This is a genomic window from Albimonas pacifica (genome assembly GCF_900113695.1).
Classification (GTDB): domain Bacteria; phylum Pseudomonadota; class Alphaproteobacteria; order Rhodobacterales; family Rhodobacteraceae; genus Albimonas; species Albimonas pacifica.
In genome coordinates, this window is the sequence record NZ_FOQH01000005.1 from 387645 (window position 1) to 501623 (window position 113979).

The 113979-nt window shown below is 71.3% G+C and carries 97 protein-coding genes and 2 tRNA genes (2 of these 99 running past the window's edge); 63 read left to right on the top strand and 36 right to left on the bottom strand.

The genetic code is table 11. The annotated features are described in order from the left end of the window. The 4 genes from BM064_RS12925 to BM064_RS12940 form a co-directional block, all read right to left on the bottom strand. Window positions 1–303, bottom strand: the beginning of a protein-coding gene (locus BM064_RS12925) for a hypothetical protein (protein WP_092860188.1). Its footprint begins 987 nt before the window's first position; only the first 303 of its 1290 coding nucleotides appear in the window; the start codon lies at window positions 301–303; its stop codon lies off the left edge, out of view. A 163-nt stretch (window positions 304–466) separates the two neighbouring features. Then, window positions 467–1429: a hypothetical protein gene (locus BM064_RS12930; protein ID WP_092860189.1), complete on the bottom strand. Its 963-nt coding sequence runs from the start codon at window positions 1427–1429 to the stop codon at window positions 467–469. A gap of 46 nt (window positions 1430–1475) precedes the next feature. After that, window positions 1476–2648 (bottom strand): alanine racemase, encoded by a 1173-nt coding sequence (gene alr, locus BM064_RS12935; protein WP_092860190.1) that lies wholly within the window; start codon window positions 2646–2648, stop codon window positions 1476–1478. Beyond that, the gene (locus tag BM064_RS12940; RefSeq protein WP_092860191.1) at window positions 2635–4152 is read right to left on the bottom strand and encodes a replicative DNA helicase; all 1518 of its coding nucleotides are present in this window, start codon (window positions 4150–4152) and stop codon (window positions 2635–2637) included. The genes alr and BM064_RS12940 overlap by 14 nt, the downstream gene beginning before the upstream one ends. Before the next feature lie 195 nt (window positions 4153–4347). Here BM064_RS12940 and BM064_RS12945 point away from each other — a divergent pair, with 195 nt between their 5' ends. Continuing rightward, window positions 4348–5004: a peroxiredoxin gene (locus tag BM064_RS12945; protein WP_092860357.1), complete on the top strand. Its 657-nt coding sequence runs from the start codon at window positions 4348–4350 to the stop codon at window positions 5002–5004. Between the two features lie 357 nt (window positions 5005–5361). On the opposite strand, the gene soxR is transcribed toward BM064_RS12945, so the two are convergent. Continuing rightward, window positions 5362–5889 carry a redox-sensitive transcriptional activator SoxR gene (soxR, locus tag BM064_RS12950; protein WP_092860192.1) on the bottom strand — a complete coding sequence of 176 codons (528 nt, stop codon included), beginning with the start codon at window positions 5887–5889 and terminating at the stop codon, window positions 5362–5364. Window positions 5890–6088: 199 nt separating this feature from the next. On the opposite strand from soxR, the gene BM064_RS12955 reads away from it, so the two are divergent. From BM064_RS12955 to BM064_RS12990, 8 genes are all read left to right on the top strand, one after another. After that, window positions 6089–7300: an MFS transporter gene (locus BM064_RS12955; RefSeq protein WP_092860193.1), complete on the top strand. Its 1212-nt coding sequence runs from the start codon at window positions 6089–6091 to the stop codon at window positions 7298–7300. Between the two features lie 39 nt (window positions 7301–7339). Then, complete coding sequence (locus BM064_RS12960) at window positions 7340–8116, top strand: enoyl-CoA hydratase/isomerase family protein (RefSeq protein ID WP_092860194.1); 777 nt, start codon at window positions 7340–7342, stop codon at window positions 8114–8116. Window positions 8117–8561: 445 nt separating this feature from the next. Next, window positions 8562–10277, top strand: a complete 1716-nt coding sequence (locus tag BM064_RS12965; protein WP_092860195.1) for an ATP-binding cassette domain-containing protein — start codon at window positions 8562–8564, stop codon at window positions 10275–10277. Next, the gene (cydC, locus tag BM064_RS12970) at window positions 10274–11953 is read left to right on the top strand and encodes a thiol reductant ABC exporter subunit CydC (protein ID WP_092860196.1); all 1680 of its coding nucleotides are present in this window, start codon (window positions 10274–10276) and stop codon (window positions 11951–11953) included. Before BM064_RS12965 ends, cydC begins: the two co-directional genes overlap by 4 nt. Window positions 11954–12147: 194 nt before the next feature. Then, window positions 12148–13764, top strand: a complete 1617-nt coding sequence (locus tag BM064_RS12975; RefSeq protein WP_092860197.1) for a cytochrome ubiquinol oxidase subunit I — start codon at window positions 12148–12150, stop codon at window positions 13762–13764. A gap of 4 nt (window positions 13765–13768) precedes the next feature. Beyond that, the gene (cydB, locus tag BM064_RS12980) at window positions 13769–14932 is read left to right on the top strand and encodes a cytochrome d ubiquinol oxidase subunit II (protein WP_092860198.1); all 1164 of its coding nucleotides are present in this window, start codon (window positions 13769–13771) and stop codon (window positions 14930–14932) included. A 15-nt stretch (window positions 14933–14947) separates the two neighbouring features. Then, the gene (cydX, locus tag BM064_RS12985; protein ID WP_092860199.1) at window positions 14948–15064 is read left to right on the top strand and encodes a cytochrome bd-I oxidase subunit CydX; all 117 of its coding nucleotides are present in this window, start codon (window positions 14948–14950) and stop codon (window positions 15062–15064) included. Between the two features lie 270 nt (window positions 15065–15334). Beyond that, complete coding sequence (locus tag BM064_RS12990) at window positions 15335–16630, top strand: tyrosine-type recombinase/integrase (protein WP_092860200.1); 1296 nt, start codon at window positions 15335–15337, stop codon at window positions 16628–16630. A gap of 328 nt (window positions 16631–16958) precedes the next feature. Here BM064_RS12990 and BM064_RS12995 read toward each other — a convergent pair whose 3' ends face one another. The 4 genes from BM064_RS12995 to BM064_RS13005 form a co-directional block, all read right to left on the bottom strand. Then, window positions 16959–17147: a hypothetical protein gene (locus tag BM064_RS12995; RefSeq protein ID WP_092860201.1), complete on the bottom strand. Its 189-nt coding sequence runs from the start codon at window positions 17145–17147 to the stop codon at window positions 16959–16961. Window positions 17148–17731: 584 nt separating this feature from the next. Next, on the bottom strand, window positions 17732–18700 hold the full coding sequence (locus BM064_RS26885) for a hypothetical protein (RefSeq protein WP_143103321.1): 969 nt from the start codon (window positions 18698–18700) through the stop codon (window positions 17732–17734). Beyond that, window positions 18648–19484, bottom strand: a complete 837-nt coding sequence (locus BM064_RS13000; RefSeq protein ID WP_245779142.1) for a hypothetical protein — start codon at window positions 19482–19484, stop codon at window positions 18648–18650. The genes BM064_RS26885 and BM064_RS13000 overlap by 53 nt, the downstream gene beginning before the upstream one ends. Window positions 19485–19543: 59 nt before the next feature. Further along, on the bottom strand, window positions 19544–20707 hold the full coding sequence (locus BM064_RS13005; RefSeq protein ID WP_092860359.1) for a helix-turn-helix transcriptional regulator: 1164 nt from the start codon (window positions 20705–20707) through the stop codon (window positions 19544–19546). A 109-nt stretch (window positions 20708–20816) separates the two neighbouring features. Between BM064_RS13005 and BM064_RS27455 the strand changes: the two genes are divergently transcribed. Beyond that, a complete protein-coding gene (locus BM064_RS27455; protein ID WP_177236241.1) occupies window positions 20817–20978 on the top strand; it encodes a hypothetical protein in 162 nt (53 codons plus the stop codon). 7 nt (window positions 20979–20985) lie between these two features. Here the strand turns inward: BM064_RS27455 and BM064_RS13010 are convergent, their stop codons facing one another. From BM064_RS13010 to BM064_RS13025, 4 genes are all read right to left on the bottom strand, one after another. Beyond that, window positions 20986–21906 (bottom strand): XamI family restriction endonuclease, encoded by a 921-nt coding sequence (locus BM064_RS13010; RefSeq protein ID WP_092860202.1) that lies wholly within the window; start codon window positions 21904–21906, stop codon window positions 20986–20988. Continuing rightward, window positions 21903–23567: a class I SAM-dependent methyltransferase gene (locus BM064_RS13015; RefSeq protein ID WP_092860203.1), complete on the bottom strand. Its 1665-nt coding sequence runs from the start codon at window positions 23565–23567 to the stop codon at window positions 21903–21905. The genes BM064_RS13010 and BM064_RS13015 overlap by 4 nt, the downstream gene beginning before the upstream one ends. Further along, on the bottom strand, window positions 23564–23896 hold the full coding sequence (locus BM064_RS13020) for a HigA family addiction module antitoxin (RefSeq protein WP_245779143.1): 333 nt from the start codon (window positions 23894–23896) through the stop codon (window positions 23564–23566). The genes BM064_RS13015 and BM064_RS13020 overlap by 4 nt, the downstream gene beginning before the upstream one ends. Before the next feature lie 141 nt (window positions 23897–24037). Continuing rightward, the gene (locus BM064_RS13025) at window positions 24038–24427 is read right to left on the bottom strand and encodes a hypothetical protein (RefSeq protein ID WP_218161028.1); all 390 of its coding nucleotides are present in this window, start codon (window positions 24425–24427) and stop codon (window positions 24038–24040) included. Window positions 24428–24570: 143 nt separating this feature from the next. Between BM064_RS13025 and BM064_RS13030 the strand changes: the two genes are divergently transcribed. The 4 genes from BM064_RS13030 (at window position 24571) to BM064_RS13045 (ending at window position 29581) form a co-directional block, all read left to right on the top strand. Continuing rightward, window positions 24571–25062: a hypothetical protein gene (locus BM064_RS13030; RefSeq protein WP_092860205.1), complete on the top strand. Its 492-nt coding sequence runs from the start codon at window positions 24571–24573 to the stop codon at window positions 25060–25062. A gap of 62 nt (window positions 25063–25124) precedes the next feature. Continuing rightward, window positions 25125–27062 (top strand): type IV secretory system conjugative DNA transfer family protein, encoded by a 1938-nt coding sequence (locus BM064_RS13035; RefSeq protein WP_218161029.1) that lies wholly within the window; start codon window positions 25125–25127, stop codon window positions 27060–27062. A gap of 526 nt (window positions 27063–27588) precedes the next feature. Then, complete coding sequence (locus BM064_RS13040; RefSeq protein ID WP_092860206.1) at window positions 27589–28074, top strand: plasmid mobilization protein; 486 nt, start codon at window positions 27589–27591, stop codon at window positions 28072–28074. A gap of 22 nt (window positions 28075–28096) precedes the next feature. Further along, on the top strand, window positions 28097–29581 hold the full coding sequence (locus tag BM064_RS13045) for a relaxase/mobilization nuclease domain-containing protein (RefSeq protein ID WP_092860207.1): 1485 nt from the start codon (window positions 28097–28099) through the stop codon (window positions 29579–29581). Window positions 29582–29914: 333 nt separating this feature from the next. Here the strand turns inward: BM064_RS13045 and BM064_RS27460 are convergent, their stop codons facing one another. After that, complete coding sequence (locus BM064_RS27460) at window positions 29915–30223, bottom strand: thermonuclease family protein (RefSeq protein ID WP_177236242.1); 309 nt, start codon at window positions 30221–30223, stop codon at window positions 29915–29917. A gap of 182 nt (window positions 30224–30405) precedes the next feature. On the opposite strand from BM064_RS27460, the gene BM064_RS26890 reads away from it, so the two are divergent. From BM064_RS26890 to BM064_RS13065, 5 genes are all read left to right on the top strand, one after another. Next, window positions 30406–31128, top strand: coding sequence for a hypothetical protein (locus tag BM064_RS26890; RefSeq protein ID WP_143103322.1), 723 nt, complete (start codon window positions 30406–30408; stop codon window positions 31126–31128). An 87-nt stretch (window positions 31129–31215) separates the two neighbouring features. Continuing rightward, window positions 31216–32025 (top strand): glycosyltransferase family 25 protein, encoded by an 810-nt coding sequence (locus BM064_RS13055; RefSeq protein WP_092860208.1) that lies wholly within the window; start codon window positions 31216–31218, stop codon window positions 32023–32025. Beyond that, window positions 32009–32800: a sulfotransferase domain-containing protein gene (locus tag BM064_RS26895; RefSeq protein ID WP_218161030.1), complete on the top strand. Its 792-nt coding sequence runs from the start codon at window positions 32009–32011 to the stop codon at window positions 32798–32800. Before BM064_RS13055 ends, BM064_RS26895 begins: the two co-directional genes overlap by 17 nt. 478 nt (window positions 32801–33278) lie before the next feature. After that, complete coding sequence (locus tag BM064_RS13060; RefSeq protein WP_092860209.1) at window positions 33279–33809, top strand: antirestriction protein ArdA; 531 nt, start codon at window positions 33279–33281, stop codon at window positions 33807–33809. Between the two features lie 2 nt (window positions 33810–33811). Continuing rightward, window positions 33812–34114: a hypothetical protein gene (locus BM064_RS13065; protein ID WP_092860210.1), complete on the top strand. Its 303-nt coding sequence runs from the start codon at window positions 33812–33814 to the stop codon at window positions 34112–34114. Between the two features lie 342 nt (window positions 34115–34456). On the opposite strand, the gene BM064_RS13070 is transcribed toward BM064_RS13065, so the two are convergent. Continuing rightward, window positions 34457–34530 (bottom strand) — tRNA-Gly (locus BM064_RS13070). A 782-nt stretch (window positions 34531–35312) separates the two neighbouring features. Between BM064_RS13070 and BM064_RS13080 the strand changes: the two genes are divergently transcribed. From BM064_RS13080 to BM064_RS13120, 9 genes are all read left to right on the top strand, one after another. Next, window positions 35313–36134 (top strand): alpha/beta fold hydrolase, encoded by an 822-nt coding sequence (locus BM064_RS13080; protein ID WP_092860212.1) that lies wholly within the window; start codon window positions 35313–35315, stop codon window positions 36132–36134. Window positions 36135–36186: 52 nt separating this feature from the next. Next, complete coding sequence (locus tag BM064_RS13085; protein WP_092860213.1) at window positions 36187–36882, top strand: hydrolase; 696 nt, start codon at window positions 36187–36189, stop codon at window positions 36880–36882. Window positions 36883–36961: 79 nt separating this feature from the next. Then, window positions 36962–37804, top strand: a complete 843-nt coding sequence (locus BM064_RS13090) for an efflux RND transporter periplasmic adaptor subunit (RefSeq protein ID WP_177236243.1) — start codon at window positions 36962–36964, stop codon at window positions 37802–37804. After that, on the top strand, window positions 37801–39438 hold the full coding sequence (locus tag BM064_RS13095) for an MFS transporter (RefSeq protein WP_092860215.1): 1638 nt from the start codon (window positions 37801–37803) through the stop codon (window positions 39436–39438). The genes BM064_RS13090 and BM064_RS13095 overlap by 4 nt, the downstream gene beginning before the upstream one ends. Further along, on the top strand, window positions 39435–39734 hold the full coding sequence (locus tag BM064_RS13100) for a DUF1427 family protein (RefSeq protein ID WP_092860216.1): 300 nt from the start codon (window positions 39435–39437) through the stop codon (window positions 39732–39734). The genes BM064_RS13095 and BM064_RS13100 overlap by 4 nt, the downstream gene beginning before the upstream one ends. 23 nt (window positions 39735–39757) lie before the next feature. Next, window positions 39758–41629 carry an amidohydrolase gene (locus tag BM064_RS13105; RefSeq protein ID WP_092860217.1) on the top strand — a complete coding sequence of 624 codons (1872 nt, stop codon included), beginning with the start codon at window positions 39758–39760 and terminating at the stop codon, window positions 41627–41629. A gap of 4 nt (window positions 41630–41633) precedes the next feature. Further along, a complete protein-coding gene (locus BM064_RS13110; protein WP_092860218.1) occupies window positions 41634–42092 on the top strand; it encodes a DoxX family protein in 459 nt (152 codons plus the stop codon). 74 nt (window positions 42093–42166) lie between these two features. After that, entirely contained in the window at window positions 42167–42790 is a 624-nt protein-coding gene (locus BM064_RS13115; protein WP_092860219.1) for a response regulator transcription factor, read from the top strand. A gap of 197 nt (window positions 42791–42987) precedes the next feature. Next, the gene (locus BM064_RS13120) at window positions 42988–44610 is read left to right on the top strand and encodes an ATP-binding protein (protein ID WP_092860220.1); all 1623 of its coding nucleotides are present in this window, start codon (window positions 42988–42990) and stop codon (window positions 44608–44610) included. A gap of 24 nt (window positions 44611–44634) precedes the next feature. Here BM064_RS13120 and BM064_RS13125 read toward each other — a convergent pair whose 3' ends face one another. The 3 genes from BM064_RS13125 to BM064_RS13135 form a co-directional block, all read right to left on the bottom strand. Further along, the gene (locus BM064_RS13125; protein WP_218161031.1) at window positions 44635–45150 is read right to left on the bottom strand and encodes a helix-turn-helix domain-containing protein; all 516 of its coding nucleotides are present in this window, start codon (window positions 45148–45150) and stop codon (window positions 44635–44637) included. Between the two features lie 141 nt (window positions 45151–45291). After that, window positions 45292–45945: a response regulator transcription factor gene (locus BM064_RS13130; RefSeq protein WP_092860222.1), complete on the bottom strand. Its 654-nt coding sequence runs from the start codon at window positions 45943–45945 to the stop codon at window positions 45292–45294. 108 nt (window positions 45946–46053) lie between these two features. Further along, window positions 46054–46956, bottom strand: coding sequence for a LysR family transcriptional regulator (locus BM064_RS13135; RefSeq protein WP_092860223.1), 903 nt, complete (start codon window positions 46954–46956; stop codon window positions 46054–46056). A gap of 126 nt (window positions 46957–47082) precedes the next feature. On the opposite strand from BM064_RS13135, the gene BM064_RS13140 reads away from it, so the two are divergent. The 4 genes from BM064_RS13140 (at window position 47083) to BM064_RS13155 (ending at window position 50456) form a co-directional block, all read left to right on the top strand. Beyond that, window positions 47083–48009, top strand: coding sequence for a VOC family protein (locus tag BM064_RS13140; RefSeq protein WP_092860224.1), 927 nt, complete (start codon window positions 47083–47085; stop codon window positions 48007–48009). 87 nt (window positions 48010–48096) lie between these two features. Beyond that, entirely contained in the window at window positions 48097–48735 is a 639-nt protein-coding gene (locus BM064_RS13145; RefSeq protein ID WP_245779144.1) for an alpha/beta hydrolase, read from the top strand. Window positions 48736–48753: 18 nt separating this feature from the next. Continuing rightward, a complete protein-coding gene (locus BM064_RS13150; RefSeq protein ID WP_092860225.1) occupies window positions 48754–49443 on the top strand; it encodes a pirin family protein in 690 nt (229 codons plus the stop codon). Between the two features lie 68 nt (window positions 49444–49511). After that, window positions 49512–50456, top strand: coding sequence for a pirin family protein (locus BM064_RS13155; protein ID WP_092860226.1), 945 nt, complete (start codon window positions 49512–49514; stop codon window positions 50454–50456). Between the two features lie 62 nt (window positions 50457–50518). Here BM064_RS13155 and BM064_RS13160 read toward each other — a convergent pair whose 3' ends face one another. Then, entirely contained in the window at window positions 50519–50914 is a 396-nt protein-coding gene (locus tag BM064_RS13160; RefSeq protein ID WP_092860227.1) for a RidA family protein, read from the bottom strand. Between the two features lie 116 nt (window positions 50915–51030). On the opposite strand from BM064_RS13160, the gene BM064_RS13165 reads away from it, so the two are divergent. Both BM064_RS13165 and BM064_RS13170 read left to right on the top strand, forming a co-directional pair. Next, the gene (locus BM064_RS13165; protein WP_092860228.1) at window positions 51031–51630 is read left to right on the top strand and encodes a TetR/AcrR family transcriptional regulator; all 600 of its coding nucleotides are present in this window, start codon (window positions 51031–51033) and stop codon (window positions 51628–51630) included. A gap of 236 nt (window positions 51631–51866) precedes the next feature. After that, complete coding sequence (locus tag BM064_RS13170) at window positions 51867–53015, top strand: alpha/beta fold hydrolase (protein ID WP_092860229.1); 1149 nt, start codon at window positions 51867–51869, stop codon at window positions 53013–53015. Between the two features lie 228 nt (window positions 53016–53243). Here BM064_RS13170 and BM064_RS13175 read toward each other — a convergent pair whose 3' ends face one another. Further along, on the bottom strand, window positions 53244–54452 hold the full coding sequence (locus BM064_RS13175; protein ID WP_092860230.1) for an acetyl-CoA C-acetyltransferase: 1209 nt from the start codon (window positions 54450–54452) through the stop codon (window positions 53244–53246). Between the two features lie 203 nt (window positions 54453–54655). Between BM064_RS13175 and BM064_RS13180 the strand changes: the two genes are divergently transcribed. Beyond that, window positions 54656–55840 (top strand): TIGR03862 family flavoprotein, encoded by a 1185-nt coding sequence (locus BM064_RS13180; RefSeq protein ID WP_092860231.1) that lies wholly within the window; start codon window positions 54656–54658, stop codon window positions 55838–55840. 6 nt (window positions 55841–55846) lie between these two features. Here BM064_RS13180 and BM064_RS13185 read toward each other — a convergent pair whose 3' ends face one another. The 3 genes from BM064_RS13185 to cobS all read right to left on the bottom strand — a co-directional run bounded on the left by BM064_RS13185 (window position 55847) and on the right by cobS (window position 59697). Beyond that, entirely contained in the window at window positions 55847–56479 is a 633-nt protein-coding gene (locus BM064_RS13185; RefSeq protein ID WP_092860232.1) for a hypothetical protein, read from the bottom strand. 213 nt (window positions 56480–56692) lie between these two features. Continuing rightward, the gene (gene cobT / locus BM064_RS13190; protein ID WP_092860233.1) at window positions 56693–58579 is read right to left on the bottom strand and encodes a cobaltochelatase subunit CobT; all 1887 of its coding nucleotides are present in this window, start codon (window positions 58577–58579) and stop codon (window positions 56693–56695) included. Between the two features lie 128 nt (window positions 58580–58707). Continuing rightward, entirely contained in the window at window positions 58708–59697 is a 990-nt protein-coding gene (cobS, locus tag BM064_RS13195) for a cobaltochelatase subunit CobS (protein WP_092860234.1), read from the bottom strand. Window positions 59698–59936: 239 nt separating this feature from the next. Here cobS and BM064_RS13200 point away from each other — a divergent pair, with 239 nt between their 5' ends. After that, window positions 59937–60656: a thermonuclease family protein gene (locus BM064_RS13200; RefSeq protein WP_092860235.1), complete on the top strand. Its 720-nt coding sequence runs from the start codon at window positions 59937–59939 to the stop codon at window positions 60654–60656. A 418-nt stretch (window positions 60657–61074) separates the two neighbouring features. Beyond that, complete coding sequence (locus BM064_RS13205; RefSeq protein WP_092860236.1) at window positions 61075–62268, top strand: trans-sulfuration enzyme family protein; 1194 nt, start codon at window positions 61075–61077, stop codon at window positions 62266–62268. Between the two features lie 338 nt (window positions 62269–62606). Here BM064_RS13205 and BM064_RS13210 read toward each other — a convergent pair whose 3' ends face one another. Further along, window positions 62607–63281, bottom strand: a complete 675-nt coding sequence (locus tag BM064_RS13210) for a J domain-containing protein (RefSeq protein WP_245779145.1) — start codon at window positions 63279–63281, stop codon at window positions 62607–62609. Between the two features lie 91 nt (window positions 63282–63372). Here BM064_RS13210 and BM064_RS13215 point away from each other — a divergent pair, with 91 nt between their 5' ends. Together BM064_RS13215 and BM064_RS13220 are read left to right on the top strand one after the other, a co-directional pair. Beyond that, complete coding sequence (locus BM064_RS13215) at window positions 63373–63687, top strand: BolA family protein (protein ID WP_425426165.1); 315 nt, start codon at window positions 63373–63375, stop codon at window positions 63685–63687. Continuing rightward, window positions 63684–63869, top strand: coding sequence for a hypothetical protein (locus BM064_RS13220; RefSeq protein ID WP_092860238.1), 186 nt, complete (start codon window positions 63684–63686; stop codon window positions 63867–63869). The genes BM064_RS13215 and BM064_RS13220 overlap by 4 nt, the downstream gene beginning before the upstream one ends. A gap of 91 nt (window positions 63870–63960) precedes the next feature. Here the strand turns inward: BM064_RS13220 and BM064_RS13225 are convergent, their stop codons facing one another. Together BM064_RS13225 and gatB are read right to left on the bottom strand one after the other, a co-directional pair. Beyond that, complete coding sequence (locus BM064_RS13225) at window positions 63961–64425, bottom strand: hypothetical protein (protein ID WP_092860239.1); 465 nt, start codon at window positions 64423–64425, stop codon at window positions 63961–63963. A 413-nt stretch (window positions 64426–64838) separates the two neighbouring features. After that, window positions 64839–66356: an Asp-tRNA(Asn)/Glu-tRNA(Gln) amidotransferase subunit GatB gene (gene gatB / locus BM064_RS13230; protein ID WP_092860240.1), complete on the bottom strand. Its 1518-nt coding sequence runs from the start codon at window positions 66354–66356 to the stop codon at window positions 64839–64841. A 262-nt stretch (window positions 66357–66618) separates the two neighbouring features. Between gatB and BM064_RS13235 the strand changes: the two genes are divergently transcribed. Then, window positions 66619–67476, top strand: a complete 858-nt coding sequence (locus BM064_RS13235; RefSeq protein WP_092860241.1) for an amino acid ABC transporter substrate-binding protein — start codon at window positions 66619–66621, stop codon at window positions 67474–67476. Window positions 67477–67829: 353 nt separating this feature from the next. Here BM064_RS13235 and glgC read toward each other — a convergent pair whose 3' ends face one another. The 4 genes from glgC to BM064_RS13255 form a co-directional block, all read right to left on the bottom strand. Beyond that, window positions 67830–69140, bottom strand: coding sequence for a glucose-1-phosphate adenylyltransferase (glgC, locus tag BM064_RS13240; protein WP_245779146.1), 1311 nt, complete (start codon window positions 69138–69140; stop codon window positions 67830–67832). Between the two features lie 115 nt (window positions 69141–69255). Further along, window positions 69256–71622: a glucosylglycerol hydrolase gene (gghA, locus tag BM064_RS13245; protein ID WP_092860243.1), complete on the bottom strand. Its 2367-nt coding sequence runs from the start codon at window positions 71620–71622 to the stop codon at window positions 69256–69258. A 55-nt stretch (window positions 71623–71677) separates the two neighbouring features. Next, the gene (gene glgB, locus BM064_RS13250; RefSeq protein WP_245779147.1) at window positions 71678–73888 is read right to left on the bottom strand and encodes a 1,4-alpha-glucan branching protein GlgB; all 2211 of its coding nucleotides are present in this window, start codon (window positions 73886–73888) and stop codon (window positions 71678–71680) included. A 133-nt stretch (window positions 73889–74021) separates the two neighbouring features. Further along, on the bottom strand, window positions 74022–74918 hold the full coding sequence (locus BM064_RS13255) for a UTP--glucose-1-phosphate uridylyltransferase (RefSeq protein ID WP_092860245.1): 897 nt from the start codon (window positions 74916–74918) through the stop codon (window positions 74022–74024). Between the two features lie 668 nt (window positions 74919–75586). On the opposite strand from BM064_RS13255, the gene BM064_RS13260 reads away from it, so the two are divergent. The 7 genes from BM064_RS13260 to BM064_RS13290 all read left to right on the top strand — a co-directional run bounded on the left by BM064_RS13260 (window position 75587) and on the right by BM064_RS13290 (window position 89087). Further along, window positions 75587–76735 carry an NAD(P)H-dependent glycerol-3-phosphate dehydrogenase gene (locus BM064_RS13260; RefSeq protein ID WP_092860246.1) on the top strand — a complete coding sequence of 383 codons (1149 nt, stop codon included), beginning with the start codon at window positions 75587–75589 and terminating at the stop codon, window positions 76733–76735. Window positions 76736–76803: 68 nt separating this feature from the next. Beyond that, entirely contained in the window at window positions 76804–77628 is an 825-nt protein-coding gene (locus BM064_RS13265) for an HAD family hydrolase (RefSeq protein WP_092860364.1), read from the top strand. Window positions 77629–77680: 52 nt separating this feature from the next. After that, the gene (gene ggpS, locus BM064_RS13270; protein WP_092860247.1) at window positions 77681–79189 is read left to right on the top strand and encodes a glucosylglycerol-phosphate synthase; all 1509 of its coding nucleotides are present in this window, start codon (window positions 77681–77683) and stop codon (window positions 79187–79189) included. A gap of 433 nt (window positions 79190–79622) precedes the next feature. Further along, window positions 79623–80825: a YbfB/YjiJ family MFS transporter gene (locus BM064_RS13275; protein ID WP_092860248.1), complete on the top strand. Its 1203-nt coding sequence runs from the start codon at window positions 79623–79625 to the stop codon at window positions 80823–80825. Between the two features lie 261 nt (window positions 80826–81086). Further along, window positions 81087–82517, top strand: a complete 1431-nt coding sequence (gene glgA, locus BM064_RS13280) for a glycogen synthase GlgA (RefSeq protein ID WP_092860249.1) — start codon at window positions 81087–81089, stop codon at window positions 82515–82517. Continuing rightward, window positions 82514–86590 (top strand): glycogen debranching protein GlgX, encoded by a 4077-nt coding sequence (gene glgX / locus BM064_RS13285; protein WP_092860250.1) that lies wholly within the window; start codon window positions 82514–82516, stop codon window positions 86588–86590. The genes glgA and glgX overlap by 4 nt, the downstream gene beginning before the upstream one ends. Window positions 86591–86675: 85 nt before the next feature. Then, window positions 86676–89087, top strand: a complete 2412-nt coding sequence (locus tag BM064_RS13290) for a glycogen/starch/alpha-glucan phosphorylase (RefSeq protein ID WP_092860251.1) — start codon at window positions 86676–86678, stop codon at window positions 89085–89087. A 135-nt stretch (window positions 89088–89222) separates the two neighbouring features. On the opposite strand, the gene BM064_RS13295 is transcribed toward BM064_RS13290, so the two are convergent. Then, on the bottom strand, window positions 89223–90269 hold the full coding sequence (locus BM064_RS13295) for a zinc ABC transporter substrate-binding protein (protein WP_092860252.1): 1047 nt from the start codon (window positions 90267–90269) through the stop codon (window positions 89223–89225). 135 nt (window positions 90270–90404) lie between these two features. On the opposite strand from BM064_RS13295, the gene BM064_RS13300 reads away from it, so the two are divergent. The 3 genes from BM064_RS13300 to BM064_RS13310 are packed head-to-tail and all read left to right on the top strand — an operon-like array spanning window position 90405 to window position 92609. Continuing rightward, window positions 90405–90926 (top strand): Fur family transcriptional regulator, encoded by a 522-nt coding sequence (locus tag BM064_RS13300; protein ID WP_092860253.1) that lies wholly within the window; start codon window positions 90405–90407, stop codon window positions 90924–90926. Between the two features lie 10 nt (window positions 90927–90936). Continuing rightward, window positions 90937–91803 carry a metal ABC transporter ATP-binding protein gene (locus BM064_RS13305; RefSeq protein WP_092860254.1) on the top strand — a complete coding sequence of 289 codons (867 nt, stop codon included), beginning with the start codon at window positions 90937–90939 and terminating at the stop codon, window positions 91801–91803. After that, window positions 91803–92609: an iron chelate uptake ABC transporter family permease subunit gene (locus BM064_RS13310; RefSeq protein ID WP_245779148.1), complete on the top strand. Its 807-nt coding sequence runs from the start codon at window positions 91803–91805 to the stop codon at window positions 92607–92609. The genes BM064_RS13305 and BM064_RS13310 overlap by 1 nt, the downstream gene beginning before the upstream one ends. A gap of 12 nt (window positions 92610–92621) precedes the next feature. On the opposite strand, the gene BM064_RS13315 is transcribed toward BM064_RS13310, so the two are convergent. After that, window positions 92622–92698, bottom strand: a tRNA-Arg gene (locus tag BM064_RS13315). 124 nt (window positions 92699–92822) lie between these two features. On the opposite strand from BM064_RS13315, the gene BM064_RS13320 reads away from it, so the two are divergent. From BM064_RS13320 to BM064_RS13355, 8 genes are all read left to right on the top strand, one after another. Further along, window positions 92823–95084: a putative bifunctional diguanylate cyclase/phosphodiesterase gene (locus BM064_RS13320; protein ID WP_092860255.1), complete on the top strand. Its 2262-nt coding sequence runs from the start codon at window positions 92823–92825 to the stop codon at window positions 95082–95084. A 161-nt stretch (window positions 95085–95245) separates the two neighbouring features. Then, window positions 95246–97294, top strand: a complete 2049-nt coding sequence (locus BM064_RS13325) for a putative bifunctional diguanylate cyclase/phosphodiesterase (RefSeq protein ID WP_092860256.1) — start codon at window positions 95246–95248, stop codon at window positions 97292–97294. Between the two features lie 326 nt (window positions 97295–97620). After that, window positions 97621–99081, top strand: coding sequence for a cysteine--tRNA ligase (gene cysS / locus BM064_RS13330; protein WP_092860257.1), 1461 nt, complete (start codon window positions 97621–97623; stop codon window positions 99079–99081). Beyond that, complete coding sequence (gene cimA / locus BM064_RS13335; RefSeq protein ID WP_092860258.1) at window positions 99078–100721, top strand: citramalate synthase; 1644 nt, start codon at window positions 99078–99080, stop codon at window positions 100719–100721. Before cysS ends, cimA begins: the two co-directional genes overlap by 4 nt. Before the next feature lie 276 nt (window positions 100722–100997). Further along, complete coding sequence (locus BM064_RS13340; protein WP_092860259.1) at window positions 100998–101648, top strand: hypothetical protein; 651 nt, start codon at window positions 100998–101000, stop codon at window positions 101646–101648. A gap of 148 nt (window positions 101649–101796) precedes the next feature. Further along, a complete protein-coding gene (locus BM064_RS13345; RefSeq protein ID WP_092860260.1) occupies window positions 101797–102450 on the top strand; it encodes a protein-L-isoaspartate O-methyltransferase family protein in 654 nt (217 codons plus the stop codon). 253 nt (window positions 102451–102703) lie between these two features. Then, window positions 102704–104119: a TolC family outer membrane protein gene (locus BM064_RS13350; protein WP_092860261.1), complete on the top strand. Its 1416-nt coding sequence runs from the start codon at window positions 102704–102706 to the stop codon at window positions 104117–104119. Between the two features lie 4 nt (window positions 104120–104123). Continuing rightward, window positions 104124–105110 (top strand): hypothetical protein, encoded by a 987-nt coding sequence (locus tag BM064_RS13355; RefSeq protein ID WP_092860262.1) that lies wholly within the window; start codon window positions 104124–104126, stop codon window positions 105108–105110. Window positions 105111–105262: 152 nt separating this feature from the next. Here BM064_RS13355 and BM064_RS13360 read toward each other — a convergent pair whose 3' ends face one another. Beyond that, entirely contained in the window at window positions 105263–106441 is a 1179-nt protein-coding gene (locus tag BM064_RS13360) for a type III PLP-dependent enzyme domain-containing protein (RefSeq protein ID WP_092860263.1), read from the bottom strand. A gap of 168 nt (window positions 106442–106609) precedes the next feature. On the opposite strand from BM064_RS13360, the gene BM064_RS13365 reads away from it, so the two are divergent. Beyond that, window positions 106610–107050 (top strand): Lrp/AsnC family transcriptional regulator, encoded by a 441-nt coding sequence (locus BM064_RS13365; protein WP_092860264.1) that lies wholly within the window; start codon window positions 106610–106612, stop codon window positions 107048–107050. A gap of 4 nt (window positions 107051–107054) precedes the next feature. Here BM064_RS13365 and BM064_RS13370 read toward each other — a convergent pair whose 3' ends face one another. Next, window positions 107055–107525: a DUF302 domain-containing protein gene (locus BM064_RS13370; RefSeq protein WP_177236244.1), complete on the bottom strand. Its 471-nt coding sequence runs from the start codon at window positions 107523–107525 to the stop codon at window positions 107055–107057. Between the two features lie 223 nt (window positions 107526–107748). Between BM064_RS13370 and BM064_RS13375 the strand changes: the two genes are divergently transcribed. The 4 genes from BM064_RS13375 to BM064_RS13390 all read left to right on the top strand — a co-directional run bounded on the left by BM064_RS13375 (window position 107749) and on the right by BM064_RS13390 (window position 112149). Next, the gene (locus tag BM064_RS13375) at window positions 107749–109125 is read left to right on the top strand and encodes a tetratricopeptide repeat protein (protein WP_092860266.1); all 1377 of its coding nucleotides are present in this window, start codon (window positions 107749–107751) and stop codon (window positions 109123–109125) included. A 42-nt stretch (window positions 109126–109167) separates the two neighbouring features. Next, window positions 109168–110724, top strand: coding sequence for an OpgC family protein (locus BM064_RS27465; protein ID WP_177236245.1), 1557 nt, complete (start codon window positions 109168–109170; stop codon window positions 110722–110724). 139 nt (window positions 110725–110863) lie between these two features. Then, window positions 110864–111562, top strand: a complete 699-nt coding sequence (locus tag BM064_RS13385) for a RibD family protein (RefSeq protein WP_092860267.1) — start codon at window positions 110864–110866, stop codon at window positions 111560–111562. Further along, a complete protein-coding gene (locus tag BM064_RS13390) occupies window positions 111559–112149 on the top strand; it encodes a cytochrome b (protein ID WP_092860268.1) in 591 nt (196 codons plus the stop codon). The genes BM064_RS13385 and BM064_RS13390 overlap by 4 nt, the downstream gene beginning before the upstream one ends. A gap of 4 nt (window positions 112150–112153) precedes the next feature. On the opposite strand, the gene BM064_RS13395 is transcribed toward BM064_RS13390, so the two are convergent. Both BM064_RS13395 and BM064_RS13400 read right to left on the bottom strand, forming a co-directional pair. Beyond that, entirely contained in the window at window positions 112154–112915 is a 762-nt protein-coding gene (locus BM064_RS13395) for a class I SAM-dependent methyltransferase (RefSeq protein WP_092860269.1), read from the bottom strand. Then, window positions 112912–113979, bottom strand: the 3' portion of a protein-coding gene (locus BM064_RS13400) for a glycosyltransferase family 4 protein (RefSeq protein ID WP_092860270.1). Its footprint extends 24 nt past the window's final position; 1068 of the gene's 1092 nt are visible here — the last part of the coding sequence; its start codon lies beyond the right edge, outside the window; it ends in the stop codon at window positions 112912–112914. The genes BM064_RS13395 and BM064_RS13400 overlap by 4 nt, the downstream gene beginning before the upstream one ends.

The window sequence follows — 113979 nt, forward strand, 5'->3', positions numbered from 1 at the left end:
CACGATCTTGCGCCACGTCGGATCGTCCAGCGCGGCGTCGAGGATCGCGCGGTTCTGCGCCTTGCGCCTGGGATTCGAGTGTCGGCGGCGCTGGCCGATCATCGGGCCCAGCCGGTCGATGTCGTCCTCGCGCGCGAACAGGAACACCAGCGGCCAGCCGTGGCAGGCGCCGAGGTCGGGATAGCAGATCCCCCGTTCGGCCAGGCGCGCGCGGTTGTGGTCCAGCACGTTCTGGATCCAGGTCGTGCCGGTCTTGTGCTGCCCGATGTGGAGGTAGATGCGGCGTGCGGGCGCCTCGCTCATGGTGCTCGTTTCCCGACCCCGGATCCAGTCGCGGCGCGCAGGGCGCCGGGCGGCGCCGACCCCTCGGCCGCGTTCCCGATATAGACAAGGCCGCGCGGCGGGCCAAGGCCGCGCGGCCGCATTGCAGCGCAGCCGCGGCTGCGGGTCGCCGCCGGCACGACGCTCAGCCGCCCGGCGCGCGCGGCCGCGGGGGCAGGGCGGGGCCGCGGCCGGCGGGGAAGGGCCGGCGCCCCAGCGCCTCGCCCAGCCAGACCATGTCCCGGCGCGAGCGGCGGCGCGCCTCGCGCCGGGTTTCGGTCCCGAGCCGGAAGGCGCGCCCGGGCAGCAACTCGGCCAGCGGCCGGGTCAGCATCGGCGGAAAACGGATCGCGCGCCCCGGACGCCGCCAGCCGATCAGCCGGTTGCGGATGTCGAGCAGGAGCGCGGCGGCCCGCGACAGGCGGGTGTCGGGAAGCGGCGCCGTGGGGCGCTCCAGCGTCCCCGGCGCGAAGCCGCAGGCGCTCTCGAAATCGTCGAGCACGCGGCCCCCGACCAGGCGGCGGGGGTGGTGGGGGCGCAGCTCCACCGCCGCCTGGCCGAAGTGGCGGATGAACTTCAGCAACGACTTGCGATAGCCGGGCTGCGGGGGCGTGCGCTTGAGCATCCGCAGCGAGACGCCCTCGCGCAGGCGGGTCTCGGCGGCGGCCTGGGCGTAGGCGCCCGGCTCGCGCAGGTAGCCCAGGACCGAGACCTCGCCCGCCTCCTGCAGGCGGCGGGCCAGCGCCTTGACCTCGCGCGAGCGGAGCTGCTCGGCCAGCAGCTCGCACGACAGGATCACGGTATGCGCGTGGGGATCGTCGAGCGCGGCGTCGAGCTCGCGCCGCGCGGCGGCCACGGCTGCAGGGCGCGCGCCCCTGCGCCGCTCCCCCCAGAGCCGCCGGAACCGGGGGTCGCCGCCCTCCAGCCTGCGGTCGGGCGTGGCGAACATGTAGACCAGCGGCCAGCCGCCGTGATCGAAGATCACCGGGCGCACGCCCTGGCCGACGAGCCGCTCGCGGTTATGCGCCAGCATCGCCTGGATGGCCCGGGCGCCGGTGTGCTGCAGGCCGATGTGCAGCAGGATTCGGCGGCGGTCCGACTGGCTCATCTCGCCCGGTTCCCCTCGTTCGTCGATGCTCGGGTCCGCGGGCGGCTCAGCCCGCGGCGCCCCCGACATAGCGGCGGGCGTAGCGCGGGCCAAGGGAGGTCAGGACCTCGTAGCCGGTGGTGCCGATGCCCTTGGCCAGGTCGTCGACCGACTGGTGGGGGCCCAGCACCTCGACCATCGCGCCGGGCGCGGGTTCGGGCGCGTCGGTGAGGTCGACGGTGATCATGTCCATGCTCACCCGGCCCACCAGCGGCACGGGGCGGCCGTCGAGATGGAGCTGCAGCCCCTTCGACAGCCGGAAGAACCCGTCCGCGTAGCCCAGCCCCAGCACGCCGATGCGCGAGGGCCGCTTCGCCGTCCAGGTCGAGCCATAGCCGACGCTGTCGCCGACCGAGATCTCGCGCACCTGCAGCAGCGGGGCGTGGAGGTGGACGACCGTGCGCGCCTCCATGAACGGCTCGCCGCCGTAGAGGCCGACGCCGGGCCGGGTCAGGTCGAAGTGGAAGTCGGGGCCCAGCAGCGTGCCGCCGGTCGCGCCCAGCGACAGGCGGGCGTTGGGGGCGAGCCCGTGCAGCAGCTGCGCGCGCCCGGTGAAGGCGCCGCGCTGGCGGGCGTTCATCGAATTGCCCGGCTCGTCGGCGCTGGCGAGATGCGACATCACCAGGGAGATGTCGAATTCGCTGGGCGGCTCGGCGCGCAGGGCGTCGATCTCGGCGGGGGTGAAGCCCAGGCGGTTGATGCCGCTCTCGATATGCAGGCCGACCTTGGGGGGCGCCTCGCGGCCGAGCGCGGGCAGCGCCTCGCGCAGGGCGCGCACCTGGAAGGGCGAGGCCAGCACCGGGATCAGGTCGGCTCCGCGGAAGGCGTCGAGGTCGGCGGGCATGAAGCCGTTGAAGACGTGGATCGGAACCCCGGGGCCCAGGATCCCGCGCAGGGTCGCGCCCTCGGCGGCATGGGCCACGAAGAAGGTGCGCGCGCCGGCGGCGCGAAGCGCCCTGGCGACCGGCCCCACCCCCAGCCCGTAGGCGTCCGCCTTGACCACCGCCGCCGCTTCGGCCTTGCCCGAGCGCGCCTGCAGCGCCCGCCAGTTGGCCGCGACCGCGTCGAGGTCGATCGTCAGCACCGGGCGGGAGGCGGCGGGACCCGAAGCGGGGGTGAAGTCGGGGGTCGGGGCGGAGGCCGCAAGGCCCCCGGCGACCAGGGAATCAGAAGCCGTCATGCTCCACGTAGCCCTCCGAACGCGCGAGGTTGCCGAAGCGGGTGAACTTGCCCTCGAAGGACAACTCGACGGTGCCGATGGGCCCGTGGCGCTGCTTGCCGATGATCACCTCGGCCTTGCCGCGCACGGATTCCATGACCTCCTGCCACCGCATCGTGGCCTCGACGTCGGTCTCCGAGGGCTTCTCGCGTTCCTTGTAGTATTCCTCTCGGAACACGAACATCACCACGTCGGCATCCTGTTCGATGGAGCCCGATTCCCGAAGGTCCGACAGCTGCGGCCGCTTGTCCTCCCGGCTCTCCACCTGGCGCGACAGCTGCGAGAGCGCGATGACCGGGATGTCGAGCTCCTTGGCGATGGCCTTCAGGCCCATCGAGATCTCCGCGATCTCGTTCACGCGGTTGTCCGAGCGGCCGGAGCCGCGGATCAGCTGCAGGTAGTCGATGACCAGCGCATCCAGCCCGTGGGTGCGCTTGAGCCTGCGCGCCCGCGCCGCCAGCGTGGCGATGGGGATCGAGGCGGTGTCGTCGATGTAGAACGGCATCTTCTCGAGCTCGCGCGCGGCTTCGACGAAGCGGCGGAACTCCTCCTCCTCCATGTCGCCGCGGCGAATCTTTTCGGACGCGATGCGGGACTGTTCGGAGAGGATGCGGGTGGCGAGCTGCTCGGCCGACATCTCGAGCGAGAAGAACCCCACCTTGCCGCCGTTGAGCGTGCCGAAGGTGCCGTCGGGCCGCTCGCCCTCCCGGAAGGCCTTGGCGATGTTGAAGGCGATGTTGGTCGCGAGCGAGGTCTTGCCCATCGACGGGCGCCCGGCGAGGATCAGCAGATCCGAGGGGTGCAGGCCCCCCAGCCGCTTGTCGAGGTCGATCAGACCCGTCGAGATGCCCGCGAGCCCCCCGTCGCGCTGGTAGGCGGCGTTGGCGACCTCGATCGCCTCGGTCGCGGCCTTGAGGAAGCTCACGAACCCGCCGTCGGAGCGGCCCTTCTCGGCGAGGCCGTAGAGCTGCTGTTCCGCCTGCACGATCTGCTCGGTGGGCTCCAGGTCGACGTCGGCGCGCTGGGCGCGGTCGCGGATCTCGACGCCGATCTTCATCAGCTCGCGCCGGATGGCGAGGTCGTAGATCGCCTGCGCGTAGTCCTTGGCCGAGTAGATCGAGACGGCGGCGCCCGCCAGGCGCGCCAGATACTCGGCCCCGCCCAGTTCCTTGAGCCCCTCGTCGTCCTCGAGGAAGGTCTTGAGGGTGACGGCGTTGGCCTGGAAGTTCTTCTGGATGCGCCGGGCGGCGGTCTCGTAGATGCGCGCGTGCACGGGGTCGTAGAAGTGCTGGGGCTGCAGCAGGCCCGAGACGCGGTCGTAGACCTCGTTGTTGATCAGGATCGCGCCCAGCAGCGCCTGCTCCGCCTCGATGTTCGAGGGCGGCGCGCCGGCCTCGGAGAAGCCGGCGCCGGGGGCGTCGGAATGCGGCTGCGGCTCGCCGGGGGCGAGCGATCCGTCATGCATTGTGGGGTCTCCCTGCTCGAAGGCCCTGTCAGTCTACACCGGGATGCGGTTATCCCCGGCCTGTGAAGAACGGGGATCGATGCCGCGCGACGCGACGTTCCGGGCTCTCGGTCCCGGTTGCGTCCGACGTGCGGCCTGCCCATGGTATCACGCGACGCGGGAAAGGCGACCCGCGCGATGCTCTGGGAGAACACGATGACGCTGCGGATCAACGACACCGCGCCCGATTTCGAAGCCGAGACCACCGAGGGGACGATCAACTTCCACGACTGGATCGGCGACGGCTGGGCGATCATGTTCAGCCATCCCAAGGACTTCACGCCCGTGTGCACCACCGAGCTGGGCGCCATGGCCGGCCTGATGGACGAGTTCGCGAAGCGCAACACCAAGATCATCGGCATCTCGGTCGATCCGGTCGAGGCGCATCACCGCTGGAAGGCCGACATCACCACCGCCACCGGCGCCACGGTCAGCTATCCGATGATCGGCGATCCGGAGCTGAAGGTCGCCAAGCTCTTCGGAATGCTGCCCTCCGAGCTCGACGGCACGTCCGAGGGCCGCACGGCCGCCGACAACGCCACCGTGCGCACGGTGTTCGTGATCGGGCCGGACAAGAAGATCAAGATGATGATGGCCTACCCGATGACCACGGGCCGCAACTTCGACGAGCTGCTGCGGGTGATCGATTCCCTGCAGCTGACCGCCGGCCACAAGGTCGCGACGCCGGCGAACTGGAAAAAGGGCGAGGACGTGATCGTGGTCCCCGCCGTCTCCGACGCCGACGCCAAGGCCCAGCACGGCTCGTTCGAGGCGAAGCTCCCCTACCTGCGCATGGTCAAGCAGCCGGGCTGAGGCCCGCCGCGCCGCGCCGCCCGCCCGGCCCTCGGGCCCGGGCGGACCGCGGCGCCCCGACCACGAAGGGCCGCTCCCGGGGGCGGCCCTTTTCCGTCGCGCCTCCGCCTTCGCCCCGCGTCCCGCGCCCGCCGGCGGGAGCCGGGCCACCGGCCGCGTCCGGAGGCGCCCCGGGCTCGACCCGGGGCCTCTCGCGGCCCGCCTCCGGCGCCGCGTCGCCTCTGGCGCGGCGCCGTCCACGCCGAACCCTGCGCCGCTCCCCGCGCGCGCCGCCGCGACCGTCCAGGCGCTCCGCCCGCCCCAGGCCCAAGCCCGCCCCCAGGGCGCCTCCGGACCCGGGCGCCGGCGCCTGCCGGCTCAGTCGTCGCGCGGGTCCTCGGCGTCCTCGCCCGCGGGGTCCAGCAGCCGCGCGCCGGGGCCCTGCGCGCCCAGCGCGTCGCCGGGGTTGCGCAGCGGGCAGCGGCTGACCGAGAGGCAGCCGCAGCCGATGCAGCTCTCCATCTCGTCGCGCAGGCGGGTCAGGCGCTCGATCCGCTCGGTCAGGCCCGCGCGCCAGTTCTCGGCCAGCCGCGCCCAGTCCTCGGCCGAGGCCACCTCCTCGTGGGGCAGGGCCGAGAGCTGCTCGCGGATCTCGCGCAGCGGCACGCCGGCGCGCTGCGCCACCCGGATCAGCGCCAGCCGGCGCAGTGAGGCGCGCCAGTAGCGCCGGTGGTTGGCCGCCGTGCGCCAGCCCTCCAGCAGCCCCTGCGCCTCGTAGAAATGCAGCGTCGAGATCGGCACGCCGGAGCGTTTCGAGAGCTGCCCCACGCTCAGCGCTTCGTAACGGCGCCCCTTGCGGCCGGCGCCCTCCGCCCTATCGTGCAGCGACGAATCGTTCGGCGTCATTACTGTCCTTGACCTCGACCATGCTCGAGGACCTAGCTGACCCCGCATCGCCGCTTCGTTCAAGGGATGCCCGCATGTCCGCGCGCCTCGCCGCCGCTTCGTCCGACCTCCGCCCCGATCCCGCCGTCGCCCGTCGCCGGGCGCCCAACGATGTCGCCCGTCGCCGGGCGCTGCATCACGTCGCCCGGAGGGCCGCGGCATGAGCGCGCCCGCCGACGTCCGCGGCCCCGCCGCCGCCCGCTCGCGCGCCGAACCCTCGCTCGCCACGATGCTGTCGCTGCTGGCGGCCTCGTCGCTGACCATCATGGCCTCGACCGTGATCTCCCCCGGCCTGCCGGGGATGGAGGGGCATTTCGCCGACGATCCGGACGCGGCGATGCTCACCCGCCTCGCGGTCACGCTGCCCGGCCTGCTGGTCGCGATCTTCGCGCCGCTGGCGGGCGGGCTCTCGGACCGGCTGGGGCGGCGGCGGATCCTGCTGGCCGCCATGGTGCTCTACGTGCTGTCGGGCATGTCGGGGCTGCTGCTCGACACGCTGCCGGCGATCCTCGTGGGGCGCGCGATGCTGGGCGTCGCCGTCGCCGGCGTGCTGACCTCCGCCTCCGCCATGGCCGGAGACCTGTTCCGGGGCGAGGCGCAGGCCCGCTTCATGGGCCGCCAGGCCTCGGCCATCGGCTTCGCGGGGCTGATCTTCCTCACCGGCGGGGGCCTGCTGGCCGAGCTGCACTGGCGCGCGCCCTTCGCCCTCTACGGCATTGCGGCGCTGGTGCTGCTCGCCGCCGTGATCTTCCTGCCCGAGACCCGCGGCGCCGAGGCCCGCGCCCAGGCCGCCGCCGAGGACGACGGCGCCCCCGCGCCCTGGGGGACGCTCTCGATCCTCTACGCGCTCGGCCTCGGCACCATGGTCGCGATGTACGTGATGCCGGTGCAGCTGCCCTTCCGCCTGCGCGAGCTCGGCCTGGACGCGCCCAGCCAGGCGGGGCTCGCGCTCGGCGTCTTCACGCTGATGTCCTCGGTCTCGGCGCTGGCGGCGGCGAAGCTGCGCGGACGGCTGGGGCCGGGGGGGATGTTCGGCGTCTCCTTCGCGGCCTTCGGCGCGGGCCTCGTGTGGGTGTCGCAGGCGGGCGATCTGCTGCAGATCTGCCTCGGCGGCGCGGTGGCGGGGGCGGCGATGGGGCTGACCATGCCCAATCTTTTCAACACCGTGGTCTCGCTCGCCCCCGCCCGGGTGCGCGGGCGGGCGACGGGGGGCATGACCTCTGCGGTGTTCCTGGGGCAGTTCCTTTCGCCGCTGTTTTCCCAGCCCGCGGCCGAGGCCTGGGGCTACGGCGGGGCCTTCCTCGCCGCCGCGCTCATCGCCCCGCTGCTCGCGGTGCTGGCGCTTCTGGCGCGGCGGCGCTTCTGGGCCTAGTCTGCCGGCCGACAGGCAGAACCCGGAGGAGACCCGCCCATGACCGACGCCCAGCTGGTGCGCACCGAGAAAGAGGGGCGCATCGCCCGCATCGTCATGGAGGCGCCGCCGCTGAACGCGCTGACCCTGCCGATGCTGGACCAGATCCTGGCCGCCTATCGCGCCTGCGCCGCCGACGACGAGGTCCGCGCCGTGATCCTGTGCAGCGCGCTGGAGAAGATCTTCTGCGCCGGGCTCGACCTGAAGCTGCTGCGCGAGGCGGGGGCGGCGGGCGTGCGCTCGCTTCTGCAGAAGCTCTATCTCGACATGCTCGACGTGCAGCACACGATGGGCAAGCCGACGATCTCGGCGGTCTCGGGGGCGGCGCGCGGCGGCGGCATGACCCTCTCGATCACCTGCAACGTGATCGTGGCGGACGAGAGCGCGACCTTCGGCTATCCCGAGCTCGACAACGGCCTGATCCCGGCGATCCACTTCGTGCATCTGCCGCGCGTGATCGGCAAGCACCGGGCCTTCGACCTGCTGTTCACCGGCCGCAGCTTCGACGCGCACGAGGCGGAGCGGATCGGCCTCGTGGCCCGGGTCGCGAAGGGCAGGGGCGTGATGGACTGCGCCATGGAGCTGGCCGAATCCTTCGCCCGCCAGCCCCCCGGCGCCACCCGCATCGCGCACGCGAACTTCATGCGCGCCCAGGACATGGATTTCCGCCGCGAGGTCGCGGACGTGACCGAGACCTTCATCAACGTCTCCCAGACCGAGGAGACCCAGGCCGGTCTCGCCGCCTTCGCCGAGAAGCGCACGCCCCCCTGGCGTTGAGCCTCCCCGCGCCGTCGGTCCCCGCCGCAACCCTCCCAAGGACATGGCGGTGGGCCCCGGTCGCGTCTCCGCGCGCTTCCTCGCGCGCCCTCGACCCCAGGCGCGTGCCCCGGCCTCGAGCCGGGGCCTCTCCCCCGCCCCCCGCCGCCGCGTCGTCGGGGATGGAGCGGCCCGCGGCGGCCGTTCGCCCGGGGCCGCGGCGGGTGCGTCGGCGGGACCCGGTTGCGCAACCGGCCCCGATCGTCTTGATCAGGAACGGGCCGCGGCGAAGCGGCGGCGCAGGGCAGGGACCTCGCCGGGGAGAGCACGGGATGGGCGCGGGCGCGATGGCGACAGGCCGGGACATCGTCGGGAGGCGCGGCGGGGCGAGCCGCCGGCGCGCGCCGGTCGCGGTCCGCCCCCGCCGCCCGGCCCCCGTCTCCCCGTCGCGCCCGGATCGGCGCCGATGAGCCGCTTCCGCCGTCCTCCGCCCTCGCCCGCCGCCCGCCGCCTCGCCGCGATCGAGGCGCCGGCCGCGCCGCTCCTGCGCCGCTCCGCCCGCCTCACCGCGGCCGCGGCGCTGCTGTGGCCGGTGCAGGCCGGGGCGATCGCCTGGGCGATATCCGGCTGGGTCGAGGGCGGCGCGCCCCTGTCGGATACGCTGGCCTGCGCGCTGGTCTTCCTGCTCGCCGCCGTGCTGCGCGCCGCGCTCGACCACCGCGCCGGGGCGCTGGCCTTCGAGGGGGGCGACCGGGTGCTCGCCGCCGAGCGCGCGCGCCTCGTCGAGGCCGAGAGCCTGCGGGGCGAGGCCGCCGCGGGCACGGACGCGCCGGGGCAGGGCGCCTCCTCGGCCGGCGCGGCGGCGATGGCGGCGCAGAAGCTGCCGATGCTGGTCCCCTATCTCGCCCGCTACCGCCCCGCGGCGCTGCGCGCCGTGGTCGGGCCGGTCGCGATCCTGGCGGCGGCGGCGCCGATCTCCTGGGCGGCGGCGCTGATCCTGCTGGCGGCGGGGCCGCTGATCCCGGTGTTCATGGCCCTGATCGGCGTCGCCGCCGCCCGCGCCAGCCGCCGGCAGCTCGCCGAGATCTCCGACCTCAACGGCCTGCTGATGGAGCGGCTGGCCGCGCTGCCCGACATCCGCCTGCTGGACGCGCGCGAGCGGATGGCGCGCGATTTCGCCGCCCGCTCGGACGGGCTGCGGGCGCGGACCATGGCGGTGCTGAAGGTGGCCTTCCTGTCCTCGACGGTGCTGGAGTTCTTCTCGGCCCTCGGCATCGCGATGGCGGCGGTCTACGTGGGCTTCTCGCTGCTCGGGACGCTGGGCTTCGGGGCCTGGGGCGCGCCGCTGACGATCTTCGAGGGCCTGTTCCTGCTGCTGCTCGCGCCCGAGTTCTTCCAGCCGCTGCGCGACTTCGCCGCCGCCTGGCACGACCGCGCCTCGGCGCTGGCCGTGGCCGAGGAGATCGAGGCGGCCGAGGCCGCCGAGCCCGCGCGCATCCTGGGCCGCGGCGCCCCGGCAGCCCCCCTGCCGGGCCCGGCCACGATCCGCCTGGCGGGCGTCGTCGCCCGCGGCCGGGCGCTGCCGGACGTCGAGATCGCGCCCGGCCGCTCGCTCGCCGTCACCGGCCCCTCGGGCGCGGGTAAGTCCACGCTGCTCGCGGCCCTCGCGGGGCTGCTGCCCGTCGAGCGGGGCCGGATCGAGGTCGCGGGCCGCCGCCTCGACGCCGAGACCGCCGACCCCTGGCGCGCTCGCCTCGCCTGGATCCCCCAGGCCCCGCATTTTCCCGACGCGCCCCTGCGCGCCGTGCTCGATCCCCGCGGGACCGGAGACCTGACCGAGGCCCTGAGGGCCGCCGAGGCCGAGGGCGTCGTCGCGGCGCTGCCCCAGGGGCTCGACGCCCGGCTCGGCGAGACCGGGGCCGGCGTCTCGGGCGGGGAGGCGCGGCGGCTGATGGTGGCGCGCGCCCTGGCCTCGCGCGCCGATGTGCTGCTGGCCGACGAGCCCACCGCCGATCTCGACGCCGCCACCGCCGCCGCGGTGATCCGCGGCCTGCGCCGGCTGGCCGAGCGGGGGACGACCGTGATCGTGGCCACCCACGACCCCGCGCTGATCGCCGCCATGGGGGCGGAGCTGCGCCTCGCCCCCCGGACGGCGCCCGAGCCTGCGGAGGCCGGCGGATGAGGCCGCTGCTGCACGCCCTGCGCCTGCTGTGGCGCGCCGAGCGGCGGGCGCTGCTCGTGGGCCTCGCGCTTTCGGTCTGCGTGCTGGGGATGGGGGCGGCGCTGCTGGGCCTGTCGGGGTGGTTCGTCACCGCCGCCGGCGCCGCGGGGCTGGCGGGGGCGGGGATCGCCTTCGACGTGTTCCGCCCCGGCGCCGGCGTGCGCTTCTTCGCGCTCGGCCGCACGGCGGCGCGCTATGGGGAGCGGCTGGCCACCCACGACGCCACGCTGCGCGCCCTGTCGCGCCTGCGCATCGACCTGATGCGCCGCCAGGCCGCCGCCCCGTGGGAGGCGCTGATGCGCCTGCGGGGCGAGGCGGCGCTGACCCGGATCACCGCGGACGTCGACGCGCTCGACGGGCTCTATCTGCGCCTCGCCCTGCCGCTGGCGGCGGGGGCGCTGACGCTGGCGGGGGCGTTCGCGCTGCTCGCCTGGCTGGTGGACCTGCGCGTCGCGGCGCTGGTCTGCGGGGGGCTCGCGCTGGGCGGCGGTCTGATCCTGCGGCGGGCGGGCCGGGCGGCCTTCGCCCCCTCCGCCGCCGCCGAGGCCGGGGCGCAGGCGCTGCGGCAGGGGATGATCGACCTCTCCCGCGCACGGCGCGACCTGGTGGTCTTCGGCGGCATGGAGGCCGCGCGCGTGGCCGCCGCCGCCCACGACCGCGCCTCCCGCGAGGCCCTGCGCGCCGTCGACCGCGTCGAGCGGCGCGCGGGCCTGCGCCTGACGATCCTCGCCGCGGCCCTCGCCGCCGCCACGCTCGCGGCCGGCGGCGCGCTGGCGGCGCAGGGCGCGATCTCCCCGGCCGTCGCGGCGCTGGCGGTCTTCGCGGCCCTCGCCCTTGCCGAGACCCTGGGCCCCCTGCGCCGCGGCGCGGTGGAGCTGGGCCGGATGCGCGACGCCGCCGCGCGGGTGATGGCAGCGCCTGAAGCGCCCGCCGAAACCACCGCCGCCGCGCCCGCGGCCCCCACCGCCGCCGCGCCCGCGGTCCCCGGCGACGGGGCGCCCGCGTCGCTGCGCGTCGAGGCGGTCTCGCTTCGCCGCCCCGGCGCCGCCCGCCCGGCGCTCTCCGACGTCTCCCTGACCGTCGCGCCGGGGGAGACGGTGGCCCTCGTCGGTCCCTCCGGCGTCGGCAAGTCCACGCTGCTCGCGCTCGCCGCGGGCGTGCTCGCCCCCGACGCGGGGCAGGTCCTGTGGCGGGGCCGCCCCGTCGGCCCGATCCCGGAGGCGGAGCTGCGCGCCGAGATCGCCTTCCTCCCCCAGCGCTCCGCCCTGGTGGCGGGCACGATCCTCGAGAACCTCGCCCTCGCCCGCGACGGGCTGAGCGAGGCCGAGGCCTGGGCCGCGCTCGACGCCGCCGCCCTGCGCGCGACGGTGGAGGCCCGCGGCGGCCTGCAGTCCCGCCTCGGCGAGGGCGGCGCGGGCCTTTCGGGCGGCGAGTCCCGCCGCCTCGCGCTCGCCCGCACGCTGCTGCGCCGCCCGGCGCTGCTGCTGCTCGACGAGCCGACCGAGGGGCTGGACGCGCCCACCGCCCGGCGCGTCCTCGCCGGCCTGCGCGCCTGGCTGCCGGAGGCCGCGATCCTGCTCGCCTCCCACCGCGGAGCCGAACGCGAGGCCGCCGACCGGCTGCACAGCCTGGGCTGAAAACCGGCGCCGGGCCGGAAACGGCTCGACGGATCGTGATGGGCTGTGCAGGATTTCCCCAGCGAAAGCAGCCTTATGCCGCATTCCACATCAAATTCGTTTCAGGGAATATAATTCCCGAACGACAAGCGAGTCGCGGCGGCGCCGCACGACGCCGCCCCTCTCCGTCCCACGGTCACCGAAGGAGACCTCGCATGGAGCTGGACGTCGTCGACCTCTCCCGCCTGCAATTCGCCCTGACGGCGCTTTATCACTTTCTCTTCGTTCCCCTGACGCTGGGCCTCTCGGTCCTGATCGCGATCATGGAGACGGTCTACGTCATGACCCGCCGCCCGATCTGGCGGCAGATGACCAAGTTCTGGGGCACGCTGTTCGGCATCAACTTCGTGCTGGGCGTCGCCACGGGCATCACCATGGAATTCCAGTTCGGCATGAACTGGAGCTACTACAGCCACTACGTCGGCGACGTCTTCGGCGCGCCGCTGGCGATCGAGGGCCTGATGGCCTTCTTCCTCGAGGCGACCTTCGTGGGCCTGTTCTTCTTCGGCTGGGACAAGCTGACCCCGCGGGTGCATCTGCTGGTCACCTGGCTGGTCGCCTTCGGCTCCAACTTCTCGGCGCTGTGGATCCTGATCGCCAACGGCTGGATGCAGAACCCGGTGGGGGCCGAGTTCAACCCGATGACCATGCGCATGGAGATGACCTCGTTCTACGAGGTGCTGTTCAACGAGGTCGCGCAGGCGAAATTCGTGCACACCGTCTCGGCGGGTTACGTCTGCGCCTCGGTCTTCGTGCTGGGCGTGTCGTGCTGGTACCTGCTGAAGGGGCGGCACGAGCAGCTCGCGCGGCGGTCGATCACGGTGGCCTGCTCGTTCGGGCTGGCGGCCTCGCTTTCGGTCGTCGTGCTGGGGGACGAGTCGGGCTACAACGCCTCCCACTCCCAGAAGATGAAGATGGCCGCCATCGAGGCGATGTGGGAGACCGAGCCCGCCCCCGCCTCCTTCACCCTGTTCGGCCTGCCGGATCAGGCGGACCGCGAGACCCACTACGCCGTCCACATCCCCTATGTGATGGGGCTGATCGGCACCCGCTCCCTGACCACCGAGATCCCGGGCATCAAGCAGCTGGTGGGCGAGGCGCAGACCCGCATCCACTCGGGCATCGTCGCCTACGACAACCTGATGACCATCCGCGAGATGCGCGACGAGGCCCCGGCCGAGGCGCTGATCTCGTTCAAGGACCACGGCCCCGACCTCGGCTTCGCCTTCCTGCTCAAGCGCTATGTCGACGACCCGCGCGAGGCGAGCGAGGAGCAGATCCTGCAGGCCGCCTGGGACACCGCGCCGACGGTGTTCCCGATCTTCTGGACCTTCCGGATCATGGTGGCGCTCGGCTTCCTGTTCATCGGCGTGATGGCGCTGTTCTTCTTCCTCAACAGCTTCGGGAAGGGGCGCTACCCCCGCTGGGCGCTGCGTCTGGCGGTCGTCATCATTCCGACGCCCTGGATCGCGGCCGAGTGCGGCTGGATCGTCGCCGAATACGGCCGCCAGCCCTGGACGGTGGACGGGGTGCTGCCGACCGCGCTCTCGGTCAGCCACCTCTCGGTCACGGACCTGCTGATCACGCTGGCGGGGTTCGTCGCCTTCTACACCGTGCTCTTCGTCATCGAGATCGCGTTGATGCTGAAATACATCCGCCTCGGCCCGCACCAGGACGTCGAGGAGACGGAGGAATGGATCCGGCGTCGCAAGGCCCTGCTTCAGGGCCCGGGGGCCGCGCCCGGCCCCGACGCCGTCCAGCCGGCGGAGTGAGACCATGATCCTTCACGACTTCATCGATTTCGCGACCCTGCGGGTGATCTGGTGGGCGCTGCTGGGCGTCCTGCTGATCGGGTTCGCCCTGACCGACGGCTTCGACATGGGGACCGGCGCGCTGCTGCCTTTCGTGGCGCGCACCGACGTCGAGCGACGGGTGGTCATCAACACCGTCGGCCCGGTGTGGGAGGGCAACCAGGTCTGGTTCATCCTCGGCGGCGGCGCGATCTTCGCGGCCTGGCCGCCGCTCTATGCGGTCAGCTTCTCGGGCTTCTACCTGGCGATGTTCGCGGTGCTGGCGGCGCTGATCCTGCGGCCCGTCGGGTTCAAGTACCGCTCCAAGCGGGAGGGCGAGCGCTGGCGGCGCAACTGGGACCGGGCGCTGTTCGTCGGCGGCGCGGTCCCGGCCACGGTGTTCGGCGTGGCGGTGGGCAACGTCCTGCAGGGCGCGCCCTTCCACCTGACCCCGGACCTGATGTCGATCTACGACGGCTCGGCGCTCGGGAAATTCTTCGCGCTGCTGGACCCGTTCTCGCTGCTCTGCGGGGTGGTCTCGATGTCGATGCTGCTGATGCACGGCGCGGCCTGGCTGGGGCTGAAGACCGAAGGGGCGATCGCCGCGCGCGCGCGCCGCTACGGCTCGCTCGCCGGTCTGGTCGCAGCCGGGGGCTACGCGCTTGCAGGGTTGTGGCTGCTGGTGGGGATCGACGGCTACCGCTTCGTCGAGGCGCCGAGCCCCGACGGCCCCTCCAACCCGTTGCTGTCGGACGTGGTGCGCGAGGGCACCTGGCTGGTCGCCTATCTCGAGCGGCCGTGGATCGCGGTCGCGCCGCTGATGGGCTTCGTGGGCATCGCCATGGCGGTGCGGGGGCTGCGGGCGGGGCGGGATCTCTCGACCATGGGCTGGTCGAAGATGGCGATCCTGGGGATCGTGTCCTCGGTCGGGCTGACGATGTTCCCGTTCATCCTGCCCTCGACGGTCGATCCGAACTCGTCGCTGACGGTGTGGGACGCGTCGTCCTCGCATCTGACGCTGTTCGTGATGCTGGGGGCGACGGTGATCTTCCTGCCGCTGATCCTGGTCTACACCGCCTGGGTCTACCGGGTCCTGTGGGGCAAGGTGACCGAGGCCGACGTGACCGAGAAGGGCGAGAGCCTCTACTGAGAAGGAGTTGAGCCGATGTGGTATTTCGCCTGGATGCTCGGCCTGCCGCTCGCCGCCCTCTTCGCCGTGGTCAACGCGATGTGGGTCGAGATGCAGATGGACCGCTCCCTCGAGGAGGGGGGCGAGGACTGAGCCGGCCGCGCGCCGCGGGACCGGGCAGGGGGCGTCCATCGGGCGCCCCTTGCGCATGCAGGACGCAGGGCGGGGCCGCGCATTGAACCGCGCCTTGCGGGGACCGGCGATGTCAGGACGGGGTTGGAGCGGGTGAAGGGATCATAACAAACTACTACAATAAAACAACATTTTTTGCTACAATAGCCCACACAGAACCTACACAGGTACGGCAAATCAACCACTTACGCCGCCAATCTGCACGGTTTCTGCACAGTGGGAAACGTAGAAATGAGTTTCATCCTCGACAAAGAGCAGGTCAAGCCGGGCCTTATCATCTTCCGACGTGGCGATGTCGGGCACGATAACTATTACTGCCGGATCAGAATCCAGAACGAAGACCGCTACAAGACGATCTCGCTGCGCACGGCGGACCGGCAGACGGCGCGCGACCGTGCCATGGACGAGGATGCCGACATCCGTTTTCGGGTGAAACACGATGTTCCCGTATTCAATCGCCCCTTCTCGCAAGTTGCGGAGGAATACGTCCAAGCACAGCAACGGCGCGCCAACGCTGGCGAAGTCAGTCAGGCGCGCGCCAGAAACGTCAAAAGCAAGGTCGAGGGGCCGCTGAACGCCTATGTAGGCACCACGCAAGTGCATCTGATTACGCAGGATCGCTGGGCGGAGTATCCGCTGTGGCGGCGCGAGAACGGCACAGGACGCCGTAACAGCATCATCAGCGATTCCACCATCCGCATCGAAATGAGCATTTTCGCTGCGATCATGAATTATGCCATCGGCAAGCGATACGTGCCCGCGCATCATCGCTTCGAGGGCATGCCGAAGCTGAAATCCAACCGCCGTGACGAGTTCACGCTGGAAGAATACCGCAAACTGCACACCAAAGGCCGCAAATGGATGAAGGAGGCGACCACGCCGCAAGGCATTTGGTATCGGCAGATTTGCTACAATTTCATCCTCATCATGTGCAACACGGGGATGCGACCGCCCGAAGCGAAGAATCTGCGCTGGCGGGACATCACAACCGCCAAGGACAAAGATGGCCGGGAAATTCTGGTCATCTATGTGCGCGGTAAGGGCAAGGAGCGCAAGCTGATCGCCCCCACCAGTGTGAACACCTATCTGGATCGGGTACGGGAATTGTCCAAGGCCACCAAGCCCGACGATCCCGTGTTCACGATCATCAACGGTAAACCCGCCAAATGGCTCTACCGCGATACGGTCGAAGAACTGCTGAAATACACCGAGCTACGCGATGGACCGAGCGGCATTCCCCGCACTACCTATTGCTTCCGCCACACCTATGCGACGCTGCGGCTGTCCGCTGGCGTGGACGTATATATCCTCGCCCAGCAAATGGGCACTTCCGTCAAAATGATCGAGCAACACTATGGGCATGTGAACACCATCAAACACGCCGACCGCGTTTTGATGGGCATCGGTGGATGGGATGCCATGCATACCGAAATGAACGCGGAGATCGACGCGCTGGAAGCCAAGGCAAAAGCGGTGCAGTCCGTCAAAGCGAAGCAGACGGACAAGCCCCGCCGCCCCAAACGCTAGCCCGCATCGTTTCAGCCATCGAGTTCGATGGCCGATGCAACGGGGCTGGCGTTGCCGTGTTCACGACGCGCCGCTGGCGCAATAGGGGTGAATACGGCCAAAGCAGGCAGGGAAACACGGTGCGCAGAGCCTCAAGCGCCGCCATGCCTGCGATCCGAACCCGCGTCCGGCTCGGACGTAGAAAGGGTTCGTCGTTCACCGCTGCGCCGCTGGCGCACAAAGAGGGGAGAACGCTTGGAAAAACACTGACGCGGCCAAAGGCTGGGTCTCCCTTTGCAGCGGATGCAGTTGCATCGGCTGCCTCTCCCTATCGCCCGAAGGCAGGGGATTACATCCCCGGCCCTTTGAGGCGGCGTGCGATGATCGCGCGGTTGATATTCTCCAAGGAACCCAGCGCGTTCGCGCGTTCCGTGGTGTGCTCTTCCGTTTGCGCCAGTTCCTGGCTGATCGTGAAGAACTTCGATTGCAGGACGCTTTCAGGCTGTTGATCCAATTCGTTGGCGGTGATGAGACGCATGATTTTTCTCCTGTCCGGCGAGGCCGCAACCATCACGGCCTTTCATGCCCCGAAACAGGCACTGGATGGCCGCCACGCACCCGTAGGGCCGCAACGAAGAGAAGGAGCCGCTAGGCTTGCGCTGGTGACAGGTCAGCTTGTGCCAAGGTGCATGATGAAAAAGGACGTGTGGGGTGGACTTGTCGGCAGGAAGCGCCTCTGCGACTCTCCGCGACCAACCGTCAACATCACAAGATCACTTGTGCAATTCGAACCCACGTTCACGTTTTGGTGGAACATCCTTACGGCTACGGCACAGCCAGCAAGAACAAGGCCGCCCATGCGTCGAAGCGATCTTGCCGACCGCGCGCGGCGACGGCGGCACATCGGCGGACAGGCCATGACCCCACAGGGCCATGACACGGCGCGCCCGCGCCTTCATCCGTTCCGCATCTTGTCTGCGTCGTGCGCGCACCGGTGCGCTCCGTTCATTATTCTAAAGGGTGTCGATAAAGCGCGAGAACCGTCTCCGCGCCCGCTGGGCATAGAGCATTGCAGGCACAATTCCAATGTCAGCCGCAAATCTCAAAGACGGCGATCTCTCGCTAAAGCGGCATACAAGACGACAGTGCGCCGCGCAGCGCCGAAGTGGACCCTTTTAGCGAAAGCAGGCCCTGATCCCGCCCGGCGATACGCAGATCGACCGTATCGGCATTGCCGGAGAGCGCCGCCGCCAAGCCCGCGGTGCGCGGATCAAGGATGAAAGTCTTCTGTGAAGCAGTTCCAGCCGTGCCGGTGACATCGATACTGCGATCCGCGAACGCGAATGTGAAAACAACCGGGCGCGCACCGGCTGCTTCCGATAGCGCCGCCATCATAACAGGGCGGTCGCGCAGACAAAGCGCGGAGAGCTTGGTCAGGGAACCAACGCCTGTGACCTCGGCAACGGCAGAGCCGTTACCTGCTTGTCGAAGTTGCCACCCGCCAACGGTGGCGGGCTTTGCCGCGCTGCGCGCGCCTGTGGTTCCTTCGGGTTCATTTGATGCCTGATCGAAGCGCATGGCTACATCGCAGCTTTGCGCGCCGATGCGCGGCGGCTTGCAAAGCTGGCCGTGCAGCGAGACGATCACCTGCGTGCCTTGCTGCCGCCATGCTTGCGCACTGCCACCCCAACCGACCGTGTATCCTTGCGGCGCTGACAGCCAGACGGTGACTGGACAACCGGCAGAGCCGCAAAAGTAGCTCCAAGCATTCGCGCATTCCAGACCGGCGAGATCGGTCACGTAATCTGCTGTGCCATCGTCGTTCAGATCATCCACGGGTGTTAGATACGAATCCAATATCTTTGGGGTGCCACCCGCCGCTGCGCAGGCCGCCTTATTTTCTTGTGTGAAGGTCTGAATCGCGGTGGGCGTTTGCGCATAGGCGGGCGGCGTTGTCGCAAGCGAGAGGCCAACGACGAGCATAAAGCTGCCGGTTGCGGTAGAGGTACGCCTTGTAGAAATTATTGATAACGCCATTCTAAACCCCTGCCGCTCGATCAATGGCCTTTTGAAGATCGGTTGCAAGAGCATGGGCGCAATCTTCGGTCAGGCCGCCAGCAAGAATATCCGGCTGGCTGTCCCCATCTGCGCGGATCGTGACTTCATATCCGCGCTTCTCTTGGCGGCGGCCCATATGGCGTCCTGCCATGGCGGCGGTGGAAACGCCGTTGCGTCCCGGCATGAGCGGATCGGGATCAACGACCAGCCCGCCATGACTGACACCCACATCCGCAACGGATTCAAGCGACATATTGATATCGCCGCTTTGGACGCCCTGCGCCGAAACCGACACCTTGACGGGTTTGCGCGCTCGCGCGCCGGGCAGCACAAAGGTGCAACCCACGCCGATGCAGACGAGTGCAACCACATAAAGACCCAAGAAGGCCCCTGTCGAGCGCGTGCCCGCCAGCAGCGCGTTCAGTAGAAGGAACACCCCGACCGCAAACAGCGGCAGTGCAGGCATGCGCGCCGCGCGCGCGGGTTCCACTTCGAACAGAAAACCGCCCGTCGCGGGATCGTCGCGACGCGTGAAACTTGCGATCTTCGGATTGCGCCATGTGTGCAGGACGTTCAGGCCGTGCCACTTCCACAGCGGTAGCGCGAGCACCGCGCCGACCAGCGCCAACCGCACCAGCATGCCTATGCCGATGCTCGGCCCTGATACGACGAACAGCGCTACGCCCACCGTATTGAAAAGAAGGAAGGCCGCACCGACCCAGAGTAATATTCGTACCCATGCTGGGCGTTGCCCTGTCTGGGAGTCAGGCTGTGCGGCGGTATTCGGTGGCATCGTGGGCAGGCTCCGCTGGCGCATTGGGGATGATCCGGGGCGCTCAGTGATAAACCTTTCCGGGTATGGGTTTCGTCCCCTGTTCAGGGGAGAAATGCGCAGTCCTTGTTCAACCCCGCTACGCTGCGAGCGATGAGCGCCACGGCTTGCGCCTGCCGGTGCGTGCCGGTTTTGGTGAGAATACGCTTGAGGTGGGAGCGGACCGTCGCGCCGCCGATCCCGCGCCGCCTGGCCACGGCATCGAGCGATAAGCCGCCCGCGAGATCGGCGGCGATGATGGCCTCCATCCGCGTGAAGCCAAAAAGATCACGCAGACAGTCGGTGGCCAGCGTGGACGCTTCGGGATCGCGCACCATGACCAGCGCCAAGGGCCGAGCTGTGGCGGCAGGGCCGAATAGAGCGGAGGGCGGCAAAGGTGCGACGATCATCGTCAACGGCAGACGCTCAGCGCGCGGAATGGTCAGGGCCGCCCCAATCGCGGCAGCGTGGCCTTGGGCGGTCTGGACGCAGGCGCGGACTTGCCGCGTCATGCATTGATCGAGCGCCCCATCCGCCAGTCGCAAACGCCCGCGCCCACCGAAAAGATGAAGCCCCGCGCGCAGCAGCGCTTCCGCCCGCGCATTCGCCGAAACAATGCGGCAGCGCGCATCCACAGCGAAAACTGCCGCGTCAATGCGTGACAGGGTTTCATCGGCAAGGGCGCGGTGCGCCGCCGCTTTCGCGAATTGTCCGCCGAGCCAGAAGGCGCGTTGCAGATGAGGCAACAAGATCGACACTTTGTGCCGGTCTGCATCGGCATATGCGCCTGCGCGTTCCGGGCGGTGAATGCCAAGTACGCCTAGCGCCCCGTCGCCGCCGGGAAAGACCGCGCCGACCATGTGGAATATGTCGAGGGCGCGTAGCCACTCCTGATAGAAGCCGCTACCGCGTTGTTCCGATGGGGAAACAAGATCATGGTCGGTCACGATGCACCCCACGCCGAAACGCGCGGATCGCTCCACCCATAAATCCTGCCGGTGCCAGTTCGCAGCCCAGGACTGCTGGTGGTCGGCCATGCGCAGATTGTCGGTATGTTCGAGAACACGAATATCGTCATCCGCGCCGTGCAGTTTCAGCACGGCGCTCGTGGACTCCAGCGTGTCCGAAATGTCGGCCGCGATTCCCGTCCACAAGGTATCATCCGCTGCCGCTTCATAGAAGCGCCCGATCAGGCCTGAAACCCGCGCATCAATGACCGCCTGTGACAACATTCCATCCGCCGTAACAAAGCTGCCCCAACGTCAATCAGCATAGGAGCGCCCAAGGACTACGATCTTTCATGATTGACTTCCGTCGACATGTCGACACAATTTACCCATGGCAATGAACACTGAAGCAAAGCGGGACCGGCAGATTGTCGGTTTCAGCCTCTCTCCCGAAATGGCGGCTGCCGTCAAAATGGAAGCAGCACGCCGGAAGCTCACGCTGCGCAAGCTATTCGAAGAAATGTGGCAGGATTACGCGAAGAAGCAGAAGTGATGCCGCATTACGGCGCAGGCTGCGTATCCGTGATCCAATCCGTCAGCGGCTTCAAATCGTGCGCCCAGAAAATCGTTAGGCCGCGATCTTGCGCATCCATGAGATTGTGCAACTTATAAACGCCGCTGAGAACGGCTGTCGGCACGACCTGACGCAAACCAAAATCACGCTTCCAACTATCCGCCTTCACCGCCGCGTCATTGTTGAGGCGCTTGACGGAATTGGTGGATGAATTGGAGACCTTGCATTCAATCGGCATGACGCGATGATCCCAGAGGCGAACGATAATATCGCCTTTCCGGGTGCCCAGGACACTCTCGCCGCAAAATTCTCCCGGCGCGGGCGCATGGGAGATGTTCGGAATCTTGCGTGAAGCAACTTCGGTGAAGCCGAGCGCCGTCAGCGCCTCTTTCACCATCGCTTCCTGTTGATCCTTGCCAAGGGTGCGCCGCCGCGTTTGGGTCCGGCTTGCCGCCATCAGTGCGGCTGATGCCATGACCGCTGCATTCCGTTCCGCTTCGGTGGGTTCGCGGTTTTCCACGACCCATGCAAAACGGCGGCGATCCAAGACCTGACGGACAACGCCGATGAGCTTTTGCACATCATCGGGTGTGCGTTCCAGATGACTCTTGGTCAGGGAGCGGGCATCGGCGAGCACCTTGAGATCGTCAGCCGAAATCGGTGGCCCTGCAAGATAGCGGAAGGCTTCCAGCAAATGGGGATCGCCCAGGACATCGAGCGCGGGCGCATCGAGGTCGGAGAGGTCGATTGTCGTTTCCAGTATTTCTTCGACGTACCCCTGATATTCGTCGAAGGCTTCCAGATAATCTTCCAAAGGCTCTTCCAGACGCTCTTTGGAAAAGGCCGCAATGGCTTTGAGAAGATCAGCTTCAAGCTGTTCGCTTGTCCAAACAGGCGGTTCAATCACGCTGTCATTCCCGCAGCTAGAAGCGCCGGACCCGGCACGATCAGACGTTCCATTTCACGCGGCTCGAATTTCGTGAGGCCGCCCGCATAGGTTCGGCCTGATCGCTGCGAGATATTGACCTGCAAATAGTCAACGAGCGCCTTCTTTACTTTTTCTGACAGGTTGTCGCGTGGGTAAAGACCATGCGCGATGTTGATGTGCCGCGCATCGGCCTTGTTGATGACGAATGCAGGCGGACGACGCGCCATATAGGTGGAAATAATCGGTGCCGCTTCCCGCAGACCAACCGCCCACCATGCTTTGCGGTGGCTGGCGACATATCCTTGATTGGCTCCCATCGCGCGGGCGGTTTTCAAAAACCGCTTCACGGCGTTGCGCTCTGACGTGCCTAGCTCGTCAAGGTCGGCGGGAAGATCGATAACCCGGCGTAGTCTTGCCGCGTCGGTCAGCAGCCCTTCGGCTTCCATGACTTCGCGCGCGCGGGTGATCGTGGGGAACAGGACGGAGTCCGGCAGGCCGACGCTATGTTCTCCGGCAATCCAGACGCCATTCGCGCCTGTGACCTGCCCGCGATGGACGCGACACAATTCACCAAGTTCCACATAGCCTTCGGGCGGCTTTTCAGTCGAATGGGTCAGGTATGACCAGCGAGATTCCGCTGCGAGCCGATCACGATGAACGCGGCGGCCTTTCCCAAGCCCGTCGAGCTTGGCCAGTTTTTCCACGCGCTTGAAATAAATCGATTTCGGCTGCGCGCCGATTTCAAAGGTCGTGATCGCCGCCGTTGTCGCTGCATCCGGGAACGGTTGTGCCGTGGGATCAATGACGGTTACGCTCTGGCCGCCGAGGTCGCCCAGCACTAGCGAGCGGACGAGCGCGCCATAATTCACATCGAGCCATTCGGCAGCGGTGATGAAGGCCCCAATGTCTTTGGGCTTTGCGCTCCGCGCGGTGGCGAGGAAGAAGTAAACATGCAGCCCAGCAAGCTTGCTGGCCGTCAGATCGAGCTTTGATGCCTCATTGAACAGCCAGTCCTTCCATTTCGGCTCAATCTGATGATGCCGCACATAAGGAGGATTGCCGATATAGAGCGTCTTGCCGTCGATACGTTCGGCAAAGCGACGGTAATCCCCGAGCAGAACCCGCGCGCGTTTGGCATGACCCGACACGGCAAGATTGGCACGCGCGAGCAGCGCCGCCAGCGGATCAATATCAATGCCGACCAGTTCAGCTTTCGGGAAAGCCGCCGCCGCGCGTGTCAGAAAACGGGCAGACCCAACGCCGGGATCGACGATCCGCGCCGGATTCTTGGCCGCTGCCCAATCCACCATCGTTTGCACGATGGGCGTCGGGGTATACGTCGCGCCGTTCTCACGGCGCTCTTCGGAAGAGCGCAGCACGCAGAAAATATCACCAAGAGGATCGTCCCCCGCGCGGATCATGTCCTTCAGTTGGGAGATTATTTTCTTCGATACAACGGTGGAAGCCGCAGCCTTGCCCAATGCCTTCTCTTGTGACGACAGCGTGCCAACAGTCTCTGCGCCCAGTGCAAGGGCCACAGATGCCAAGGCGCGCTCGGAGGCAATTGCGGCACCGAGGTCAGAACAGAGCCCGGATGCAGACGGAATGACAGGCGCAGCTTGCGCAGTTTTCGTGGTCATTGTCCGCCCCCCAATGCGTGTTTTGCGTGCCCATGCAATAAACCGCCTTTGAAGGGAAGAACGTTAATGTCCCTTTCGCGCTTACGCGCTTCGGCAATGTCGAAACTGTTTTGCATTTGCATCAGCTTGTCCATCGACATGCCGAATGCCTTTTCCAGCCGCAGCGCCATTTCAGGCGACAGATGCGCGCGTTCATTCAGGAGTTTCGAGAGCGCCGGACGAGTCACGCCGAGCGCTTGCGCTGCATCGGTAACGGAAATCCCGAGCGCATCGATTACCTTGGTTTTTACGAACCCGCCCGGATGGACAGGTGGCTTGATCTTTTTCATGGCACCCATGTCATGGCTCCCTTTGGAAGCGAAGTCGACTCATTGTGCCTCGTAACCTCACGCTTTACAACCCTAAATGTTCCCCATGTGTTCTTATTTGCTTTTCCGGCTTGAAACGGCTGTTTCGCAGATGGTTTCCGCTCACTTCCCCACAAACCGCGATCCAACCACAGCGGCGCGGGCGGTTTCGTCGCTCCACGGCAAACGGACGACTTTTCCCTGTCCGATCTTGCCGCGCTGGCGGCGGATCATCTCGCCGCGTGCGAGCGGCGGTGGCAAGGGACGCAGCCAGTGTGGCGCAGGCTCGGCGGTGCAGGCGGCGACCTTGATATGCACCCAGCCCGCGCGGTCGATCCTGACGATCTGACCCGTGACGCAGCGCCGGCCGATAACGGCGGGCTTCTTTTTCGAAGCGCGGGCTTGTGGCTTCCAGACAGGCTCACACCAGCGGATCACATCCGCGACGATAAATTCAGCACCGCAAGCTACCCATTTCAAACGTCCCCCGATCCGGCGCAGCAATGCAAACAATGCGCAACCTCTCTCTTAAGGTTGAGCCAAAAGTCGTTTTCGCGCAATGTGATCGGCAATACTTGTTACTTCCGGCGCAAAGGCGGTGCGCCTTTGCGGTCGCGCCCCGGCATACTGCCGCATGTCTTGAGGGGAAGGCTGTCATGCCAGACGACAGGAAGCCCGCCACGGGCGATCAGGACTTTGATGCGGCGCGCACCGCTTGGGAACGCAGCGTGGGCGATACGCCTGATCCTGCTCCGCATCCCGCCCTCGCGGGGTTGCGGGCGCAGTTCGCCGCGCATCCTGACGTATGCATGCTGATGCAAGTTTTGGACGCGGCACAAAATGACGCGGCTGATCCGCAGCCGATGATGGTCAAGTTGCAACCGGGATTGTTGTCCTTGCTGGAACACGTCGAGTCGCTGGACGCGGCGGGTGCAGGCCGCGCGCCTGCACCGCCGGAGCGCGTCTTGAGCCAGATGCTGGGCAACTATCTTGAAGACCTGCTGCACCGCCTTGTGAGCGATCCCACCAGCCACCCGCATTATGCGCGGATATGGAACCGGCTTTGTGCCGATGCAGGTGCGCCAGAACTGGCCGTGCCTGACAGGGTGGCCCCGGCCATGCCGCCAGCCAAGGGCGGGCCGTTCTGATGCCGGAGGACGCCGCACCAACGGAAGGCCCCGCCAAGAAGCGTCCCCCCAGAAAACGTCCCTTGTGGCTGCGCATCCTGATCTGGATCGGAATCGCCTATGCCGTCGCCATCGGGCTTTCGTTTGTGATCTACATGGTCGGGGAAAGCCGGGGCTTCACGTCGCTCTTGCTCTATGCCGCCATCGGCGGCGGCATCTGGTATGCGGTCCGATGGATCAAGAGCGACCCGCCTTTGGCAGGGCCGGACCTCTCCGATAACTATGGCACGGCGCACTTTGAAGGCATGCAAATCACGCCGCCGTATCGCGACTGGCTGCGCAGCGGCGTCTTTCTGGGCAAGAGCAGCCATCCAGACGCCACCCCCGTGCCGCTGAACCAGCAACCCGGCATCCCGATTTGTACGACGCCAGAGCATCACACGCTGATCGTCGCGCGCACCCGCACGGGCAAGGGCACCCGCGTCATTATCCCGACCCTGCTGCGCTACGCGGGATCGATGATCGTAATCGATCCGAAGGGCGAGAACGCCGCCGTCACGGCGCGGGCGCGCCTGTCCACGAAGATCACGGAGAAGGTGCATGTCATCAATCCGTGGAACGAGCTTGCCGCGACCTATCAAAAAGCAGGTATCCCGCAGGATACCTTCAACCCGCTGGACGTGCTGGATCGAAACGATCCCAACGCCGTCGCGGTGGCGCAAGGGCTGGCGGGCGCGGTTTGCCCGTCATCGCCCGGCGACAAGGACCGCTATTGGCAGGGCAGCGCCGCCAATGTGTTTGCCGCCGTGCTCTTGTGGATCACGGATCAGCCGGGCGAGACCAAGACGCTCGCCCGCGCCCGCGAGATCGTGAGCATGAGCCGCAAAGACTTCACCGATAAATTTCTGGTGCCGATGGCGGCGAGTTCGGCTTTCGGCGGCGCGATCCGTGAAATGGTTAGCCCTTATCTCGACCTTGCCGACGAGACCTATTCCGGCATCATGGCGAACCTGTCGGAGAACACAAAGTTCCTCTCCGATCCGCAGGTCAAAGCCGCCACGGCGATCTCGACATTTGCCCTTTCCGACCTGATGCGTCAGCCGCGCACGGTCTATCTGGTGATCCCGCCCGACCGGATCGACACGCAACGGACCTGGCTGCGCCTGATGCTGGCGGCAGTGAGCCACACCTACCGCCGCGCCCCGCGCAACTCATCCGCTGCGCCATCCCACCGCTGCCTTGTCCTGATCGACGAGTTTCCCGCGCTCGGGAAGATCGAGGATATGCCGCGCGACCTTGCCACGCTTTCAGGCTACGGTCTCGATTACGCGCTGATCGTGCAGGGCATCGACCAGCTCAAAGACCTTTACGGCCAAGGCGCGGGCACGATCCTCTCCAACTGCGCCTACAAGTGGTTTTGCAACGTCAACGATCTCGAAAGCGCCAAATACCTCTCCGAGACCTTAGGCAAGAAGACCGTGCAGACCGTTGGCCGGAGTGAAAATCCCGATGGTAGCGGCGGCATGAGCTTTGGCGAGACCGGCAGGCCGCTATTGACGCCCGACGAGATTTTGAACCTTGGACGGGACGCGGCGATCGTCACGCATCCCGGCGGCCATCCGTATTATCTGCGCCCCGTTGACTACTGGAATGTGCAGGCCATGTTCGCCCAGCTTCGGGAGAAATACCCCGAAAGCTATTGGGAGCCGCCGCTCACATACGACCCAAACCCCTATTATCGGCAGAAAGAGCAAAGCAACCAAGGTCAGCAACGGCGACAAGAACAACGGCAAGAACAGCGGCAGGAAAAATCAGCACCGCCGCCCCGCAGCGGCCAGATGAGCCGCGCCGAAGCGCTGGCCATTCTGGGGCTGGCCGAGGGTGCGACCACGGCAGACATCCGCGCCGCGTGGAAACGGCTGATGCAAAAGCTGCACCCCGACACGGGCGGATCAACACGGCTTGCGCAGATGCTCACCGAAGCACGCGACGTTCTGTTGCCGGGACGGACTGCGAAATGAATCCCTTGGCCGCCCGCAACCTGTGGTATAATCTCGAGCAATCGCCCGAGTCTGCTTTTGACAGGCTGCGTGGCCGGGGAGCGTCGCTGCAATCCCCCGCTCGACCTACTGCATGCGATGCTACCCCACACCCTCGCACGTTTCGTGCTATCCTAAGTTGTATGTTCGGAGACTGTGCAAGCCATGGACGGGGTACCCGTCCAGCTTGGCAAGGGTGGCGCTTCGCCCTCCCGTTGCATCCCTCCAGACCAGGGTTTTGACAACCCGTGGACCCGTCCGGGGAGCCTTCGTGCTCCCTGCGACCCATGACGGAGGCTTTGCCTCTGCGACACCACCAAGGAGCCTTCGCGCCCCTTGGAACCCTGACAAGGGCTATCGCGCCCTTGACCACTCGCAGGAACGCCGTTCCTGCACCTTGGCCGGGTTTCGCCCCGGTGACGACAATGGAGCGGCCATTGCGCCGTGCAGCAAAGGGAGGACGCATGGATACATGCCCGACCGATGAACACAACGCCGGGGGCACGGCATGACCCAGCCGCCACCCAAGCCCAAATCCGAAAAACGCCAGCGCATCCGGCAGGTCAAAACACGCATGACCGAGGCCGAGCATGCAGCGTTTCTCGCGCGCGCCGATAAGGCAGGACTGGCCGCCGCCGCTTTTTTGCGCGCCGCTGCCATCGGTAACGCCGGGCCGCGTGCACAGCGGCGTGTGCCTGCCGACGCGCAGGCTATGCGGCAAGTGCTTGGGCACCTTGGCAAGACAGGCAGCAATCTCAACCAGATTGCCCGCTACCTGCATACGGGCGGTATGCCTGAAACCGTCCTGCCCGATATTCGAGAAGCCCTTGCCGATCTCGCCCGCATACGCGGGCTGATCTATGATGCGCTTGGCAAAGACCCTGACTATGCCCGCGCCGTCGATCTTGCGCCGACCGTCGATCAACCGCCGCCACCCGACACCAAATCCGCGCCACCGCCGGGCGGGAAAGCCGTCCCGCCACCGGACGCGTGAGGCCCCGCATGAAAGCTATCGCATGATCGTCAAGGGGGGATCACGCGGCGGGCCGGGCCAGCTTGCGAAGCACCTGATGCGCACGGATACGAACGAGCGCATCGAGGTATTGGAATTGCATTCCGGCATCGATGATCTTTCCGCCACATTCCGCGACTGGCAGACCCTTTGCGAAGGCACGCGCGGCACCAAGGGTCTCTATCACGTCAACATCGACCCCGACGCACGCTATGACATGACGCGGCAGCAATGGGTGCGCGCGGTCGAGGTGCTGGAAAAGGAGCTGGGTCTGGACGGCCAGCCCCGCGCCGTGGTCATGCACGAAAAGAAAGGCCGCCAGCACATCCATGTTGTCTGGCAGCGCACGGACCTTGAAACCATGACACTGCGCAGTGACAGCTATAATTATCTCGCGCATGAACGCGCCAGCCTGCGCATGGAACAAGAGTTCGGGCACGAACACGTTCCCGGCAAACACGCCAAGCGCGACCGCGAAAAGCAGGCCGCGTTCCCCCGCGCGGAAGCCACGCATGGCGAGTGGCAACAGGCCGAGCGCGCTGCGCTCTCCGTTGCCGACCGCCGTGCGCAAATTGCGGCTCTGAAAGAAACCGCCGACAATGGCGCTGCCTTCAAAGCCACCCTTGAAGATGCAGGCTACATGCTCGCGCAAGGCGACAAGCGCGACTTTGTGTTGGTGACGGAGGAAGGCTCTGTATTGAGCCTTGGCCGCGAACTGAAAATGAAAGCCGCCGAGGTGCGCGCCTTCATGGCGGATGTGGATCGCGCCGCACTGCCGACAGCCGCCGAGGCGAAGGCCATGCAACGGGTGCGTGAAGATGCGCCCGCACCGGAAGCGATCACGCCACCATCACCGGAAGAACAGACACCGCCTGTTGCCGAAGATCGGCCCGCCGCGCCCGAAGAGGTGCAGCAGCCGGATCTTCCACCTGCGCTTGATCCTGTGGTCGCGCGGGCGCTTGATGAGCGCCAGCGACAGGAAGTCGAGAAACTTGCCGCGTGGCATGACACCGAAGCGCGGCATCTCGATCATGTGCTATCCATCGAGTTGCAGGAAAAGCTGGATCACCAAGCGGCGATGCACTCCGCCGCGCGTGATCGTCTCAAGCGCGAGACAGAAGAAAAGCGCAGCGGCATCGACGGCTTCATAGACGCTTTGCAAAACCGCTTGAATCCGGGACGCGGCGCGGAACAACGTGCCGCCCGTGAAAAGGCGTGGCGGCAGCTTCACGCGCAACAGGCGCGCGAGCGGCACGACATGCAAGTGTTGTGGGAGCAGACCCACGCCGAGCAGCGCGAGGAATTGCGCGAGCGTCATGCGCAGCAGCGGCGCGAACAGGCCGCGCAATTCGCCGCCGAGCGTCAACGCTACACCGAGGATGCCGAACGCGCCGCCGAATTGCGCAGGCGCATCGAGGAAGAACGCAGAATAGAAGAACAGCAGCGCCAGGCGCGGCGGGACACAGGCCCGCCGGGGCGGACAAAGTAAGCGGCTCGCGTTTTCTGCAACCGGAACCGGGCCGCACAGCGGAACAACAGGTTGCCAGCAATGACGAGGCCGAAGACGATCTCGACGCGCCGCCAGAACTGACGCCGGGATTCATGCCGTCATTCCGGCGCGTGATCTCGCGCTTCATGAAGCCCGCCAAGCGCCGCAGAAAGAACCGCCGCAGAAAACGCGGCCTGCGCGCGCTCTTGTCGAAATTCATGAAGCCACAATCACGGTTCATGCAACCGCCGCAAACAGCGACACCGCCAAAGCCCGAACCACCGAAAACACCGTCGCCGTTAAAACCGAGTTTTAAGGATAAGTCGGGGCCGACTATGTAGCGAGAAGCTGGCGCTTGCTGATCGCTTTTTTGATCCAATCTGATAGCCTGACCCGCGTGCGGGTGAACGACGAGAGATAATGCTTCGCCGCGTGCGGATCGCCATCGACGCAACGCCGCCCAGGGCGGCAGTGCCCCGGCATTTCCGGCGCGTCGATCCCGACCAGACGCACCCGCTGGCCGTCACAGCGGAAAGTGTCGCCATCGCCGATATCCGGCTGATAGCAGGCGACATCGGGCGCGTTGACGTTTGCTTTGCCAAACACAATGCCGGCAGTCCCGAGAAAGGCGACAATGACCACCGCCGCTTCGTAGGGGGAGCGGCGTCTTTTACTATTTCTGCGCCGCATTATCCTTTGAAATTTAATGATATTACGATGTATATATTAAATAATTCCGAACTTCCTATGTATATATGAATTACATTATTGACCAATAATTGCGTATCTATTATATCCGAAATATAAAATAATAACCAGCGGGAATGATTTTGATTTTATCAGAGGCAAATAAGTTTGTTTTCATTAAAGGGGTTAAGGTCGCGGGAACAAGTGTGGAGATGGCACTGTCGCGTTACTGTAGCGATGGATGTATCATCACCCCTATTACCCCGATTGACGAAATTGCCAGACTGGGAATGGGTAGAGGGGCGCAAAATTATTCGGATGCCCCGCATCAAGAGAAAATCTACCTCAAGAGACTGATGCACCAAAGCAAAAGCTCTATCAAGAATATCACCCCTCGCGTCTCTAAGTACTTTTTGCGCAGGATTCGCCCTCCTGAGGGGAGGTACTACAACCACATGCCGCTATCAGAAGTAATGCGGCTTCAGAATATTGATGATGGGATGCAAATCGCTTGCATTGAGCGCAGTCCCTACAGAAAAGTACTGTCCTGGGCGAACATGCGGCTTTCGATGAAAAAATACAAATCCGGCGGGCTTATGCAGGCCGATAGGAAAGACCTCAGGCCATTTCTGGATACGGCATTACGCGGCGATGACTACAAGGCCGTTTTGAACATTGATAGATACAAGGATGTGTCTGGGAAAATCGCAGTTAAGAGGATTTTTAAATACGAGAATATTCAGAACGATCTTAAAGATTTTGTAGATACGTTCGGCCGAGATGATGTGAGTTTAGATATTCCTCACGCAAAAAAAGGGCTTAATGTCGAACGAGCTTCCTCTGGATGCTTATTTTTCTAAAGATCATATCAAGCGTATCAATGAGGTGTTTGAAGAGGAATTCTCCTTCTTCGGATATGATAAGATTTAAATTTTGCGGTCGGAAACGTGCATATATTTGTCATTAGTTTGAAAGATTCAAAATCACGCCGAGACCGAATTAATGGCCGATTGGCGGAATTGGGTTTGAGGGCCGAGGTGTTTGACGCCATCGACGCGCGATCAACACCGGATGCGAAGCTCGAATACAGCAAGATCAGGCGACGACTCTTCTACGGCAAGGGGATGACTGCCGGGGAAGTCGGCTGCGCTCGCTCGCACCTTGCGGTTTATGCCGAGGTTGTGCGGCGTGGACTGGAGTGCGCACTGATCTTGGAAGACGATGCTCTTCTGCTGGACGATCTTCCGCAGGCTTTGCGTGTGATCGAGGGGCTCCGAGAAAGATGGGATATTATACGCTTCTTGGGTAAGCCCAAGCATGTGAGGCGATCCAGGATCGTGCGCCATCTGGAAGGCGAACTAACCCTTCGCCGACTGTACGGCACCCCGGCCGGAGCATACGGCTATGTCGTAAACAAGCGGGCAGCGGAGAGGCTTCTGCATCTCGGCCGCGCGCTATGGGCCCCCATCGACGTTATGCACGGACAGGTTTGGCGACATCGGCTGCGTGCGTTCTGCGTCGCACCGTCGCCAATCCTGCCAGATTTTGATGTGGAATCGACAATCGGCGAAAGCCGTTTTGAGAAGTCTCGCAAGCTGGTCGGGATAGAAAGGCTATACTTTCCCCTGACGAGACTCGCCTTCAAAATTTCCGAAATGCTTATGAAGCAAATTTTCTATTTTGGCGCCGTAGCGGCGGACTATGTGGAGAGAAAATCAATAAAACCAAAGAAAAAAAATGATGCCGTCTTCAATTAAAAAAAAGGGGCTACAGTTCTACTCGCCATTCACGCTCGCACTTGAGATGGCCGCGCGGCCTCTGTTGCCCAAGAAACCACATATTTTGATCGCTTGTATGATGAAGTCGGGTTCGACATTTTTGGCACACGCCCTTGCCGCGCATAGTGGGTTGCGGCGCGTGCGCCTCACGCCAGCATGGGGAGCGCGGGAGCAGGAACTGTGCGAGCTACGTCTATCGCGTTACAATCACTCAGCCTATGTAGCCCAGCATCATATCAAGCATAGCGAGTGGACTGACGAGCTGATCGCCAGATACAGGCTTACGCCGATAGTCCTGGTGAGAGATTTGTTCGATATTGTGGTCAGTCTCAGGGATCATATCCGGCGCGAAAATCGCATCATGACCGTTGCTGAAATCTCTGAACGTCACGCCGCGCTGCCAGACAATGATTTGGAAGAAGTAATCGTTGATCTTGCAATCCCATGGTTTGTGCAATTTTACGTTGGCTGGCGATCCGTTCCAAATGCACGCTTCGTCAGGTTTGAAGAGATGATCGCTGACCCGGCTGCAACAATGATGGAGATTTTGAAGGCGGGTGGAGTGGCAACAAACCCGGAGGCGTGCGAAGACGCACTCGCCCAGATCAGCGAGAAAAAGAATCGATTCAACAAAGGGGTCGTTGGCCGTGGGGCGCACCTGTCGGACGCAAACAAGGAACGCATCAAAAAGCTGTTGATGCACTATCCGGAAGTCCATGGCGACCCGTATATCAAGGACATGCTCGCTCGTTAGAGACCTCTGGCGAGAAGCCTGAACCGGCTGCCAGTTAAATGTGTTTTCTGGAAAATGACGGGCGTTCTTCCACTTGTGCGCAATGCTACTCAAACAGTTTTAGCTTCCTATAGTTTTTAGGATTCAGGCGCGTCCAGCAGATGCCGGAGCAGGCTCTATGCGCCTTGCGCACCGGGCCGCTGAAACGTCCCGGCCATACGGTAACGATCCCTCGCGCATATGCTGACCTAAGGTCAGCGATCAGGCGCGGCCTTGTGCCGCGATCTTCTTCCGGCGGCTTTGGCCGCCTTTTCTGTTTCGGGCCTGCGGCCCCTTTGCCGTCAAGGCCAAGCCCTTTCGGGCGGAATACGGCGACCGTGTAGTCGCTGCGCTCCGGCCCGCACCATCCGCCGTTTTCCGGTCTGGACGGCAAGAACCCCGCTCATTGCCGCGTGGCTAGTCGGTTGCATGCGCAACCGCTAACCCAAAGGAAAAAACAATGAGAAACAACACCACGACAGAACAACCCCGCATCTATGTGGCCTGTCTTGCGGCCTATAATAACGGCTATTTGCACGGCGCGTGGATCGACGCCGCGCAGGAGCCATGGGCGATCTATGACGCTGTGCGCGTCATGCTGAAGGCTTCCCCCATCGAGAACGCCGAGGAATGGGCGATCCATGATTATGAGGGCTTTGGCGGCATCCGCCTGTCAGAATACGAAGGTTTCGAGCGCGTCAGCCAGCTTGCGGCCTTTATTGCCGAGCATGGCGACATCGGTGCGGCCTTGCTGGACTATTACAGCGGCGATCTGGACGAGGCACGGCAGGCTTTGGACGACCGCCACCTTGGCGCATATGCCAGCCTTGCCGATTACGTGCAGGACGTAACGGAGGAAACAACCGCGATTCCTCAATCCTTGCGCTACTATATTGACTGGCAAGCCATGGCGCGGGATGCCGAATTGAGCGGCGACCTGTTCACCATCCAGACCGCACATGACGCCGTGCATGTGTTTGCGGGGTGCTGACCATGGAACAGCAACCCCAAATCCAAATCCACCGCTTCACATGGCAAAGCATCGAGATTGAGACCATCTATAACCCCTGTAGATGGGGCGTAATCGCCCACCTTGAAATCCGCAGTATCAAGCCCGAGCGTGCGCCGCTGCCGATCACGGAAACAGGCTATCGCTCGCATTTCCACCCGTGCGGCACCATGGAGGCCAACGGCGGTGACGTTGTGGCGCATATCACGGCATGGCTGGACGAGGAAGCCGCCACACCTGCATGGCGGCGCTACGTTGAAGCCAGTCGGCAAGGTACATTGTTTTGAAAGACAGAAAGGCCGCTCAACCGTGAGCGGCCTTTCTGTCTTTCATCCCGCCCGACCCACCCCTGAACGGTCGGCGCGGCTTAGGCCGCGCCGTTATTGCCGGCAGCATCCTACGCTCTGATACGGCGCGCCGCACCACAGCGGCAGCAACGAGGTGATCTAGAATCGTTTGATGATCCGGCAGGGCAAGCCGACTGATCGGCACGTTTGCGGGGCATCAGAACGCACACTGCGCGCGCGTCCGCGAAGCGATTCCGCAAATCTTTCTGCACAATACCTACACAGGCCAAAATGGCCTATTTTTATCTTTATATTTCAGATGGTTCGACAAATCCAAAGATTTGGAGCGGGTGAAGGGAATCGAACCCTCGTCGTAAGCTTGGGAAGCTTCTGCTCTACCATTGAGCTACACCCGCCTTGATCGCTGATCTACGTGTCCGCCCCGCGCCCGTCAAGACGCCGCGCGCATCGCGCGCGCCTTTCCGCAACGGCCTTCCGGGTGGTTCGCGGAGCGCCGCTTCCGCCGCGCGCCGCGCGGCCCGCGACGCGGCTCGGCTTGCGGGGCGCGGCGACCCAGGGGGCTCGCGACGCGCTTGCCCGCCACCGGCCCGACGCGCCGCGCCATCAGGTTCGTCTCGGGCAGCCAGCCCGCCCGGATCGTGCAGTCGACGCCTCACGCGGAGAGGTCGACGAAGCGGTCGGCATCGGCGGGCGGGGTGGACCTGAAGGCGCGGCGCGCGGAGGGCGAGACGCCGCCCGCGACGGCCGTTTCGACGACGGCCGCCGGGTCGTCGAGATCGACGTCGGCGGTCCGCGCTCCGGGAGGGGCGGGCCAGGCGCGCCGCCCGACGCAGGGCCCCGGCGGCGACGGCCGCGCGCCCGGGCCGCCCGCGCGCGACCTAGGGCCGGCGCCCGGGCCGTCCGTCGGCAGCGCACGCCGCGGGCGGGCCTTTGACCGCAGGCCTGTCCAGATCGCGTCGGTTTCGGACAATCCCCGCACGGCCCGTCGGCGCGATCCTCCCGCCCAAGCCGCCCCGAGGAGCCTCCGCATGACGCCCCCTTCGCCCCGGCCCGCCGCCCGCCGTCGCACGGGCGGCGAGGACGCCGCGCTCCGCCCCTTCCGCCGGGCGCGAGGCGCGCGGGCGGTTCCGTTCCCGGCGCCGGCCCGCCCGGCGCCCTCCAGTCAGGACCTGTTTCCATGAGCCGCTTCACCACCTCCGACGGCGTCGAGATCTTCTTCAAGGACTTCGGCGCCGGCCGGCCCATCGTGTTCTCCCACGGCTGGCCGCTGAGCGCCGACGCCTGGGAGCCGCAGATGCTGTTCTTCGGGTCCCGCGGCTTCCGCGTCGTCGCCCACGACCGCCGCTCCCACGGCCGCTCCCAGCAGGTGTGGGAGGGCAACGACATGGACCGCTACGCCGACGACCTGCACGAGCTGCTGGAGCATCTCGACCTCCACGACGCGGTGCTGGTCGGCCACTCCACCGGCGGCGGCGAGGTGGCGCGCTGCATCGGCCGCCACGGAACGGCGCGGATCTCGGGCGCGGTGTTGGTGGGCGCGGTGCCGCCCCTGATGCTCAAGACCGAGACCAACCCCGAGGGCCTGCCGGTCGAGGTCTTCGACGGGATCCGCGCGGGCGTCGCGGCCAACCGCTCCCAGTTCTTCCAGGACCTCGCCGTCCCCTTCTACGGCCACAACCGCGAGGGGGCGACAGTCTCGAAGGGGCTGCAGGACGCCTTCTGGCGCCAGGGGATGCAGGGCGGGCTGAAGGGCCTGCACGACTGCATCCACGAGTTCTCGGAGGTCGACTACTCCGCCGACCTCGCCGCCATCGACGTGCCTGCGCTGTTCGTCCACGGCGACGACGACCAGATCGTGCCGATCGCGGCCTCGGCCGAGAAGGCGGTGAAGCTGGCCCCGAAGGGCGTGCTGAAAGTGGTTCCCGGCGGCTCCCACGGGCTGGTCGAGACCTCGCCCGACGTCTTCAACGCCCTGCTGCTCGACTTCCTCGCCGCCTGAGCGCGCGGCGGCGACGCTCCCCCCGATCCCAGACCGACGACAGGAGGCTCCCATGTCCGGCAAACTCGACCTGCTCACCCCGCAGAACAGCCAGCTCATCTTCATCGACCAGCAGCCGCAGATGGCCTTCGGCGTGCAGTCGATGGACCGCCAGGCGCTGAAGAACAACGTGGTGGCGCTGGCCAAGTCCGCGAAGATCTTCTCGATCCCCACCACCATCACCACCGTCGAGACCGAGGGCTTCTCGGGCCACACCTACCCCGAGCTGCTGGCGGTGTTCCCGCAGGCGCCGCTGCTCGAGCGGACCTCGATGAACTCCTGGGACGACCAGAAGGTGCGCGACGCGCTGGCCGCCAACGGGCGCAAGAAGGTCGTCGTCTCGGGCCTGTGGACGGAGGTGTGCAACTGTTCCTTCGCGCTCGAGGCGATGCGCGACGGGGGCTACGAGATCTACATGGTCGCCGACGCCTCCGGCGGCACCAGCCTTGCCGCGCACGACTACGCCATGCAGCGCATGGTGCAGGCGGGCTGCATCCCGGTGACCTGGCAGCAGGTGATGCTGGAGTGGCAGCGCGACTGGGCCCGGCGCGACAGCTACGACGCGGTGATGGACGTGGTGCGCGAGCATTCGGGCGCCTACGGCATGGGCGTCGATTACGCCTACACCATGGTCCACAAGGCGCCCGAGCGCGTGACCCATGGCGAGACGCTGGCCCCCGTCCCCGCCGCCGCCCACGCCGCCGAGTGAGGTCCGCCGCCGCCGCGCCTGTCGGCGCGGCGGCGGCCCCGGCCGATCTCCGACCCCGTCCCCGTTCCCGGAGCCGCCCATGTCCCTCGCCCGATCCGTCCCGGCCCTCGTCCTCGCGGGGGCGGTCTCGCTGGCCCCGCCCGGGCCGCTGGCGGCGCAGGAGATGCTGTTCCAGGGCCGGATCGAGGCCGCCAACCGCGCCACCCTGACCACCGGGCGCGACGGCAAGGTGGTCGAGGTGCTGTTCGGCGGCGGCGAGGCGGTGGAGAAGGGCGACCCGCTGATCCGCCTCGACGACGCCTTCCAGGCCCTCGACCTCGAGATCGCCGCGGCCGAGGCCCGCGCCGCCCGGGCGCGCGCCGAGCTCGCCCGGGCCGAGGCCGCGCGGATGGAGGAGCTGGGCCGGCGCGACGTCGCCTCCGCCGCCCGGCTCGACGCCGCGCGCGCCCAGGCCGAGGTCGCGGCCGCCGACGCCGAGCGCGCCGCCGCGCAGGAGCGCGCGGCCCGCCTGCGGCTGGAGCGCAGCGTGCTGCGCGCGCCGCTCGCCGGGCGCATCGGCGCGCCCGCCGTCGCGGTGGGCGATTTCGTCGAGGCCGCCGTGGGCCCGCCGCTCGCCGAGATCGTGCAGCTCGATCCGCTGATCGTGGCCTACCAGGTGCCCTACGACGACCGCCTCGCGGCGCTGCGCCGGGCGGGGGCGAGCGATCTTGCGACGCTGTTCTCCCGCCTCGCGCTCGAGGTGCGCACGGCGGGCGGCGCGCTGAGCGCGGGGCCGCTCCGCCCCGAGCACGCCGACGCCACCGTCGATCCCGCCACCGGCATGCTGACCGTGCGCGCGCGCCTGCCCAACCCCGACGAGCTGTTCCGCCCGGGGATGCGGGTCGAGGTCGTCTCGACCCTCGCGCCGGAGGCGGCGCGATGAGCGCGTCGCCCGAGGCCCCGGCGCCCGTCTCCGCCTTCGCGCCCCTGCGCGAGCGGGTCTTCGCCGCGCTGTGGGTGGCGACGGTGGTGGGCAACACCGGCTCGTTCATGCGCGACGTGGCCAGCGCCTGGATGGCCGCCGAGATCGCGGGCTCGCCCGCGGCGGTGGCGACCGTGCAGGCCGCCGCCACCGCGCCCGCCTTCCTGCTGGCGCTGCCGGCGGGGGTGCTCGCCGACATCGTCGACCGGCGCAAGCTGCTGCTGGGCGTGCAGCTGCTGATGGCGGCGGCGAGCCTCGCGCTGTCGCTGCTCGCCTTCGCCGATGCGTTGACCCTGCCGCTTCTGGTGGGGCTGACCTTCGTCGCCGGCGTGGGCGCGGCGCTGATGGGGCCGGTCTGGCAGTCGATCGTGCCCGAGCTCGTCTCCCGCCCCCAGCTCAAGAGCGCGGTGGCCCTGAACTCTCTGGGGGTGAACATCTCCCGCTCCATCGGGCCCGCGCTGGGCGGGCTGCTGCTGGCGGGCGTGGGGGCGGGGACGACCTATCTCGCGGACGTCTCGAGCTATGTGTTCGTCATCGCCACGCTGCTGTGGTGGCGCCGGCCGGCCGCGGCCGACGACGGGCTGGCCGAACGCTTCCCCGGCGCCTTCCGCGCCGGCCTGCGCTATGCCCGCGCCTCGTCCGAGCTGCGCCGCACCCTGCTGCGCGCGGCGATGTTCTTCCCCTTCGGCGCCTCGGTCTGGGCGCTGATGCCGCTGGTCTCGCGCGACCTGCTGGGGGGGGACGCGGGCTTCTACGGCGTGATCCTCGGCGCGGTCGGCGCGGGCGCCATCGCCGGGGCGGTGGCGCTGCCGGCGCTGCGCGCGCGCTTCGACAACGACGCGATCCTGCTGGGCGCGGCGCTGCTGACGGCGCCCTGCGTGGCGGCGCTGGCGCTGGGGCCGCCCAAACCCGCGGCGCTGGCGCTGGCGCTGCTGATCGGCGGCGCCTGGATCGCGGCGCTGACCACGCTCAGCGGCACCGCGCAGGGGGTGCTGCCGAACTGGGTGCGGGGCCGCGGCCTCGCGGTCTACCTCACCGTGTTCAACGGCGCGATGACCGCCGGAAGCCTGGGCTGGGGCCTCGCGGCCGAGCAGCTGGGCCTGCGGGGCGCGATGCTGCTCGCGGCGGCAGGCCTGGCGCTGTCGGCGCTAGTCGCGCGCCGCCTGCCGCTGCCGGCTGGGGACCAGGACCTCTCGCCCTCCAACCACTGGCCCGAGCCCGCGGTGGCGGCCGAGCTCCAGCACGACCGCGGCCCGGTTCTGGTGACGCTCGAGTATCGCGTCGCCGCCGCGGACCGGATCGCCTTCCGCGACGCCGCCGCCCGCCTCGCCCCCCAGCGCCGGCGCGACGGCGCCTACGCCTGGGGCCTGGCCGAGGACGCCGCCGACCCCGAGCGCATCGTCGAGTGGTTCATGGTCGAGAGCTGGGCCGAGCACCTGCGCCAGCACGCCCGCGCCGCGGGCGTCCAGGCCGACCTGCAGGGCGCCCTGCGCCGGTGGCACCGCGGCGAGGCCCCGCCCGAGGTCCGCCACCTCGTCGGCCTGCCGCCCGCCGGCCGCGATCCCCGCCCGCTCCCGGAAGGAGACAAGCCATGAAGATCTATCTCGTGTCGCTGGGCTGCGGCCTGCTGGTCGGCGTGATCTACAGCCTCCTGCAGGTCCGCTCGCCCGCGCCGCCGGTGGTGGCGCTGGTCGGGCTGCTGGGGATCCTGCTCGGCGAGCAGGCCCTGCCGCTGCTGCGCTGGATCGGGACCGAGGCGAAGACCGCCGCGGTCGAGCGTCGCCTGCCGCAACCCTGCCTCGACCACCTGTTCGGCGAGCTGCCCAGCGCTCACCGCGCCTCCGGGCCCGCCTGTCCGCCGCAGCCTCCCTCCGCCGACGACCGCGGCTGATCCCCCGACAAGGAGCATCCCCGATGCATCCCGACCTGATCCTCATCGACGGCCGCGTGACCACGCTCGACCCTGCGGCGCCCGAGGTCTCGGCCCTCGCCGTCCGCGACGGCGTGATCGTGGCGACCGGCGACGACGCCGAAATCCTGGCGCTGGCCGGGCCCGACACGGCGCGCATCGACCTCCACGGCCGCCGGGTGCTGCCGGGGCTGATCGACAACCACACCCACGTGATCCGCGGCGGGCTGAACTTCAATCTCGAGCTGCGCTGGGACGGGGTGCGCAGCCTCGCGGACGCGATGGCGATGCTGCGCGCCCAGGTGGCGGTCACCCCGCCCCCGCAATGGGTGCGCGTGGTCGGCGGCTTCACCGAGACGCAGTTCGACGAGAAACGCCTGCCCACGCTCGACGAGATCAACGCCGTCGCCCCCGACACGCCGGTGTTCCTGCTGCACCTCTACGACCGGGCGCTGCTGAATCGCGCCGCGCTCCGCGCGGTGGGCTACGACCGGAACACCCCCAACCCGCCGGGCGGCGAGATCCAGCGCGACGCGAACGGCGAGCCCACCGGCCTGCTGCTGGCCAGGCCCAACGCCGGGATCCTCTATGCGACGCTGGCGATGGGGCCGAAACTGCCGCCGGAATACCAGCTCAACTCCACCCGCCACTTCATGCGCGAACTGAACCGGCTGGGCGTCACCGGCGTGATCGACGCGGGCGGCGGCTTCCAGAACTACCCCGAGGACTACGAGGTCATCGAGAAGCTGCACGCCGACGGCGAGCTGACCGTGCGCCTCGCCTACAACCTCTTCACCCAGAAGCCGAAGGAGGAGACCGAGGACTTCCTGCGCTGGACCCGTTCGGTCAAATACCGCCAGGGCGACGATTATTTCCGCCACAACGGCGCGGGGGAGATGCTGGTGTTCTCCGCCGCCGACTTCGAGGATTTCCGCGAACCCCGCCCCGAGCTCGCCCCCGAGATGGAGGGCGAGCTGGAGGCGGTGGTGCGCATCCTCGCCGAGAACCGCTGGCCCTGGCGCCTGCACGCCACCTATGACGAGACCATCTCCCGCGCGCTCGACGTGTTCGAGCGGGTGGACCGCGACATCCCGCTGGCCGGCCTCAACTGGTTCTTCGACCACGCCGAGACGATCTCCGAGCGCTCCATCGACCGCATCGCCGCGCTGGGCGGCGGGGTGGCGGTGCAGCACCGCATGGCCTACCAGGGCGAGTTCTTCGTCGAGCGCTACGGCGCCAGGGCGGCCGAGGCGACGCCCCCGGTGAAGCGGATGCTCGACAGCGGCGCCCGCGTCTCCGCCGGCACCGACGCCACGCGGGTGGCGAGCTACAACCCCTGGGTCTCGCTGAGCTGGCTGATCTCGGGGCGCACCGTCGGCGGGCTGGTCCTGACGCCCGAGCGCAACCGGCTCGACCGCACCCAGGCGCTCAGGATGTGGACCGAGAACGTGGCCTGGTTCGCGGGCGACGAGGGGCGGCGGGGGCGGATCGCGCCGGGGATGCTCGCGGACCTGATCGCGCCCGACCGGGACTATTTCGCGGTGCCCACCGCCGAGATCGCCGACCTGACCTCGGACCTGACGATGGTGGGCGGCCGGGTGGTCTTCGCCAAGGGCGCGTTCGCCGCGCTCGACGCGGGCGGGCCGCCGCCGGCGATGCCGGACTGGTCGCCAGTGAACGCCTGGGGCGGCTACGCCGGGTGGAAGGCGCCCGGCGCGGGGCAGGCCGTGGCGCGGGCGGCCGCCTCGGGCTGCGGCTGCGGCTCGGCCTGCGCGGTGCACGGCCACGACCACGCCCACGCCTGGGGCGGCGGCGTCCCCACGCGCGACCTCAAGGCCTTCTGGGGCGCGCTCGGCTGCGCCTGCTGGGCGGTCTGAGCCGATGGCGCCGCATGTTCCCCCCGCCGCGCGCCGCGTCCTGGTCTGGCTGGGCCTGCTCGGCCTCTGCGCGGCCTATCTGCAGGGCGCGATCGCCAAGCTCTTCGACCGCGAGGCGGCGCTGGCCGAGATGGCGCATTTCGGGCTCGAACCGCCCTGGCTCTTCGCCGTCGGAGTGGTGGCGTTCGAGTTCTGCGCCTGCGCCATGGTCCTCGCCGGCCGTTGGCGGCGGCCGGCGGCGGCGGCGCTCGGGCTCTTCACGCTGGCGGCCACGTTCCTGGCGCTTCGCTGGTGGCAGATGCCGCCGGGGCTTGACCGCAGCCTCGCCGCCAACGCCTTCTTCGAGCATCTCGGCCTCGCCGGCGCCTGGCTCCTGGTGGCGATGGGCGCGGTCGAGGCCCTGCGGGGCGACCCCGTTCCCGCGCCGGAGCCGTCGCGCCCGCGCGACGCGGGACCCGCATGACCCCGCGCCCGGGCCCGCGGCGCCCGCGCCCCGAGGAGGAGCCGAAGCCGTGACCCGGACGCGCGCCTGCGGCCATGGACGCTGACGAGGAGGGGCCCGCCCCTACCGTCTTCGTCGTCGACGACGACGCCGACGTGCGCGAGGCCGTCGACGGGCTGCTGCGCTCGCTCGGCCTGCGGGTGGAGTGCTTCGCCTCGACCGAGGCCTTCGTCGACGCCGGGCGCCTGGAGGCGCCGGGGTGCCTGGTGCTCGACATCCGCCTGCGCGGGCGCAGCGGGCTGAGCTTCCTCGCCGGCCTGCGCGCCGAGGGGTCGGCGACGCCGGTGGTGGTGATGAGCGCCCATGTCGACGTGCCCATGGCGGTGCAGGCGATGAAGGACGGCGCGCTCGACGTGCTCGCCAAGCCCGTGCGGCCCTCCGACCTGATCGAGGCGGTGAACCGGGCGCTGGCGCTGGACGCCGAGCGGCGGCGGGAGCGGCGCGCCCTCGACGCCCTGCGCCGGGCCCATGCCTCGCTGAGCGAGCGCGAGCGGGAGGTGATGGAGCGGGTGACCGACGGCGCCTCGAACCGCGAGACGGCGGCCGCGCTGGGCATCGCCGAGGCGACGGTGAAGATCCACCGGGCCGCGGCGATGCGCAAGATGGGCGCGCGCAACCTGCCGGAGCTGGTCGACGCCGCCCGCCGCCTGCGCCCCTGACGCCTGCGCCGCCGCCGCGGCGCCCGCGCCCGGCGCCGATTGCCTATGAAGATCGCTCCCGCTATCCCGGCGCTGGAAGCATCCGGCGACGGGCGGGGGAGCGAGCGCGACATGGGCCGGCGAGATCAGCGAAGGCTCGACCCCGGCGCGCGCGCCTCGCGCCGGCCGGCGCCCCGTCGCGCGCTTCGGCCGGCCCGATGAGCCCGCACCCGCGCCCGGACCGGAGCCGCTGCGCAGAGGCCCCGCCCCCGGCGTCCCGGCAGGGGGAGCCGCAGGTCCTGCTGATCTCGACCGAGCGGCCGGGGCGCGCGGATCTCGCGCAGGCCGGCGCGGTGGTGGGGCTGCTGGTCGCGGCGCTGCTGCTCGTGGCCCCGTCCGCGACCGTGCGGCTGCCGGGGACCGAGCCGCTGACCGCGGCCTATGTCGCCGCCACCCTGATCTGCCAGATGCTGACCGCCGGTCTCCTGCTGGGGGTGAACGCGGTGCAGCCCACGCGCGGGCTGCTGACGCTGGCGGCGGGCTATCTCTTCGCGGGCGCGATGATCGTGCCCTGGGGCCTGTCCTTCCCGGGCGCCTTCCCGGCGCTGGAGGGGGCGGGGCGGCTGAACGCCACCGCCACCATCGCCGCGGTCGCGCGGCTGGGCTTCCCGCTCTTCGTGCTCGCCTACGCCCTCGCGCCCGCGGGGCGGCCCGCGGGCGCCCGCGGGCCCGGCCGCGGGGCCACGGCCGCCGCGCTGGCCGCGGTCGTGGCGGGGGTCGCGGGCCTGGGCTGGGCGGTGCTGTTCACCGACATGCCGCTGCCGCCCTTCATGCGCGACGCCCTGCACGTGGCGCCCCTGTGGCGGGCGGTGCCCCCGACGGCGGTCGCGATCTGCCTCGTCGCCATCGCGGCGCTGGCGCGCCGCTTCGCCTCGCTGCTCGACCTGTGGCTGATCGTGGTGCTGATCTCGCTGATCATCGAGATCGCGCTGCTCGCCTGGCTCTCGGGGGGGACCCGGCTGACGCTGGGCTGGTGGGCCGGGCGGCTGTTCGGCCTGGCGGCGGCGAGCGTGGTGCTGGCGGTGCTGCTGATCGGCGCCGCGCGTCTCTACGCCCGCCAGGCCCGCGCCGCCTTCGCCGCGGACCGGGCCCGCGAGAGCCGGCTGACCCTGGTCGAGGCGATCTCGGGCGCGCTGGCCCATGAGCTGCGCCAGCCGCTCGCCAGCATCGGCCTGGGCGCGGCGGCGGGGCTGCGCTGGCTGCGGCGCGACCCGCCCGACCTGCGCGAGGCCGAGGCGGCGCTGGAGCGCATCCTCGTCGTCGGCGAGCGGGCCGCGCAGGTGATCGACGCGGTGCGCGGCTCCTACCGCGGGGAGGATGCGGACCGCGTGCGGGTCGACGTCGCGGTGGCGACGCGCGAGGCCATCGCCCGCAGCCGCCAGGAGGCCGAGCTCGAACGGGTGGTGATCCGCACCGACCTCGCGCCGGACCTGCCGCCGGTGCTGATCGACCCGCTGAAGCTGCAGCTCGCGCTGGTCAACCTGATGCGCAACGCCATCGACGCGATGCGCGACGTGACCAGCCGGCCGCGGATCCTCTCGGTGACCGCCGCGCGCGAGGGGGAGATGGTCGCCATCGCCGTGCGCGACACCGGCGAGGGCCTGCCGGAGGGCTGGGAGGGGCGGCTCTTCGCCAACGTCTTCACCACCAAGCCCGAGGGCATGGGCGTGGGCCTGATGTTCTGCCGCACCATCGTCGAGACCGCCGGCGGGCGCATCGAGGCCGAGCCGAACCTCTCCCACGGGGCCGTGTTCCGGATCTGGCTGCCCGCGGCGGAGTGAGACGGCGAACGGGGGGCCTTGCGCTCAATGCTCCTGCCGGTAGGTGCGCCGCCAGGCTAGGGGCGTCGCGCCCACGTGGCGGCGGAACAGGCGCGTCAGATGCGCCTGGTCGGCGAGCCCGCACTGCAGGGCGACCTGGCTCAGCGGCTCGGCGGTGGTCAGCATCAGGTCCTGGGCGCGCTCGATCCGCCGGCTGACCACGAAGGCATGGGGCGTCTGGCCGACGCTCGCCTTGAAGGCGCGGCAGAAGTGCCCCTCGCTCAGCCCCGCCACGGCGGCGAGCTCGGCCACCGCGATCGGGGAGGCGAGGCGGCGGTCGACATGCGCCTCGACCCGGCGCAGCCGCCAGGGGGCGAGACCGCCGCGGGCGATGGCGCCCGGGCCCTGCGCGGAGTCGGAGGGCGCCTCGATCAGGGCGGCGAGGCGGCGCAGGCATTCGCGCGTGCGGCGGGCGTCGCGCTCGAGCGAGGCTTCGGCGTCCGCCAGCAGGCGGCTCGCCACCGCGCGCTCGGCGGGCGCGAACATGGATTGGCGCAGCACCCTGGATCCTCCCGGCCGTCGTCCCTGCAGACAGCCTAGGCGGCGGGGGCGCGAGGCGTCAGATGGACCCTCGGCCTCGGGGATCAGCCGTTGCGGCGAGCGCGCCTATCCCATGGTATAGGGCGGCCGGGGCAGGGGGCGTCAGTCGCCGTCGCGCTCGAGCGCGGCCGCCATGCGCACGAGCTCCGCCACGGTGCGGGCCTGCATCTTGCGCAGCATGCTGGCGCGGTGGACCTTCACGGTGATCTCGGCGATCTCGAACTCGGCGGCGATCTGCTTGTTCAGCCGCCCCTGCGCCACCCGCCGCATCACCTCCCGCTCGCGCGGGGTCAGGCTCGCGAGCCGGGCGCGCAGGTCGTCGAGCGCGCTCTCCGCCTCGCGCAGCTCCCGGTGGCGGGCGAAGGCCTGCTCGACCGCGTCGAGCAGCGCCTGGTCGCGGAACGGCTTCACCAGCATGTCCAGCGCCCCCGCCTGCACCGCGCGCACCGCCATCGGCACGTCGGCATAGCCGGTGACGAAGACGATGGGCACGATGCAGCGCCGCTCGGCGAGGCGGGCCTGAAGCTCGAGCCCCGTGAGCCCCGGCATCACCACGTCCGCCACCAGGCAGGCGGCGCCGGGGGGCATCGGGCCCGCCAGCAGCTCGGCGGCCGAGGCGAAGAGGCGCGTCTCGATCCCCACCGAGCGCAGCAGCGAGTCGATCGCCGCGCGCGCGTCGGCGTCGTCCTCGACCACCACCGCCACCCGGTCCGGGGGACGGTCGCGATCGGATCGCGTCGGCGCCGGTTGCGTCACGTCGAGCCCTCCTCGGGCGCCGCGGCAGGGGACCGGCGGCGCGCGGCCATTGGTTGACGGCGGAAACCTGCCGCCGTCAAGTCCCCGCCGCCCCGGGGCGGGGCGCGCTCATACCGGGCGGGTCCGGGTGACGTGCACCTCGAAGAAGTCCGAGAAGGCCGCGACCCGCCGCGGCAGCCGCTCGTAGGGCGGATAGTAGAGGGTCAGCCACAGCGGCGGCGCCTCCCACTCGGGCAGGATCTCCTCCAGCGCGCCGGAGCGCAGCTTGTCCTCGACCATGAAGCGGGGCAGCAGCGCCGCGCCCTGGCCGCGGGCGGCGAGCTCGGCGATCAGCTCGCCGTTGTTGGCCGCGACCGGGGCGCCGGCGGTGGCGCGCATGCGCCGGGCGCCGCGGCTGAGCTCCCACACCTCCGGCCCCGCCTCCGGCCCGTGGCCCAGCAGCGCCCAGCCGCCCAGCGCGCCGGGATCGGCCGGGCGCCCCTCGCGCGCCAGCAGCGCGGGCGAGGCCACCAGGCAGCGGCGCACCGGGCAGATCCGCCGCCAGATCGTCAGCTTGTCGGAGGGCTGGCCGGAGATGCGCACCGCCAGGTCCGCCGGCTCGGCCATCACGTCGATCAGCCGGTCGGTGAGCGTCACCGAGAACTCCACCGCCGGGTGGGTCTCGCGGAAGGCGGCGATGGCCTCGGGCAGCATCCGCCGGCCCAGCGAGATCGGCGCGTTGATCCGCAGCCGGCCCGAGAGCGCCCCGGTGTCGGCGCGCAGGTCCTCGGCCGCGACCTCGATCCCCTCGACCAGCGGGCGCACCCGCGCGGCATAGGCCGCCCCCGCCGCGGTCAGCGAGACCCTTCGCGTGGTGCGCAGGAGGAGCTGCACGCCCAGCCGCGTCTCCAGCGCGCCCACGGCGCGGGTCACGGCGGCCGGGCTCTGGCCCAGGCGCCGGGCGGCGGCGGCGAAGCTCTCCTGCGCCGCCACTTCCAGGAACACGCGAAGGGTCTCCAGCTCGCCGGGCATCGGATCGTTCCGCAAACTGCAATGATGTCCGACGATTTATTGCGGTTCTCGGCAGGGCTGTCACCCCCCATCTTGGGCTGGACGACGGGCGCCCCCCCTGGCCCCGCGAAGCCGAAGGACGAAGCTATGAAGATCAACGGTCTGCATCACGTGACGGCGCTCGCCTCCGGCGCGCGCGAGAACAACGCCTTCTACACCCACGCGCTGGGACTGCGCCGCGTGAAGAAGACGGTGAACTTCGACGCCCCGGACACCTATCACCTCTACTACGGCGACGAACTGGGCCGGCCGGGCACGGCGATCACCTACTTTCCCTTCGCCGGCATCGGCAAGGGCGCCAAGGGCGCCGGCACGACCTCCGAGGTCGCCTACTCGATCCCCCTCGGCGCGGCCGACTGGTGGGCCGAGCGGCTCGACGCCCTGGGCGTGCCCCACGCCCGCCGCGACGGGCCCTTCGGTGAGACCGGCCTGAACCTGGCCGGGCCCGACGGCGAGGCCATCGCGCTGGTCGAGGTGGCGGATGATCCGCGCGAAGGCTGGACCGGCGGCGGCGTCGAGGCCGCCCACGCGATCCGCGGCTTCCACGGCGTGACCCTGACCCTGCGCGAGACGGCGCGGACCCAGGCGCTGCTGGAGACGATGGGCTACGCGGTGGCGGGCGTCGAGGGCGCGCGCACCCGGCTGAAGGTCGCGAACGGCAACGGTGCGGACGTCGTCGACCTGGTCGCCGACGCCGAGGCCCCCCGCGCCATCGAGGGCGCGGGCTCGGTCCACCACATCGCCTTCTCGGTCCCCGACCGGGAGGCGCAGGACGAGGCGCGGCGGATCCTGACCCAGGCCGGCGCGCAGATCACGCCGCCGATCGACCGGGATTACTTCTGGGCGATCTACTTCCGCACCCCGGGCGGCGTCCTGTTCGAGATCGCCACGGCCGAGCCGGGCTTCGACCGCGACGAGGCGCCCGAGGCGCTGGGAACCGCGCTGAAGCTGCCCCGCCAGCACGAGCGCCTGCGTTCGCGGATCGAGGAGATCCTCGAGCCCATCGACGCCTGACCCCGACGGAGGGGGGGATCGGTCCCCCCTCCCCCCCTCCGCCCCCCCTCCGCCCCAATCCGCCCCTTCGAGCAGGAGAGCCGAGCCATGACCCAGGTCGCCACCGACCGCATCGGACCCGTCGACGGCCGCATCGCGCTGGTGCGCCCGCCGCGCCGCCCCGGCGCGCCGCTGGTCTTCGCCTTCCACGGGACCGGCGGGGACGAGAGCCAGTTCGCGGACCTGCTCGCACGCCTCCTGCCCGAGGCCGGCGTGATCGCGCCGCGGGGCGAGGTCTCCGAGCATGGCGCCGCGCGCTTCTTCCGCCGCAAGGCGGAGGGCGTCTACGACATGGCCGACCTCGAGACCCGCCGCGACGCGCTGGCCGCCTGGATCGGGGCGCGCATCGCCGAGCATCCGGGCTCGCCGGCCTGGGCGCTCGGCTATTCCAACGGCGCCAACATCCTGGCCGCCATGGCCTTCACCACGCCGGGCCTTTTCGAACGGCTGGCCCTGCTGCACCCGCTGATCCCCTGGACGCCCGCGCCCCAGCCGGGGCTCGCCGGCGCCCGGGTGCTGATCGGCGGCGGCGCCCGCGACCCGATCGCCCCGCGCGAGGGGACTCAGGCGCTCGCCGAGTGGTTCCGCGCCCAGGGGGCGCAGACCCGCCTCGCCCTGCATCCGGGCGGACACGAGGTCCGGCCGGAGGAGCTGACCGCGCTCGCCGAACTGTTCGGCGAGCCCTGAGCGGAAAGGAGACGCGCGATGACCCACCTGATTCACGAGAGCATGAACCGCGGCCGCAGCCGTCTGGGCTGGGTCGACGCGTTCCACAGCTTCTCCTTCGGCGGCTTCCACGACCCCGAGCGCATGGGCCACGGCCGGCTGCGGGTGCTCAACGAGGACCGCATCGCCCCCGGCGCGGGCTTCCCGCCCCATGACCATGCCGACGTCGACGTGCTGACCGTGGTCCTCAAGGGCCGCCTGCGCCACGAGGACGACATGGGCCATGTCGAGGAGATCGCCGCCGGCGAGGTGCAGCTGATGCGCGCCGGGTCGGGCGTGACCCATTCCGAGGCCAACCCCTCGCCCGACGAGGCGGCCCAGGCCCTGCAGATCTGGCTGATCCCCCGCCTGCGGGGCGGCGCCCCGGCCTACGCCCGCGCCCGCCTGCCGGAGGGGGAGGGGCCGCACCTGCTCGCCTCCGGCGACGGGGCGGGGCTGCTGACGCTCGGCTCGGACGTGCGCGTCTGGTGGGGCCGGCCGGAGGAGGGCGCGCGCACCCGCTTCGACCTCGCCCCCGGCCGCAAGGGCTTCGTGCAGCTCGTCGAGGGTTTCGGCATGATGGAGGACGAGCGGCTGGTCGCCGGCGACGGCCTCCAGGTCGAGGAGACGCCGCCCGAGTTGCTCTGGGCCTCGCAGGGCGCTTACCTCTTCTTCGACCTGCCCGCCTGAGCCTGTCGGGGGCGCCCGCCGCGCCCCCGATCCGCCCCCCCGATCCGCCTGCAACGGAAGGACGCGCCATGAGCTGGAACCCCACCCAGAACCCCGAGTGCCCGGAGGCCGGCGGCCTCGACTCGATCGAGACGCTGATCATCCCCCGGGCCCGCGACCTCGGCGGCTTCGAGGTGCGCCGGGCGCTGCCCGCGCCCAAGCGCCAGATGGTCGGCCCCTTCATCTTCTTCGACCAGATGGGCCCGGCCGAGTTCCTCACCGGCGGCGGCATCGACGTGCGCCCGCACCCGCACACCGGGCTCGCGACCGTCACCTACCTCTACAAGGGGGAGTTTCATCACCGCGACTCCACCGGGGCCGACCAGATGGTCTATCCCGGCGAGGTCAACTGGATGATCGCGGGGCAGGGCGTCACCCACTCCGAGCGCACCTCCGAGGAGATGCGCCGCAAGCCCGGCTCGCTGTTCGGCATCCAGACCTGGGTGGCGCTGCCCGACGAGGCCGAGGACGTCGACGCCGCCTTCGAGCACCACGGCAAGGCGGCGCTGCCCTTCCTCGAGGACGGCGGAGTCTCGACCCGCCTGATCCTGGGCCACGCCTGGGGCGCGAAGGCCCCGGTGAAGACCTTCACCGAGACCTTCTACGCCGACGTGGCGCTGGCGCCGGGCGCCTCGCTGCCGCTGCCCGACGACCACGAGGACCGCGGCGTCTACATCGTCGAGGGCGCGGTGGAGATCGCGGGCGAGCGGTTCGAGGCCGGCCGGATGATGGTGTTCCGCCCCGGCGACCGCATCAGCCTGAAGGCGGGCGAGCAGGGGGCGCGGCTGATGGCGCTCGGCGGCGAGACGCTGAACGGGCCGCGCTACGTGTCGTGGAACTTCGTCGCCTCCTCGCCCGAGCGCATCGAGGAGGCCAAGCGCGCCTGGGCGGAGGGCGACTTCGCCCATGGCCGCTTCGCCCTGCCGCCCGGCGACACGGCCGAGTTCATCCCGCTGCCCGACGCGCTGCGCTGACCGCGGGGGCCTGCGCGGAAGGGGCGCGATCCGCCGGATCGCGCCCCTTCGCCGTCTGCGCCTCAGGCCTGGGGGAGGCGGGCGATCACCTTGATCTCGAAGTCGAAGCCCGCGAGCCAGGTGACGCCCACGGCGGTCCAGTTGGGGTAGGGCGCCTCGGGGAAGGCCCGGCTCTTGGCCGCGAGCACCGTCTCGAACTGCGCCTCGGGATCGGTGTGGAAGGTGGTGACGTCGACGATGTCCTCCAGCCCCGCGCCGGCCGCGGCCAGCACCGCGCGCAGGTTGTCGAAGGCGAGGTCCACCTGCTTGGCGAAGTCCGGCTCGGGCGAGCCGTCCGGGCGGCTGCCCACCTGGCCCGAGACGAACAGGAGGTCGCCCGAGCGGATCGCGGCGGAATAGCCGTGGGCGTCGTAGAGGGCGTGGCGCCCTTCGGGGAAAACGGGTTCGTTGCGGAGCATGGCGGTCGTCCTTTCGGGACTCGCCCCGGGGGGCGGTTTCACATACGTTGTGTATGTGAATTGGTCACATACGCCGCGTATGTCAATGGGCGACGCGCACGGAGAACGGAGGAGCCATGGCGGCCAGGCGGGCGGAGATGATGGCGGAGACCCGCGCCAAGCTGATCGCGGCCGGGCGCAGGGCCTTCGCCGAGAAGGGCTATGCGGCGACCTCGATGGACGACCTGACCGCCGCGGTCGGGCTGACGCGCGGCGCGCTCTATCACAATTTCGGCGACAAGCGCGGGCTGCTGGCCGCGGTGGTCGACCAGGTCGACGAGGAGATGGCGACCCGCGCCGCCGCCGAGGCCGAGCGGCGGGGCGGCGACGACTGGGAGAAGCTGCTGATCGAGGGCGTGGCATACATCGAGGCCGCGATGACGCCCGAGGTGCAGCGCATCGTGCTGCTCGACGGGCCGGCGGTGCTCGGCGATCCCTCGAACTGGCCGAGCCAGAACAAGTGCCTCGCCGCCACCATGGACTGTCTCGCGCGGCTGGCCGGAACGGGGCGGATCAAGCCGGTTTCGATCGAGGCGGCGGCGCGGCTGCTGAACGGCGCGGCGCTGAACGCGGCCCTGTGGGTGGCGGCGAGCGAGAGCCCCGACGCGGTGCTGCCCGAGGCGATCGAGGCCTTCACCCACCTCGCCTCCGGCCTGCTGGTGCGCGAGCCCGCCTGACGCAGCCGCCGCTTCGTCGGCGCCGCCCTGGCGCCGGACCGGAGCCGCCGGCGCGGGGGCCCTGTGGGGCGGCGGTCTCGCGCCGTCGGGCGGGTCGGTCGGGCGACGCCCGGCGGGCGGAGCGGGGGGCTTCCGGGGCGCCGGGATCGCTGATTTCACCGACCGGCCGGTTGACAGGCGGGGCGGCGGCGGCGCTCCATGCCCCTCCCTGGAACCGGCATGAAGGCGGGACTGCGATGACCTCGACCCTGGCGGATGCGCCGCTGCCCCCCTCGATCCGCGTGCGGCGGGTGGACGGGGTCAACGGCCTCTCGATGCAGATCCTGGAGGCGGGGCACGAGACGCCGGACCGCCCGCTGGCCCTGCTGCTGCACGGGTTCCCGGAGCTCGCCTACAGCTGGCGCAGGGTGATGCCGGCGCTGGCCGAGGCGGGGTTCCACGTCGTCGCTCCCGACCAGCGGGGCTATGGCGGCACCACCGGCTGGGACGGGCGCTACGACGGCGACCTCGCGGCCTCGCGGATGCTCAACCTCGCCACCGACGCGCTGACCCTGGTGCGCCGGCTGGGGCGGGAGCGGGCGGAGCTGCTTGTGGGGCACGACTTCGGCTCGCCGGTCGCTTCCTGGGCCGCGCTGACCCGGCCGGACGTCTTCGAGCGCGTGGCGCTGATGAGCGCCCCCTTCGCCGGCCCGCCGCCGCTGCCCCCGGGCCCGGCCGAGCCGCCGGCGCCCGACATCGACGCCGCGCTCGCCGCCCTGCCGCGGCCGCGCAAGCACTACCAGCACCACTACGCCACCCGCGAGGCGGAGGCGGAGATGCTGGGCGCCCCCCAGGGCCTGCACGCCTTCCTGCGCGCCTACTACCACATGAAGAGCGCCGACTGGGCGCAGAACGCCCCGCACCCGCTCGACGGCTGGACGGCCGAGGCGCTGGCGCAGATGCCGACCTACTACGTCATGGACCGCGCCTGCGGGATGGCGGAGACGGTGGCCCCGCACATGCCCGATGCGGAGACGCTCGCCGCGAACGACTGGCTGACGGACCCGGAGATGGCGGTCTATGCCGAGGCCTTCGCCCGCACCGGCTTCCAGGGGGCGCTGAACTGGTATCGCTGCAGCCTAGACCCCGCGCAGCTTCGCGAACATCGGCTGTTCGCGGGGCGGCGGATCGAGGCGCCGGCGATCTTCCTCGCCGGGGCCAGCGACTGGGGGATCTACCAAAAGCCCGGCGCCGACATCCGCGCCATGGACGACCGCGCCTTCGCGCGCTTCCACGGCGTGCACCTGATCGAGGGCGCGGGCCACTGGGTGCAGCAGGAGCAGCCCGAGGCGACCGTCGCCCGCCTGCTGGCCTTCGCCGCCGAGACGGGCCTCGCGCTGGGCTGAGAGGGGCGCGCAGGGCGGCCGTCCAGCGACCTCGCCACGCCCGGCCCGGGACGGGCGGCGGGCGGGAGGCCCCGGGTCGAGCCCGGGGCGCCCGCCGGGGCGGGCGGCACGCGAAGCGTTCCCGAGGCGCACGCTGCGGCGGGCGGCACGCGAAAGGCCCCGGGAGCGCCCGGGGCCTTCCTTGATGGGTCTGCGCGGGGGCCGCGGGACCCCCGGGGCTCGGACCCCTCAGGCGGCCTTGAACAGCGCCGCGAGGCCCTGGCCGCCGCCGATGCACATGGTCTCGACCGCGGTTTTCGCGCCCGAGCGCTTCATGTGGTTGAGCATGGTCGCCAGGATCCGCCCGCCGGTCGCGCCGACCGGGTGGCCCAGCGAGATGCCCGAGCCCATCGGGTTCATCCGCTCGAAATCCGATTTCTCGAACTTCCACTCGCGGGTGCAGGCGAGCGCCTGGGCGGCGAAGGCCTCGTTGAGCTCGATCAGGTCGATGTCCTTGAGCGACATCTCGGCCCGCGTCAGCATCTTGGCCACCGCCGGCACCGGCCCGATGCCCATGCGGTTGGGGGCGACCCCCGCCACCGCCCAGCCCGAGAGCGTGGCGAGCGGCGTCAGCCCATACTTCGCCACCATCGCGCCCGAGGCCACGATCGCCGCCGAAGCGCCGTCGTTCTGGCCCGAGGCGTTGCCCGCGGTCACCGTCGCGTCGGGGTCCTGGCGGCCCATGATCGGGCGCAGCTTCGAGAGCGCCTCGAGGTTCGCGTCGGGGCGGGGATGCTCGTCCGTCTCCACCACCACGTCGCCCTTGCGGGTCTTGATGGTGATCGGGACGATCTCGTCGCGGAACAGGCCCCCCTGCTGGGCCGAGACGGCGCGGGCGTGGGACTCGACCGCGAACGCGTCCTGCTCCTCGCGCGGGATCGAATAGTCGCGGCGCAGGTTCTCCGCCGTCTCGATCATCCCGCCGGGAACCGGGAAATTCTTGCCGCCGGCGGTGACGCGGCCGCGGGTCAGGCTGTCGTGCAGCATCATGCCGCCCGCCTTGGCGCCGTAGCGGCCCTCATGGGTGAAGAACGAGGCGTTGGACATCGACTCGGCCCCGCCCACGATCACCAGGTCCGAGCCGCCCGAGGCGACCTGCAGGCAGCCGTAGATGATCGCCTGCAGGCCCGAGCCGCAGCGACGGTCGAGCTGCAGCCCGCCCGCCGTCTCCGGCAGGCCGGCGTCGAGCGCCACCACGCGGCCGAGCGCGGGCGCTTCCATCGACGGGTAGCACTGGGCGAAGAGGACGTCGTCCACGTCCTCGGGCGCGATCTCGGTGCGCTCGAGCAGGGCCTTCACGACGGCCGCGCCCAGCTCGTGGGCCATCACCGGCTTCAGCGAGCCGCCGAAGCCGCCGACCGGGGTGCGCAGGGGGGAGCAGATATAGGCGTCGTTCACGGGTTTCCTCCTGTCGTGCGGCCGGTAGGACCGCCTGTCGGGCGCGACCATACCCAACCGCGCGCGGCAAGCCTATGGGCGGGCCGAAACCTGCCGGCGGATGCGACGCCCGGCCCCTGCGCCGCGCGGGGCCGCAACGCCCTTGCCCTCGCGCGCCCGGCGCGCCATCGAGGGGGCCCCGCGGAGCAGACCCCGAGCACCCCATGTCCGCAACCCCCGCCCTGGTGATCGGCGCCGGCCCCGCCGGCCTGATGGCGGCCGAGGTCCTCTCGGCCCGCGGCCACGCCGTGACCGTGGCCGAGGCGATGCCCTCGCCCGCGCGCAAGTTCCTGATGGCCGGCCGCTCCGGCCTCAACATCACCCGCACGCCCGCGCCCGGGTTCTGCGAGGCCTATGGCGAGGCCGCCCCCTGGCTCGCCCCGATGGTCGCGGCCTTCGGCCCCGCCGAGATCCGCGCCTGGGCGGAGGGGCTGGGGCAGGAGACCTTCGCCGGCTCCACCGGCCGGGTGTTCCCCAGGGCGATGAAGGCCTCGCCCCTGCTGCGCGCCTGGCTGGCGCGGCTGGAGGGGCAGGGCGCGGCGCTGCGCCGCCGCTGGCGCTGGACGGGGTGGCAGGGCGAGGCGCTGCGTTTCGACACGCCCGAGGGCCCGCGGCTCGAGACCCCGGCGGCGACGATCCTGGCGCTCGGGGGGGCGAGCTGGGCGCGGCTCGGCTCGGACGGGGGCTGGGCGAGCCTGCTCGCCGCCCGCGGGGTCGCGCTCGCCCCGTTCCGCCCCGCGAACGTCGGCCTCGCGGTCGACTGGTCCCCGGCGATGGCCCCCCGCTTCGGCGAGCCGGTGAAGGCGGCGGCGCTGCGCGCGGGCCCGCTGGTCAGCCGCGGCGAGTTCGTGATCTCCGCCCGTGGGCTGGAGGGGGGCGGGATCTACGCCGTCTCGGCCGCGGTGCGCGACGGCGCGCCCCTGGTCATCGACCTGCTGCCGGACCTGAGCGAGGCCGAGGCCGCCGCCCGCCTCGCGCGCGCCCGCCGCGGCGAGTCGCTCGCCAACCGCCTGCGCAAGGCGCTGCGCCTCGACCCCGCCCGCCGGGCGCTGGCGATGGAGTTCGCCCGTCCCGCGCCGGAGGCGCCCGCCGCGCTCGCCGCCCGCCTCAAGGCCCTTCCGGTCGCCCATGCCGGGCTGCGGCCGATGGACGAGGCGATCTCGACCGCCGGCGGCGTGAGCCGCGCGGCGCTGGACGAGGGGCTGATGCTGCGCGCGGTCCCCGGCGTCCACTGCGCGGGCGAGATGCTGGACTGGGAGGCGCCCACCGGCGGCTGGCTGCTGACCGCCTGCCTCGCCACCGGCCGCCACGCGGGCCTCGCCGCCGCGGCGCGGCTGGAGGGGGGCTGAGGGCGCTCAGCCCCGCCGGCGGATCAGCCCCAGCGCGCCCAGGCCCGCCGCCAGCAGCGCCAGCGCGCCGGGCAGGGGGGTGGCGACGATCGAGTCGACGTCGACTTGCTGGTACTTCAGCTCCGGCGCCGGCGGGCCGCCGTTGGCGGGCGCGAAGAAGGCGATGTCGACCAGCACCCGCCCCGACCCCTCGTCCAGCGCGCCCGCGACGTCGAGCAGGGTGAGCTGGTCGGGCAGCGGGAACACGAACGGGTCGTAGTCCAGCACGATGTCGCCGAGGTTGTTGTCGAAGCTCGTCAGCGCCAGGTGACGCTCCCCCGGCGGCAGGCCCAGCACGAAGGAGAAGGCGAGATCGGCGAGCGCCCGCGCGGTGTTGGCCAGCGGCTGCACCACGCCGCCCACGATCGCCTCGTCCTCGCCCTGCACCCCGCCCGAGGTCCCGTAGGTGGTGAACTTCAGATAGCTCAGGTCCGCCGCCGTGACGGTCCCCGAGGCGACCGAGGTCTCCCAGTCGATCTGCAGGTAGAGGTAGTCGGGGTTCGGCGCGACCGGCGTCACGTAGGTGGCGAAGGCCGAGGCGGAGGCCGCCGGCAGCGCCAGCGCCGCGGCCAGAAGCAGGGAGGAGGGACGCAGGAACATGGACTTGCGCTCACGACTTGCGCGCGCCGGGCGGGCGCGCGGAGACGACCGGCGGACCGACGCCGGGCCCCCCGACGCAGGCTCCAGCGTCGTTCATTTCGATTAAGAGATCAGCGGACAGAAGGTCGCATCGCGGCGCCGCCCAATGGGCGCCCGCCTGACCTGAGCCCGGCGGAGGCGGGGCGCCCGGGGCGGGCGCGCTCCGGGCGGCGGTCAGGCCGCCCGGCGCATCTTGCCCCGGCGCGCGGCCTTGCCGAGCGCCATCGGGTCGGTGTCGAAGAGCGCGGCCAGCTGCTCGGTCATCGCGCCGGCGAGCTGGTCGACGTCGGTGATCGTCACCGCGCGGTCGTAGTAGCGGGTCACGTCGTGGCCGATGCCGATGGCCAGCAGCTCGACCTGCTTCTTGCGCTCGATCATCGCGATCACGTCGCGCAGGTGCTTCTCGAGGTAGTTCGAGGCGTTGACCGACAGGGTGGAATCGTCCACCGGCGCGCCGTCGGAGATCACCATCAGGATCCGCCGCTGCTCGGGGCGTTTCTCCAGCCGGCGGTGCGCCCATTCCAGCGCCTCGCCGTCGATGTTCTCCTTCAGGAGCCCCTCTTTCATCATCAGGCCAAGAGAGTCCCGCACCCGGCGCCATGGCGCGTCGGCGGGCTTGTAGATGATGTGGCGCAGGTCGTTGAGCCGGCCCGGCGCCTGCGGACGGCCGGCCTGGAGCCACTGCTCCCGGCTCTGCCCGCCCTTCCAGGCGCGGGTGGTGAAGCCCAGCACCTCGACCTTCACCGCGCAGCGCTCCAGCGTGCGGGCGAGGATGTCGGCGCAGATCGCGGCGATCGAGATCGGGCGGCCGCGCATCGAGCCCGAGTTGTCGATCAGCAGCGTCACCACGGTGTCGCGGAACTTGGCGTCCTTCTCGACCTTGAAGCTCAGCGGCGTCGTGGGGTTCGCCACCACGCGCGCGAGACGGGCGGCGTCGAGCACGCCCTCCTCCTTGTCGAACTCCCAGCTCCGGTTCTGCTGGGCCTGCAGCCGGCGCTGGAGCTTGTTGGCGAGCCGGCTGACGGCGCCCTTCAGCGGCTCGAGCTGCTGGTCGAGATAGGCGCGCAGCCGCTCCAGCTCCTCCGGCTCGGCCAGTTCCGTGGCGACCACTTCCTCGTCGTTGGCCGACGAGAAGACCTTGTAGGCCGGGTCGGCCTCGGAGGCGGAGGGCGCGCGCGGGGGGCTGTCGGGCGGGTCGCCCTCGTCCTCGGCCGCGTCGTCGGAGAGGTCGGCGTTCTCGTCCTCGTCGAGCTGCGCCTGGGCGGCGGTGCTGTCGGGCGCCTCGGAGGACTGGTCGTCGGGGGCGTAGTCCTGCTGGTCGTCGCCTTCCTCGTCGCCGCCCTCGTCGGTGTCGGGCTCGGCCTCCTCGCCCTCCTCCTGGTTCTCGTCGTCCTGCTCGTCGGGCTCGTCGGGGTCCTCGCCGAGCTGCTCGCCATAGCCGAGCTGGTCGATCACCTGGCGGGCGATCTTGGCGAAGGCGGTCTGGTCGTCGAGGCTGTCGGAGGCCGCGGTCAGGCTCTCGACCGACTGCTGCTCGAGGAAGCCGCGCCACAGGCCCAGCACGTTCTCGGCGCCCGCCGGCAGGGGGCGGCCGGTCGCCATCTGGCGCAGCATGTAGCCGGCGGCCTCGGCCAGCGGCGCCTTGGCGGGATCGGTGATCTCGGAATAGCCCATCTTGCGCGCCGTCTCGGCCATGCGCGCATCGAGGTTCTGGGCGACGCCGGGCATCGCCTTGGCGCCGATCGCCTCGCAGCGCGCGGTCTCCATCGCCTCGAACAGCGCGCGCGCCATGTCGCCCTGGGGCAGGTAGCGGTTGTGGACGGCGTCGTCATGGAAGCGCATCCGCAGGGCGTAGGCGTCGCCGGCCCCGCGGGCGGCGATCACCTCCTCGCGGCTCATGCGGCGCGAGACCTGGGGCAGGCGCAGGCTGTCGTTGGTCATGCCCGGCGGGTCGACCGAGAAGCTGACCTGCAGGTCGCGGTCGCCCGCCATGGCGCGGGTCGCCTCGGCCAGCGCCTTCTTGAACGGATCTGCGGGGTTGTCGCGGTCGTTCGCGGCCATGAAATGCGCCTCCTGGACCCGCGCCGCCGTCGAACCGGGGCCGGGTCCCGTGATCCGCCCTTGCGCTCAGGCGAGGCGGAACGTGGGGAAGACCGGCCCGAGGGCCGGCCCGGCGGTCGGGCGGGCGATCAGCCCAGCGCGACCGAAGCGGCGCTTTCCGGAAGCTCCTTGCCGAAGCAGCGCTGGTAGAACTCGGCGACCGTCTGGCGCTCGAGCTCGTCGCACTTGTTGAGGAAGGTCAGCCGGAAGGCGAATCCGATGTCGCCGCCGAAGATGCGCGCGTTCTCGGCCCAGGCCAGCACCGTGCGCGGCGACATCACGGTCGAGAGATCGCCGTTCATGAAGGCCGAGCGGGTCAGGTCGGCCACCGTCACCATCCGCGAGATCGTGGTGCGGCCCTCGGCGGTGTCGTAGTCCTTGTTCTTCGCCAGCACGATGCCGCACTCGGCGTCGTGGGGCAGGTAGTTCAGCGTCACCACCATCGACCAGCGGTCCATCTGGCCCTGGTTGATCTGCTGGGTGCCGTGGTAGAGGCCGGTCGTGTCGCCCAGGCCCACCGTGTTCGCGGTCGCGAACAGGCGGAAATAGGGGTGCGGGTGGATGACCTCGTTCTGGTCCAGAAGGGTCAGCTTGCCGTCCACCTCCAGCACGCGCTGGATCACGAACATCACGTCCGGGCGGCCGGCGTCGTATTCGTCGAAGACGATGGCGACGTTGTTCTTCAGCGCCCAGGGCAGGATGCCCTCATGGAACTCGGTGACCTGCTTGCCGTCGCGGATCTTGATCGCGTCCTTGCCGATCAGGTCGATGCGGGAGATGTGGCTGTCGAGGTTCACGCGCACGCAGGGCCAGTTCAGGCGGGCGGCGACCTGCTCGATGTGAGTCGACTTGCCGGTGCCGTGATAGCCCTGGATCATCACGCGGCGGTTGTGGGCGAAGCCCGCCAGGATCGCCATCGTGGTGTCGCGGTCGAACTGGTAGGTGGGGTCCATCGTCGGCACGCGGTCGTTGGCCTCGGCGAAGCCTTTGACAGTCATGTCGGAATCGATGCCGAAGACCTCGCGCACCGAAATGTCTTTGGTGGGGGTCATCGCATCGGGGGTCGCGCCGTCGGCCATCGTATCGCTCGCTTTCCGCCGGTCCGGTCCGGCCTGTCCTTGCGGATGTTTCGTGCAGCATATGATCCGCAGGCGCAAGGGCGCCAGCGGCGAGGCGCCGCGTCGGGCGCCCGGATCGCCGAAACCGCGGGCAGGGCGGCGCAGCGGCGCCCCGGGCGGGGCATGACGCGGCTCGGGGCCCGGGTTAAGAGACGCGTTAAGAAACCCTAACAGATCCCGGATCGAGTCTCGGAGCCGCCATGTCCTGCCGCCGCCGCCTCGCCGCGTCGCTCTGCGCCGCGCTGGCCGTCGCCTCCGCCGCCTTCGCCGGCGATCCCGGCCGCATCGCGGGTCCCGCCGAGGTCACCGACGGCGACACGCTCAGGATCGCCGGCCAGCGCATCCGCCTGCTGGAGATCGACGCGCCCGAACGCGCGCAGACCTGTCTCGACGCCGCCGGCGCGCCCTGGCCCTGCGGCGAGGCCTCGACGCAGGCGCTCGCCGAACTGATCGACGGCGCGAAGGTGAGCTGCGCCTGGGAGGAGATCGACCGCTACGACCGCCCGCTCGCCCGCTGCGAGGCGCGGGGACGCGACCTCGGCCGGGCGATGATCGCGGCGGGCCAGGCGGTGATCTACCGCGGCCGCCCGGAGCTCTACGGCGACGTCGAAGCGCAGGCCAAGGCCGCGAAGCTCGGCATGTGGTCGGGCGACTTCGACACGCCCTGGGCGTTCCGCCGCAACGGCCCCTCGCCGAAGATCGCCAGGACCGGCGCCGCCCTCGACGCGGCGCTGGAGGCCGAGAAGGGCCCCGGCTCGCCCTGTCCGATCAAGGGCAACGTCTCGGGCAACGGGCGGATCTACCACATGCCGGGCCAGGCGGATTACCTGCGCACGAAGATCGACGAATCGAAGGGCGAGCGCTGGTTCTGCACCGAGCCCGAGGCCCGCGACGCCGGCTGGCGCCCCGCCGCCCGCTGAGCCCGCCGCGCCGCCTTCCCAGAGGCGCCGCGCGGGAGGTCGCGCGCGGGGCGCGCCGCCGGCCACGCCCCGCAAAGCGCCTGTTCTCCGGAGCCGTCTCTCGCGGATGCCGCCCGGAGCGACTCGGCCCCCGGGGTCAAGGATCGCGAAGCGACCCGCGCTTGCGCGGGCTTGTCCTTGACCCCGGGGGCCGAGTCGCTCAGGCATCGCAAGCGAGAGACGGATCCGGGGAACAGGCGCGGGCTTGTTCTTGGGTGAGTCAGGAGCCCGCCGGAGGCTCCTGTCCCCGAAGGGTCTTCCAGTCCTCCCCCGAAAGCGCCCCCGCCAGGCCCGCCCGCAGGGCGCCCACGCGCCCGCTTCCCGCCCGCTCCCCGCTCGCGCTACACAGGCGCGTCGCCGATCGATCCTGGAGTTCCCGATGTCAGACCGCGCCCCGTCCGATCCCGCCCGCCGCCCGACGCCTCCGGCCTCGGTCTCCCGTCCGGTGGCGAGCCCGATCTGGCCCTCCGTGGTCTGGCGGGCGGAGGACGCGGACGCGCTCGACGCTCAGTACGAGGGCCGGACCCGCGGCTACGCCTACGCGCGCGAATCCCACCCCAACGCCGAGATGCTGGCCGCGGCCATCGACGCGCTCGAGGGCGTGCCCGAGGCGGGGGGCGGCGGGCTGATGTTCGGCTCGGGGATGGGGGCGGTCTCGGCGGTGCTGCTGGGGCTGCTGAAATCCGGCGACCGGGTGATCGCCTCGAACCAGCTCTACGGGCGGACCCTGCGGATGATGACCCAGGACCTGCCGCGCTTCGGCATCGGGGTCGAGTTCATCGACCCCACCGACGCCGCCGCCTGGGCGACGGCCGCGAGGACCCCGGCGGCGATGATCTTCGCCGAGGTCGTCTCGAACCCCACGCTGCGCGTCGCCGACATGGAGGCGGCGCGCGCCGCGGCGCAGGCCTCCGGCGCCCTCTTCGTCGTCGACAACACGTTCACCACGCCCCGCGGCTGGCGGCCGTTCGAGCATGGCGCGGACGTCGTGCTGCATTCGGTCACCAAGCTGCTGGCCGGGCATTCCGACGCGACGCTGGGCTGGGTGGCGGCGCGGGATCCGGGGGTGCGCGAAAAGCTCTTCGCGGCCCAGGGCTCGATCGGCGCCACCGCCAGCCCCTTCGACTGCTGGCTGGCGGAGCGGGGCGTGCTCAGCTTCGGCCTGCGCTACGACCGGGCCGAGGCCAACGCCTCGGCGCTCGCCGACCACCTCGCGACCCTGCCGGGCGTCGAGGCCGCGATCTATCCCGGCCGCCCCGACCACCCCGACCACAACCGGGCGGGGGCGCTGCTGCAGGGGCGCTTCGGGACCATGGTCGCCTTCCGCCTCGCCGGCGGCCGGGCCGCGGCCAACGCCTTCATCCGCGCGGCCGAGCAGTTGCCCTTCGCGCCCTCGCTGGGCGACGTGCAGACGCTGCTCAGCCACCCGCCCTCCTCCTCCCATCGCGCGCTGACCGAGGAGGGGCGCCTGGCGCTGGGGATCACCCAGGGGTTCATCCGCGTCTCGGTCGGGATCGAGGAGATCGAGACGCTGAAGCGCGAGTTCTCGACGGCGGTCGCGGCGGCGGTCTGAAAGGGCGAGCGGTCTGCAGGCGCCCTGCGGGCGGGCTTGGCTGCGGGGCGCCTGTCGCGAGGCTGCGCGGGACTGGAGAGGGGGAGCCTCCGGCGGGCTCCCGACTCACCCAAGAACAAGCCCCGCGCCTGTTCTCCGGATCCGTCCATCGCGTCCGATGCCTGAGCGAGTCGCCCCCGGGGGTCAAGGACAAGCCCCCTTCGGGGGTCGCTGCGCGATCCTTGACCCCCGGGGGCGACTCGCTCTGATCGGCATCCGCGATGGACGGCTCCGGAGAACAGGCGCTCTGCGGGGGCCGGCGGGCGTCGCGCGCGGGCGGCTGGACGGGGCGGCGGGGGTCAGGCGGGGAAGTTGCGGCTGGTCTTGATCTGCTCCCAGGCCCAGATGACCTTCGAGAGGCGGTCCTCGGCGTCGCGGCTGCCGCCGTTCATGTCGGGGTGCAGGTCCTTGACCAGCGCCTTGTAGCGGGTGCGGATGGCGGCGCGCCCGGCCTCGTCCTCGACGCCCAGGATCTCCAGCGCCCGGCGCTCGTTCGCCGGCAGCAGCCGGCGCCTGGGGCGGGCGGGGGAGGTCTCCTGCGCCTTGCCGGGATTGATGGTGGCGTTCTCGCCCAGCACCTGGAACGGGTCGTTGTAGCCGAAGCGCCGCCAGGCCTGGCCCTCGGCATGGCCGTTGGCCGAGACCTGCGGCTTGCCGTCCTTGCCGATCCGCCAGGTCGGCCGGTCCCAGACGGTGGCGTGGCGCAGGTAGTCCTCGACCTCCTCGTCGGAGCGGTCGCGGAAGTAGTTCCAGGCGCGGTTGTACTCGCGCACATGCTCCAGGCAGAACCAGTGGAAGCTCTCCAGGTCGTCGGGCGAGCGCGGCGCGCGGTAGAGGCCCGGCCGGTCGCAGCCCTCGCACTCGCACTGGCGCTCGCCCCCCTCGAACGCGCCCGTATGCCCGCGCCGGCGGGCCCGGCGCGCCTTGTCGGCGGAGACGGAGACGTCGTAGTCGAGGAACGAGCGGCGCGTCACGCGGGTCTTCCTTTCGTTCGGCTTGCGGGTCGGTCGGCGACCCGACAGTCTAGCCCGCAGACGCCCGAGGAACAGCCGGAGGATGCCGACGATGCGCGGGAACGACGCAGGAGAGCAGGCGGAGGGCGGGGCCGAGGGTCCCTGGGCCCGCCGCATGCGGGAGAAGCTGGTCGCCGAGTTCAACCCCAGCGAGCTGGCGATCGTGGACGAATCCGAGGGACACCGCGGACACGGCGGGTATCGCGAGGGCGGCGAGACCCATTTTCGCGTCCATGTGAGGTCAGCCGCGTTCGACGGCAAGAGTCGGGTGCAACGTCAACGCATGGTGATGAGCCTGCTGAAGCCGGAGATGGAGGCGCGGGTCCACGCGCTCTCGCTGTCGCTCGCCGGCGAGGCGGGCCCGTGACCCGGCTGCTGGCGCTCGCGGCGCTCGGCGCGCTCTCGGGCTGCGCGGTGGCGAGCGTGGCGGGGACGGTGGTCTCGACCACCGTCTCGGTCGCAGGGACCGCGGTCTCGACCACGGCCGACGTGGTGGGGTCGGGGGTGAGCGCCGTGGTGGGGGACGACGACGACGAGGACGAGGACTGAGGCGCGCGCGGCGCCTCGGCCCGCAGCAGGACGGGGCCGGCGAAGGGATCGCCGGCCCCCTGCGTCCTCGGTCCTGTCCGGACGGGCCGGCTCAGCGGTCGGCGGGGCCCAGGCGGGGTCCCTCGGCGGCGGGGTCGCGCATCTCGGGCTCGAGGCGCATCATCGCGGCGTCGGGATCGGCGGCGACGCCCTGGGCGCGGCCCTGCGCCTGGGGCGCGGGCGCCGGGGCGGGCTCGGGGCGCTGGAAGGCGGGGGCGGGCTCGCCGAAGCCGGGCTCGGCCCAGTCGCGGGCCGGGGCGGGGGCCGCGGGGCGCACCTGCTCGCGCACCCGGCGGAACACCAGGACCGAGTGGAACACCGTCTCGCGCCGCGACAGCCAGCCGTGCTTCTCCTCGCAGGGCAGGTTCTCGGCGCGCAGGAATTCCCAGCCGTCGATCGCTTCGGAGGAGAGCATCTCCTCGATCGTTCGGGCGAAGCTCTCGGCGCCCTTCGCGACGCCGCGGTAGCGGCCCGCGCGGCGAGGGGCGGCGACGGTCTTGTACTCGTATGCGCTCATTCGGCTGGATTCCCGGTTGCTCTTGCAGCGGACCCTAGCCCGCGGATCGCCCATTTCCAACGGCCCCCGCACATGCCCGCGGCGGCAGCGTCCCCGGCGCCACGCGCAGACCCGTCCGGGAGCGCCTGTTCTCCGGAGCTGTCCATCGCGGGCGCCGATCAGAGCGACTCGCCCCCGGCCGTCAAGGATCGCGCAGCGACCCCGCGAAGCGGGGCTTGTCCTTGACGGCCGGGGGCGAGTCGCTCAGGCAGCCCGAGCGATGGACGGCTCCGGAGAACAGGCGCGGGCTTGTTCTCTGGTGAGTTCCGGAGCCCGCCGGAGGCTCGGCCCCCGGATCGGCTCCCGCCGCCCCCAATCGGCGCCGCCCCGGCCAAGCCCGCCCGCAGGGCGCCTCCGGGCCGGGGAGCCCGCGCTCAGACCCCCAGCTTCTCGCGCACGATCTGGTTCACCGCCTTGGGGTTCGCCTTGCCGCCGGTCGCCTTCATGACCTGGCCCACGAACCACCCCGCCAGCGACGGCTTCTCCTGGGCCTGCGCCACCTTGTCGGGGTTCGCGGCGATAACCTCGTCGACGGCCGCCTCGATGGCGCCCGTGTCGGAGACCTGCTTCATCCCCTTGCGCTCCACGAGCTCGGCGGGATCGGCGCCCTTCTCCTCGGACCACAGCAGGTCGAGCACGTCCTTGCCGCCCTTGCCCGAGATCGCGTCCGAGCTGACCAGGTCGATCACGCCGCCCAGCTGCTGCGCGCTCACCGGGCTCTCGTCGATCGAATGCCCCTCCTTGTTGAGGCGCCCGAACAGCTCGTTGATCACCCAGTTGGCGGCGGTCTTGCCGTCGCGGCCTTCGGCCACCGCCTCGAAGAAGGCGGCGTTCTCGTGCTCGGCGGTCAGGACCGAGGCGTCGTATTCGGTCATCCCGTAGGCCTCGACGAAGCGCTTCTTCTTGGCGTCGGGCAGCTCGGGCAGGCTGTCGCGGACGCGGGCCACGTAGGCCTCGTCGATCTCCAGCGGCAGCAGGTCGGGGTCGGGGAAATAGCGGTAGTCGTGCGCCTCCTCCTTGGAGCGCATCGAGCGGGTCTCGCCCTTGTTGGGATCGTAGAGCCGCGTCTCCTGGTCGACCGAGCCGCCGTCCTCGAGGATCGCGATCTGGCGGCGCGCCTCGTAGTCGATCGCCTGCTGGATGAAGCGCATCGAGTTCATGTTCTTGATCTCGCAGCGCGTGCCCAGCACGGAGAAGTCGCCCGTCTCGCGGAACCGCTCGTAGTCGCCCGGCTTGCAGACCGAGACGTTGACGTCCGCGCGCAGCGAGCCTTCCTGCATGTTGCCGTCGCAGGCGCCGAGATAGCGCAGGATCTGGCGCAGCTTGCGCACGTATTCCGCCGCCTCCTCGGGGCCGCGGATGTCGGGGCGGGAGACGATCTCCATCAGCGCGACGCCGGTGCGGTTGAGGTCCACGAAGCTCAGCGACGGGTCCATGTCGTGGATCGACTTGCCCGCGTCCTGCTCGAGGTGGATGCGCTCGATGCGGACTTTCCGCGCCACCCCGGGCTCCATGTCCACCAGCACCTCGCCCTCGCCCACGATCGGGTGCTTGAACTGGCTGATCTGGTAGCCCTGCGGCAGGTCCGGGTAGAAGTAGTTCTTGCGGTCGAAGACCGAGCGCAGGTTGATCCGCGCGTTCAGCCCCAGGCCCGCGCGCACCGCCTGCTCGACGCAGAAGTCGTTGATCACCGGCAGCATGCCGGGCATCGCCGCGTCGACGAGGGAGACGTTGGTGTTGGGCTCGGCGCCGAAGGCGGTCGAGGCGCCGGAGAACAGCTTCGACTTCGAGAGGACCTGGGCATGGACCTCCATGCCGATCACGATCTCCCAGTCGCCCTGGGCGCCGTGAAGGACCTTCGCCTGCGGTTCGCGGTAGTCGAGCGCTTCCATGCTTCGTCGGGGCCTCTTGCGGGGGGCGCCGCGCGCGAGGGGCGCGCGCGGGCGGGGCGGGGGTCGGCTGCGCGGCCGGGCGCCGCGCGGCGGGTGTCGCCCGGGGGATAGCGCGAAGGGGGCGGGATTTCCAGACGCCGCGGGGCGGCGGCGGTCGGCGGGCCGGACGCGGGCGCGCGGCCGCGGCGGGGCGCGGGACCGAGCCGCGGGTTGCCTCGCCCCGGCGGAGGCGCGAGAGTGAGCCCGAAAGCGGGAGGGGCGCGTGGCGGGACGGGGTGCGAAACGGTGGGCGCTGGCGGCGCTGGCGGTCGGGATGCTGGCGGGGATCGCGCCGGCGGCGGCCGACGTGCTGGACGACGCCCTGGCGCGCGGGACGCTGCGGCTGGGCTACCGGCTCGACGCGCCGCCCTTCTCCTACGCCGACGACGCGGGCCGGCCGGCGGGGCTGGCCGTTCAGCTCTGCGCTGCGGCCGCCCCGGGGCTGGTCGAGGCCGCGGGCGGGGGGATCGCGGTCGAATGGGTCCCCGTCACCGCCGCAGCCCGCTTCGAGGCGCTGGTCGAGGGGCGCATCGACCTGCTGTGCGGGCCCACCACCCAGACCCTGAAGCGGCGGGCGAGCCTCGATTTCTCGATCCCCTACTATGTCGACGGCGCCGGCATCGTGTTCCGCAAGGGCGGCCCGGAGGCGCTGGAGCGGCTGACCGACGAGCCGGTGGGCGTGCTCAACGGCACCACCACCGAGGCGCTGGCCCGCAAGGTGCTGGCCGAGCACGCGCCGGGCGCGCGGCTCGTCCTGTTCCGCAGCCATGTCGAGGGGCTGGAGGCGCTGCAGCGCGGCGACGTGGAGGCCTATCTGGGCGACCAGTCGATCCTGCTCTACCAGCTCGGCCGGATGCGCCCCACGGTGCAGCCGGTGATCGCGCGGCGCATGCTCTCGCGCGAGCCCTATGCGCTGGCGATGAAGCGGGGCGAGAGCCGGCTGCGCCTGGCGATCGACCGCGAGCTGAGCCGGATCTACGAGAGCGGCGCGATCTACGGGCTGATCCAGGAGTCGCTGGGACGCGTGCAGATCAGCCCGGAGATCGAGGCGATCTACGACGTGGTGGCGATCCCCGACTGACCGTGCGCCGGCGGGCGCCGGGGGACGGAGGCGCCCTGCGGGCGGGCTTGGCTGCGGCGCGAGGATGGGGAGGCTTCGCAGAGGCTGCTTGCGGGGAGCCTCCGGCGGGCTCCGAACTCACCAAAGAACAAGGCCCCCGCGCCTGTTCTCCAGATCCGTCCATCGCGTCCGATGCCTGAGCGACTCGCCCGCCCCGGTCAAGGACAAGCCGCGCAAGCGCGGTCGCTGCGCGATCCTTGACCGGGGCGGGCGAGTCGCTCTGATCGGCATCCGCGATGGACGGCTCCGGAGAACAGGCGCTCTGCGAGGGCCCCCGGCGTCGCGCCGGGGCGCCCGGGCGGGCGGGCGTCGGGTCAGGAGACGACGCCCGCGAGCTCGCCGCCCAGCGCCTCGGCGCGGCGGCGGAGCATGTCGGCGGTGATCAGGATCACCCCGCCCTCCGAGACCCGGAACCAGCGCGCGTCCTCGGCCCGGTCCTCGCCGACCACCAGGCCGCGCGGGATCTCGACGCCCGAGTCGATCACCACGTTGCGCAGGCGCGCGTGGCGGTTGACCGTCACGTAGGGCAGGGCGACCACCTGGCGCAGCTCCGAGTAGGAATGCGCCTTCACCCCGGTGAACAGCAGGCTCTCGCGCACCTGCGAGCCCGAGACGATGCAGCCCCCCGAGACCAGGGCGTTGAAGGCCGAGCCGCGGCGCCCGTCGCTGTCGTGCACGAACTTCGCCGGCGGGGTCAGCTCGGAATAGGTCCAGATCGGCCAGTCGTTCGACCAGATGTCGAGCGAGGGCTCGAACTGGGTCAGGTCGATGTTGGCCTGGTGGAAGGCGTCCACCGTGCCCACGTCGCGCCAGTAGGGCTCGGTCTCGTCGCCGGTCATCACGCAGCTTTCGGAGAAGCTGTGCGCCTGCGCGCCGCCCGCCGCCACCAGCGCCGGGATGATGTCCTTGCCGAAGTCGTGCTCCGAGCGCGCGTCCTCGGCGTCGGCCTGCAGGATGTCGATCAGCTTCGCGGTCTCGAACACGTAGATGCCCATCGAGGCGAGGCAGCGGCCCGGGCGGCCCGGCATCTCCGGCGGGTCGGCGGGCTTTTCGAGGAACTCGGTGATCTTGCCGCCGTCGCCCACGGCCATCACGCCGAAGGCCGAGGCCTCTTCCCTTGAGACCTCGATGCAGCCGACGGTGACGTCCGCGCCGCTCTCGACGTGCTGGGCGATCATCCGGCTGTAGTCCATCTTGTAGATGTGGTCGCCGGCCAGGATCACCATGTACTTGGGCTCGTAGCCCTCGACGATGTCGATGTTCTGGAACACCGCGTCGGCGGTGCCGAGATACCAGTTGCGCTCGTCCACCCGCTGGCTGGCGGGCAGGATGTCGAGCCCCTCGCCGCGCGACGAGTTGAAGAACGACCAGCCCCGCTGCAGGTGGCGGATCAGCGAGTGCGCCTTGTACTGCGTCGCCACCCCGATGCGCCGGATGCCCGAGTTGACCGCGTTCGACAGCGCGAAGTCGATGATCCGCGCCTTGCCGCCGAAATAGACCGCCGGTTTCGCGCGCCGGTCGGTCAGCTCGCGCAGGCGCGAGCCGCGGCCCCCCGCGAGGACGAAGGCCATCGACTGTCGGGCGAGGCCTCCGGGATCCGAGGCGCCCCTGTGCGTGCCGTGCATCCGACCCTCCCTTGCGTCGGTTCGTCCCGAACCGGGACCATAGACGATTCCCGGGGCGGCGCATTGAGATTGCGCCGCTTTCTCACGCTTTTCGCGCCCGGACGTCCCCGCAGCCTCAGTCGGGGCGACGGGTGAACACAACCCCCATCGAGTCCCGCAGCGTGATCGGCCCGCCCGTGTAGTCCGGCCCGATCGAGGGCGTGCGCAGCGCCAGCTCCCACCCCTCCTGGCTCCAGGCCTGGTGGTCGAGGGTCAGGGGATCGAAGTCGGTGGTCTCGCCCCCCTCCATATGCACCACCATGTACACCTGCTCCCCGTCCGGTCCGTGGCGGAAGGAGGTGAACAGGACCGTGCCGTCCACCGGCTGGGCGTAGGAGAAGCTGTCGCGCGGCCCGAAGTTGTTGCGAAGCCACGGGCGTTTCGCGCGGAACTCGCGCAGGGCGAGGCCGAAGGAGGTCTGCGCCTCCGACAGCCGGTCCACGTAGCCCGCGACGTTGCAGTAGTCGTGCATGTCGTCCATCCAGGCCCGCGCGATCAGCTTCAGACCCGCCGGCGTGAAGGGCTTGGGCCCCGAGAGCGGCGGGTCGACCGCGTTCAGCAGCCCCGAGATCACGTCGAGGTCGTAGTCCGTCACCTCGACCAGCGCCGGCAGCACCTTGAGGTAGCGGTCGAGATCCTCGCGCGTCTCGAAGCCCAGCGCCTTCAGCCGGGCGAAGGAGGAGGGCATCGAGAAGGCGTATTCGTCGACCTGCCAGTCGAAGCTGATCGCCTCCTCGGCCATGATCTTCACGCCGTACTTGTCGTCCTGGTTGCGGATGAAGCCCCAGGACGCCCGCGCGACCGCGTTGAGGAAGTCCATCGGCACGCCCGGAAACGCCGCGTAGGTCAGCATCGAGATCGCGGGGTTGTCGTAGGCGTGGTCGAGGATGTCCATCCGCGTGTCGCCGAGCCGCGTGTTCACGTTGAGCTTGGGGTTCACCTGCGTGCCCCGGCGCAGCGTGTCGTGGTTGGCGCAGCCCGAGATCCAGTTCGAGCCGCCCTCGACGATCTCGCGGATCCGCCACCATTTCGACAGCCAGAACGTGTAGAGGAACGGCGTGTTGTGGGCGAAGGTCAGCGGGCCCCACTGGAACACGTCGTCGTCGCGCTGGGTCTCGATCACCGCCTTGTAGGTCGAGGAGAGCTCCCAGTCCTCCTGCGGCCAGGGGCGGCCGTCCTCGAACACGAACCAGGGGCGGAACTTCGCGCCGGCGACCTCCTGCACGACGTCCGCCATCTCCTGGAGGTAGTCGTCGTCGTGGCGCATCACCTCGGCGTCGGCGTCCCACCACTTGAAGTCCTGGGCGCCGTCGACGCGGATCCCGTCGGCGCCGAAATCGCCCTTGCGCCGCTGCATCTCCAGCAGCATCGCGCGCACGTTCCAGTTCCGGTAGTTGACGTTCTGGCCGTACATGTTGGGCCCGGCGAACCAGTGGCGGTTGAGCACCTCGAGCCCCTGGTTGTCGGAATGCCCGTAGACCACGTCGAAGATCAGCTTCTTGGGCTTGCCGGGGAAGTTGTGCAGCGCCGCGGCCACGTCGACCAGCTCGTCCGGGCGCCCGGTCTCGAGGATCGCGGGGTTCACGCCCGCCATGCCGGCCAGCACGTTGTCGTAGCCCCAGTTGGTGGTGTCGGGGCGGCGCAGGTCGATGGTCACCACGTCGCCGTAGTCGGCGTCGTCGTGCCAGAAGCTCGGGCCCGCCTCGTAGACCGTGGTCGGCTCGACGGGCAGGAGCTGCACGGCGTCGTAGCCCAGGAACAGCCGGTCGGCGGGCTCCAGCGCGCCGCCGTGGCGCACGCGGTCGCCCACGTGCTCGATCTGTCGCGCGAGGCTCGCGAGCGTGCGGCCCACCGTGGCGGTCGAGGTGTGGATCTGCAGGATGTTGACCGGGGGCCCGAGCTTGGTCGGCGCGCCGTCGGGGCCGGGCTCCAGCCCCTCGAAATAGGCCTTGTCTGCGCGGGCCGCCTGCATGGCGGCGACGTCGTAGAGCTCGGCCGGGGCGAAGACGCCGAAGGGGACCGAGATCGCCATCGGGTCGAAGATCCGCTTCCAGTAGCCGTTGGCGTCGCGCCAGGTCAGGCAGTAGAAGTCGCCGATCTGCTCGCGCGTGCCCGCCCGCATCCCCTGCACCGCGCAGAACACCCAGGCGTCGGTGCGCGCCACCGGAACCCGGGTGCGCCGGAAGCGGGCGTTCTGGCGCGAGACCGTCAGCGAGACCTGGGCGTCGGGCTGCAGCACCTCGAGGAACACGTCCCCGTCGGGGATGCGCATCTCCAGCAGCTCGGGGGCCCAGAAGCCGAACTCGGCCGTCTCGCCCTTCACGAAGGCGCCCATCCGCTTGGCGGTGAGCTGCGCCGCCTCGTAGTTGGTTCCGGCCGAGGCGTGGACGATGCGGCAGTGTTCCGCAAGCGCCTCGGTGGCGGCGTCGTCGCGAAGGATCATAGGAGGCCGTCTCCTTTTCGGGGGAACAGGGTTGGGGCGGGGCGCGCAGGCGCCCTCAGCCCTCCAGTTCGAAGATCATGCCGGTCAGCGGCGGCAGCGAGAGCTTCAGCGAATGCTCGAACCCATGCGCCGGGGCCGCGTCCGCCTGGACCGTGCCTGAGGGCCCTCTGCCAGCGCCGCCATAGGCTTGCGCGTCGGAGTTCACACGGGTTCTCCAGGCGCCTGCGGCCGGCACGCCGATGCGCCAGTCGTCGTATTGCGCGCCGGAGAAGTTGTAGACGCACAGCACCGGCTTCGCGCCCTCCGCCAGCCGCAGCCAGGCGTAGACCGACTGCGCCTCGGCCGAGCCGTCGACCCAGCGGAAGCCGTCCTCGCGGCAGTCGCCTTTGTGCAACGCCTCAGCATCGCGGTACAGGTGATTGAGATCGCGCACCAATTTTCGCAGCCCATCGTGCTTCGGATCGGCCAGCAGGTCCCAGTCGACCGAGGTCTCGTGGTTCCACTCGGTGGCCTGGCCGAACTCCTGCCCCATGAACAGGAGCTTCTTGCCGGGGTGTCCGAACATGAAGGCGTAATAGGCTCGAAGGTTTGCGAATTTCCCCCACATGTCGCCCGGCATCTTGGCCAGCATCGAGCCCTTGCCGTGCACCACCTCGTCATGGCTGATCGGGAGGACGAAGTTCTCCGAGAAGGCGTAGTGCAGGCCGAAGCTGATCTCGCCGTGGTGGTGGCGGCGGTGGATCGGGTCGCGCTCGATGTACTGGAGCGTGTCGTGCATCCAGCCCATGTTCCACTTGAACCCGAAGCCCAAGCCCCCGTCGTGGACGGGCTTCGAGACGCCGGGCCAGGCGGTCGACTCCTCGGCGATGGTCATCACCGAGGGATCGTCGCCGTAGACCTCGGCGTTCACGCGGCGCAGGAAGTTCACCGACTCCCAGTTCTCCCGCCCGCCGTCGCGGTTGGGCACCCACTCGCCCGGTTTGCGCGAGTAGTCGCGGTAGAGCATCGAGGCCACCGCATCCACCCGCAGGCCGTCGACATGGTGCTCGGTCAGCCAGTAGCGCCCGTTGGCGGCGAGGAAGTTCGCGACCTCGCGCCGGCCGAGGTTGTAGATCAGCGTGTTCCAGTCGGGGTGATAGCCCTGCCGGGGGTCGTCGTGTTCATAGAGGTGCGTGCCGTCGAACTTCGCCAGCCCGTGCGCGTCCGAGGGGAAATGCGCCGGCACCCAGTCGAGGATCAGCCCCAGGCCCGCGGCGTGGCAGGCCTCGACGAAGTCGCGGAACTCGTGCGGACCGCCGAGGCGGGAGGTCGGGGCGTAGAGCCCGACGGGCTGGTAGCCCCAGGAGCCGTCGAACGGATGCTCGGTGATCGGCAGCGCCTCGATATGGGTGAAGCCCATCTCGGCGACGTAGGGGACCATCTGCTCGGCGAGGTCGCGCCAGCTCAGCCACTCCCACAGGTTCTTCTTCTTCCACGAGGGCAGGTGCGCCTCGTAGATCGAGATCGGGGCGTCGACCGACTGGCGGGCGGCCCGGCTCTCCATCCAGGCCGCGTCGCGCCACTTGCGCCCGCGCAGGTCGCGCACGACCGAGCAGTTGTCGGGGCGCATCTCGGCGCCGAAGCCCACGGGGTCGGACTTGGGGGGCAGCAGCTCCCAGTCGGGGCCCAGCAGCTCGTACTTGTAGCGCGCGCCGTCGCCCACGGCGGGGATGAAGATCTCCCACACGCCGGTGGAGCCGCGGGGGCGCAGCACGTGGCGCCGGCCGTCCCAGTCGTTGAAGTCGCCGACCACCGAGACGCGCCTGGCGGAGGGGGCCCAGACCGCGAAGGAGGTTCCCTGCACGCCCTCATGCTCGCGCACATGGGCGCCGAGCACGTCCCACAGGCGGCCGTGGGCGCCCTCGGCGAAGAGGTGCTCGTCGAGCTCGCCGAGGATCGGGGCGAAGCGGTAGACCTCCTTCACCTCCCAGTCGGTCCCGCCCCGCCAGGCGCGGTAGTTCCAGGCCTCGGGGCGGGCGTCGAGCAGGGCTGCGAAGACGTCCGCGCCCTGGGGGGAGAGTTCGGCGAAGGTCTCGCCCTCGAGGTCGATGGCCTCGACGCGCTCGGCGCCGGGGACGAAGGCCGCGAGGCGCCAGGCGTCATCCTGCGGATGCGCGCCGAGCACGTCGAACAGCGAGGATTGGCGGCCCTGGGCGATGCGCTCGGCCAACTCCGTCGGAATCAGCGGGCCGGCCCCGGTTTCGATCCGGTGCGGGCGATAGGTCACGACGATCTCTTCCATGTCTGCGCGCGGCGGGGCCGCGACGGGGCAGGGCGAAGCTGTCCTGGAAACAGTAGGGCGCCGGACCCCGGGGGACCACCCGTCCCCCGGTCTCCGGCGCCCTGAATTTTCCGCCGGTTCACTCGGCGGCGATGCGGTCCGGCCGAGCCGTGGCGAGGCCGTGGGCGGCCAGCACGTCGCGGAACTCGGGGTGCGAGGCCGCAAGGTGCAGCTTGGCGGCGAGCATCCCGGCCTTGGACCCGCAGTCGAAGCGCGTGCCCGAGAACTCGAAGCCGGCGAGGCCGACGCGCTTGAGCCCGGTGGCGATCGAGTCGGTGAGCTGGATCTCCCCGCCCGCGCCGGGCTTCTGGGCGGCCAGGTCCTCGAAGATCGAGCTGTCGAGCACGTAGCGGCCCACCACCGCGAGGCGCGAGGGCGCATCCTCGGGTTTCGGCTTCTCGACCATGCCCTTGGCGCGGGTGAAGCGGCCGTTGCGCTCGAGCGGGTCGAGCACGCCGTAGGACTTGGTCTCGGCCTGGGCGACCTCCATGGCGGCGACGAGATGCCCGCCGGTCTCGGCATGGGCCTCGACCATCTCCTTCAGGCAGCCCGGCTCGCCCAGGATCAGGTCGTCGGGCAGGACCACGGCGAAGGCCTCCTCCTGCACGTGGTCGCGCGCCATCAGCACCGCGTGGCCCAGGCCCAGCGGCTCGGGCTGCATGACGAACTCGATCTCCTCGTGCTCGGCGGCGGCCATGCCCTTGAGCATCGCGGCGAGGTCGTCCTTGCCCCGCGCGCAGAGCGTCGCATGCAGGTCGTGGTCGTGGCGCACGTAGTCCTCGATCGCGCCCTTGGTGGGGTGCGAGACGAAGACCATGCGGGTGAAGCCGGCCGCGCGCGCCTCGTCCATGGCGAACTGGATCAGGGGCTTGTCGATGACCGGCAGCAGCTCCTTCGGGGTCGCCTTGGTGGCGGGCAGGAAGCGGGTTCCGAGACCGGCCACGGGAAAAACGACGGTACGGATGCGCGAGGTCATCGCTGGCTCCTTGTCTGACGAGGATCGGGTACGCGGTACGCAGGACGGCGGCGGGGGACCGGCGCCGAGGGCGCCGCTTTTCGCGGCAGGGCGGCGGCGCCCTGCGCGACGGATGCATTGGAAACGTGCGATCTTCCCACTCGTGCGCTCATGATGCTCAGAGTTTAGCGAAAGTTCCCGCGTTTCAAGGTTTTCTTGCTGCGCCGCAGCGCGGACCGCATTCTGGGGGCGGTTCATCTCAGTATCATGACGGCGGAATTCGCCTGCGGGCCCAACTGGATGCCCGGCTCCAAAAAGATGCGACGGGATGTCCCGAATTCGTATTGCGGTCTGCATGTAGAGTTGGGCGAAAGAATGGCCGCTTTCGGGGCGCCCTTTTGGCGCCGCGGAGCGACGTCAGTATTCGCATGCGTAGTCCGAGGTCCCCGCGATTCGCTGCGGCGCCGAAGGCCAAGGTTGATCGCGCGGGGTCGCCTCGCTATATTTCGATCTGACATGCCGCGCTGCCGCAACATCGTCGAGCCGACCCTTCGCCGCCTTCGGGCGCGCCGCACCCGGTCAGCCGCGACGCCGCAGGCGCGGGACGCGGCCGGTTTTCCGCCTATGTCGTTTCCCAGACCCCAGCGACGACTCCGGCCCGCCCTCCGGACCGATTCGAGGTGACATCGATGAGCGCATTCGACATCGGCGCGTCCGACGACCGCGCCCCCGCTCCCGCCCCTTACCGCCGCATCGCCGTCGTCGGCGCCGGCTCCTGGGGCACCGCCCTGGCGATCATCGCCGCCAAGGCCGGCCGCGGCGTGACCCTCTGGGCGCGCCGCGACGACCATGCGCGCGCCCTACGCGAGGACGGCCGCAACGCGCGCTACCTGCCCGACGTGAACCTGCCGGATTCGATCCGGGTGACCTCCAACCTCGCCATCGCGGTCGAGGATGCGGACGCGATCCTGATGGTCGTGCCCTCCTCGGCGGTGCGCGAGACGGCCAAGAAGCTCGCCGAGCTGATCCCCGCCACCACGCCGGTGATCCTGGCGGCCAAGGGGATCGAGCCGGGCTCGGGCCTGCTGATGTCCGACGTCGCGGCGGAGGAGCTGCACGGCAACCCGATGGGCGCGCTCTCGGGCCCCAACTTCGCCGGCGAGGCGGCGGCGGGCCACCCCACCGCCTGCACCATCGCCTCCGACTGCGGGGAGCTCTTCGACACCGCCCCGGCCGAAACCGTGGCCGCGCGCATGGCGGTGGCGATGGGGACCGAGAGCTTCCGCCCCTACATCTCCGACGACCTGCCGGGGGTCGAGGTCGGGGGCGCCCTGAAGAACGTCATCGCCATCGCCTGCGGCATCGCCACCGGCGCGGGCTTCGGCGCGAACACCCGCGCCGCCCTGATCACCCGCGGCCTCGACGAGATGAAGCGCCTGGCCGAGCCGCTGGGCGGCCGGCGCGAGACGGTCACCGGCCTCGCCGGCGTGGGCGACCTGACGCTGACCTGCTCCTCGGAAGCCTCGCGCAACATGAGCTTCGGCCTGCAGCTGGGGCAGGGGATCAAGCGCGAGGACACGTTCGACGGCAAGCCGGTGGTGGTCGAGGGCGACCGCAACGCGCTCTCGGTCACCGATCTGGCCCGCAAGCACGGCGTGCATCTGCCGATCTGCGAGGCGGTGCGCGGCATCCTGCACGAGGGGCACGCCGTCTCCGACGCCTTCGCCATGCTCTGGGGCCGGCCGATCGAGGGCGAGCCCCGCGCGCTGGTCGAGCTGGAGATCGGCCACCCCCACGCCCGCCGCGCCCGGTGGCACTTCGAGGAGATCCTGTCGTGAGCGGCGAGAACCTGCAGAAGAAATCCGACACGCCCCTGACCGACGAAGCGCTGCCAGAGGTGAAGACGCTGAACCCGCCCGAGGGCTCGCCCTCGGCCGAGCACCGCGACTTCGCCGCCCGCCGCTTCGTGCTGGCGACGGACCTCGACGGCACCTTCCTGGGCGGATCCGAAGCGGACCGCCGCGCGCTCTACGAATGGATCGACGCCAACCGCGACGAGGTGGGGCTGATCTTCGTCACCGGCCGCGACCCCGAGTTCCTCGAGGAGCTGTGCCGCGGCCCGGTGCCCTGGCCCGACTACGTGGTCGGCGACGTGGGCACCACGATCGCCCGCATGGAATTCTCCGACGACGAACCCGGGCAGGGCCGGGTGAAGCCGATCGAGGCGCTGGAGGAGCAGATCGCAGCGATCTGGGACGACGCGGGGCCCAGGGTGCGCGAGGCGCTGGACGGGCATCCGGGGCTGACGCTGCAGCCCACGCCGTTCCGCTACCGCGTCTCCTACGACTACGATCCCGAGACCTTCGACCCCTCGGCCATCGAGATCGTCAGGGAGATCGGCCACGACCCGCTGATCTCGGCCGACATCTTCTTCGACGTGCTGCCGCGGGGCGTCTCCAAGGGGCCCTCGCTGCTGCGCCTGCTCGCCTTCCTGGGCGTGCCGGAGCACAAGACCCTGGCGGCGGGCGACACGCTCAACGATCTCTCCATGCTCGACATGGACGTGCCGGCGGTGGCGGTTGGCAATTCCGAGCCCGGGCTCGTGCAGCGCCTGCGCGACCGCGACACGCTGCACCGGGCGCAGGCCCATGGCGCGGGCGGCATCCTCGAGGCGATCGCGGCCCTGGGGCTGCATCCCTCGCCGCCCTCGCCCCGCAAGACGGCCGCATGAGCCGCGACGACCGCGCCTCGGCGCCCCCCCATACCGACCGGGAGTATTTCTGATGTCCTCCGATCTCGTGATCGTCTACCACCGCCAACCCTACGAGGAGGTCGTGGTCGACGGGGTGGTCGAGCGACGCGCGAACAAGAGCCCCAACGGCATCGTCCCCACCCTGAAAAGCTTCTTCGGCCGCGTCGGCAAGGGCGCCTGGGTGGCCTGGAAGCTGGCCGAGGATCCGGCCAATCCCGACTTCGAGCCGGTGGTCGAGATCACCGACAACTTCGGGACCTACAACGTCTCTCGCCTGCCGCTGCGCGAGGACCAGGTCAGCTCGTTCTACCACGTGACCTCGAAGGAGGCCTTCTGGCCGATCCTCCATTCCTTCAAGGACAAGTACAATTACGACCCGGTCGACTGGCCCACGTTCCGCGAAGTGAACTGGGCCTTCGCCGAGGCGGCCGCCAACGAGGCGGCGCCGGGCGCGGTGGTCTGGGTGCACGACTACAACCTGTGGCTGGTGCCGGCCTACCTGCGCACCCTGCGCCCGGACGTGAAGATCGCCTTCTTCCACCACACGCCGTTCCCCTCGGCCGACATGTTCAACGTGCTGCCCTGGCGCGCGGAAATCGTGCAGTCGCTGCTCGCCTGCGACATCGTCGGCTTCCACATCCCGCGCTATGCGCAGAACTTCATCCACGTCGCCCGCTCGCTCTTCGACATCGAGGGCGTGGACGAGGAGAAGTCGAACCCCGACTTCGTCCCCGCCGGCGGCATGGCCCTGCAGGAGCGGATCACGCCGACCTACCTCAACCACGAGGGCCGCAAGATCGCCATCGGCGCCTTCCCCGTCGGGGTCGACGTCGAGTTCATCCAGGAAAGGGCCCGCTCGCCCGAGACCGCCGTCTCGCGCTACCGCATCCGCGAGGGGCTGGGCGAAGACTGCAAGCTGATCGTCTCGGTCAGCCGCACCGACTACACCAAGGGCAACATCGAGCAGCTGCAGGCCTTCGAGCGGCTGCTGGAGCGGCGTCCGGAGCTGCGCGGCAAGGTGCGGCTGATGCATGTGTCGGTCTCGGCCAACCGCAACATGACCGCCTACGAGACGGTGCAGAACGAGATCGAGGCGATCACCGGCCGCATCAACGGCCGCTTCGGCAGCTTCGAGTGGCAGCCGGTCAGCCTGATCGGCAACGCGATCCCCTTCGAGGAGCTGATCGCCTACTACCAGGCCGCCGACGTGTGCTGGATCACGCCGCTGGCCGACGGGCTGAACCTGGTGGCCGAGGAGTTCTGCGCGGCGCGCACCGACGGCGACGGGGTGCTGGTGCTCTCGGAATTCGCGGGCGTGGCGGTGGCGCTGTCGGACGCGGTGATCACCAACCCGTTCTCGCACCGGGCGATGGACTCGGCCATCGACCAGGCGCTCGACATGCAGGAGGAGGAGCGGCGCGCGCGGATGCTCCAGCTCCGCCGCAAGGTCGCGAAATACGACATCAAGGCCTGGGCGGGCGAGCAGCAGCGGCTGTTCGACATGGTCTCGGACGGGGCGGACCAGACCGAGCCGGCCTGACGCCTGCGCGGCCGCCGACCGTCGAGACGCCCCGGGCCGGTCCCGGGGCGTTTTCGTTTCGCCGGCTGGCGCCGGCGACCCGGGGGCCGCGCGTCGCGGTCCCGCCCGCGGCGGGCCGCCCGCCCGCGCGGCCGGTCCGGCGTGGGGCCGTGGGGCGGCCGGGGCCTGGGGCGCGCGGGGCCGGAGGGTCGGGGCCGGTTGCGCGGGGCGGGCCGGAGCCCCGGGGCGCGCGGTCGGGCAGGGCCGGGGAGGGGCTGCGCCGGGGGCGGGCCCGCGCGGACGCCCGCTCTCCTCCCGCCCGCCCATACCGGCGCGCCGGCGCCGGCGGCGGCGCGGACCGGCGGCGGCGGACACGGGAGAAGGCGCAGAGGGCGTTTCCCTTGGCGCGGCGCTCGGCTAGACCTTCGCCCAAGAAACGCGAGGGAGAGCCGGGATGGACGACGACAGCCGCGCCTGGCGGCGCAGCCTGCTGACGGCGCTGGGGCTGTCGGCGGCCTCGGCCATCGCGCTGGGCTTCTCGCGCTTCGCCTATTCGCTGCTGCTGCCGGCGATGCAGGACGACCTGGGGCTGAGCTACGTCGAGGCGGGCGCGCTGAACACCTTCAACGCGGTGGGCTACCTGGCCGGCGCCTTCGGCGCGGCCTGGGCCGCGCGGCGCTGGGGGCCGGGGCGGCCCTTCGCGGCGGCGGTCGCGCTGAGCGCGCTGACGCTGGCGGCCACCGCGCTGCCCACGGGGCTCGACGCGCTCTCGGCCCTGCGCGCGCTCGGCGGCTTCTTCGGGGCCTTCGCCTACATCCTCGGCGCGGCGCTGGCGGGAGGCGCCGCGCCCGGCGCCTCGCCCGAGCGGCGGGGCGTGCTGGTGGGCGTCTACTCGGCCGGGCCCGCGGCGGGGATCGTGCTCTCGGGCCTCGCGGCGCCGGCCGCGGCCGGGCTCGACGAGAGCGGCTGGCGCGCGGGCTGGCTGGCGCTGGCGGCGCTGGCGGCGCTGGGGACCGCGGCCGCGCTGCCGGCGGCGCGGGCGGCGACGCCGCCGGGCGCGCCGCGCAGCGGCGGCCGGCTGAGCCGGGCGGATGCGCTGCACATCCTGCCCACCACGATCGCCTACACCTGCTTCGGGGCGGGCTACGCCGGCTGGACCACCTTCGTGATCGCCATGCTCAAGGCCCAGGGCGGGTCGGAGACGCTGGCCTCGAGCTTCTGGATCGTGATGGGCGGCGTGGGGGTGTTCTCCTCGGTGCTCTGGGGGCGGACGCTGGGGCGGCTGCCCTCGAACCGCGGGCCGGCGCTGGCCTATGCGGCGACGCTGGTGGGGGCGATGCCGGCGCTGATCTGGCCGGGGCCGGTGGGCGCCTACGCCTCGGCCGTGCTCTACGGGGGCAGCGTGATGGCGGGGCCGAGCTCCATCGCCATCATCGCCCAGCGGCACCTGGGCTCGGGCGCCATCGCCGCCGCCGTCGCCGCGATGACCGTCTGCTTCGCGGTCGGGCAGTCGGCGGGACCGATCCTGTCGGGCTGGATCTCGGACGCCACCGGCGACGTCTCGGCAGGGTTGTGGAGCGCGCCGGTCCTGCTGGCGGGCGCGGCCGTCGCCTCGCTGTTCCAGAAGCCGCCGCGGCAGGCGCGGCGGCACGGCTGACGGGCGGGGCGGCGACCCCGGGGCGCCGCTTCCCGCAGGGGTCGCCACGTCAGCCGTGGCGAGATCGCCGGCGCGCGCCATCTCAGGCACGAGAGCGGCCCGGCCGCGCCGCCGCCGCCGCGCCGTCAACCTGTCGTCAACCTTGTCGCGCCCATGTCGAGAGGCCGCGGGCGCTGCGGCCTCCCGTTCATTGCCCGCCGGTCCGGGGGCGTGCATCCTGACCCCGGCCCATCCCGTCGCAGCCTCTCCGGAGCCGCCCTCTTGCAGATCCTCTCCGTCGTCTCGGAATGCGCGCCCCTGGTGAAGACCGGCGGCCTCGCGGACGTGGCCGGCGCGCTGCCGGGCGCGCTGGCGCCGCTCGGCGTGCGGATGCGCACCCTGCTGCCGGCCTATCCGGGCCTGGCCGAGCGGCTGGAGGGCGCGCGCGCCCACGCCTGGTCGACCCCCTTCGGCGCGGTCCGCCTGCTGGAGGGCGAGGCCGAGGGGCTGGACCTGATCCTGGCGCAGTCGCCCCTCTACGACCGCGCGGGCGGCCCCTACACCGGGCCCGACCGGCGCGACTGGCCCGACAACCACCTGCGCTTCGGCCTGCTGTCCTGGCTGGGCGCAGGGGTGGCGGCCTGGGGGCTCGACGGCTGGCGGGCGGACGCGGTGCACGCCCACGACTGGCAGGCGGGCCTGGTCCCCACCTACCTGCGCCTGATCGGCCCCGAGGCGCCGCGCGCCGTGATCACCATCCACAACGTCGCCTTTCAGGGCATGTTCGGGGCCGAGACGCTGCCGGCCCTCTCCCTGCCGCAGGCGATGTTCTCGCCCGAGCATGTGGAGTTCCACGGGCGGGTCAGCTTCCTCAAGGGCGGCCTCGCCCATGCCGAGCGCATCACCACCGTCTCGCCGACCTATGCGCGCGAGCTGCTGACGCCGTCCTTCGGCTGGGGCCTCGACGGGCTGCTGCGCCACAGGGCCTCGGACCTCGAAGGGATCCTCAACGGCATCGACACGACCGTCTGGGACCCGGCGACGGACCGGGCGCTCGCCGTCAACTACGACCGCCCCCGCCTCAAGGCCCCGAACCGCGAGGCGGTCTGCGCCCGCTTCGGGATCGAGCCCGCGCCGGGCGCGCCCTTGTTCTGCGTCGTCTCGCGCATGACCCGCCAGAAGGGCCTGGACCTGCTGATCGAGGCGCTGCCGGCGCTGCTCGAGGAGGGGGCGGCGCTGGCCGTCATCGGCTCGGGGGACGAGGACCTGGAGCAGGCCTTCCTCGCCGCCGCCGCCGCCCATCCCGACCGCATCGGCGTCGAGATCGGCTATGACGAACCCGCCTCGCATCTCCTGCAGGCGGGCGCCGACGCGATCCTGATCCCGTCGCGGTTCGAGCCCTGCGGCCTGACCCAGCTGATCGGTCTGCGCTACGGCACCGCCCCGGTGGCGGCGCGCACCGGCGGGCTCGCCGACACCATCGTCGACGCCAACGCCGCCGCCCTGCGCTCGGGGGCCGCGACCGGCTTCCTGCATGCGCCCGACGACGTGGCCGACCTCGCCCAAGCCATCCGGAGGACCTGCGACGTGCATCGCGACGCCAAGGCCTGGTCGAAGCTGACCCGCAAGGCCATGTCCCACCCCGTCGGCTGGGACGAGAGCGCCCAGGCCTACGCCGCCCTCTACCGCCGCATCGCGCCGGCGGCCGCATGAGCCTGCGCGTCACGCCCGGATCGCCCGCCGTCCTCGGCCTGCGCCTCGACGGCTCGGGGGCCGACGTCGCCGTGCTCTCGGCCCATGCCGAGCGGGTCGAGCTGTGCCTCTTCGACCCCGACGGGCGCGAGACCGCGCGCCTGGCGCTTCCGGGGCGCACCGGCGACGTCCGCCACGCCCATGTCGAGGGGATCGCCGAGGGCCAGCTCTACGCCCTGCGCGCCCACGGCCCCTGGGACCCGGCCGCCGGCCACCGCTTCAACCCCGCGAAGCTGCTGCTCGACCCCTGGGCGCTGGCCTTCACCGGGGAGCCGCGCTGGCACGAGGCGCTCTGCGCCCACGCCCCCGGCGACCCGCTTTCGCCGGACCCGACCGACAGCGCGCCCTTCATGCCCCGCTGCATCGCCGTGCACGACCGCCCGAAGGTCGACCCCGCCGAGCGCCCGCGCCACGCGCCCGAGGCGCTGGTGGTCTACGAGGCCCATGTCCGCGGCCTGACCGAGCTGCACCCCGAGGTCCCGGCGGAGATCCGCGGCACCTACGAGGCGCTCGGCCACCCCGCGATCCTCGCCCACCTCAAGCGCCAGGGCGTGACGGCGCTGGAGCTGCTGCCGGTCCACGCCTTCATGGACGAGCCGCACCTGGTCCGCCTCGGCCTGACGAACTACTGGGGCTACAACACCTTCGGCTTCTTCGCGCCCTCGCCGCGCTACATGGGGCCGAAGGGCGCCCAGGGCCTGCGCGAGGCGATCGCGGCCCTGCATGGCGCGGGGATCGAGGTGATCCTCGACGTGGTCTACAACCACTCGGCCGAGAGCGACGAGGACGGGCCTTCGATCCTGTTCCGCGGCCTCGACGACGCGAGCTGGTATCGCCACCATCCGGACGCGCCCGGCGGGTATTCGAACGAGACCGGCTGCGGCAACACGCTGGATCTTTCAAAATCCTTCGCCCAGCGGCTGACGCTGGAAAGCCTGCGCTGGTGGGCCGAGCGGATGGGCGTCGACGGCTTCCGCTTCGACCTCGCCCCCGTCCTGGCCCGCGGGCGGGACGGCGAGGTGGACCTGACCTCCGATTTCCTCGCCACGCTGCGCGCCGACCCCGCGCTCGCCGACCTGCACCTGATCGCCGAGCCCTGGGACATCGGCCCCGGCGGCTGGCGCACCGGCGAGTTCCCCCCCGGCTGGCGCGACTGGAACGACGGGTTCCGCGACGCCGCCCGCCGCTTCTGGAAGGGCGAGCCGCGGGGCATGCACGACCTCGCCTCCGGCCTGCTGGGCTCGGCCGAAGCCTTCGACCACGACCACCGGCCGGCCTGGTCCTCGGTCAACTTCGTCTCGGCCCACGACGGGTTCACCCTGGCGGACCTGACCCTGTACGCCGAGCGGCGCAACTGGGCGAACGGCGAGGACAACCGCGACGGCCACGCCCACGAGGACAGCGACCCGATGGGCCCCGAGGGCCCCGGCGGGCCCGAGCAGGAGGCCGCCCGCGCGCGCCGCCGGCGCAACCTGCTGCTGACGGTTTTCGTGGCGCAGGGCACGCCGATGCTGCGCGCCGGCGACGAGGTCGCGCAGAGCCAGGGCGGCAACAACAACGCCTATTGCCAGGACAACGAGACCACCTGGATCGACTGGGCGCGGGGCGACGAGACGCTCGCCGCCTTCGCCGCCGCCTGCGCGGCCCTGCGCGCCCGCCTGCCGGTCCTGCGCCAGCCCGGCTTCCTGCACGGCGCCCCGCGCCCCGACGGCCTGCCGGATTCCGAATGGGCCGCCCTGACCGGCGGCGCGCCCGACTGGGAGGACGACGCGCTTCCCGGCCTGGTGCTGGTGCTGCGGGGCGGGGCGGACTGCGCCCCCGTGGCGATCGCGATCAACGCCGGCGCCGCTCCCTCGCCCCTGGTGCTGCCCGAGCCCGGCCCCGGCCTGCGCTGGCGGCTCGCGCTCGACGCCGCCCGCCCGGACGGCGCGCCGCAGGCCCCCGACACGCCCCCGCTGGAGATCGAGGCCGACCACGCGCTGGTCTTCGAGGCGGTCCCGGCCGAGCCCGCCGCCGCCCGACTCGCGCGCGAGGTCGGCGTCTTCGACCGCTATTTCGAGATCACCGGCGCCGAGCATGTCGCCTCCGACGCCACCCGCGCGGCGCTGCTGGCGGCCATGGGCCTGCCCACGGGGGAGGCCGAGGCGGAGGCCGCGCTGGCGGCCCGCCGCGCCGCCGCCGCCCGCCGCCTGCCGCGGGAGGTCGTGCTCGAGGCCGCGGGTCCGGACGGGCAGGGGGGCGAGCCCTGGACGCTCCCCGTCCCCCTCGGCTGGGTCCTGACGCTGGAGGACGGCGGCGTCCTGCGCGGGGGCGCCGGCGAGCCGACGCCCCCGCTCCCCCCCGGCCTGCACCTGCTGGAGGCGGGGGGCGAGAGCGTGCTCGTCGCCGCCGCCCCCGCCTCCGCCCCCACGGTCGAGGCCGTCGCCGGGCGCGCCCGCGTCTGGGGCCTGACCGGCGCCGTCTACGCGCTGACCGGGCCGCAGAGCCTCGCGGAAGGGGATTTCGCGGATCTGGCCGAGGCCGCGGCCTCCGCCGCCCCCCTCGGCGCGGCCTTCCTCGGCGTGAACCCGATCCATGCGCTGGGGACGGCCTATGGCGGGATCAGCCCCTATTCGCCCTCGACCCGGGTGGCGCTGGACGCGCGCCGCGTCGCGCCGCGCCTGGTGGAAGGCTACGCGCCCCACCTGCTGCCCGGCGACGCGATGCAGGCGCTCGCCGCGTGGGAGGGCCGGCCGCTCGCCGACCCCGAGCTCCACCGCCGACTGCGCGAGCCCGCCCTGCGCGCGCTCTACGCGCGGAGCTGGGCCACGCCCGGCGCCCCGGAGGCGGAGGCGTTCGAGGGCTGGCTCGCCGGCGCCGGCGCAGCCCGCGTGCCCTTCGCGATCTACGAGGCGCTGTCGGAGCGGCACGGCGACGACTGGCGCGCCTGGCCGCCGGCGCTGCAGGATCCGGCCTCGGCCGAGGTCGCGGCCTTCGCCGCGATCGAGGCCGACCGCATCCGCTGGCACGCCTGGCTGCAATGGCAGGCGGAGGAGCAGCTCGCCGCCGCCCAGGCCGCCGCGACGCAGGCGGGCATGGCGCTCGGCCTCTACCTCGACATCGCGGTGGGCGTGCGCCCGGGCGGGGCCGAGACCTGGTCGAGCCCCGCGGCCTTCGCCCGGGGCGTCAGCCTGGGCGCGCCGCCCGATGCGCTCAACAGCCAGGGCCAGGCCTGGGGCCTCGCCCCCTACGACCCCGAGGGGCTGCGCGCCCTGCGCTACGCGCCCTTCCGCGAGATGCTGCGCGCCGCGATGAAGCACGCCGGCGCGGTGCGCATCGACCACGTCATCGGCCTCGACCGCTGCTTCTGGGCGCCGGAGGACGGAACCCCCGGCGGCTACGTCAAGTACCCCACCGAGATGCTGATGGCGCTGGTGAGGATCGAGGCCGCCAAGCGCAATTGCGTCGTGGTGGGCGAGGACCTCGGCACCGTTCCCGACGGCCTGCGCGAGCGCCTCGCCGCCTCCCACCTCCACGGCTGCGCCATCCTGCAGTTCGAGGGGGGGCCGCACGGCTACCGCAATCCGCGGGACTTCGCGGAGGCGAGCCTCGCGGCCTTCGGCACCCACGACACCCCCACGCTCGCCGGCTGGTGGGCGGCGGACGACGCCGACCTGAGGCTTTCGCTGGGCCACATCGACGCGGCCGGGGCCGAGGCGGTGCGGGCCGAGCGCGCCCTCTGCCGCGCCGCGATGTGCCGCCTGCTGGCCGAGGAGGATCTGCTGCCCGAGGGCCTCGACCCCGAGGCGCCGCCGACCCTCGCCGACGCCGCGCTGCGCGACGCGATCCACGCGCTGCTGGCCCGCGGAACCTCGGCCCTGATGGCCGTGCAGATCGACGACGTGTTCGGCGTGCGCGAGCCCCAGAACGTGCCCGGGACCACCGTCGAGGCCCCGAACTGGCGGCGTCGCCACCCCGTCGCCGCTGCGCAAATCGGCGGCGCCGACGTGCTGCGCGCCCTTGCGCAGCGCCTAGAATTCGAGCGAACCCGCTGAACCTGCGACGAACGCGCCCCCTGTTTGTTGCCCTTCGTCAATCTATCGTGCAGTAACCTCGCTCGTGCAGCACAGGGACCAGGCCATGAACTTTCGCCACGCCGTCTCGCGCCCCGCCGACGCAGACGAGCTCGCCGACGCCGTCCTCAATCACCTGACCTTCTCGATCGGGAAGACGACGGACACGGCGACTCTCTCCGACTGGCGTCTGGCGCTGACCCACGCGATCCGCGACATGGTCGTGGCCCCGTGGTTCGACAGCGTCCGCCAGGTCTACAAGGAGGACCGGAAGCGGGTTTACTACCTGTCGATGGAGTTCCTCATCGGCCGCCTGCTCGAGGACGCGATCGACAACCTCGGGCTGGGCGAGCTCGCCCGCCACGCCATGGAGAAGCACGGCATCGACTGGCGCGAGGTGCTCGACGACGAGCCCGACGCCGCGCTCGGCAACGGCGGCCTCGGCCGTCTGGCCGCCTGCTTCCTCGACTCGATGTCCACCGTCGGCCTGCCGGCCCACGGCTACGGCATCCGTTACGACCACGGCCTGTTCCGCCAGGGCTTCCACGACGGCTGGCAGGTGGAGGAGGCGGAGGAGTGGCTCCGCCAGGCCCACCCGTGGGAGTTCCAGCGCCGCGAGGTGCAGCATCGCATCGGCTTCGGCGGCTCGGTCCGCACGACCGAGGGCGACGCGGCCGAGTGGGAGCCCGAGGAGGTGGTGATCGCCGCCGCCTACGACACGCCCGTCCCCGGCTGGGGCGGCCGCTGGACCAACACGCTGCGCCTGTGGTCCGCCAAGCCCGAGCGCCTGTTCGAGCTCGACCGCTTCAACCGCGGCGACTTCGTGGGGGCGGCCGCGCCGGCGATCCTGGCGCAGACCATCAGCCGGGTGCTCTATCCCGACGACACGACCCCCCAGGGCAAGGAGCTGCGGCTGAAGCAGGAGTACTTCTTCACCGCCGCCTCGATCCGCGACCTGCTGCGCCGGTTCGTCTCCGACCACAAGGACCTGCGGGAGCTGCCCAACAAGGTCGCCATCCAGCTCAACGACACCCACCCCGCCATCGCGGTGGCCGAGCTGGTGCGCCTGCTGATCGACCGCCACGGCATGTCCTTCGACGAGGCCTTCGAGATCTCCCGCGGGACGCTGCACTACACCAACCACACCCTGATGCCCGAGGCGCTGGAGCGCTGGTCGTGGGACCTGATGTCCCGCGTCCTGCCGCGCCACCTGCAGATCATCGAGAAGATCAACCGCAGGCATGAGCAGGAGTTCCCGGACCGGCCCGAGAGCACGCGGATCATCGACCATGGCGAGATCCGGATGGGCAACCTCGCCTTCGTCGGCTCGTGCAAGGTGAACGGCGTCTCGGCGCTGCACACCGACCTGATGAAGCGCACCGTCTTCAAGGACCTGCACGAGCTGCACCCCGAGCGCATCGTCAACGTCACCAACGGCGTGACCCCGCGGCGCTGGATCAACACCTGCAACGGGCGCCTGCGCGACCTTCTGAACGAGACCGTGGGCGAGGGCTGGATCACCGACCTCGACAAGCTCGAGCGGCTGCGCGGCCACGCCACGCAGAAGTCCTTCCAGGACGCGCTGTGGGACGCCAAGCGCATCAACAAGGCGTCGCTGTCGAACTGGATGCTCGAGCATACCGGCGTGGGCGTCGACCCCGACGCCATGTTCGACGTGCAGATCAAGCGCATCCACGAATACAAGCGCCAGCTTCTGAACATCCTGGAGGCGGCGGCGCTCTATAACGAGATCCGCGACAATCCCGGCAAGGACTGGACGCCCCGCGTAAAACTGTTCGGCGGCAAGGCGGCGCCGGGCTACCAGCAGGCCAAGCTGATCATCAAGCTGATCAACGACATCGGCAAGAAGATCAACGAGGACCCGGCGATCGGCGACAAGCTCAAGATCGTGTTCCCGCCCAACTACAACGTCTCGATGGCCGAGCGTCTGATCCCCGCCGCCGACCTGTCGGAGCAGATCTCGACCGCGGGCATGGAGGCGTCCGGCACCGGCAACATGAAGCTCTCGATGAACGGCGCGCTGACGGTCGGCACCCTCGACGGCGCCAACGTCGAGATCCGCGAGGCGGTGGGCCCCGAGAACATCTTCATCTTCGGCAAGACCGCCGACGAGGTGAACGCGATGCGCGACAAGGGCTACGACTCGCGCCCCGCCATCGAGGCGGACGAGCGTCTGGCCCGCGTCATCACCCAGATCGAGCGGGGCGTGTTCTCGCCCGACGACCCAGGCCGGTTCCGCGCCATCGGCGACACGCTGCGCCACCACGACTGGTTCATGGTGACGGCCGACTTCACCAGCTACTGGACCGTCCAGCGCCGCATCGACGACGCCTGGAAGGACCGCCGCGACTGGCTGCGCAAGTCGACGATCAACATCGCCGGCATGGGGCGCTTCAGCTCCGACCGCTCGATCAAGAACTACGCGGACTACGTGTGGGAGGCCGAATACGGCTTCTGAGCCGCCTCCGAGCGACCGGGCAGGGCGACCGCCCTCCCGCAACAAGAAACGCCCCGGAGGATCCTCCGGGGCGTTTCTTGTTCGGGCGCCGCGCTCGGCCCTGCGTCGCTGCAGGCGGCGGCGCGGCCGCGGGCTTCAGGCCCGGTCGGCGAGGCATTCGAAGAGGCTCTGGGCCATGTTCACGATCAGCGTGGGATAGAGCTCCGGCCCCGGGGCCAGCGTCGCCCCCAGCGGGTCGAGCACGCCGCGGCGGACCGTCTCGCCCGCCACCGAGTCGAGGAGCTGCGGCGGCATCTGCGGCTCGGCGAAGACGCACAGCGCCTCGCTCTCGGCCACCGCCGCCTGCACCTCCGCCACCCGGCGCGCGCCCGGCTGGGCCGCGTCGCTGAGCGAGACGGCCGCCGCCGCGGGCATGTCGAAGCGGCGCTCGAAATGGCGGTAGGCGTCGTGGAAGACCACGTAGGGGCGCCCGTGGACGGGGGCGAGCAGGTCGGCCGCCTCCTGCGCCGCGGCCTCGATCCGGGCCCGGCCGGCGGCGGCGTTGGCGGCGTAGGTCTCGGCGCGGGCCGGGTCGATCCGGGCCAGCGCCTCGGCGATGGCCTCCAGCCAGACCACCGCGTTGTCGGGGTTCAGCCAGGCGTGCGGGTCGACGCCGCCGTGGTCGTGGCCGTGATCGTGGTCGTCGTGCACGTGGGCGTCGTCGTCGTGGGTCTCGTCGTGGCGCTCGACGGGGTCGTCGGCGTGGTCCTCCGCCGACCCGTCCTCGCCCTCGCCCTCGTCATGGGCGTCATGATCGTGGCGGAACACCGCCTCGTCGCGCGCCTCCAGCAGCAGCGTGCCGGGCTGGTCGAGGAGGTCCAGCCGCACCGCCTGGGGCCCCGCCAGCGCGTCGGCGGCCTCGGCGAGCCAGGGCGCGAGCTCCGGCCCCACCGAGATCACCAGCTGCGCCTGCTCCAGCGCCCGCGCCTGGCTGGGGCGCATCGAGAAGCCGTGGGGCGAGGCGCCGGGGGGCACGATCAGCTCCACCTCGCCGACGCCGGCCATCGCCATCGCCGCCAGCGACTGCACGGGCGGGATGTCGGCCACCACCCGCGGCGGCTCCTGCGCGCGCGCCCCGCCCGCCTGACCCAGCCCCGCAAGCGTCAGCCCCAGCCCCGCAATCGCCCAGCGCATCGCCGTCATGCCCGTCTCGCCTTTCCCGCCCCGCCTCGGGGGGCGTCCGTCGTCTCCGCTCCCGGCCGCGCCGGTTGCCTCTTGCCGGCGCAGCAGGTAGCAATTGCGTTACATCATAACAAGTGAAATGTTATACAGTAACAGATGAGCGATCCGGCCCCCGATCCCGCCGCCCCTCCCGCGGCCTTCCAGCGCCACGACCACGGCCGGTGCGTCGCCTCGGCGCGCGCCTCGGTCGAGGCCGCCTGCGCCGAGCGCGGCCTGCGCCTGACGCCGGCCCGCGCGCGGGTGCTGGAGATCCTGCTGGATTCGCATGAGGCGCTCGGCGCCTACGACGTGCTCGAGCGGCTGCGCGCCGGCGGCCACGCCGCCCAGCCGCCGGTGGCCTATCGGGCGCTGGACTTCCTGGTGGCCAACGGCTTCGCGCATCGGATCGAGAAGCTCAACGCCTTCGTCGCCTGCGCCCATCCCGACGAGGGGGCCGAGACCGCCCACGCCCCCGCCTTCATGATCTGCCGCGGCTGCCGGCGGGTGGCCGAGACCTCGGCCGGGCCCGCCGCCGCCTCGGTCGCCGACGCGGCGCGCGACCTCGGCTTCGAGGTCGAGCGCACGGTGGTCGAGATCGAGGGCGTCTGCCCCGACTGCCAGGCCCGCCCCTCCGAATGAGCCCCTGCGAATGAGCGCCGCCGCCGCAGACCCCGCCGCCGCCGCCGTTCCCGCCGCGCGCGCCGAGGCGCCGCCGCTGGTCGAGGCGACCGGCGTCTCGATCCGCTACGACGGGGTCGAGGTGCTGCGCGACGTGACGCTGAGCCTGCGGCCGGGGGAGATCGTGACCCTGGTGGGCCCCAACGGATCCGGCAAGACCAGCCTCGCGCGGGCGCTCGCCGGCGCGCTGAAGCCCGCCTCCGGCCGGGTGCGCCGCCGCCCCGGGCTGCGGCTGGGCTACGTGCCGCAATCGCTGGCCCTCGACCGCACGCTGCCGATGACCGTGGACCGCTTCCTGGCGCTGGCGGGCGAGCGGGACCGCGCGGTGCGCGAGGCGGCTCTGGAGCGGACCGGCGCCCCCGGCCTCGGCGCCCGCCAGCTCTCCGAGCTCTCCGGCGGCCAGTTCCAGCGCGCGCTGCTGGCGCATGCGCTGCTGCGCCGGCCGGAGCTGCTGGTGCTCGACGAGCCGACCACCGGCCTCGACCAGCCCGGCGCCTCGGCCTTCTACCGGCTGGTGGCGGAGCTGCGCGACGAGCTGGGCTGCGCGGTGCTGATGGTCAGCCACGACCTGCATGTGGTGATGGCGGCCTCGGACCGGGTGATCTGCCTCAACGGCCATGTCTGCTGCGAGGGCACGCCCACCGTGGTCGCCGCGGCGCCGGAATACCGCGCCCTGTTCGGCTTCGGCACCGGGGGGGCGCTGGCGCTCTATCGCCATGACCACGACCATGCCCATGACCACGACCATGACCCCGATCATGGGCACGGCCCCCATCGTCACGATCATGACCACGACCATGACCATGGCCCCCAGGGGCGGGGCGCGGGTCAGGGCTGATGGGGCTGCTGGACGACTTCCTGGCGCGCGCCGCGATCGCGGGCGTGGCGGCGGCGCTGGCGGCGGGGCCGCTGGGCTGCTTCGTGGTCTGGCGGCGGATGGCCTATTTCGGCGACGCCACCGCCCATGCCGCGATCCTGGGCGTGGCGGCGTCGCTGGCGCTCGAGATCCCGGTCTTCGCGGGCGTGCTGGCGCTGGCCGGGCTGATGGCCGCGGCGGTGGCGCTGTCGGCCGGGCGCTCCTACGCCGCCGACACGCTGCTGGGGGTGGCGGCGCATACCGCGCTCGCGGCGGGCCTGGTGGCGATGGCCTTCCTGCCGGGGGCGCGGCTGGACCTGATGGGGTATCTATTCGGCGACATCCTCGCAGTTTCGAAGGGCGACGTGTGGACGATCCTCTTCGGCGCCGCCGCCGCCCTGGCCCTGCTGGCCTGGCGCTGGACGGGCCTGCTGACCGCCACCCTCTCCCCCGATCTCGCCGCCGCCGAGGGGCGCGATCCTGCGCGCGAGCGGCTGATCCTGATGCTGGCGCTGGCCTTCCTGGTCGCGGCGGCGCTGAAGGTGGTGGGCGCGCTGCTGATCACGGCGCTTCTGGTGATCCCCGCCGCCGCCGCCCGCGCCGTCTCGCCCACGCCCGAGCGCATGGCGCTCGCCGCCGCGCTGATCGGGGCGGGCTCGGTTCTGGGGGGGCTGGGGGCGTCCTGGACCTGGGACGCGCCGGCGGGCCCCTCGGTGGTGCTGGCGGCCTCGGCGGCGCTGGCGCTGGCCAATCTCGCCGCCGTCCTGCGGCGCGCGCTGCGGGGCTGAGCGGCCCGGCGCTGGCGACCCCTGAAGGACTCGAACCCTCAACCTGCGGATTAGAAGTCCGCTGCTCTATCCAGTTGAGCTAAGGGGCCCTGCGCATGCGCCGGCGCATCTAGCGCCGCCCGCCCGCGCCGGTCAACCGAGCGCGCGCCGGGCTTTGCGGTTTGTTCATGCCTTTGCCCTAGGCCGGACGCGCAGGCGTGCGCGAGGACGACGATGACGGCCGAGATCACCGGGGCGGAGGACGGATTCCACCTCGCCTTCCTGGCGGGCACGCTCGCCTATGTCGCGCTGACCGCGCTCGCGATCTCGCGCTTCCTGATCCGCATGGCCCATGAACCGCGGGAGCGTCGGCGCCTCTGGCAGACGCTGGTCGGGGCCACCGTGGGCATCATGGCCTGGTCGACGGGCATGCTGATCGTGCTCGGCCATCGCTGGAGCGACGGGCAGGGCGGGCAGGCGACGGTGGGCTTCGACGTGGCCCCGCTGGCGCTGGCGCTGGCGCTCGCGATCGGCCTCTGCGTGGCGGTGTTCAACGCGGGGCTGGAGGGGGAGCGCAGCGTCGTCCAGGCGATCTCGATGGGCTCGGGGTCGGGGGCGGCGGGGCTCGCGGTCTACCTGCTCGCGCTCGAGGCGATGCACGCGCCCGGGCGCTTCCAGTTCGATCCCCTGCTCGGGGGCGTCGCGGCGGGGTTCGCGCTGGGCGCCTTCGGCTACGCCTCGCTGCTGCTGCACGGGCCGGAGCGGATGATCCGCCGCCGCCGCGGCGTGATCCTGATCCAGGTCAGCATCCTGGGCATGACCGGCTTCGCCGCCCAGGCGATCGAGTTCGCGCCCGACCCCGACGCGGCCGTCCCCGCGGGGCTGGTCGACGGCGGCTCGCTGGGCTTCATGGTCGGGGCGATCTCGGCGCTCTGCGCGGCGATCACCTTCCTGTTCTCGCGCATCGACCTCGCCTCCGCCCGGGCGGAGGAGGAGAAGTTCCGCCACCTCGCCCTGCACGATCCGCTGACCGGCCTGCCCAACCGCGCCTTCCTCGCCCAGGCGCTGGAGCGGATGCTGGAGGAGGCGCGCGGCCGGACCGAGGCCGACGGCATCGGCCACGGCGGCGCGACGCTGGCGGTGGTGGGGGTCGACCTCGACCGCTTCAAGCCGATCAACGACGTGCAGGGCCACGCCGCCGGCGACGCGGTGCTGCAGGGCATCGCCCAGCGCGTGCGTGCGGCGCTCGCCCCGGGGGAGGTCTTCGCGCGCGCGGGCGGGGACGAGTTCGTGGCCCTGAAGTTCCCCTGCGCCCGCGAGGAGGCGGAGCGGTTCGCCCGCCGCCTCCACGACGCCATCGTGGTCCCGATCGACTGGGCGGGGTCGAGCCTGGGCGTGGGCGCGAGCCTGGGCATCGCGCTGCACCCGCGCGACGGCGAGGACGCGGGCGCGCTGCTGACCCGGGTCGACCTCGCGCTCTACCGCGCCAAGAAGGAGGCGGGGGGCGAGATCGTCTTCTACGACCGGCGCATGGACGAGGCCTCGCGCGACCGCTCGGCGCTGGCGATGGAGCTGCGCCAGGCGCTGGCGCGCGGCGAGTTCGAACTGCGCTACCAGCCCCAGACCTCGCTCGGCGACGGCGCGGTCATCGCCTACGAGGCGCTGATCCGCTGGCGCCACCCCGAGCGGGGGCTGCTCGCCCCCGACGCCTTCATCCCCGTGGCCGAGAGCACCGGGCTGATCCGCGACATCGGCGCCTGGGTCCTGCACGCCGCCTGCCGGGAGGCGGCGGCCTGGATCGAGCCGGTGGGGGTGGCGGTCAACGTGGCCCCGGTGCAGCTCGCCCAGTCCGACTTCGTCGAACTGGTGCGCGACGCGCTGCTCGCCTCCGGCCTCGAGGCGGGACGGCTGGAGCTTGAGGTGACCGAGGCCTCGATGATCGCCGACCACGAGCAGTTGCGCGCGGTGATGATCGAGCTCAAGGCCATCGGCGTGCGGGTGGCGATGGACGACTACGGGGCGGGCTACGCCTCGCTGGCGGCGCTGCGCAGCTTTCCCTTCGACAAGATCAAGATCGACCGCGGCTTCGTCGAGAGCCTCGGCCGCGATCCCCAGTCGCTGGCCATCGTGCGCTCGACCCTGCTGCTGGGCCGGGCGCTGTCGATCCCGGTGCTGGCGGAGGGCATCTCCTCCGAGGACGGCCTGCGCTTCCTGCGCGAGGAAGGCTGCACCGAGGGGCAGGGCTTCCTTTTCGGCCGCCCGATCGAGGCCGAAGCCGTCCGCCGCCGCATGGGCATGGCGCCGGCCGGGCCCGCCGCCTCCCCGCCGCCGGACGCCGGCGCGAGCGACCCGCCTCCCGCCGCATCCGCCCCGGCCCCCGCGCCCCCCGCCCCGGGCGCGATCCCGCCGCAGGGGGAGCGCGCCTCCGGTCCCGCCGTCGGCTTCCCCCGGTCCGAAGCCGCGCCCGCGCCTGCGGCGAGCCGCATCGCGGGGTGAGCCGCGGGTCCGTCCCGCGCTTCGCCGCGGCGGGCCGCAGGCGGCGCGGATCGGCGGACGGCGCGGACGGCGCAGATCGGCGGCGCCCGGGCCCCCCGCGTTTGAGGTTTCTTCACGCCCGTCGGATAGCGGGGAGGCGATCCGACACGGAGCCGCCTGCGATGCTCGACCCCGCCGCCCTCGGCCATGACCCCAGGATGATCGCCGCCGCGCTGGTCGTCGGGGCGACGGGCGTGGCGCTGTCGGTGCGCTTCTACCTGCGCGCCTGCGTCGAGGCGCGGGAGCGGCGGCGCTGGTGGCTGGTGCTGACCGGGATCACCTCGGGCGCCGACATCTGGGCGATGCAGACCCTTCTGGGGCTCGGCTACATCGAGGGGGCGCCCCACGCCCACGACCCCGTGCTGGTGATCCTCTCCTTCGTGGTCGCCGTCGCCGGCGGCGTCGGCCTGCTGCAATACGCCCACGGCCGGCGCGGAGTCGCCGCGGCGCTGGTGGTGGGGGCGGGCTACGGGCTGCTGACCTCGGGGGTGCAGGTCTCCAACATCGCCGCCGTCGCGGCGGAGGGGCGAACGCTGTGGCGCGCCGACATGCTCGCGGCGCTGGTCGCCTGGGCGTCGCTGATCTGCGCCGCGGCTTCGGCGATCCTGCGCAACCGCTCGCGCGCCGGCGCGCCCTGGCAGGCGGCGGGCGCGTTCGTGATCTGCATGGGCGGCATGTTCTGGATCGGCTTCCACGTGGCCGAGTTCGCGCCCGACGCCTCGGTCGCGATCCCGGCGGGCATGATGGACGACCACGGCATCGCCCTGCTGGTGGTGACCCTGACCGCCATCGTGCTGATCCTCGGCGCGGCCTTCATCGTCATCGACCGCTCCGCCGTGCGCGAGGCGCGGGCCCGCTACCGCCACATGGCGCTGCACGACCCGCTGACCCAGCTTCCCAACCGGGCCTGCCTGCAGGACGCGCTGGGGGAGGCGGTCTCGGCCTCCGCCGCGCTGCACGCGCGCCTCGCGGTCGCGGCCATCGACCTCAACCGCTTCAAGCCGGTCAACGACGTCCACGGCCACGACGCCGGCGACGCGCTGCTGCGCGGGGTGGCGGCTGCGCTCGCCGAAGCCCTCGGCCCGGGGGAGTTCGCGGCGCGCACCGGGGGCGACGAGTTCGTCGCCTTCAAGACCGGCCTCGCCGACCGAGAGGAGGCGGAGGCCTTCGCCCGCCGCCTCGCCGCCGCGGTGCGTGCGCCGGTGGACTGGCAGGGCCTGTCGCTCTCGGTCGGCTGCGGGATCGGCGTGGCCCTGTTCCCCGGCGACGCCGACACGCCCGCCGCGCTGCAGTCGCGCGCCGACCTCGCGCTCTACCGCGCCAAGGGCGACGCGGGCGAGTCGCCGCGCTTCTACGAGAGCCGCATGGACGAGGCGGTGCGCGCCCGCTCGGCGGTGGCGATGGAGCTGCGCGAGGCGCTGGCGCGCGGCGAGTTCGAGCTGTGGTTCCAGCCCCAGGCGCTGCTGGCCGACGGGCGCATCACCGGGTTCGAGGCGCTGCTGCGCTGGCGGCGCCCGGGCCACGGCCTGACCCTGCCGGGCGAGTTCGTGCCGGTGGCCGAGCAGACCGGCCTGATCCGCCCCATCGGCGCCTGGGTGATCGGCGAGGCCTGCCGCGCCGCCGCCGACTGGCCGGAGGCGTTCGGCGTTTCGGTCAACGCCTCGCCCGGCCAGCTCACCCAGACCGACTTCGCCGAGCAGGTCTCCGATGCGCTGCTCGCCGCCCGCCTCGCGCCCGAGCGGCTGGAGATCGAGCTGACCGAGGCGAGCCTGATCGCCGACCACGGCCGCCTGCTGGAGGTGATGGTCGAGCTCAAGGCGCTCGGCGTGCGGGTGGCGATGGACGACTACGGGGCGGGGCTCGCTTCGCTGGGCGCGCTGCGCTCCTTCCCCTTCGACCGGCTGAAGATCGACCGGGCGTTCATCGACGCGATGGACCGCGACCCGGCCGCCGCGGCGATGGTCGAGGCGACGCTGCTCCAGGCCCGCGCGCTGAACATGCCGGTGATGGCCGAGGGGGTGGAGGACGCCTCCCACCTCGAGCGCCTGCGCCGCCACGGCTGCGAGCAGGCGCAGGGCTACTATTTCGGCCGCCCGATGCCGCTGGCCGAGGCGCGTCGCCTGATGGACCGCGCCGCCGGCGGCGCCGCCGCGGCCTCGGCCGCGAGCTGAGCCCGCCGCGGCCACGGCCGCGAGCTGATCCGGCGGGGCCACGGCCGCGACCTGATCCGGCGGGGCCGCCGGGGGCCCCTGCATCCCCGCTTGACGTCGCGCGGCAGGCCGGTTGGGCGGCGATGCAATGGACGCTTGCCATGCGCCCGCACAGGCGTCATACACCGCGCCATGACCGCGACGCCCCACACCCTCCCGATCTGCATCGGGATCTGCATTACCCGCTGACGACAGTCCGCGGCGGCGTTCGCTCTTTCCCCGATCCAAGAAAGACCAACGGCCGGCCGCGGGCCCCGCTGCATCCACGCGCGACCGCCGAGGCCGACATGACCCATCACCCGCTGAAGCTGCGGAACTCCGCCACCGGCGAGACGACCGCCTTCATCCCCCGCGACTGGCGCCTGGGCGCCGAGGATCCGCGGGTGCGCATGTACGTCTGCGGCCCCACCGTCTACGACCGCGCCCACATCGGCAACGCCCGCCCCGCGGTGGTGTTCGACGTCCTGTTCCGCCTGCTGCGCCTGGTCTACGGCGCCGACCGGGTCGACTACGTGCGCAATTTCACGGACGTCGAGGACAAGATCAACGACCGCGCCGCCCAGCTCTACCCCGAGATGCCCCCGCTCGAGGCGATCGCGAAGCTGACCGCCGAGACGACCGAGTGGTATCATCAGGACATGGACGCGCTCGGCGTCCTGCGCCCCACGCACGAGCCTCGCGCCACCGGCCACATCCCCGGCATGGTCGCGATGATCGAGACGCTGGTCGCCTCGGGCCACGCCTACGAGGCCGAGGGCCACGTGCTGTTCTCCGTCGACAGCTATCCCGACTACGGAAAGCTCTCGGGCCGCTCGGTCGAGGACATGATCGCCGGCGCGCGCGTCGAGGTCGCGCCCTACAAGAAGAACCCGATGGACTTCGTGCTTTGGAAGCCCTCGACGCCAGAGCAGCCCGGCTGGGACAGCCCCTGGGGCCGCGGCCGCCCGGGCTGGCACATCGAGTGCTCGGCCATGTCCAAGGAACTGCTGGGCGAGGATTTCGACATCCACGGCGGCGGCGCCGACCTGATGTTCCCCCACCACGAGAATGAGATCGCCCAGTCCTGCTGCGCCGCCCCCGACCACGGGTTCGCCGAGGTCTGGCTGCACAACGGCATGATCCGGGTCGACGGCAAGAAGATGTCGAAGAGCCTCGGCAACTTCTTCACCGCCCATGACAAGCTGGCGGAAATCCCCGCCGACGTGATCCGCGCCATCCTGCTCAACGCCCATTACCGCGACGAGCTGGACTGGACCGAGGCGGTGGTCGAGCAGGCCCGCGCCATCCTCAACCGCCTGAACCGCCTCGCGGATCGGGCGCGGCGCGCCGGGATCTCTCCCGACGCGGACGACCCCGACGTGCTGGAGGAGGTGATCGAGCGCCTCTCCGACGACCTCGACACCTACGGCGCCCTGCGCGCCCTGCACCGCTTCGCGGGCGAGGTGCTGACCCGGCCCGACTCGGACCCCGAGGCGCTTCAGCAGGTGGTCGACACCGCCGTGTTCCTCGGCTTCGGCCTCTCCTTCGCCGAGGGCGCGGGGCAGGGGGACGCGCAGGACCATGACGCGGTGATCGCAGCGGCCTGCGCGAAGCTCGACGCGGCGCGGGCGGCGAAGGATTTTGCGACGGCCGACGCCCTGCGCGCGCTGATGAACCAGGCCGGGCTGGTGGTGCAGACCGGCAAGGGCGGCACGACCGCCGAACGCGGGGCCGATTTCGACGCCGCAGCCCTGGAGGCCCTGAGATGACCCGCGAGCGGCTCTTCCTCTTCGACACGACCCTGCGCGACGGACAGCAGACCTCGGGCGTGACCTTCTCGATCGAGGACAAGATCCGCATCGCCAGGGCGCTCGACGCGCTGGGCGTCGACTACGTCGAGGGGGGCTGGCCCGGCGCCAACCCCACCGACAGCGATTTTTTCCAGCGCGCCCCGGGGCTCTCCCGCGCCACCTTCACGGCCTTCGGGATGACCAAGCGGGTGGGCCGCTCGGCCGAGAACGACGAGGTGCTGGCGGGGGTGACAAACGCAGCGACCCCCGCCGTCTGCCTCGTCGGCAAGACCCACGACTACCAGGTCGAGACCGCGCTGGGCGTGACGCTGGAGGAGAACCGCGACGCCATCCGCGACTCGGTCCGCCACCTCGGCCGCCTCTCGCGCGAGCCCCTGTTCGACGCCGAGCATTTTTTCGATGGCTACAAAGCCAACCCCGACTACGCGCTGAGCTGCCTCGAGGCGGCGATGGAGGGCGGCGCCCGCTGGGTGGTCCTGTGCGACACCAACGGCGGCACCCTGCCGGCGGAGATCGGGGAGATCGTCTCCCAGGTGGTCAAACGCATTCCCGGCGCCAACCTGGGCATCCATACCCATGACGACACCGGCATGGCGGTGGCGGGCTCGCTGGCGGCCGTCGACGCCGGCGCCCGCCAGATCCAGGGCACGCTCAACGGCCTGGGCGAGCGCTGCGGCAACGCCAACCTCACCTCGCTGATCCCGACGCTGCTGCTGAAAAAACCCTACGCCGACGCCTACGAGGTCGGGGTGAAGCGCGAGGACCTGCCGAAGCTGACCCGCGTCAGCCGGATGCTGGACGACATCCTCAACCGCACCCCCAACCGCCACGCCCCCTACGTCGGCGAGGCCGCCTTCACCCACAAGGCGGGCCTGCACGCCTCCGCCATCCTCAAGGACCCGAGCACCTACGAGCATGTCCCCCCCGAGGTCGTCGGCAACGAGCGCGTGGTGCCGATGTCCAACCAGGCCGGCCAGTCCAACCTGCGCCAGCGCCTGCTGGAGATGGGCCTGCAGGTGGAGAAGGGCGACCCGCGCCTCGGCCGCATCCTCGAGGAGGTGAAGGCGCGCGAGGACGCCGGCTACGCCTACGACGGCGCCCAGGCGAGTTTCGAGCTGCTGGCCCGTCGCGAGCTGGGCCTGCTGCCGAGGTTCTTCGACGTCGAGCGCTACCGGGTGATGGTCGAGAAGCGGATCAACGCCCGCGGCGACGCGATCACCGTCTCCGAGGCGGTGGTGGTCTGCGTGGTGGACGGGGAGCGGATCATGTCCGTCTCCGAGTCCCGCGACCTCGCCACCGACGACGACCGCGGCCCGGTGAACGCGCTCAGCCGGGCGCTGGCCAAAGATCTCGGCCGCTACCAGGGCTTCATCGAGGACCTGCGGCTCGTGGACTTCAAGGTCCGCATCACCTCCGGCGGCACCGAGGCGGTGACGCGGGTGCATATCGACTCGACCGACGGGCAGGGGCGGCGCTGGTCGACGGTGGGCGTGTCGCCCAACATCGTCGACGCCTCCTTCCAGGCGCTGCTCGACGCGATCCAGTGGAAGCTGATCCGCGACGGGGCCAAGGGGCAGGGCGCCGGCGCCGCCGCCTGAGCCTGCGGGCGCCCGCCGCCGGGACGGGGAGCCCTTCAGCTCGCCCGGGGGCGGATCGCCCCCGGAACGCGGGCGCGGGGCGGATCGCCCCCGGACCATCGATTTTCCCCGAAAGTTCCCCGCATTTCGCTTGCGGATTGCAACCTCTCCCTAACCGTTGCCGCGCTTACCTGCGCGCGAGCGTGCGGCGCGGGGGCCAGGGTCGGCCCCGGGGGAGGCGTCGCCTGAGGATCGCGTCCGCGGCCGCCCCCGCCGCTCCGGCTGCGGAGCCGCGTCATGTCCATGCGTCGTCCCCGTCCCCTGTCCAACCCGGTCTTCGGGGAGCGTCCCGCCCGGCCCGCCGCCCCGCGCCTGCTGCGCCCGGTGCTGGCCGCGCTCCTGCTCTTCGCCGCCTCGGCCGAGGCGCTTGCCGGCCCGGTCGAGGACGACTGGAGCGACCTCGCCCTGACCCGCTGCGCCCAGGCGATGATCGAGACGCAGGACGCCGACGAAAACGGCCTCGCGCCCCTCGACCCGCTCTCGGCCTCGCGGATCGACGTGCGCTCGAACGGGCTGGCCTGGAGCGGCGCCACGGGCCAGGTGCAGCTCGCGCATATGGAACATGCGGTGGCGGGCGCGGTCTTCACCGGCTGCCGGGTGGCCTTCGCGCCGTCCGCGGACCCGCTGGCCCCGCCCTCGGTCCCGGTCTCGGTCCCCGACGCCATCGCGGCCTTCGAGAGCTGGCTCGCCGCCGCCCAGGCCGACCACGCGTTTCTCGACATCCACTGTCCCGCCGGCCCGCGCAGCTACGCGCGCAAGATCAAGACCCGCGACCTGGTCCCGGCGGAGGTTCAGGTCTCGGTGATCTTCGAGGTGGGGCCGGCGGCCGACTGGATCTTCTTCGCCGCGGTCGAGGAGCCGCTGGGGCAGGGCGAGTGCCTGGGCTGAGCCGCGCCGCCCGGGCGCCGGATCGGCCGTTTCCGGCGCGTTTTGCGCCCGCAAACCTCCCCGTCGCATTGCACGCGCGCCGCTCCTGCGCTATCCGCCTGAACGTCAGGGGCCGCGCGCAGACGGCCCGAGCGCCTCGGAGATCCGGATGACCGATTACGCCGCAGCCCGCGTCGCCATGGTGGACAACCAGGTCCGTCCCTCGGACGTCACGTCCTACCCGATCATCGACGCCATGCTCTCCGTCCCGCGCGAGGCCTACGCGCCGGGCCCGCTGCGCGAGGTCGCCTACGCGGGCGAGCATCTGCCGCTGGGCCCGAACCGGGTGATCCTCGACCCCCGCACCTTCGCCAAGATGCTCGAGGCTTCGGACGTGGGGCCCGACGACCTGGTGCTCGACCTGGGCTGCGGGCTCGGCTACTCGACCGCCGTGCTCGCCCGTCTCGCCGCCGCGGTGATCGCGGTGGAGAGCGACGCCGACATGGCCCGCGCCGCCCGCGCCGCGCTGGAGGATCACGAGGTCGACAACGCCGAGGTGATCGAGGGGCCGATGGCGCAGGGCGCCGCGGACCACGCTCCCTACAACGTGATCTTCGTGCAGGGCGGGGTCGAGGAGCTGCCCCAGCCGCTGCTCGACCAGCTTCGCGAGGGCGGCCGCCTGGTGGCGATCCGCATGAACGGCGCCTACGGCCGCTGCGAGGTGTTCACCCGCACCGCCGGCGTCGTCTCCTCCTTCCGGGTGTTCGACGCCGCAGCCCCGGTGCTGGACGGCTTCGAGAAGGCCGCCGTCTTCGAGTTCTGAGCGTCGGTCCCGCGCCGCGCACGACAGGCCGCCCCGGGCCCGCCCGGGGCGTTTCGCGTCCCGCCCGCCGCGCGCGGCCCGGGCCTGCGCTGAGTCCCCACGGTCACGCTTGCCGCGGCGCCGCACGGTGACGCGCGGTTTCGCTTTCCGGCCGCATTTCCCTCCGCTAGGGTTCGCCCGAAGGAGCCGGGTCGGCCCGCACCGCGCCCGGCTCGCACGAAAACCGAGCGGAACAACGGCGGGAACACAGACGATGACGAGCAAACCCTTTGGCCTCGCGACGGCGCTATGCGCGCTGCTCGCCCTGGCTGGGCCTTCGCAGGCCGAAAGCCTGGCCGACGCGATGGCGAAGGCCTACGCGAACCATCCTGGCCTGGCGGCCCAGCGCGCAGCCCTGCGCGGCCTCGACGAGGCCGAGTTCCAGGCGCGGGCGCAGGCCTGGGGCACGGTCAACCTCCAGGCCGACTACGGCTGGCAGAACACCGACACGCGCCGCTCGCTGGCGGCGCCGCGGTCGCGCGACGACACCGATCCCTTCGACCTCGGGCTGCAGGGCTCGATCCCGATCTACTCGGGCGGTCAGATCGAGAACAGCTCCGAGGCCGCGCTGCAGGCGGTGCGCTCGGGGCGATCCTCGCTGACCTCGGCCGAGCAGAACGTGCTGCTGGCCGCGGTCACCGCCTTCGAGGACGTGCGCCGCGACATCGCCCTGGTGGGCGTGGCGCGTTCCAACGTCCGGGTCATCGGCGAGCAGCTCAAGGCCGCGCAGGACCGCTTCGAGGTCGGCGAGGTCACCCGCACCGACGTGGCCCAGGCCGAGTCGCGCCTGGCCGCCTCGCGCTCGACGCTCGCCGCGATCGTGGGGCAGCTCGCCCGCTCCCGCCAGGCCTACCTGGCCGCCGTCGGCGAGGCGGCGGACGAGCTGGACACCCCGCCGCCGCTGCCCCCGCTGCCCGAGAGCGAGCAGGCCGCCATCGCGCTGGCCGAGGCGCAGCACCCCGACCTGATCGCGGCGCGCTTCAACGCGCGCGAGGCCGAGAGCCAGGTGAAGGTCGCCATCGGCCGGCGGCTGCCGCAGGTCTCGATCAACGGCTCGGCCGGCTACTCCGACAGCTCGGTCTTCATCGACGAGGTGCAGTCGGCGACGGATTCGAACGCCGTGTCGGTGGGCGTCACCGCCTCGATGCCGCTGTGGACCGGCGGGCGCAACGCCTCGGCCGTGCGCCAGGCGCAGGCGAACCTGGCACGCGCCATGGCGCTGATCCAGGACACCGGCCGCACGGTGCGCCAGACGGTGTCGAACTCCTGGTCGGGCCTCGACGTGGCGCGCGCCTCGATCACCGCCGCGCGCCAGCAGATCCGGGCCGCCCAGATCGCCTTCGACGGCGTGCGCGAGGAAGCGACGCTGGGCGCACGCACCACGCTCAACGTGCTGGACGCCGAGCAGGAGCTGGCCTCGGCCCGGGCCGACCTGATCTCGGCCCAGCGGGACGAGTATGTGGCCGGCTACAACCTGCTCGCCTCGGTGGGCGCGCTGACGGTCAGCCATCTCGGCCTCGACGTCACGCCCTACGATCCGGACGAGTACCGGACCGACGTCGTCGCCGAGAATCCCTACGATTACCCGCGGGGCGAAGAGACCCAGTGGTCCAAGCCCTACCGGCCGTAACGCGATGGTCGGCGGGCAGGGAGACAGGGACGGCGAGGATCTGGGCGACGCGGTTCGCCGGACCCTGGCCGAGGAGGAGGACGGCGCCGGCGTGCTGGTGCTGACCCCGCAGATGCGCGGCGGGGGCGGGCGCCTGGGCGCGCCGCTGCCCGACGTGCTGCCGCCCGCGGAGGACGAGGAGCCTCCGCTGCTGCTGACCGAGCGGATCGACGGCGGCGGCGCCTCCGCCGCCCCCGAGCCGACCGCCTGGTCGCCCGCGCCCGATCCTGCGCCCGCGCCCGAAGTCCCCGCTTGGGCCCCCGCGCCGCAGCCCGGCGACGCCCCGCCGGCGCCCGAGGCGCCCGCCTGGGGCGTCCCGCCGGAGGCCCCCGCCTGGGGCGCCGCTGCCGAGCCCCGGTCGGACGACGCCGCGGAGGAGCGGCCCGCCGGCGTCTCGCCCGAGCCGCCGGCCTGGTCGTCGGGGGCCCCAGCCCCGACCTCCTTCGCCCAGCCCCCCGCCTGGGCCCTGACGCCCGAGCCGGCCCCGCCGGTCGAGGATGCCGGCCAGGACGCGCAGACCCCGCCGCCGTTCCCCGGCGACCCGGCCCAGCCCGCCTTCCAGCCCGAGCCTGAGGCGGAGACCCCGGCCGGATCGGTCGATTCCGAGCCCGCGGCGGACGCCGAGGTCCCGCCCCGCGCGCAGAGCCTGCGCGCCGACGATCCGCGTTCCGGGAGCCTGCGCCCCGTCGCCGCCGACCCGGAGGTGGAGCGCGAGGGCGCCGGCGCCTCGTCGCGCGAGCTGCGGGAGGCCTTTTCCAGCGCGACCCCCGGACCGCTCGCCGCGACCGGCCTGCCGCGCAACCGCGACGAGCTGGTGGAGATCGTGCGCCAGTCGATCCGCGAAGAGCTGGCCGGTCCGCTGGGCGAGCGCATCTCGGCCAACATCCGCGCCCTGATCGAGCGCGAGGTCGCCCGCGCGCTGGCCGAGCGGGACCGCGACGGCGACGCCTGACCTCCCCTGCCGCGCACGCCAACCGGCGCCCCGGGCCAGCCCCGGGGCGCCGTTTTCATGCCGGCCGCCGCCCGAGCGGTCGGCCCCCCGCAATGGAAACGGCCGCGCCCGGGGGCGCGGCCGTTCGGCGTTTCAGCGATGCGGCGCGAGGATCAGGCGGCGAGCGCCAGGACCTCGGGGGCGCCCAGGGTCTCGGTCAGCTCGGTGCGGCCCGGGCCGAAGCCGTTGAAGCGGGTCGCGGTCGCGGTGCCGTAGGCGCCCAGGCCCTCGAAGATCACGAAGTCGCCCTCGGCCAGCGTCTCGGGCAGCTCGTTGTCGCCGGGCATCCGGTCGACCGAGTCGCAGGTCGGGCCGAAGATCACCCGGGCGACGCCCGCGCCCTCGACCGCCGAGCCGTCCTCGCGGCAGGCGCGCATCGCGGGAACCGTGCCGGTCAGGGGGGCCTCGGCGAGGCCGCCGTAGACGCCGTCGTTGAGGAACACCGCGCCGTCCTCACGGACCAGCTTCACGCGGGTGACCAGCGCCATCGAGTTGGCGATCATGCCGCGGCCGGGCTCGCAGACCAGCGCCGGGTGATCCTCGCCGAAGGTCGCGACGGCCGCGGCCTTGATCGCGGCGAAGTAGACCGGCAGCTCGGGGGCGCCCTCGGCCTTGCCGCCCGGGAAGCCGCCGCCGACGTTGAGCCGCGCGCATCGAACCCCGGCCGCTTTCACGATGCGGCCGGCCGCCTCGATGTAGGAGACGTAGGCGTCGGGCGACTTGCACTGGGTGCCCGGGTGGAAGGTCAGCGAGGTCACGAAGCCTGCCGCGGCCGCGCGGGCCAGCAGCTCGGCCGCATACTCCTCGGTCGCGCCGAACTTGGTGCCGAAGTCGTAGGCGCCGCCCTTCACGGGCATGCGGAAGCGGACCGAGAGCTCGATGCGCGAGGGATCGGACTCGGCGGTGAAGACCTCGATCATCTTCTCCAGCTCGGCGCGGTTGTCGACCGAGTAGGTGCGCACGTCATGGGCCAGCGCGAAGCGCAGCTCCGAACGCGACTTGATCGGGTTGTGGTAGTGCAGCGCCGCCTCGGGGCAGAGCTTGCGAAGCATCGCGATCTCCTCGGGGGAGGCGACGTCGAAGCCGCGCACGCCGGCCGCGATCAGGCCCAGCAGAACCGCGGGGGCGGGGTTCGCCTTCACCGCGTAGGTCACGAAGCCGGGAAACCCGTCCAGGAAGGCCCTAGCGCCCGCGGTCACCGCCGAGGGGCTGAGGAAGAACACCGGCTCGTCCGGCTGCTCGGAAGCGATGAAGGCTTCCAGGGAGGACCAGATGGGGGCGGCCTGGGACATGCGCGGCGGTTCCTTCTGCTGCGCGGTAGGATGGGTCGGTCGGATCGCTCCGTTGCCGTTTGTTCCGATAACTGAGGATGCGGGATATGCGGTCGAAATCGACCTGACTAAATGCGCATAATGATGTATTTTGCCTGCGGATCGCCGAGTTAATCGTCAGGATGTCAGATGTCCGAGTCGCTGGACGAGACCGACCGCGCCCTGCTGGGCCTGCTGGCCCGCAACGCCCGCGCCCCCGCCACCGAGCTCGCGCGCAAGCTCAACCTGGCCCGCACCACCGTGCAGGCCCGCATCGAGAAGCTGGAGCGCGCGGGCGTGATCCGGGGCTACACCGTGCGCACCGAGACCGCGCCCGGCGCGATGATCCGCGCCTATGTGCTGGTGCAGGTCGAGCCCCGCTACGCCAACCCCGTGGCCACCACCATCGGCCGGATGCGCGAGGTCGAGAGCCTGCACACCACCTCGGGCCGCTTCGACCTCGCGGCCCAGGTGGGGGCGCCGGACACCGCCCAGCTCGACGCGGCGCTCGACCGGATCGCGATGATCGAGGGGGTGCGGGGGATCGAGACGCTGGTCCAGCTCACCACCAAGGTCGACCGGCGCTGGTGAGCGCTCAGGGGGCGACGGCGCGGGCGGCGATCGCCTCGAAGATCGGGTCGAGCTCGGCGCCGATCCCGGCGATCCCCGGCCCGCAGTCGTCGGCGTAGGCGGCGAAGACCGCGCCCGGCGTCTTCCAGGAGAGGGACGCGCCCTGCGGCGTCTCGACGAGGTGGAAGCGCACCGGCGCCTCGATCATCGCGGGCAGGCAGGCGCGCAGGGCGCGCACGGCGAAATCGTTGCGGAAGACGCCCAGCACGCGGTCGCCGGGGATCGTCTCGCCGCGGGCGGCGGCGGCCTCTGTGGGGCCGGCCTCGGTCACCAGGCCCATGCCCTCCGCGGCGATGGCGGCGCGCAGGCGGGGCAGGAGCTCGGCGTAGGGGATCGCGGTCTCGATCACCCGCAGGCCGGGGCGCGGCTCGACCCGCTCGGGCGCGGCCGCGGCGGGCGGGGCGAGCAGGGCGAGGGCGACGATCAGCGGTCTCATGGGCGATCCTCCCAGGCGCCGGGGCCGGCGGCGGCGGTCCTCACCTGACCCCGGGCGGCGCTCACGCGCCATCGCGCCGGCGCTCGCGCGGCGTCACCTTTGGGTGAGAGGGCGAAACGAACCGTCCGCGCCCTGCGAACAACACATAAGCATGGCACAGGGACGCCCGGCGAGCGGGCGGACCGCAGCCCCTTCCGGCGACGACGCCGGGCCAGGAGACGCCATGTTGGACGACGCAGCCGGCCATCCGATCTCGCTCGACGATCCCCGGGCCGCGGGCCCGTGGGACCGGACCGTCGCGGCCTTCCTCGCCCATTCCGCCGCCACTCCCGTGCACCTGGGCGAGACGCTGGCCCTCGCCCCCGGCTTCGCGCTGGGCCATGCGGCGCAGGGCCTGTTCCTGTCGCTGCTGGGACGGCGGGAGCTGGACCCCGCCATCGACGCGGCGCTGGCCGCCGCCCGGGCGGCCGCCGACCAGGGGGGCGCCGACGCGCGGGAGCGGGCCTATGTCGCCGCGCTCGCGGACCATCGCGCCGGCCGCGCCTTCGTCGCCGCCGACCGGCTGGAGCGGATCGTGGCCGAGCATCCGGGCGACTCGCTCGCCGCCAAGCTCGCCCAGGCGATCCGCTTCATGCTGGGCGACGCGGCCGGCATGCGCCGCGCCGCCGACCGCATCGTCCAGCCCCACGCAGGCTTCGGGCCGGAGCATCCGCACCGGGGCTACGTCCTCGGCCAGCGGGCCTTCGCGCTGGAGGAGACGGGCGAATACGCCGAGGCCGAGGCGGAGGGCCGCGCGGGGCTGGAGCTCGCGCCCGACGACGCCTGGGGGCTGCACGCGGTGGCGCATGTGATGGACATGACCGGCCGGGCGGAGGCGGGGGTGCGCTGGCTCGCCGGCAAGTCGCGCCACTGGTCGCACTGCAACAACTTCGGTTGCCACGTGTGGTGGCACCTGGCGCTGTTTCACCTCGACCGGGGGAACCTGGGCGCGGCGCTGGCGCTCTACGACCGCAAGGTGCGGCCCGAGCCGACCGACGACTACCGCGACATCGCCAACGCCGCCTCGCTGCTCCTGCGCCTCGAGCTCGAGGGGACCGACGTCGGCGGGCGCTGGGAGGAGCTCGGCGCGCTCGCCGCCGCGCGGACCGAGGACGGCTGCGTGGTCTTCGCCGACCTGCACTACCTGCTGGCGCTCAACCGCGCCGGGCGGACGCAGGAGGCCGCGGCGCTGACCGCGCGCATCGCGCGCGACGCGCAGGGCCTTGACCACGACCAGCACGAGGTCTGCGCCGTCGCGGGCCTGCCCGCCGCCCGCGGCCTGAACGCCTTCCGCGCCGGGCGCTGGGGCGAGGCGCACCGGGCGCTGTCGCTGGCCCTGCCGCAGCTTGCGCGCATCGGCGGCAGCCACGCCCAGCGCGACCTGTTCGAGCGGATGAGCATCGACGCGGCGCTCGCCGCCGGCGACGTGCGCGCGGCCGAGGCCGCGCTCGCCCGCCGCTGCGCCGCCCGCGGGGCCGAGGACGGCTACGCCGCCCGCCGCCGCGCCGCCATCGCCGAGCGCGCGGCCGCCCTGCGCGCCGCCGCCTTCGCCGCCCAGTAAGACCGCCCCCAGCAACGTCGCCTCAGAGCGGCCGGAGACCGAATGACCGCCAGCCCCGCCCACGCCGCCCGCCCCTCCGCCGTCCCGGCGACGGGGGCCGCGCCCGCGAAGAAGCCCCGCGACATGCGGCTCGACTTCTTCCGGGGGCTGGCGATGTTCATCATCCTGCTGGCGCACACGCCGTTCGACCCCTGGACGCTGTGGATCCCGGCGCGGTTCGGCTTCTCGGACGCCACCGAGATCTTCGTGTTCTGTTCGGGCATGGCCTCGGCCATCGCCTTTGGCGGGGCCTATCGCGACCACGGCTGGCCGATGGGCACGGCGCGGATCGGGTTCCGGGTCTGGCAGGTCTACTGGGCGCATGTGGGCCTGCTGCTGGTCGTCGCGCTGCTGCTGTGGACCCTCGACGCGCAGGGCTGGGGCGATCCCGCGGTCCGTTACGTCGCCCGCGTGCCGATCCTGCCGCTGTTCGAGGACACCGGGCCGGCGCTGGCGGGCCTGTTCACCCTGACCTGGGTCCCGAACTATTTCGACATCCTGCCGATGTATCTCGTCATCCTGGCGCTGATCCCGGCGGTGATGGCCGCGTATCTGGCGGGCGGGACGCCCGCGGCGGCGGCGCTGGTGGCGGCGCTGTGGCTGGCCACGCAGTTCGGCCTCCTGGACCTGCCCTCGCGCCCCTGGGCGCCCGAGATCCCGTGGTTCTTCAACCCCTTCGGCTGGGCGCTGGTGTTCTTCTCGGGCTTCTTCCTGGGCCTGCGCTGGATCCCGGTCCCGCCGCGCAGCCGCCTGCTGACCTGGATCGCGCTGGCGGTCGTGCTGATCTCGATCCCCTTCGCCTGGTTCCGCATCCACGACGGGCTGTGGCTGCCGCAGGGCTGGCTGCTGCAGGACTGGATCGCCGCCGCCCGCGCCGCCTCCGAGCCGCTGTGGCGCAAGACCGAGATGGGCCTGCTGCGCTGGCTGCATTTCCTCGCGCTCGCCTATCTCGCCTGGATGGCCGTCGGCCCCCGCGGCCACCGCCTGACCGAGCCGCTGCGCCTGCCCGGCGCGCCCGCGCGCCGCTGGCTCTGGGCCGCGGTCGCGGTGGTGGTCGTGACGTTGCCCTGGGCCTGGGTCGCGGACATCGCGGCCTACGCCCCCGCGCTCGACGCCTGGCTGATGGAGATGATGGGCCCGCGGGCCGAGGCCGCCTTCGGCTTCGACCTCTTCATCCCCGGCGAGCGGCTGAACATGACCTCCGTCGCGGCCTTCGCGGCCCTGGTCGTGCTCGGCTGGGCCGCGCTGGGCCCGGCCGGGCGCGGCTGGGTCGAGACGACGGGCTGGGCGCGCTTCGTGCCGGTGGTGCGCAAGGTGGGCACCCAGTCGCTGGCGGTGTTCCTGGTCTCGATGGTGCTGGCCCAGGCGATCGGCGCGGCGCTGGACGTGGCGGGGCGCGACGGGATCACGGTCGCGATCGGCAACCTCGCGGGCTTCGGCGTGCTGATCCTGACCGCCTATGTCGCCGGCTTCTTCAAGTCCCAGCCCTGGCGTCGTCCGGCGCCGGCCCGCCCCGCGCGCGAGGCCGAGGCCCGCGCCGCTCCCGCTCCGGCGGAGTGACGCAGATGCCGCGCCTCGTTTCGCGACGCCATCGCGCTACCATGACCTGCGGCAGGTTCGCGCCCGCCGCCCTCGTTCCGCCGCCCGCCGACCGCCCCCGACCTGGCCTCCCGGCCGCCGAAAGCCAGACGAGCGACCCATGACCTACGCCCCCAAGGAGGCCTTCCTGCCCCTGACGCCGGAGACCGGCGACGACCGGCCCATCGTCGTCGCCCAGCTCGGCCAGACGCTGGACGGAAAGATCGCCACGGTGACCGGGGCGTCGAAGTACATCAACGGCGAGATGGCGCTGGACCACCTCCACCGGCTGCGCGCCCATGTGGACGCGGTGGTGGTGGGCGTCGGCACCGTCGCCGCCGACGACCCCCGCCTGACCGTGCGCCGCTGCGACGGTCGCCACCCGGCGCGGGTGGTCGTCGATCCCTCCGGACGCCTGCCGCGGAGCTGGGGCGGGCTGAGCGACGGGGCGGCTCCCGTCATCGTGATCACCCGCGAGGGCGTCGCGGTCCCCCCCGGCGTCGAGGCGATCCGCCTGCGCGGCGACGCGGGCGGCTTCGCGCCGGCCGACATCGTCGCGGCGCTGCACGCCCGCGGCCACCGCCGGATCCTGGTCGAGGGGGGCGCCGACACGCTGGCGCGCTTCCTCGACGCGGGCGCGGTGGACCTGCTGCACATCCTGGTGGCGCCGATGATCCTGGGCTCGGGCAAGGAGGGCTTCCGCCTCAACCCGATCGAGAGCCTCGACCAGGCCCTGCGCCCCGAGACCCGGGTGCATGTCTTCGGCGACGGGGACGTGCTGTTCACCTGCGACCTGCGCCGCAGCTGGAGCCGGACATGAGCGCCCGCACGCATCCCCCCGTCCATCCCCCCGTCTATCCCCTCGTGCAGCGGGTCCTGCATTGGCTGGTGGCGCTGTGCCTGCTCGCGCTGCTGCCGCTGGGCTTCTACATCGAGGGCTACGAGACCGAGGCGGTCGAGGCCGCGAACGCGGCCCTCGGCCCCGGCGGGTTCGACCTGCTCTACGCGCTGCACAAGTCCTTCGGCCTGACGGTGCTGGGGCTGATGATCCTGCGGGTCGTGGCCCGCGCCGCCCTGGGCGAGCCCGCCTATGCCGAGCCGCTAGCCCGGCCGCTGCGCTTCGCCTCGCACGCGGTGCACATGCTCCTTTACGCGCTGCTGATCGCGACGCCGATCGTGGGCTGGATCGGGGTCAGCGCCTATCCCGCGCCGGCCGACTTCTGGTTCGTGGCCGACCTCGCCCTGCCGCTGGAGGCGAACCGGGGGCTGGCGGAGACGCTGCTCCAGGACGTGCACGGGCCGCTGGCGATCCTGCTGGCGTTCCTCGCGCTCGCCCATGTGCTGGCCGCGCTGAAGCACCGGCTCGTCGACCGCGACGAGGTGATGGGCCGCATGACCGGGCGCTGAGCGCTCAGCCCTCCGGCGGCAGGGCCAGCAGGTCGAGGTGGCCGATCTCGACCGCCGTCGCCGCCCGCCGTCCCGCCCGCCAGTCGGCGAGCCTGCGGCCGACCAGCGCGCCGGTCGCGGCCACCGCCTCGGCCGAGCCCTCGGCCAGCGCCCGGATCAGCGGGCGCTCGCCCGCCCCCAGCCGCCAGGCGCTGTCGGCCACGCGCACCTTCCAGCCCCGCTGCGCCAGCATCGCCGCCAGAGTCGCGCCTGCCTGGGGCCCGAGCGAGGGGCCGAAGCCCTTGTCGCCCGCCTGGTGGCGGTGGAAGGCCGCCAGCGCCTGCGCCTCGTGCGGGGGGGCGGGGGACCAGGCCTCCCGCCCGTCGTAGTTCAGCGCCGCATAGACCGCGGCGTCGGGCGCGAGCGCCTGCACGAAACGGCCCAGCCAGTCGGCCGAGACCAGGTCGAAGAGCGCCGAGGCGGTCACCAGGCGCGCCCCCTCGACCGCCGCCTCCGGCGCGGCGGCGAGGTCGAGCGGGCGGGTCCGCGCCCCGGTGCGCGCGGCCGCCTCCTCCAGCAGGGCGACGTCGTTGTCGACCAGCGTCCAGTCGAGCGAGCGGGCGTAGGGCGCGACGGCGCGCACTGTCGAGCCCGTGCCGCAGCCCAGGTCCGTGGCGGGCAGGCTGCGCCCGTCCACCCAGTCCGACAGCGCCGACAGCAGGCCGCGGTCGCGCGCGGCGACGTCGGCGGGTTCGCGCAGGGCGAGCCAGCTCGAGGCGAAGCTCATCGCGTCCCCGCTCCGGCGCCCGCGGCCCCGGCCAGCGCCTCGGCCGCGATCCGCGCGGCGTCGCCCCAGGTGGCGGCGCGCGCGGCGCGGGCGAGCGAGGCCTCGGCCATGCGGTCGCGCGCCTGGCGGTCGTCGAGCAGCCCCGCGATCGCCTCCGCCCAGGCGGCGGGATCGCCGGGGGGCAGCAGCAAGGCCGCGCCGTCTGCGGCCTCGGGGATCGCGCCGGCGTCGGAGGCGAGCACCGGCAGCCCGCGGGCCATCGCCTCGATCACCACCATGCCGTAGCCCTCGTGGCGCGAGGGCAGGCAGAACAGGTCCGCCTCCTCGTAGAGCCGCTCGATCTGGACGCGGCGCAGGGCGCCGGGCAGGGCGACGCGGTCGTCGAGCCCCTCGTCGATCAGCAGCCGCTCCAGCCGCGCGGCCGCCTCGGGGTCGCGGGTGGCGTCGCCGGCGATCAGGCAGCGCCAGTCGCGGTCCTTGAGCATCGCCAGCGCGGCCGCGAGCGTCGGCCAGTCCTTGCGCGCGCTGAGCGTGCCCACGCCCAGCAGCAGCGGCGGATCGCCCAGCCGCGGCGCGCGCGGGGCGGGGTCGAGCCCGGGCTCGGCCACCCGGATGCGCGCAGGATCCACCCCCAGCTCGGCGGCCAGCGTCGCGGCGGTGGCGCGCGAGGTGGTCAGGACCGAGCGCGCGGCCCGCAGCGCCCGGCCCTCCGTCTCCAGCATCGCGCGGGCCTGGTCGGGCAGCAGCCCGGTCTCCAGCCCCAGCGGGTGATGGCACAGGATCACCAGCCGTTCGCCCAGGCCGTCGGGCCAGCGCTCGGGCTCGAGCGCGCCCAGCGCGAGCCCGTCGGCGAGGATCGGGCGCCGCGACATGGCCAGCGCCGCGGCGAGCGTGGCGCGCGCCGCGGCGGCCTCGTCGCGCGAGGGCGTGGGGAAGCCGCCGGGCAGGGGCAGGTGGCTCAGCTCCAGCCCCGCCTCGGGTGCGGCGGCGATCAGCCGGCGGTCGTATTCGTAGCCCCCGGTCGGCGCGTCGATGTCGCCGGGGATCGCGAAGCTCGCGCGCAG

Excerpts from the sequence above, each read along its gene's own strand:
- BM064_RS12930 (WP_092860189.1), bottom strand. The coding sequence starts at position 1,429 with ATGAGCCAGTCGGACCGCCGCCGAATCCTGCTGCACATCGGCCTGCAG.
- alr (WP_092860190.1), bottom strand. The coding sequence starts at position 2,648 with ATGACGGCTTCTGATTCCCTGGTCGCCGGGGGCCTTGCGGCCTCCGCC.
- BM064_RS12940 (WP_092860191.1), bottom strand. The coding sequence starts at position 4,152 with ATGCATGACGGATCGCTCGCCCCCGGCGAGCCGCAGCCGCATTCCGAC.
- BM064_RS12945 (WP_092860357.1), top strand. The coding sequence starts at position 4,348 with ATGACGCTGCGGATCAACGACACCGCGCCCGATTTCGAAGCCGAGACC.
- soxR (WP_092860192.1), bottom strand. The coding sequence starts at position 5,889 with ATGACGCCGAACGATTCGTCGCTGCACGATAGGGCGGAGGGCGCCGGC.
- BM064_RS12955 (WP_092860193.1), top strand. The coding sequence starts at position 6,089 with ATGAGCGCGCCCGCCGACGTCCGCGGCCCCGCCGCCGCCCGCTCGCGC.
- BM064_RS12960 (WP_092860194.1), top strand. The coding sequence starts at position 7,340 with ATGACCGACGCCCAGCTGGTGCGCACCGAGAAAGAGGGGCGCATCGCC.
- BM064_RS12965 (WP_092860195.1), top strand. The coding sequence starts at position 8,562 with ATGAGCCGCTTCCGCCGTCCTCCGCCCTCGCCCGCCGCCCGCCGCCTC.
- cydC (WP_092860196.1), top strand. The coding sequence starts at position 10,274 with ATGAGGCCGCTGCTGCACGCCCTGCGCCTGCTGTGGCGCGCCGAGCGG.
- BM064_RS12975 (WP_092860197.1), top strand. The coding sequence starts at position 12,148 with ATGGAGCTGGACGTCGTCGACCTCTCCCGCCTGCAATTCGCCCTGACG.
- cydB (WP_092860198.1), top strand. The coding sequence starts at position 13,769 with ATGATCCTTCACGACTTCATCGATTTCGCGACCCTGCGGGTGATCTGG.
- cydX (WP_092860199.1), top strand. The coding sequence starts at position 14,948 with ATGTGGTATTTCGCCTGGATGCTCGGCCTGCCGCTCGCCGCCCTCTTC.
- BM064_RS12990 (WP_092860200.1), top strand. The coding sequence starts at position 15,335 with ATGAGTTTCATCCTCGACAAAGAGCAGGTCAAGCCGGGCCTTATCATC.
- BM064_RS12995 (WP_092860201.1), bottom strand. The coding sequence starts at position 17,147 with ATGCGTCTCATCACCGCCAACGAATTGGATCAACAGCCTGAAAGCGTC.
- BM064_RS26885 (WP_143103321.1), bottom strand. The coding sequence starts at position 18,700 with ATGCTCTTGCAACCGATCTTCAAAAGGCCATTGATCGAGCGGCAGGGG.
- BM064_RS13000 (WP_245779142.1), bottom strand. The coding sequence starts at position 19,484 with ATGCGCCAGCGGAGCCTGCCCACGATGCCACCGAATACCGCCGCACAG.
- BM064_RS27455 (WP_177236241.1), top strand. The coding sequence starts at position 20,817 with ATGGCAATGAACACTGAAGCAAAGCGGGACCGGCAGATTGTCGGTTTC.
- BM064_RS13015 (WP_092860203.1), bottom strand. The coding sequence starts at position 23,567 with ATGACCACGAAAACTGCGCAAGCTGCGCCTGTCATTCCGTCTGCATCC.
- BM064_RS13020 (WP_245779143.1), bottom strand. The coding sequence starts at position 23,896 with ATGAAAAAGATCAAGCCACCTGTCCATCCGGGCGGGTTCGTAAAAACC.
- BM064_RS13030 (WP_092860205.1), top strand. The coding sequence starts at position 24,571 with ATGCCAGACGACAGGAAGCCCGCCACGGGCGATCAGGACTTTGATGCG.
- BM064_RS13040 (WP_092860206.1), top strand. The coding sequence starts at position 27,589 with ATGACCCAGCCGCCACCCAAGCCCAAATCCGAAAAACGCCAGCGCATC.
- BM064_RS13045 (WP_092860207.1), top strand. The coding sequence starts at position 28,097 with ATGATCGTCAAGGGGGGATCACGCGGCGGGCCGGGCCAGCTTGCGAAG.
- BM064_RS26890 (WP_143103322.1), top strand. The coding sequence starts at position 30,406 with ATGATTTTGATTTTATCAGAGGCAAATAAGTTTGTTTTCATTAAAGGG.
- BM064_RS26895 (WP_218161030.1), top strand. The coding sequence starts at position 32,009 with ATGCCGTCTTCAATTAAAAAAAAGGGGCTACAGTTCTACTCGCCATTC.
- BM064_RS13060 (WP_092860209.1), top strand. The coding sequence starts at position 33,279 with ATGAGAAACAACACCACGACAGAACAACCCCGCATCTATGTGGCCTGT.
- BM064_RS13065 (WP_092860210.1), top strand. The coding sequence starts at position 33,812 with ATGGAACAGCAACCCCAAATCCAAATCCACCGCTTCACATGGCAAAGC.
- BM064_RS13080 (WP_092860212.1), top strand. The coding sequence starts at position 35,313 with ATGAGCCGCTTCACCACCTCCGACGGCGTCGAGATCTTCTTCAAGGAC.
- BM064_RS13085 (WP_092860213.1), top strand. The coding sequence starts at position 36,187 with ATGTCCGGCAAACTCGACCTGCTCACCCCGCAGAACAGCCAGCTCATC.
- BM064_RS13090 (WP_177236243.1), top strand. The coding sequence starts at position 36,962 with ATGTCCCTCGCCCGATCCGTCCCGGCCCTCGTCCTCGCGGGGGCGGTC.
- BM064_RS13095 (WP_092860215.1), top strand. The coding sequence starts at position 37,801 with ATGAGCGCGTCGCCCGAGGCCCCGGCGCCCGTCTCCGCCTTCGCGCCC.
- BM064_RS13100 (WP_092860216.1), top strand. The coding sequence starts at position 39,435 with ATGAAGATCTATCTCGTGTCGCTGGGCTGCGGCCTGCTGGTCGGCGTG.
- BM064_RS13105 (WP_092860217.1), top strand. The coding sequence starts at position 39,758 with ATGCATCCCGACCTGATCCTCATCGACGGCCGCGTGACCACGCTCGAC.
- BM064_RS13110 (WP_092860218.1), top strand. The coding sequence starts at position 41,634 with ATGGCGCCGCATGTTCCCCCCGCCGCGCGCCGCGTCCTGGTCTGGCTG.
- BM064_RS13115 (WP_092860219.1), top strand. The coding sequence starts at position 42,167 with ATGGACGCTGACGAGGAGGGGCCCGCCCCTACCGTCTTCGTCGTCGAC.
- BM064_RS13120 (WP_092860220.1), top strand. The coding sequence starts at position 42,988 with ATGAGCCCGCACCCGCGCCCGGACCGGAGCCGCTGCGCAGAGGCCCCG.
- BM064_RS13135 (WP_092860223.1), bottom strand. The coding sequence starts at position 46,956 with ATGCCCGGCGAGCTGGAGACCCTTCGCGTGTTCCTGGAAGTGGCGGCG.
- BM064_RS13140 (WP_092860224.1), top strand. The coding sequence starts at position 47,083 with ATGAAGATCAACGGTCTGCATCACGTGACGGCGCTCGCCTCCGGCGCG.
- BM064_RS13145 (WP_245779144.1), top strand. The coding sequence starts at position 48,097 with ATGACCCAGGTCGCCACCGACCGCATCGGACCCGTCGACGGCCGCATC.
- BM064_RS13150 (WP_092860225.1), top strand. The coding sequence starts at position 48,754 with ATGACCCACCTGATTCACGAGAGCATGAACCGCGGCCGCAGCCGTCTG.
- BM064_RS13155 (WP_092860226.1), top strand. The coding sequence starts at position 49,512 with ATGAGCTGGAACCCCACCCAGAACCCCGAGTGCCCGGAGGCCGGCGGC.
- BM064_RS13160 (WP_092860227.1), bottom strand. The coding sequence starts at position 50,914 with ATGCTCCGCAACGAACCCGTTTTCCCCGAAGGGCGCCACGCCCTCTAC.
- BM064_RS13165 (WP_092860228.1), top strand. The coding sequence starts at position 51,031 with ATGGCGGCCAGGCGGGCGGAGATGATGGCGGAGACCCGCGCCAAGCTG.
- BM064_RS13170 (WP_092860229.1), top strand. The coding sequence starts at position 51,867 with ATGACCTCGACCCTGGCGGATGCGCCGCTGCCCCCCTCGATCCGCGTG.
- BM064_RS13180 (WP_092860231.1), top strand. The coding sequence starts at position 54,656 with ATGTCCGCAACCCCCGCCCTGGTGATCGGCGCCGGCCCCGCCGGCCTG.
- BM064_RS13185 (WP_092860232.1), bottom strand. The coding sequence starts at position 56,479 with ATGTTCCTGCGTCCCTCCTCCCTGCTTCTGGCCGCGGCGCTGGCGCTG.
- cobT (WP_092860233.1), bottom strand. The coding sequence starts at position 58,579 with ATGGCCGCGAACGACCGCGACAACCCCGCAGATCCGTTCAAGAAGGCG.
- cobS (WP_092860234.1), bottom strand. The coding sequence starts at position 59,697 with ATGGCCGACGGCGCGACCCCCGATGCGATGACCCCCACCAAAGACATT.
- BM064_RS13200 (WP_092860235.1), top strand. The coding sequence starts at position 59,937 with ATGTCCTGCCGCCGCCGCCTCGCCGCGTCGCTCTGCGCCGCGCTGGCC.
- BM064_RS13205 (WP_092860236.1), top strand. The coding sequence starts at position 61,075 with ATGTCAGACCGCGCCCCGTCCGATCCCGCCCGCCGCCCGACGCCTCCG.
- BM064_RS13215 (WP_425426165.1), top strand. The coding sequence starts at position 63,373 with ATGCGCGGGAACGACGCAGGAGAGCAGGCGGAGGGCGGGGCCGAGGGT.
- BM064_RS13225 (WP_092860239.1), bottom strand. The coding sequence starts at position 64,425 with ATGAGCGCATACGAGTACAAGACCGTCGCCGCCCCTCGCCGCGCGGGC.
- gatB (WP_092860240.1), bottom strand. The coding sequence starts at position 66,356 with ATGGAAGCGCTCGACTACCGCGAACCGCAGGCGAAGGTCCTTCACGGC.
- glgC (WP_245779146.1), bottom strand. The coding sequence starts at position 69,140 with ATGCACGGCACGCACAGGGGCGCCTCGGATCCCGGAGGCCTCGCCCGA.
- gghA (WP_092860243.1), bottom strand. The coding sequence starts at position 71,622 with ATGATCCTTCGCGACGACGCCGCCACCGAGGCGCTTGCGGAACACTGC.
- BM064_RS13255 (WP_092860245.1), bottom strand. The coding sequence starts at position 74,918 with ATGACCTCGCGCATCCGTACCGTCGTTTTTCCCGTGGCCGGTCTCGGA.
- BM064_RS13260 (WP_092860246.1), top strand. The coding sequence starts at position 75,587 with ATGAGCGCATTCGACATCGGCGCGTCCGACGACCGCGCCCCCGCTCCC.
- ggpS (WP_092860247.1), top strand. The coding sequence starts at position 77,681 with ATGTCCTCCGATCTCGTGATCGTCTACCACCGCCAACCCTACGAGGAG.
- BM064_RS13275 (WP_092860248.1), top strand. The coding sequence starts at position 79,623 with ATGGACGACGACAGCCGCGCCTGGCGGCGCAGCCTGCTGACGGCGCTG.
- glgX (WP_092860250.1), top strand. The coding sequence starts at position 82,514 with ATGAGCCTGCGCGTCACGCCCGGATCGCCCGCCGTCCTCGGCCTGCGC.
- BM064_RS13290 (WP_092860251.1), top strand. The coding sequence starts at position 86,676 with ATGAACTTTCGCCACGCCGTCTCGCGCCCCGCCGACGCAGACGAGCTC.
- BM064_RS13295 (WP_092860252.1), bottom strand. The coding sequence starts at position 90,269 with ATGACGGCGATGCGCTGGGCGATTGCGGGGCTGGGGCTGACGCTTGCG.
- BM064_RS13300 (WP_092860253.1), top strand. The coding sequence starts at position 90,405 with ATGAGCGATCCGGCCCCCGATCCCGCCGCCCCTCCCGCGGCCTTCCAG.
- BM064_RS13305 (WP_092860254.1), top strand. The coding sequence starts at position 90,937 with ATGAGCGCCGCCGCCGCAGACCCCGCCGCCGCCGCCGTTCCCGCCGCG.
- BM064_RS13310 (WP_245779148.1), top strand. The coding sequence starts at position 91,803 with ATGGGGCTGCTGGACGACTTCCTGGCGCGCGCCGCGATCGCGGGCGTG.
- BM064_RS13320 (WP_092860255.1), top strand. The coding sequence starts at position 92,823 with ATGACGGCCGAGATCACCGGGGCGGAGGACGGATTCCACCTCGCCTTC.
- BM064_RS13325 (WP_092860256.1), top strand. The coding sequence starts at position 95,246 with ATGCTCGACCCCGCCGCCCTCGGCCATGACCCCAGGATGATCGCCGCC.
- cysS (WP_092860257.1), top strand. The coding sequence starts at position 97,621 with ATGACCCATCACCCGCTGAAGCTGCGGAACTCCGCCACCGGCGAGACG.
- cimA (WP_092860258.1), top strand. The coding sequence starts at position 99,078 with ATGACCCGCGAGCGGCTCTTCCTCTTCGACACGACCCTGCGCGACGGA.
- BM064_RS13340 (WP_092860259.1), top strand. The coding sequence starts at position 100,998 with ATGTCCATGCGTCGTCCCCGTCCCCTGTCCAACCCGGTCTTCGGGGAG.
- BM064_RS13345 (WP_092860260.1), top strand. The coding sequence starts at position 101,797 with ATGACCGATTACGCCGCAGCCCGCGTCGCCATGGTGGACAACCAGGTC.
- BM064_RS13350 (WP_092860261.1), top strand. The coding sequence starts at position 102,704 with ATGACGAGCAAACCCTTTGGCCTCGCGACGGCGCTATGCGCGCTGCTC.
- BM064_RS13355 (WP_092860262.1), top strand. The coding sequence starts at position 104,124 with ATGGTCGGCGGGCAGGGAGACAGGGACGGCGAGGATCTGGGCGACGCG.
- BM064_RS13360 (WP_092860263.1), bottom strand. The coding sequence starts at position 106,441 with ATGTCCCAGGCCGCCCCCATCTGGTCCTCCCTGGAAGCCTTCATCGCT.
- BM064_RS13365 (WP_092860264.1), top strand. The coding sequence starts at position 106,610 with ATGTCCGAGTCGCTGGACGAGACCGACCGCGCCCTGCTGGGCCTGCTG.
- BM064_RS13370 (WP_177236244.1), bottom strand. The coding sequence starts at position 107,525 with ATGAGACCGCTGATCGTCGCCCTCGCCCTGCTCGCCCCGCCCGCCGCG.
- BM064_RS13375 (WP_092860266.1), top strand. The coding sequence starts at position 107,749 with ATGTTGGACGACGCAGCCGGCCATCCGATCTCGCTCGACGATCCCCGG.
- BM064_RS27465 (WP_177236245.1), top strand. The coding sequence starts at position 109,168 with ATGACCGCCAGCCCCGCCCACGCCGCCCGCCCCTCCGCCGTCCCGGCG.
- BM064_RS13385 (WP_092860267.1), top strand. The coding sequence starts at position 110,864 with ATGACCTACGCCCCCAAGGAGGCCTTCCTGCCCCTGACGCCGGAGACC.
- BM064_RS13390 (WP_092860268.1), top strand. The coding sequence starts at position 111,559 with ATGAGCGCCCGCACGCATCCCCCCGTCCATCCCCCCGTCTATCCCCTC.
- BM064_RS13395 (WP_092860269.1), bottom strand. The coding sequence starts at position 112,915 with ATGAGCTTCGCCTCGAGCTGGCTCGCCCTGCGCGAACCCGCCGACGTC.